Consider the following 114,037-nt stretch of genomic DNA (forward strand, 5'->3'; position numbering starts at 1 on the left):
GGACATATTGAAGGTAAACGCCATCAACGCCGTGGCGGCTTCGGTATTGGGTGCAGTGCGTATAATCCAGGTTTGAATGCTGACTGATACGCTGCCAAACACCGCGCCCCACATCATGAGCAACATGACACCGCTGCTCGGCTGAACACCCAGCAGAGGGAAAACAGCCACCACAATGAGCAGCAGGCTGGGAATCGCCAACACCGCGCGGTAAGGGTGGCGCCCGGCAAACATGCCTGCCGCAATATTGCCCACAATGCCTGCCGCCCCGTAAAGCAGCAGCAGACTGCTCACATGGCGCTGGGAAATACCGCTGATCTCTTGCAGGATGGGGCTAATAAAGGTGTAGGCGGCAAAGTGGCCAACCACTACAAAGGCGGTGGTTAACACCGCGACTCGCACACCGCGATTGCTAAACTGCTGCGCCAATACCCGCAAACGCACAGGTTCTCGCGGTGGTAGCGGCGGTAGCCAAAACCACAGCGCAGCTGCCGTTAACAGGCTTAGCCCTCCCAGCGCCCCAAAGGCGACCCGCCAGTTGCTTAGATCCCCCAGCAGCGTGCCCAGTGGCACACCCAGCACCGAGGCCGCCGCGACACCACCAAAAATCATCGTCATCGCTTTTGGCACCTGAGCCTCTGGCACTAGGCGTGGGGCAATGCTGCCCGCCACCGCCCAAAAGCCACCAATACTAAGCCCCACAAGCACGCGGGCGGCAAGCAACAGGATAAAGCTGCTGGCCAATGCCGATAGCACACTCCCGGCCACCATTACGGCCATCAATGCCGTGAGCATAATGCGCCTGTCCAAGCGCCCCACCGCTACCGGCAGCAGCGGGGCTGAAAAGGCAGCGACCACGCCGGGCACGGTGACCATTAAGCCCGCCATGCCGGGGGTAACGCCCATGCTAGATGCCACCTGGGAAAGCAACCCAATCGGCAGCTGCTCTGCGGTCACCAGTAAAAAAATGCCGATCATCACGGCCACCACCGCCCACCAACGCGGCGCTTGTTGCTGCTCCATCTGCTGCTCCCTGACTGTCTAAATCCCGGCGAACAAAGCGATACCTAACCACAAAACACTATCTAGCAAAAAAGTACTTAGCAAAAACAGTACCTAGCAAAAACAGTACCTAGCAAAAACAAAGCCCCCGTAGCCAGAGGCTACGAGGGCGGTCTCAGAAACCTAGCTAGCGATTTAAATCGCCGCTTCGGTTTCCGCTGCTTCCGCGGTAAAAGCGGCTTTCTCTTCTTCGCTGATCTCTTTCATCGACAGCTTCACGCGGTTGCGGTTGTCGATATCCAGCACCTTAACGACCACGTCATCGCCTTCGTTCAAGAAGTCGCGCACGTTGTTAACCCGCTCGGCAACGATTTGCGAGATGTGAACCAGGCCATCGGTGCCGGGCATGATGTTAACGAACGCACCGAAGTCAGCAATACGCACGACCTTGCCGTGATACAGCTTGCCGATTTCCGCTTCAGCGGTAATCGCCAGTACGGTGTCGATGGCGCGCTTGGCGGCGGCTTTATCTTCCGCGTAAATACGCACGGTGCCATCGTCGTCGAGATCAATAGAGGCGCCGGTGTCTTCGCAGATTTTGCGAATGGTTGCGCCACCTTTACCGATAACGTCACGGATCTTGTCCGGATCGATTTTGATCGTTGCCATGGACGGCGCGTTGTCGGAGACATCGCTACGGCTCTGGCTGATCACGACATTCATTTGCTCGAGAATACTCAGTCGCGCGGTCAGTGCTTGCTGCAGCGCGAGCTCCATAATCTCTTCGTTGATGCCTTCGATCTTGATGTCCATCTGCAGGGCGGTGACGCCCTCTTCGGAACCGGCAACTTTAAAGTCCATATCGCCGAGGTGATCTTCGTCACCCAGGATATCGGTCAATACCGCAAAACCGTCCGGGTCTTTTACCAAGCCCATGGCAATACCGGCGACCGGTGCTTTTAACGGCACGCCTGCGTCCATCAGGGCCAGCGAAGAGCCACATACAGAGGCCATGGAGCTGGAACCGTTAGACTCGGTAATTTCAGACACCACACGAATGGTGTAGGGGAAGACATCTTCTGACGGCAGCATTGCCTGCACGCCACGACGTGCTAAGCGGCCATGGCCGATTTCGCGACGCTTCGGGCCACCCATAAAGCCAGCTTCACCCACCGAGTAGGGAGGGAAGTTGTAGTGCAGCATAAAGCGGTCTTTACGCTCACCTTCCAGTGATTCGATTAGCTGTGAATCACGCAGCGTGCCCAACGTTGCCACGGCAATCGCCTGGGTCTCACCACGCGTAAAGATCGCAGAACCGTGAGCTTTCGGCAGCACACCGACTTCGATAGCCAGCGGACGAACGGTTTGATTGTCACGACCGTCAATACGCGGCTCACCTTTTACCACCCGTGAACGCACAACGCGTTTTTCCAGGCTAGCAAAGGCACCTTTGACGTCATCTTTACTGAACTTGTCGTTAACCGGTTCGCCTTCATCGGCTGCCAGTTGTTCAATCGCCTGGTCTTTCAACTCAGCCAATGCATCCTGGCGCTGCATTTTGTCGGTGATGCGGTAAGCATCGCCCACTTTAGCTTCAAACGCATCGGCCATGGCGGCTTTGAGCGCCTGGTTCTCTTCGGCGGCCTGCCACTCCCAGCGCGGCTTGCCCGCTTCAGCAACCAGTTCGTTAATGGCACTGATCGCGACCTGCATTTCCTGGTGACCGAACAGAACGGCTCCCAGCATTTCGTCTTCGAGCAGCTCTTTGGCTTCAGACTCAACCATCAGCACGGCTTTTTCAGTACCGGCGACGACCATGTCGAGCTCAGAGGTGGCCAGTTCTTCAACCGTTGGGTTGAGGAAGTAGCCTTTCTCTTCGTTAAAACCAACGCGGGCTGCGCCAATCGGGCCACTAAACGGCACGCCAGAGATGCTCAGCGCTGCGGAAGTACCCAGCAGTGCGGCAATATCCGGATCGTGGTTACGGTCGGTGGAGAGAACGGTACAGACGACCTGCACTTCGTTCATAAAGCCTTTAGGGAACAGCGGACGGATTGGGCGATCAATCAGACGCGAGGTCAGCGTCTCTTTTTCAGTGGGACGACCTTCGCGCTTGAAGAAGCCGCCAGGAATCTTGCCCACTGCGTAGGTTTTCTCTTGGTAGTGTACCGAGAGAGGGAAAAAGGGTTGGCTCGGGTTTGCCTCTTTGCGAGCGACAACGGTACACAGCACGACGGTGTCATCCATGGTAACCATGACAGCGCCGGTAGCTTGGCGAGCAATACGCCCGGTTTCGAGCGTGACGGTGCTACGACCGTACTGGAACGTTTTCTTTACCGGATTCACAGCGACTTCCTTCAGCATTATCAATATCTACTTGTCTATTCGTTTAGGTCGTTTTGACTCGTTACCATTCTAGGCGCTGGAGCGCGATAGGGCTACCAGTTCCCTACTTGCCGTAAACACGAAACATAAAAAAACGGGCAGCTCACAAGGAGCTGCCCGTTTCTAATCGTTGCCGTTAACGCTTAACGACGCAGACCCAGACGCTGAATCAGGGACTGATAGCGTTCGAAATCTTTACGCTTTAGGTAGTCCAGCAACTTACGACGCTGGTTAACCATGCGGATCAGACCACGACGAGAGTGGTGATCCTGTTTGTTGGTCTTGAAGTGATCCTGCAGGCCATTGATGTTGGCGCTCAGCAGTGCAACCTGCACTTCAGGGGAACCGGTATCGTTATCGCCGCGGCCGTATTCAGTGACGATCTCGGCCTTCTTCTCAGCGGTTAAAGCCATCTGTCTCTCCAGTAAGCAATATGCCTAAAAATGAATGGGTGAGACCACGCATATTTGCAGTCTCAAGCTACTATTTTCTACGTACACGTTTCGACGTGCACGTCGGATCTTGCAATTTTCACGTAGACGGTCGCCTCCTTGCAACGCTGTTTACGAGATAGCGACAGTACTTAACAGTCGCTTAGGTGCCACTTCCTGAGCACCTTTCACTACGCCAAGGCCGATAAACGTCTCGGCGTAATAAAGTCGGGCTACTTCGTCCGCGGCTAATGCGCCGGTTTCGAGAGCAGCGGGCTGACCATGGGCCAAACGAGAATGGGCGGTGTCGTCTACCGTCAGTAACGGTAAATGATCCACCAACACATCCACGGGCATGAGCTCAGCTTCCAGTGCCGCTTGGTCGGCCAATGCTTCCAAGGCCTCTAGCGTCCACATCGCGTCGGCTAAAAAGGGCCCCGTTTTGAGCCTCCTTAGTTGACTGATGTGCGCACCACAGCCAAGCGCTTGGCCAATATCTTCGGCTAACGTGCGGATGTAAGTGCCTTTACTGCAGCTTACTTCCAGCTCAAAAGCAGTGCCTTCAAACGATAGCAGGCGCGCATCATACACGCTTACGCGCCGGGCTGCACGCTCTACCTGCTTGCCTTCCCGGGCCAGCTCGTAAAGTTTTTTGCCCTGATGCTTGAGAGCCGAATACATCGGCGGCACTTGGTCAATCTCACCGCGAAAACGGGTGAGCACAGCTTCCACGTCATCGACGCTTAGGCTGGGAACCTCATGCTGCTCAATAATCGTGCCTTCCGCATCGCCGGTATCGGTGATCACCCCTAGCTCTACCCGGGTGCGATACACCTTGTCGGCTTCCAGCAAGTGCGATGAAAACTTGGTCGCTTCGCCTAGGCAAATCGGCAATAAGCCGGTTGCCATCGGGTCTAGCGTGCCGGTGTGCCCGGCTTTTTGAGCCTGGAACAGCCGACGTACACGCTGCAGCGCATGGTTGCTGGAAACGCCCTTGGGCTTATCCAGCAGCAGTACGCCATTAACGGGCAAACCTCGACGTTGACGCGCCACTAGCGAGTTTCCTCACTTTGCTGGGCGTCGCCGTCTGGGTCACTGTCTTGGCCAGCGTCTTGATAATCGTCATCATCGTTTTGATAGCGTGCACGATCCGTCGTCACCGCTTCATCAATCAATGAAGAAAGCTGCTGACCGCGCACCACGCTCTCATCGAAATGAAAACGCAGCTCCGGTACGTGACGTAGCTTGATGCGCTTGGCAATCTGGCTTCTTAGAAAACCAGCAGCACGCTTAAGCACCTGCAGATTCTCTTTAATACGCTCGGGCTCTTGCTCACCCAACAGAGTGACGTAGACGTCGGAGTAGCCAAGGTCACGGCTAACGGTGACACCGCTAACCGTGACCATGCCCAAACGCGGGTCTTTCACTTCTCGTTGGATCAGCACCGCCAGCTCCTTTTGGAGCTGGTCGGCTACCCGGTCGGTACGCTTAAATTCGCGCATGTTTAGCTCCTCGCAACCTTACAGGCTACGCTCGACCTTCACTTGGTCGAAGACTTCGATCTTATCGCCGACTTGGACATCGTTGTAGTTCTTCACGCCGATGCCACACTCCATGCCGTTGCGCACTTCCTGCACATCGTCTTTGAAGCGGCGCAGCGATTCGAGCTCGCCTTCGTAGATCACCACGTCATCACGCAACACGCGGATCTTCTTATTACGATGCACGCTGCCTTCAACCACCATACAGCCGGCGATGGCACCAATCTTCGGCGCACGGAAGACATCACGCACTTCGGCAATACCGACGATTTCTTCTTTCCACTCAGGTGCGAGCATACCGCTCATCGCCTGTTTGACCTCGTCGATCAGCTGGTAAATAACGCTGTAGTAACGCAGATCCAGGCCTTCGCGCTCAACGATCTCGCGGGCAGCGGCGTCAGCACGGACGTTAAAGCCGACTACGATGGCTTCCGACGCAAGCGCCAGGTTGGCATCGGTACCGGTGATACCACCGACACCCGAAGAGACCACGGCGACTTCAACTTCACCGGTGGAGAGCTCTTCCAGGGCGCCTTTGATCGCTTCCAGAGAACCTTGAACGTCGGCTTTGAGGACGATGTTGACCTTGGCCACTTCGTCTTGGCCCATCTGGCTGAACATGTTCTCCAGCTTGGCCTTCTGCTGACGCGCCAGGCGCACTTCGCGGTATTTGCCTTGACGGAAGTTAGCCACTTCGCGGGCTTTCTTCTCGTCTGCAACGACCATAAAGTCATCACCGGCATCCGGCGTACCGCCCAAGCCTTGAATCTCTACCGGCATGGCCGGGCCAACCGCATCGACTTGCTGGGCAAGTTCGTTGGTCAGCGCACGTACACGACCGTAGTGCAGGCCAGCCAGGACGATATCGCCCTTTTTCAGCGTACCGTTCTGAACCAGTACGGTAGCGACTGGACCACGACCTTTATCAAGGCGCGATTCAACCACCACGCCTTTACCCGGCGCAGAAGGAACGGCTTTAAGCTCAAGCACTTCAGAGACCAGTTGGATTGCTTCCAACAGTTCTTCAATACCTTCACCGGTCTTGGCGGAAACGTGAACAAACTGAGTATCACCGCCCCACTCTTCGGAGATCACGCCGTGCTGCGAAAGCTCATTCTTGATGCGATCAAGATCGATACCATCTTTATCGATCTTGTTGACCGCTACCACCATGGGCACTTCAGCGGCTTTGGAGTGTTCAATCGCCTCAATCGTCTGAGGCATCACGCCATCGTCGGCAGCCACAACCAGAATAACCACATCTGTCGCCTTGGCACCACGGGCACGCATGGCGGTAAACGCCGCGTGGCCTGGGGTATCCAGGAAGGTCACGCCACCGTGGTTATCTTCCACATGGTAGGCACCGATATGCTGGGTAATACCACCGGCTTCACCGGTCGCCACTTTCGCTTTACGGATGTAATCCAGCAGCGAGGTTTTACCGTGGTCAACGTGGCCCATCACCGTAACAACGGGTGAACGCGTGATCTCTTCGCCTTCATAGGAGATGCCTTCGAGCATTTCCGTTTCCAGCGCGTCATCTTTAACCAGCTTCGGTGTATGGCCCATCTCTTCCACCACGATCGCAGCCGTATCCTGATCGATGGTTTGGTTGATGGTAACCGCCGCGCCCATGTTAAACATGGCCTTGATCACTTCATTGGCCTTGATCGACATCTTATCGGCCAATTCCGCCACGCTGATCGATTCAGGGATCGATACTTCACGCACGATCGGCTGAGTCGGCTTCTGGAAAGCGTGCTTGCCATTGCCGGTCTGGTTGCCACCACGGCGACCACCGCGACGCTGTTCGGCACGTTTTACCTTCTTACCGCCGCCGCGCTTGCGCTCTTCGCGATCACCACGATCTTCATCGTCACGGCGACCTTTGTTCTTCGCCGCCGTCTTCTTGGGCGGAGCGGTACGACGGTCAGTGCGGCCCTCTTTCGGCGGCGCTGGCGGCATATCGTCACCGGACGGCGTATCGTCGATTTCAAGATTCGGCACAGGAATGTCTGGCGTAGCCGGTGCTTTGGCTGCCGCAGGCGCTTTCGGCTTGGCTTTAGACTCTTTATTGCTACGCGCCGTGTTACTTTGCGCCGTCGCTTCAGCTTCTTTATTGCTACGCGCGGTGGCTTCCGCTACCTGTGCAGCGCGGGCTTTCTTAGCAGCGGCTTTTTCTTCGGCTTCACGCGCATCAGACACTTTGCGCTCAGCTTCGGCTTCCGCCATATCGCCCACTAGCTGGCGCGGGCCAGTATAGCTAGGCTCCGGCGCTTTCGGCTTCTCATCTTCAGCGCTTTTGACGTAGGTCTTTTTCTTACGTACCTGCACTTCAATGGTTTTGCCGCGCTCGCCGGTATTGATACGGCTACGGGTTTTGCGCGTCAGCGTGATGCGGTTTTTGCCCGCTTCAGGGGTGTCGCTACCGCCGTGGCTCTTCTTCAAGAAACTCAGTAGCTTCTGCTTATCTTCTTCAGACACAGCATCGCTTTCAGAAGCGTGCTTCAAACCCGCTTCTTTCATTTGCTCTAGTAGGCGAGGCACATCACGGCCCACCTTTCCTGCGAAATCTTTAACTGTCATATCTGACATATTGACCCTCCTCAGCCCGTGACCTGTTTACTGTGTGTTCGAATCCGATGCGTCATCGACTTCAAACCAGGGCGCACGGGCAGTCATGATCAGTGCCGCTGCGCGCGCTTCGTCCAACTCCTCGATATCGACCAGATCGTCGACAGACTGCTCGGCGAGATCTTCCATGGTAACGATGCCGCGACTGGCCAGAATGAAGGCCAGGTGGCGCTCCATGCCATCCATCTCCAGCAGATCTGCTGCTGGCTGGGCACCGTCTAGCGCTTCTTCCGTGGCAATTGCCATCGTCAGCAGCTCGTCTTTCGCACGTGCACGAAGCGCTTCGACTAAATCTTCATCGAACTCTTCGATTTCGAGCATCTCTTCCATCGGCACGTAGGCGACTTCTTCCAGGGTAGTGAACCCCTCATCCACCAACAGGCGAGCGACATCTTCATCCACATCGAGGTGCTGGATAAAAGAGTCCACCAGGCTATCAATCTCTTGATCGCGCTTAGACTCCGCTTCCTCTTCGGTCATGACATTAATGCGCCAGCCGGTAAGTTCAGAAGCCAAACGCACGTTCTGACCGCTCCGACCAATCGCCTGAGCAAGGTTATCCTGCGCCACGGCCACGTCCATTGCGTGGGCGTCCTCGTCCACAAGGATAGACCCAACATCGGCAGGTGCCATGGCGTTAATCACCAATTGGGCGGGATTGTCATCCCACAGCACGATATCAACACGTTCGTTTTGCAGCTCCGAAGAGACCGCTTGAACGCGCGAACCGCGCATACCCACACAGGCACCGACCGGGTCGATGCGGCGATCATTGGTTTTTACCGCAATTTTGGCCCGTGAGCCGGGGTCACGCGCAGCACCTTTGATCTCAATCAACTGCTCTGCGATCTCTGGCACTTCAATTTTGAACAGCTCGATGATCAGCTCGGGGCACGTCCGCGATAGCTGAAGCTGGGCACCGCGTGCATCGGGATCCACTTTGACCAACAGGGCGCGCACCCGCTCGTTCATGCGGTAACGCTCGCCGTGAATCATTTCATTGCGCGGCAAAAACGCCTCAGCGTTTTCGCCCAAATCAATGATCAGGCCATCACGTGTGGTCTTTTTAACGATGCCCGCAACCAGTTCACCTTCGCGATCGGCATATTGGCGCACGACTTCGGCCCGCTCGGCTTCGCGTACTTTCTGTACGATCACCTGTTTGGCGGTTTGTGCAGCAATACGACCAAACGACGCATTTTCGATGCTTTTTTCGACCACATCGCCTAATTTCAGCGGCGGATCGCGCTGCTCGGCGATGCTCTCTTTAATTTCATAATCTGGCGTTTCGAATTCGTCATCTTCCACAACGGTCCAGGTGCGGAAGGTTTCGTATTCACCAGTGCGGCGGTCAATATGCACGCGCACATTGGCTTCTTCTCTTTCAAAACGCTTGCGTGACGCGCTCGCAAGAGCGGCTTCTACCGCCTCGAAGATGACATCACGTGGGACGCCCTTCTCATTGGAGATCGCGTCAACGACCATTAAAATTTCTTTACTCATGCGTATGCCTCGCCAGAAAACCTATCCTTATGTGCATCACCCCGGCAGCCTGCCGGCAGCGCCGCCACCCGGTCAATCGTCGAACTGCGGTACAATGTGAGCAGAATCAATACTCTCAATTGGAAAGCAGTACTCTTCGCCATCCAGTTGTAGCAGTACTTCATCCCCCTCAACACCGACCAAAAGCCCTTGATACTTGCGCCGCCCGTCAAAGGCAGTGCGCAGTTTCAGCGCGACGTGATGACCTTGAAAGCGGGTAAACTGATCCAGGGAATACAAGGGACGTGCCATGCCTGGCGAGGAGACTTCCAACCGGTACTCACCGGGAATGGGGTCTTCTACATCCATAACGGCACTGACTTGGCGGCTAATATCTGCGCAGTCTTCCACGCTGACACCACTCTCGCGCTCGATATAGATCACCAGCCGCGAATTTTTGCCCTGGGAAAGATGGTCGATGCCCCATAGCTCAAAGCCCATGGCAGCAACAACAGGTTCGATCAGCGCGTGAAGCGCAGCGTGTTTAGTGGCCACAGACAAAGCTCCTATAGCCGTTGCATCAGGCACCTGGCCAGGAGTTATTAGAAAAGCTAGGTGGCTGATTGGCGTTACTTGGGAATGTGTCTCCGGTTTTCCGGACGACATCCGCTATTAAGATATTCGTGCTAACGATATTCTGGCTAACAAAGCGGGGGCGCCAATAAAACAGCGACCAGGCGCGCTTGCTAGCCAAAAGCTGCTAACAAAAAGCCCCTTCACTGGAAGGGGCTTTTTGAAAGAAACCTTGTGTACCATTTCTTAAGTACTACTTCCAGTACCGTCTTAGCAACATGTAACAGGCTGTACCTGAAATGACCGTTATTTCCAATACGTCTTAAAAATAACAATCTAGAACATGCTACTAGAAAATGGTAGCGGGGACCGGATTTGAACCGATGACCTTCGGGTTATGAGCCCGACGAGCTACCAGACTGCTCCACCCCGCATCAATCTAGGTCGACGATAATAGACACTAAAGCCACTTACGTCAAGAACTACTTGCTTCAAGAACCACTTACTTAAAGCTGTCTTTTTCGCCTCAGGTGCCAATGGGCATTCTGGTAACAAAAGAAACGTTCTGGGAAGCTGGCGTGCCAGCAAAACAGATGGTGCCGAAGGCGGGACTTGAACCCGCACGACCATACGGTCACTACCCCCTCAAGATAGCGTGTCTACCAATTCCACCACTTCGGCATCAGGGGAGGCTAAAAAACAGCAGCTGCTTACTCGCTGCTTTCCTCTAGCACTGGCGCGGTATTATCCACGTCCGCAGGCCTGTCGTCAAGCGTCGGGACGCTTTGCTGCTGCTCGATCAAGCGCGAATCGGGAATACCTGCTTCCGGTGCCTGGCCCGCCTGGGTGGCAAAGTAAGCTAGCGCCATTGAGGTGACGAAGAAACCCGCCGCCAAAATAGCCGTTGTGCGCGACAGGAAGTTACCACTGCCCCGCGAACCAAATACCGTTTGTGATGCACCGCCTCCGAAAGCGGCACCGGCTTCGGCACCTTTACCCTGCTGAAGCAGAATGAGTACCACCAGGGCGACCGCAATCACCACATGAATCATAAGAATTGCAACTTGCATGGCGTTATCCTGCTGACTGACAAATGGCATAAAAATCATCGATCTTGAGTGAGGCTCCGCCCACTAGACCGCCGTCGATATCTGGCTGAGCAAGCAGCTCAGCCGCATTGCTTGCGTTCATACTGCCGCCGTAAAGCAAACGCAGTTGCTCGGCGAGGCCCTTATCGAAACCCGCCTGGTAGGCACGGATGCCTGCCATAACGTCCTGGGCTTGCTCAGGCGTTGCCGTGCGCCCAGTGCCAATGGCCCAAACAGGCTCATAGGCAATCACGACCTGCTTACGCTGGTCGGGCTCTAAGCGGGACATTACATAGCCCACTTGACGAAGCACCACATCCATCGTGCGCCCTGCGTCGCGCTCCTCCAGGGACTCACCCACACAGAGGATCGGCGTGATATCCACGCTCAATGCTGCTAGCAGGCGTGCAAAGATCTGTTCATCGCTCTCTTTGTAGAGCTGACGTCGTTCAGAGTGCCCCACCAATACGTAAGAGACCGCAAACTCTTTTAGCATGCGACCACTTACTTCGCCGGTATGCGCCCCAGAGTGAATAGGGTTCAACGTTTGCGCGCCCAATGAAAGCACCGTACCTTCAAACGCGTGGCGCGCCGCATCCAAATAGGGGAACGGCGGAATGATAACGACATCCACGCTCGTTGGCGATACGGCGGCGGAGAAGGCCTGGCCGAATTCATTGATTAACGCCACGGAACCGTTCATTTTCCAGTTACCGGCGATTAAAGGCGTACGCATCGACTCTCCTCACTCAAGGTGGAGCGAAATGGTATAGGAGCGGCCTTGTCAAGACAACCGCTGTTATAACCACAAGCTGGGTTTACCAAACCAGTTTACCGAACCGGTTAGCTGAACACATTTAATTAAGTAGCGCCTGAACCTGATCGGCCAAGCTATGCGCCAATTGATCGACATCTAAATGGGCACGTCCTTCCACCATTACTCGAATAAGCGGCTCAGTACCTGAGGGACGTAGCAACACTCGCCCCTCATCACCTAACTCATGCTCTAACGCAGCCACTGCCTGCTGAAGCGGCGCAGATGCCATCACCTCTTTGGCGCTGGCATGAGCGGGCAAACGTACATTAACCAGCGCCTGGGGCACTTTCTCCAACTCTTTTAACAGTGTCGGGAGGCTTTTTTGCTCGCGCATCATCAGCGCCAATACCTGCAACGCGGAGACAATGCCGTCGCCGGTGGTCTGCACGTGGGCGCACACAATATGCCCCGACGACTCACCGCCCAGCTCCCAACCATTGGCGGCCATACGCTCCATCACAAAGCGGTCACCCACCTTTGCGCGCTCAAAGGGGATTCCCAGCTTATCCAGCGCCATCGACAGGCCAAAGTTTGACATCAGGGTGCCCACCACGCCGCCTTGAAGCAAGCCACGCTCGTGGCGATCTCGGGCAATCAGATAGAGAATATCGTCGCCGTCGACTTCCCGCCCGTCGCCATCTACCAGCAGCACGCGGTCGCCATCGCCATCAAAGGCGATCCCCAAATCCGCATTTTGCTGAATAACGGCAGCGCGTAGAGCCGCGGGGTGCGTTGAGCCCACCTGCTGGTTAATGTTTAACCCGTCAGGCGCAGAGCCAATGGTGGTGACATCAGCCCCCAGCTCGCGGAACACATTGGGTGCGATATGGTAAGTGGCACCGTGAGCACAGTCTAAGACGATTTTAAGGCCGTGCAGGCTAAGCCGGTCAGGCAAGGTCGATTTACAGAACTCGATGTAACGGCCTGCGGCGTCGTCGATACGCGTTGCCTTACCCAGCTGCGCGGCCTCGGCCGTGGTCAGCGGCGCTTCCAGCATCGCTTCGATACGATCTTCCGTGTCATCGGGAAGCTTCTTGCCCTCAGCGGAGAAGAACTTGATGCCGTTATCATCAAAGGGGTTGTGCGATGCCGAAATGACGATGCCTGCATCGGCACGGAAGGTGCGCGTTAAATAGGCAATACCCGGCGTGGGCATTGGCCCCAGCAGTGATACATCGACACCCGCTGCCGAGAGCCCCGCCTCTAGGGCGGATTCAAACATATAGCCAGAGATCCGGGTATCTTTGCCGATCAGTACCCGCGTTCGACCTTTATCACGGCGCAGCACCTGACCCGCCGCCCAGCCCAGCTTGAGCATAAAATCAGCGGTAATCGGTGATTTACCCACCGTGCCGCGAATACCATCCGTCCCAAAATAGCGCCTTGTCATGCGTCAAACTCCTTATTTAGCGGCGGCTCGCAGCCTTCTTGTAGTACCGCCCACGCCATATTGACTGCATCGACCGTTGCAGCCACGTCATGCACGCGCAAAATATTTGCCCCTCGCTCAACCGCCATGGCAGCGAGCGCCAAACCACCGGAGAGACGCTCCTCCACTGGTCGACCCAACACTTTTCCAATCATACTTTTGCGTGACATACCCACTAGCAGCGGGAGCTCCAGCGATTGCAGAGACTCCATGTATTTGAGTAAGCGTAGATTGTGTTCGACGGTTTTGCCGAAGCCAAAACCAGGGTCAACCAATAGACGATTGCGGCGCAGACCGGCCGCCTCGCACTCAGCAATCCGACGGGCCAAATAATCCGCCACCTCTTCTTCAATCGGGCGCTGATAAGTGGGCGACTGCTGCATATCCTGCGGCTCGCCCTGGCGGTGCATCAAACAGACGGGCAGCCCGCTACCCACCGCGGCCAGCAGGGCTCCCTCGCGCTCTAACGCACGCACATCATTAATCATACCAGCGCCCAGTTCGCTCGCCTCGCGTATAACCGTCGGGCAACTGGTATCCACCGACACCAACGCATCCAGCTCGCGTACCAGGACTTCCACCACTGGCGCCACCCGGTCTAGCTCCTCCTGGGGGCTGACGGGGGTAGCCCCAGGGCGGGTCGATTCGCCGCCCACATCTATCATCGCCGCCCCTTCGGCCAGCATCCGCTCAGCGTGGCGCAAAGCGTCATCCAATGCCACGTGCTGGCCACCGTCAGAAAAAGAGTCCGGGGTCACATTAAGAATACCCATTACCCTGGGAAAGGAGAGATCCAACAGATGGCGCCCGCAACGCAGTTGGAGAGCATTTTCTGCGTTTCGTGAAGAGGACGTGTCCAGAATTGATTTCATGCTGCAGCCTGATCAAGAAATGAAACATTGCTGTTATGTATACAGCATATCAAAAAAGGCGCCCCATGACGGGGCGCCTTTGGCTCATACGGCAGTGCTGGCTTATGAGCCTGCAGGGCCACCTAGCGGGTCTGAGGGACGGCGACGCGGCCCGTCGTCATCTTCTTCACTGTCACCACCGGACGCATCGCCTCCAGAAGCGTTTGAAGAAGCATCGTCTTCAGCCTTCGCTTGCGGCTTGTCATCGTTGACAGGCGTACCGCCACCGGATGAGTCACCGTCATCCCAACCTTCCGGCGGGCGCGGCTCACGACCTTCCATGATGTCCTTCAACTGCGTGGCATCAATGGTCTCGTACTTCATCAAGGCCTCGGCCATGGCGTCCAGCTTATCGCGATTATCGGTCAGGATTTGGCGTGCCTGCTCGTAGCAACCGTCGATGATTTTGCGGACTTCCTTATCAAGGCGCGTGGTGGTGTCACCAGACTTCATCTTGCCACCACCCTGACCCGGGCCGCCGAGGAACTGATGCGACTCATCCTCGTCGTACATGATCGGGCCCATTTCGTCCGACAAGCCCCACTTGGCAACCATGTTATGGGCCAGCTCAGTAGCACGCTTGATGTCGTTTGAGGCGCCGGTCGTTACACCATTCGGGCCTAACGTCATTTCTTCGGCAATACGGCCACCAAACAGCGAGCAGATCTGCCCCAGAATTTGCTGACGGGAGAGGCTGTAGCGATCCTCTTCCGGCAGGAACATGGTGACACCCAGCGCACGGCCACGGGGAATAATCGTTACCTTATAGACCGGATCATGGGAAGGCACGACCAGACCGATAATGGCGTGACCCGACTCATGGTAAGCGGTATTGAGCTTCTCTTTGTCGGTCATGACCATCGATTTGCGCTCAGCGCCCATCATGATCTTATCCTTCGCGAGCTCAAGCTCTTCCATGCTGACCAGGCGCTTATTGCGGCGCGCGGCAAACAGAGCGGCTTCGTTGACTAGGTTGGCCAAATCCGCACCAGAGAAACCAGGCGTACCACGTGCGATCAGCTGCGGTTTTACGTCATCACCCAGCGGCACTTTACGTAGGTGAACGCCCAGAATATGCTCACGGCCACGGATATCCGGCAAGCCGACCGTTACCTGACGGTCAAAGCGGCCTGGGCGCATTAACGCAGGGTCAAGTACGTCAGGACGGTTGGTCGCAGCAATAACGATGATGCCTTCGTTGGCTTCAAAGCCATCCATCTCGACCAGCAGTTGATTCAACGTCTGCTCGCGCTCGTCGTTACCGCCACCCATACCGGTGCCACGTGAACGGCCCACGGCGTCAATCTCATCGATAAAGATAATGCACGGCGCCTGCTTTTTGGCCTGCTCGAACATGTCGCGCACACGCGATGCACCGACACCGACAAACATTTCAACGAAGTCAGAACCCGAAATAGAGAAGAACGGCACTTTGGCTTCGCCCGCAATGGACTTCGCCAGCAGCGTTTTACCGGTACCCGGGGGCCCTACCATCAGCACGCCGCGGGGAATCATACCGCCCAGGCGCTGGAATTTGGTTGGGTCACGCAGGAAGTCGACCAGCTCTTCTACTTCCTCCTTGGCTTCATCACAGCCTGCCACATCGGCAAAGGTGGTTTTGATCTGATCTTGAGAGAGCAGTTTGGCCTTCGATTTACCAAAGCTCATCGGGCCGCCTTTACCGCCACCGGCTCCGCCCTGCATTTGGCGCATGAAGAACATAAAGATGCCCAAAATCAGCAGAATCGGGAAGCTGGCGATCAGTAGCCGCGTCCAGATACTTTGCTGCTCTGGCTCTTTGCCCACCACCGTCACATTGTTGCTCAACAGGTCGTCCATCAGCTTTGGATCTTCCGCTGCTGGGCGGATGGTCTGGAACTGAGTGCCGTCCGTGCGCTCACCGCTGATGGTGTAACCATCAATCGTTACGCTACGTACCTGCTGATTTTGCACCTGCTGCACAAACTGGGAATAGTTTGTGTTTTGCGGTGCGCTTTCCGTACTGAAATTGTTGAACACTGTCAGTAGGACGGCCGCGATGACCAACCACAGAATCAGGTTCTTCGCCATATCATTCAAGGGGCTACCCTCATTACAAGAATCCGTCAGTTAAACCCTGGTGCTTCATAAAGTCTTTTACCAATAAGCTTAGTAATACGACATTACATCAGCATCAAGCGTTCAACCATTGCCAAAGCGTCTTATGCCTCGGGCCATCTGTGTCACGCGCACTTATGGCGACTAATGTGACACACGTTGCGCTTGCCTGTCTGGCAATCGCGCTGATAAATCTTGGCTATGAACCACACGGGCAGCCTCTCATGTTAAGGAGAGTCACCCGCGAAACCCTTCGGCCAGAAAATAGACTTCACGGGAACGCGCCCGGGAGGCGTCTGGCTTACGGGTTACTACCTTGTTAAAGCTGCCGCGCAATTCTTTCAAATAGGCGTCAAACCCTTCCCCCTGGAATACTTTAGCTAAAAACCGGCCACCAGGTGACAACGTTTCGCGGGCAAGTTCTAACGCTAGCTCCACTAAATACATCGCCTGGGGCTGATCAATCGCCGCCATACCACTCATATTGGGGGCCATATCCGACATCACAAGGTCTACACGGCGATTATCCAGGCATTTTAGTATCGCCTCCAGCACCGCCTCTTCAGTGAAATCACCTTGGATAAAATCCACCCCGGCCAGTGCATCCATCTCCAGAATATCAGAGGCAATCACCACACCTTCAGGCCCTACCCTTTCCGCTGCAATTTGACTCCACCCGCCGGGGGCGGCGCCCAGATCAATCACCGTCATACCGGGACGCAGCAGTTTATCTTTTTCATCCAACTCAATCAGCTTATAGCTGGCACGGGAACGGTAGCCATCTTGCCAGCTCTGCTTCACGTACTGGTCGTCAAAATGCTCCTTCTTCCAGTTATTGCTGGTCTTGCTAACGGAATGTTTTCGGTTCGGGGGCTTTTGCTGCATGTGGGAGTCTAACACTGGAATAAGAGATGGGCGCATTCACGCGATCGCTTTCACTCGGTGACGTTTCACCGTAAGATGGAGCGTTAAGCGCTAACCGGGATACCGCAAGATACCATGAGCTTGTCACAGGCACAAAAGAAAGCATTTCGTAGCATTGGCCACCATCTTAACCCAGTGGTCACCGTTTCTGAGAACGGCGTCTCCGAAAATTTGCTCGCAGAACTCAACCGCGCACTCACTGATCACGAACTGATCAAAGTGAAACTTGCCCTTCCTGAGCGGGATGATCGTGCTGCCATGATAGCCGAACTGATCGCCAACAGCCGTGCCGACTTGGTGCAAACCATTGGCAAAATGGCGCTGCTCTATCGTAGAAATCCGCAGGTGAACCCGAAGCTTTCTAACGTTACCCGCTTTGAGAACCACCACGGCCGCCATTAAGCGTTAAATTCAACGCGTGCAATAGAGAGTCGCCGTACGAAAGCGCCCCTTCAACTGACTCCAGAGTCAATCGAAGGGGCGTTTTTTGTCATACGTGTTCGACGCTACCTACTTCGTACTCCACGTCACCGCCGGGTGTTTTGACCACCACGACATCACCCTCTTCTTTGCCGATCAGGGCACGGGCAATCGGTGAGGTAACCGAGATACGGCCAGACTTAATATCCGCCTCATCTTCGCCGACGATACGGTAAGTGACTTCCGCATCAGTATCCAGATTCATTAGCGATACGGTTACGCCGAAAATCACTTTGCCAGTTTTCGGCAGCTTGGTGACGTCAATCACTTGAGCGACAGAGAGCTTACTTTCGATCTCCTGAATTCGCCCTTCGATAAACCCCTGCTGCTCGCGAGCGGCGTGATACTCGGCGTTCTCTTTAAGATCACCGTGTTCACGCGCTTCGGCGATGGCCGCGATCACCTGCGGACGAGCTTCGCTTTTAAGGTGGTCGAGCTCTTCACGAAGGCTTCTTTCTCCCGCAACTGTCATCGGGACCTTGTTCATTGACTTGCTCCTGCATGCAGATCCTGAAGGCGCCGCACCGTAATCTCCCTACCGTACTCAAGCGCCATGCAAACAGCATTAGCGCCCGCCAAGGTGGTCGCATAGGGCACCTTGCGCGAGAGAGCAGTACGGCGAATGACCGAAGAGTCGTTAATAGCCTGACGACCTTCAGTAGTGTTCACAATGTAGGCGATTTCGTCGTTCTTAAGCAGATCGACGATATGGGGACGGCCTTCGTAGACTTTATTGACGTGTTCCACGGCAAGCCCGGCAGCTTCAAAAGCAGCCGCTGTTCCCCGTGTAGCACATAGCGTAAAGCCTAATGCTAACAGAGAACGCCCCACTTCGATAATCCCCGCCTTGTCCGGTTCGCGCACGGAAAGGAATGCCTTGCGCTCACCGGTAAGTCCAGGAATGGCCTCACCTGCCCCCAACTGCGCCTTGAAGAAGGCTTCTGCAAAGGTGTCGCCAGAGCCCATCACTTCGCCGGTGGACTTCATTTCCGGCGACAGAATCGGGTCGACACCGGGGAATTTATTGAACGGGAAAACCGCCTCTTTAACACTATAGAAGTGCGGCACGATCTCCTGCTCAAAGCCCTGCTCAGCCAGGGTTTTACCGGCCATGCAGCGGGCCGCAATCTGCGCCAGCGAGGTGCCAATGCACTTGGACACAAAGGGCACCGTACGCGAAGCGCGGGGATTCACCTCGATCACATAGATCTCGCCATCCTGCCAGGCCAACTGCACGTTCATTAAGCCTTTAACGCCCAGCTCAACCGCCATCTGCTTCACCTGATGGCGCATCTCGTCCTGCACATCCGCAGGCAGCGAGTAAGGCGGCAGCGCGCAGGCAGAGTCGCCGGAGTGAACGCCCGCTTGCTCTACGTGCTGCATGATGCCGCCGATCACCACCTGCTGGCCATCCGACACCGCATCGATATCGATCTCGATCGCAGCACTCAGGAAGTGATCCAGCAGTACCGGGGAGTCGTTTGAGACCTTCACCGCATGGGTCATGTAGTTTTCAAGCTCGGAGGCGTCGTAGACGATCTCCATCGCCCGGCCACCCAATACGTAGCTGGGGCGAACTACCAGCGGGTAACCAATCGCTTCGGCTTTATCGAAGGCTTCGGCAAAGCTGCGTGCGGTCGCGTTGGGCGGCTGCTTCAGGCCCAGCTTGTCGATCATCACCTGGAAGCGTTCACGGTCTTCTGCGCGGTCGATAGCATCCGGCGTGGTACCAATGATCGGCACACCGGCAGCTTCTAGCTCACGGGCCAGTTTCAGCGGCGTCTGACCACCGAACTGGACGATCACGCCTACCGGCTTCTCTTTATCGGCGATTTCCAGCACGTCTTCCAGCGTTACCGGCTCGAAGTAGAGACGATCAGAGGTGTCGTAATCGGTCGAGACGGTTTCCGGGTTGCAGTTGACCATGATGGTTTCATAGCCATCGTCGCGCATGGCGAAGGCGGCGTGAACGCAGCAGTAATCAAACTCGATGCCCTGACCGATCCGGTTAGGGCCACCGCCCAATACCATGATCTTCTGACGGTCAGAGACATCCGCCTCGCACTCTTCTTCGTAAGTGGAGTACATATAGGCGGTATCAGAGGCGAACTCCGCGGCACAGGTATCGACACGCTTATAAACCGGGCGAATGCCGGCGGCCTGGCGGGTTTGACGGAACTCTTTTTCGCTGACATTCAGCAATTTGGCCAGGCGTGCATCGCCGAAACCTTTGCGCTTGAGCTGATAGAGCTCACGGGCAGAGAAGTCAGCCAGCGTACGTTTGGCGACGGCGTTTTCAGTCAGCACCAAATCTTCCAACTGCACCAGGAACCAAGGGTCGATATTGGTCAGGGCAAAGACGTCATCGACGCTCATGCCGGAACGCATGGCGTCCGCCACGTAGAAAATACGCTCTGCGCCGGCGGCCTGCAGCTCGCCCTGGATAATTGCCATGTTGTCCGGCGTGAAATCGGTAATGATCGGATCGAGACCATCGTTACCGGTTTCCAGGCCACGCAGGGCTTTCTGCAGCGACTCCTGGAAAGTACGCCCAATCGCCATCACCTCACCCACCGACTTCATCTGCGTCGTTAGGCGATCGTTGGCCTGGGGGAACTTCTCGAAGGTGAAGCGCGGAATTTTGGTGACCACGTAATCGATAGACGGCTCGAACGATGCCGGCGTTTGACCACCGGTAATATCGTTCTGTAGCTCGTCCAGGGTATAGCCAATCGCCAATTTCGCGGCGATTTTAGCAATCGGGAAACCGGTCGCCTTTGAGGCCAGCGCTGAAGAGCGTGACACCCGCGGGTTCATCTCGATAACTACCAAACGGCCGGTTTTGGGATCCATACCAAACTGGACGTTAGAGCCACCGGTCTCTACGCCAATCTCGCGCAGTACCGCGAGGCTGGCGTCACGCATGATCTGATACTCTTTATCGGTCAGCGTTTGCGCCGGCGCCACGGTGATGGAGTCGCCGGTGTGCACGCCCATGGGGTCGAAGTTCTCAATCGCGCAGACGATGATGCAGTTGTCGTTTTTATCACGCACAACTTCCATCTCGTACTCTTTCCACCCCAGCAGCGACTCATCGATGAGCAGCTCGTGGTTATTGGAAAGCTCAAAACCACGGGTACAGATTTCTTCGAACTCTTCCTTGTTGTACGCCACGCCGCCGCCGGAGCCGCCCATGGTGTAGGAAGGGCGAATAATGGTCGGGAAACCCAGTTCAGCCTGAATCTCCCAGGCTTCATCCATGGTGTGGGCGACTTTCGCTTTCGGGCACTCCAAGCCAATGCGCTTCATGGCCTGATCGAACAGATCACGGTCTTCGGCCATGTTAATCGCATCGGCGTTGGCACCGATCATCTCGACGCCGAACTTCTCCAGCACGCCATGCTTTTCAAGCTCGAGGGCGCAATTCAGCGCCGTCTGGCCACCCATGGTCGGCAGAATGGCATCAGGGCGCTCGGCTTCGATGATCTTCTCCACCGCCTGCCAGGTAATCGGCTCGATGTAGGTGGCATCGGCCATGGCCGGGTCAGTCATGATGGTGGCAGGGTTGGAGTTAACCAAAATAACCCGGTAACCCTCCTCGCGCAGCGCTTTACACGCCTGGGCGCCGGAGTAGTCGAATTCGCAGGCCTGGCCGATCACAATCGGGCCAGCGCCAATGATCAAGATACTGTTGATGTCGGTACGCTTAGGCATAACGGTTCCCGCAAAAAATGGTGACGATGAGCGACAAAAGACGGCGATACGGTGATGCTAGGGACGCGTTAACGGCGTGCCTGCATCATAGCCACGAAGCGATCAAACAGCGGCGCCATATCACGCGGGCCGGGGCTCGCTTCCGGGTGGCCTTGAAAGCTGAACGCCGGTCGGTCGGTAAGCTCGATTCCCTGCAAGGTGCCGTCGAACAGCGAACGGTGCGTTGCGCGCACGTTAGCAGGCAGGGTCGCTTCATCCGCCGCAAAGCCGTGGTTCTGGCTGGTGATCATCACGGTGCCACTATCCAGATCCTGCACCGGGTGGTTGGCACCGTGGTGGCCGTGGCTCATTTTGACCGTTTTGGCACCGGCGGCGAGCGCCAGCAGTTGGTGGCCCAGGCAGATACCAAACACCGGAATATCGGTTTCCAGCACGTCCTGAATAGCCTTGATGGCGTAATCGCAGGGCTCCGGGTCGCCAGGGCCGTTGGCTAAAAACACGCCATCCGGATTCATCGCCAGCACCTCAGCGGCAGGTGTTTGCGCGGGCACCACCGTCAGGCGGCAGCCGCGAGCGGCCAGCATGCGCAGGATGTTGAATTTCACACCGTAGTCGTACGCCACCACATGGTAGGGGCGCTCGCTTTTGGAAGCATCAGCGTAGCCTTCACCCAGCGTCCACTCACCTTCCGACCACTCGTAGGCTTGTTTACACGACACCTCTTTGGCCAGATCCATCCCCTTCAGGCCAGGGAAAGCCTTGGCGGCTTCCAGCGCCCGTGTGACCGCATCATCGCCCTCAGCATCTACCCCGGCCAGAATCGCCCCGTTCTGCGCACCTTTATCACGCAAAATGCGCGTTAGACGGCGGGTATCGATATCGGCAATACCCAGCACGTTCTGGCTTTTCAGGTAGTCCGACAGCGACTGCTCAGAGCGGAAGCTGCTGGCCATTAGCGGTAAATCGCGAATCACCAAGCCTGCTGCGGCAATAGACGCTGACTCAATGTCTTCAGCGTTAATGCCAGTATTGCCGATATGGGGATAGGTGAGGGTAACGATTTGGCGGGTGTAGGAAGGGTCGGTGAGGATTTCTTGATAGCCGGTCATGGCCGTATTGAACACCACCTCACCGCTTGTTAATCCGTCCGCGCCAATGGCGATGCCGTGGAACACGCTGCCATCTTCCAGGGCCAATATTGCGGGTTTGCTCAATGCGGGGTTATTCAAAACAAGATCCTCCCATGCTGGTGGGAGCCTGTGGGGCGCAGGCTCAGCAATTTCTTGATTATCCGCGACGTAACACTATCGCTAATAAAAACTATCACTAGTAAAACTGGGGTCGTAAAAAAGCGGGACGAAGCCGATAAAAAGAATCGGTTTCATCCCGCTTGTTGTTCGATGCCTTTCTGATTCGCTTAGCCTCTAGCGTTACGCTTAACAGCAGCACCGCTTTATAGCAGCAAACCCTGAGGAGGCAGGCTTTGGGTTGACCAACGCAACAAGCGCGCCGTTTAAGATTTCCAGGCCACCCGGCCAAAATTTTTGAAATGTTACAGGAATTCTTGGTCGAAGACTACCCCTTGATGGCAGGACTGTTCTAGCGCCCTGCTCAAGCAGTGACAGGCAATCCCCTACTCTAGCCCCAATACATCCTGCATGTCGTAACGGCCGCTCTCTTTGCCAGCGACCCAGCGCGCCGCGCGAACCGCACCTTTGGCAAAGGTCATCCGGCTGGAGGCCTTGTGAGTGATTTCAATGCGCTCACCTTCGGTAGCAAACATTACCGTGTGCTCACCCACGATATCGCCCGCGCGCACGGTGGCAAAGCCGATCTCTTTGTCGGTGCGTGGGCCGCACTGCCCGACTCGCTCAAACACGCCGTGCTCTTTAAGGTTACGCCCCAGGCTGTCGGCAATGACTTCGCCCATTTTGATCGCGGTGCCGGAAGGCGCATCAACCTTATGGCGGTGGTGAGACTCGATCACTTCAATATCGTAGCCTTCATCGCCCAGCGCTTTGGCAGCGGTTTCGAGCAGTTTCAGGGTCAAATTAACCCCGACGCTCATATTGGGCGCGAACACCATGGCTACCTTGTCGCGGTAGCTATCGAGCTGAGCCAACTCATCATCGCTCATGCCAGTAGTACCAATCACGATACGTTTGCCGTGCTCTGCGCAGAACGCCAGATTACCAAGCGTGACCTGAGGGGCCGTGAAGTCGATCAACACATCAAAATCATCGGCAATCGACGTGAGCGAATCGACCGCGACAACGCCGCGCTTCCCGACACCTGCAAGCTCGCCAATATCAGCGCCCGCCAAGGAGCTGCCTGGCTCCACGATCCCGCCAGCTAGCGTCGCCTCAGCATCTTGCTCTACAGCATTTACCAACGTACGGCCCATGCGGCCAGCCACGCCTACAATGGCAATTCGGGTCATGCGAACTCCTGAGCTCTAGGTTTCAGTGCGTAAGACTTATGTTTCAAAATCAGCGCGATTATAGCAGACCCATCGATGCCTTCGACGCTCTCCGTTTATAGCTGACCAGTCGTTATCTAGTTCTCCCACACAATCGCCAACTCTTCATCACCGGCCATACGCATCAGGTGGCGCTCGACGACCCCCTCCAACTCATCCAGATGCTCCTCTTCCAGGGTTTCGAGGGCCACCACCAATTTATCGGCCTCAGCAACCATTAAGCAGGTGCCAGTGGCAAACGTAATGGTGGCCTGCTGATCGCTTTGCTCGACCTCCAGCTTATGCGCCCAGTGTTTACAGAGCCGATTAATTAAACGCTCGGCGGAAGGCGTGGCAACTTCGACACGAGATAAAGGCATAGCGGCCTCTCCAAAAATGTAAGTACTTACAAACTAAGTAATCCTTCAACAATGAGCCGTTAGAGCCAAATATGTGAAGCCATCACCGTAGGATAAATGCTCAGTATAAAGCGTAGCATGTTGACCATTAAGCGCGGCACCCTAATAATGCCGCCCAAACGCTAATCAGTTACAATAGCAATTGCATCTCTGTGCTATCACCGTTAATGCGCATCAGCGATGCCGCCCTGTTAACCAATATCGACCAACGAGTTAAAAAATGCTCAATTCTCCGCGCTTAAAAATCCTGCTTGGTACGCTTATCACGTTTGCTTGCGGCGCCACTGCTATGGCTGACGCTATCACCGTCACCGATGTCGCTGGCCGCGAAATCACTCTGGATGGCCCTGCCGAGCGGGTTATTTTAGGCGAAGGGCGGCAAATTTATCTGCTCGGTTTACTCGAACCTGAAGCTCCTTTTGCCCACGTGGTCGGTTGGCGCGAAGACTTTTCTCAAGCGGATCCCGACAACTATGCCCGTTACGCCGAACGCTTCCCAGAGATTGAAGCGATCCCCACCTTTGGCGGCTTTAAAGACGGCACTTTTGACGTAGAGCAGGCCGCTTCGCTTAATCCTGACGTAGTGCTGATGAACATCGAGGCCAAAGCCGCCACAGAAGACGCCGCCTACGACGACAAGCTGGCACAACTCGGCATTCCCATCGTCTATGTGGATTTTCGCGAAGACCCGATTGAACACACCATTCCCTCCATGCGCATCATCGGCCAGATCATGGACGATGAAGAAGCGGCGGAAGAGTTCATCGAGTTTGCCGAGACACAGTTGGCACGGGTAACCGATGTCATCGCCGAAGCGAACCCAGAGCGCCCCAGCGTGTTTATTGACCGGGCCGGTGGCTACTCCGACGAGTGCTGCATGAGCTTTGGCCCTGCCAACTTTGGCGACTATGTCACCCTGGCTGGCGGTAGCAATATTGCCGAGGGCATCATTCCTAACAGTTTCGGCAACCTGAACCCTGAACAGATTATTGCTGCCAACCCTGATCATGTGGTTGTCACCGGCGGCAACTGGGACGCCTACGTGCCGGGTGGCAACTGGGTCGGCGTAGGCCCTGGGTCTGATATGCAAAGCGCTCGCGCTAAGCTTGAAGCACTGACCGAGCGCACCGCGATGACCGGCATCAAGGCGGTGGAATCAGGTAACTTCCACGCCATTTGGCACCAGTTTTACAATAGCCCCTACTACTTTGTGGCCGTGCAACAGCTAGCCAAATGGCTACACCCAGAGCTGTTTGAAGACCTGGATCCCAACGCCACGATGAAAGAGCTACACGAGCGCTTCTTACCCATCGACTATGAAACCGGCTACTGGATATCACTCCATGACGACTGATACGAGGATGACGGAAACGGCGGTAACAGACCGCCTTTCACAGGGGCGCGCCTTCTACCATAGCCAGGTTTTCCGCCGCCAAATGATACTGGCGGCACTGGTTTTAGCGCTGTTTTTTAGCCTCTGCGTCGATCTGGCGCTGGGGCCTGCCCGCTATAGTCTGGGTGAAGTGGTCGCAGCGCTATTCACACCAGACAGCGTCAGCCAGCAGGCCCGGGTTATTGTTTGGGAAATCCGCATGCCGGTAGCGCTGATGGCACTCGTGGTGGGTGCCAGCTTGTCGGTGGCCGGGGCACAGATGCAAACCATTCTGAGCAACCCGCTAGCCAGCCCATTCACCCTGGGGATCTCCGCCGGGGCCAGTTTTGGCGCCGCGTTGGGGCTTGCTTTTGGTGTCGCCATTGTTCCCGCAGCCATTGAGTTTGTGGTGCCCATCAATGCCTTCGTGATGGCCATGTTCACCGCGTTCTTAATTCATGCTTTAAGCCTTAAGCGCGGCGTGACGGTAGAGACGATTGTGCTGCTCGGCATCGCCATGGTGTTTATCTTCAACTCGCTGATGGCGCTGATTCAGTTCTTTGCCAGCCAGGAAGCGGTCTCCGCGGTGGTGTTTTGGACGATGGGCAGCTTAACCAAAGCCACCTGGCCCAAGTTCTGGATCGCCCTTAGCATTCTTGCCTTATCCATGCCGCTGCTTGCCCGGCATGGTTGGGCGCTGACGGCCATGCGCCTGGGCGACGCCAAAGCCGAAAGCATGGGCGTCAATCCCCGCGCGCTGCGTTTGGAAGTGCTGGTGCTGGTGTCACTACTTGCCGCCATCGCGGTGGCGTTCGTGGGCACCATTGGGTTTATTGGCTTGGTGGGGCCGCATATCGCGCGCATTTTACTGGGCGAGGATCAGCGTTTCTTCCTACCAGGCTCGGCCCTGTGCGGCGCACTAATCCTCTCCGTTGGCTCGGTCATCTCCAAGATTATTATTCCTGGCACCATTATTCCCATTGGCATTATCACCTCGCTGGTGGGCATTCCCTTCTTTCTGTTTCTGGTGCTTAACCACAAGAAGGCCTCATGGTAACCCTACAACTGAACCGTGTATCCGCCCGCTATGGGCGTCGCCCTATTCTGGAAGAGATCACCACGCCCTGCTTTCAAGGGGGGCAAGTCGTCGCTCTGCTAGGGCCCAACGCAGCAGGTAAATCGACGCTTTTTCGCCGCGTGTTAGGACTATTGAAAGGCGAAGGCGAAGTGATTATCAGCGGCACCAGCGCCGAACGCCCCGTGGGCTATATGCCCCAGGACACCGGTGCCAAGGCCGTACTGACGGTATATGAATCAGTGCTTTTGGCACGTATGCAGGGGCGTGGATTAAAAGTGCAGCCTGAGGATTTAGCGCAGGTTGATCGCGCGCTGGAAGAACTCAGCATTACGGCCCTTGGCGAACGGGATATTGGCGACCTTAGCGGCGGCCAGCGCCAGTTGGTCAGCGCAGCCCAGGCCCTGGTGCAAGAACCCGAGATTCTGATGCTGGACGAGCCCACTTCGGCACTCGATTTGAACCGCCAGATCAGCCTGCTGACGGTGCTGCGACGGTTAGCCGACGAGCGCCAGATGCTGATTCTGGTGGCGCTCCATGACCTGGGGCATGCGCTACGTTTCGCCGATGCCGCCATGATGCTCGAAAATGGCCGCTTGATTGCCTGCGGCTCCACTGCCGAAGTGATTACCCCTGCGCTGCTACGCCAGGTTTATCGGGTATCTACGCGTATCGAGTCCTGCTCGAAAGGTCAGCCGCAGCTTATCGTCGAAGCCGCTATCTAGCCCTTTGCCTAAGCCGCCGCCCTTCCATCGCCGCTAGCGCTACCCCACTTAACATCAGCGGTAGCGCTAGCAGGAAGCCGCTGGAGACCGGTATTCCAAACAGCACCCAATCGGCGAGGACGGGCCACACCAGGGCAATATATTCAAAAGGTGCCAAACGTGACGCCTCGGCGTAGCGTAGAGCTAATGTCATCGCGATATGCGCAGCACCGCCAAACAGGCCCGAGAGCACCAACAGCGAAAACTCTACCCGGTTGAGTGCTGCCCAGCCCAGTGGGAGCGTTGCCAGCCCGGCTAGCGCGGCCACTAAAATAAAGTAGAAGGCGATTGAAGCCGCTGTCTCGGTGCGTGAAATACGCCTGACGGTTAATAAAGCACCTGCCGTTAGCAGCGCACCCAACGCCCCTAGCGCATACCCGGCCACTTGGCCGTTACTGGAACTAGCATTGAGCCCAGGCAAAATCAGCACGGCCACCCCGGCAAGCGCCAGCACCACACCACCCGCGCGATTAAGCGAGCAGCGCTCCCCCAGCAGCAGAACACCACCAATCGCCATGAAGACCGGCGTAAGCTGGGCTAACAGGGTTGCCTCAGCGACGGGCAGAAGCGCCACCGCCGCAAAAGAGGCAAACATCGCCGCCGCCCCCAGCCCAGAGCGCAACGCATGCCCCAGCGGGCGGCGCGTAGCCAACCCACGTGGGAACTCCCGCCGCAGCAAAAGGAAAACGACGATAGGCAGCAGCGCAAACAGCGAGCGGTAAAATACCGACTGCCCCACAGGCACTTCGTCACTGACTGCCTTAATACACACCAGCATCCCAGTAAACAGGGCGCCTGACAGTATCCGCAGCAAAATACCCATGGTGGGCCGTTCTTCAAGGTGATCCATTGCGTGCAGCATTTCCTAAACAGCAAAAACCCCCGGTGAACCGAGGGTTTTTGGACTAAACACCTAACTGCTTACTATTATCTCAGACTTACGGCTTCATATCTTCAAAGAAGCTTTTCACGCTGTCAAAGAAGCCGGTTTTCTTCGGCGAGTGGTTGTGGCTATTGCTGTCGTCGAAGCTTTGTTGCAGCTTGCGCAACAGATCGCGCTGCTCGTCGTTAAGCTTCACCGGTGTTTCCACTACCACCTTGCACAGCAGGTCGCCGGGCATACCACCGCGCACGGGCTTCACGCCTTTACCGCGCAGGCGGAACAGCTTGCCTGTTTGGGTTTCCGGCGGAATCTTCAGCTTCACGCGGCCATCTAGCGTCGGCACTTCAAGCTCGCCACCTAGCGCTGCATCAACAAAGTTGATCGGCACATCGCACTGCAGGTGCTTGCCGTCACGCTGGAAGATGTGGTGCGGCTTGATAGCCACCTGCACATATAGATCCCCAGGCGGGCCACCGTTAACACCGCTTTCGCCTTCGCCGTTCAAGCGAATACGGTCGCCGGTATCCACACCGGGCGGAATCTTAACGGACAGCGTGCGTGTCTCACGTACACGGCCTTCGCCATTACACTTATGGCACGGCACTTTAATGTGCTGGCCAGAGCCATGACAGGTCGGGCAAGTCTGCTGCACGGCAAAGAAGCCTTGCTGCATACGTACTTGACCGTGACCGTGGCAGGTAGGGCACGTCTCTTTAGAAGAGCCGGGCTCAGCGCCGCCGCCATCACAACGGTCACACTCGATATGCCGCGGCACACGAATATCCACCGTGGTGCCTGAAACGGCGTTTTCCAGATCAAGCTCTAGGTTATAGCGCAGGTCGGAACCGCGTGCCGGAGCATTGGGGCCACGGCGGCGACCGCCACCTCCGCCAAAAATATCGCCAAACACATCGCCGAAAATGTCGCTGAAATCACCAGCGCCAGCACCGCCGAAACCGCCGCCACCTTGGCCATCAACGCCCGCATGGCCGAACTGGTCATAGGCAGCGCGTTTTTCGCCGTCGCTAAGCACTTCATACGCTTCGGACACTTCGCGGAATTTTTCCGCGGAGGTGGTATCGTCCGGGTTTCGATCAGGGTGGAATTTTTGCGCCAGACGGCGATAGGCCTTCTTGATCTCTTTCTGATCGGCCCCTTTTTCGACACCCAGGACTTCGTAATAATCGCGTTTGGACATAGGCCCTACGCCTCCTGGTTAGCTACGCACTCAACTGCACATTTAGCTATGTATTCAACTGTATATTTAACTACGTGATACTTAACTACGTGCGTCTTGGCCGCGGAAACAGCAACGCGGGAGTAAGCTCCCGCGTCACCGCTTTCCTTGGCAGAAAGAGGATGTTACTGCTTTTTCTGATCGTCGTTGACTTCTTCGTACTCGGCGTCAACCACGTCTTCTTCCGGCTTGGTGCCCGCGTTCTCGGCACCTTCACCGCCCTCTTGCTGCGCCGCTTCGGCCTGCTCGGCGTACATCTTCTGGGCTAGCTGGCCAGAGGCTTCGGTCAGTGCATCCAGTTTCTTCTGAATGTTATCGACGTCGTCACCTTTAACCGCTTCTTCCAGCTCGCTGATGGCCGTTTCAATCGCCTGCTTCTCGTCGTCAGTCGCTTTGTCGCCAGCTTCTTCCAACGTTTTGCGCGTAGCGTGAATCATACCGTCAGCTTGGTTACGCAGCTGCACCAGCTCTTCGAACTTTTTGTCCTCTTCGGCGTGAGCTTCGGCATCACGTACCATTTGCTCGACCTCTTCCTCGGACAGACCGCTAGACGCCTTGATGACAATCGACTGCTCTTTGCCAGTGGCCTTGTCTTTTGCCGATACGTTCAGAATGCCGTTGGCATCCAAGTCGAAGGCGACTTCGATCTGCGGCACGCCGCGTGGTGCAGGCGGAATGTCAGCAAGATCAAAACGACCCAGCGACTTATTCTGCGACACTTGCTTGCGCTCACCCTGCACGGCGTGAATGGTCACCGCCGTTTGGTTGTCATCCGCCGTAGAGAAGGTTTGTGTCTTCTTGGTCGGGATGGTGGTGTTCTTTTCGATCAGCGGCGTCATCACGCCACCCAGGGTTTCGATACCCAGGGTAAGCGGGGTAACGTCGAGCAGCAGAACGTCTTTAACGTCGCCACCCAGTACGCCGCCCTGAATCGCGGCACCAACAGCAACCGCTTCGTCCGGGTTAACGTCTTTACGTGCTTCTTTGCCGAAGAAGTCAGCGGCTTTCTTCTGCACCATCGGCATACGTGTCTGGCCACCGACCAGGATCACTTCGTCGATTTCAGAGGCAGACAGGCCTGCATCTTTCAGGGCCATTTTGCACGGCTCGAGCGAGCGCTGAACCAGCTCTTCGACCAGCGACTCCAGCTTGGCACGAGTCACCTTAACGTTAAGGTGTTTCGGGCCAGTGTTGTCGGCGGTGATGTAAGGCAGGTTCACATCGGTCTGCTGAGCGCTAGACAGCTCAATTTTGGCTTTTTCGGCAGCTTCTTTCAGACGCTGCATGGCCAGGTTATCGCCAGACAGATCAATGCCGCTGTCAGACTTGAACTGGTCTACCAGGTAGTTGATCAGCGCCAAGTCAAAGTCTTCGCCGCCCAGGAAGGTGTCACCGTTGGTGGCCAACACTTCAAACTGGGTTTCGCCGTCGACATCGGCAATTTCGATGATCGAGATATCGAAGGTGCCGCCACCCAGGTCGTAGACCGCGATGGTTTTGTCGCCGCGGGATTTGTCCATACCGTAGGCCAGTGCGGCAGCGGTCGGCTCGTTAATAATGCGCTTAACGTCCAGACCGGCAATGCGGCCGGCGTCTTTGGTCGCCTGACGCTGGCTGTCGTTGAAATAGGCCGGTACGGTAATGACCGCTTCGGTGACTGCTTCGCCCAAGTAGTCTTCGGCAGTCTTCTTCATTTTCTTCAGCACTTCCGCGCTTACCTGCGGCGGTGCCATTTTTTTGCCTTTTACTTCAACCCAAGCGTCACCGTTATCAGCTTCGCTGATTTTGTACGGCACCATCTTAATGTCTTTCTGGACGACGTCGTCTTTAAAGCGACGGCCAATGAGACGCTTGATGGCGTACAGGGTGTTTTCTGGGTTAGTAACGGCCTGACGTTTAGCCGCCTGACCTACCAGCGTTTCACCATCATCGGTGTAGGCGATAATAGAAGGCGTCGTACGACCGCCTTCGGCGTTTTCGATAACTTTAGCGCTGTCACCATCGAGCACGGCCACACAAGAGTTAGTGGTGCCCAGGTCGATACCAATTATACGTCCCATAGCAATACCTCGAATTCGGTTGTTACAAAACTGAAAATTTAGTTTTTAAAGCTTGTCTGCGGGTTTCCCCGCGGGGTTGCCCTTTATTTGGGGGCCGCCGCTGACATTTCAAGGGCTTTTTTTCACACACTTTTTTCAAACTCTGTGCCGCCAGTGGCTTAATCGGCTTTTTTACTCACTACAACCATCGCTGGGCGCACCAAGCGTCCATTGAGTAAATAGCCTTTCTGCATAACGTCCATCACGGTGTTCGGTTCGAGATCCGGGTTAGGCACCATGGTCATGGCTTCGTGCACTTGCGGGTCGAAGGGTTCACCATGGGGTTCAATGCTTTCAACGCCGAACTTGTTGAGTACATCCAGCTGCATTTTCAAGGTCATGGAAACACCTTCACGATGAACTTCCGATGCACCCTCTTCCATGGTCTCAAGCGCTTTTTCCAGGCTATCTACCACTGGCAGCAGCTCTTTAACGAACTTCTCCAGGGCAAACTTGCGGGCTTTTTCCGCTTCCTGCTCCGCACGACGGCGCACGTTTTGCGCTTCAGCGGCGGCGCGAAGGGCTTGATCCTTGGCTTCGGCCAAGCTCTGCTCTAACTCACCTACTTGGGCTGCCAGCATTTCCGCTTCCGGGTTGTCGACGCTGTCCTCTAGCGCCTCTTCGTCATTGATCAATCCTTCCAGTTCGCCCTCCATCAAGCGCTCTTCAGCAACCTTCTCAGCTGCTTGCTCGGCGCCATCGGCGTCTTGCTCGTGGCGGGCCAGCTCATCGTCCATTGGTGTTTGCGGTTCTTTCGCCATGTTGTGCTCCTAAAAAGTAGAGCGCGGCCACGCGGGCGGCGCGCAAAGAAGTAAGCTTTAAGTCACTAGCTTTGACTGATCATGCACGCTATATGGGGGCCATAAATTCCATCTCAAGAGGTGCATTGAAGTGAGTTATTAACTACTGTATAAATCAACAACTATTGGATAAGTATCCAGCTTCTATGCTGTACCGCCTCAGGAGGCGCCATGCTTACTCAGCTAGCTATTCAAGATTTCGCCATTGTCGATCACTTAGAACTCGACTTGACCGGCGGTATGACCGCGATTACCGGGGAAACCGGCGCGGGCAAATCGATCCTGTTAGGCGCCCTTGGGCTCTGCCTGGGCGAGCGTGCCGACGCCGGAAGCGTGCGTCACGGCCGCGAGCGTACGGACCTCTCCGCACGCTTCGACATTCAACACCTGCCCGCCGCCATCGAGTGGCTAACGGCGCGGGAGCTCCCCGCTGAGGAATGCTTGCTGCGCCGTGTGGTCACCGCCAACGGCCGTTCCAAAGCCTGGATTAACGGCCAACCCGCAACTATCTCGGATCTAAAATCCCTCGGCGAGCAGCTGATTCAAATTCATGGACAGCATGCTCACCATGCGCTGATGCGCGAAGAGACCCACCTTGCCCTGCTGGACGATTACGCAGGCCTAAACGATGCCACCACTCAATTAGCTGAAACGTTCCGCGAGTGGCGCAGTGCGCGTCGGCAGCTGAAGAAGCTAAGCGAAGAAGGCAGTGAAGTTGAGGCCAAACGGCAGTTGCTGCGTTACCAAGTAGAAGAGCTGGATCAGCTCGGTTTAGCGGAAGGTGAATTAGCCACGTTAGAGGAAGAGCAGCACACCCTGGCTCACGCGGAAGAGACCCTGCGCGAAACCCAGTTTGCCGCCGACTGCTGCGCCAGTGACGAGGGCGGCGCGCTCTCCTTACTCAACCAAGCGTTTACCCACTTAAGCGCCCTGCCAGGTAGCGACAAAGGCACCCTGGCGAACACGCTTGCCATGCTGAGCGATGCGCGCATTCAAGTGGAAGAGGCCTCCAGCGAGCTTAACCGCCTCGCCAGCACCACCGAATTAGACCCTGAGCGGCTCGCCTGGGTTGAAGAACGAATGACCGACGTACACCGGATTGCCCGCAAGCACCACGTTGCTCCTGATGAGCTATGCGCCCTGCATGCTGACCTACAGCGGGAAGTCGCGCAGTTAGAAGAGGGTGGCAATGACTTGGAGGCACTCAGTGCGCGGGTCGTCGAGCTACGCGAAGACTATCGCCAAGAGGCGAAAAAACTCAGCGAGAGCCGTCAAAAAGCCGCACTTCGCTTGGGTAAAGAGGTGCAGCAGCAACTGGGCTTTTTGGCCATGGGCAAAGCCCGTTTTGAAGTGGAGGTCACCGCTAAAGACGCGCCCTCCCCTGAAGGTCTCGATCGCGTGCAGTTTTTGATTAGCGCCAACCCCGGCCAACCCGCTCGCCCATTGACCAAAGTCGCCTCCGGCGGTGAGTTGTCGCGGATTAGCCTGGCGATTCAAGTGGTCGCGGCGACGCACTCAACCGTGCCCAGCCTGGTGTTTGACGAAGTGGATGTGGGTATCTCGGGGGCCACCGCAGAGATCGTTGGCCAACTGCTGCGCAAACTGGGCGAAAACGGCCAGGTCATGACCGTGACCCACCTACCCCAGGTGGCAGCACAGGCGCACCAGCACCTGCATATCGAGAAACAGGCGAAGCGCGATACAACGCTGACCCAGATGGCGCTACTCGACGAACAGGGCCGCATCAGCGAACTGGCGCGCATGCTGGGCGGCGTCACGCTTTCTGACCAAACCCTCGCCCACGCTCGGGAGATGCTGCACGCCAGCCAACGCCCGCCGCACTGATTGAGCGGGCGCCCTGCGCCGTTTCTGTGCATTTCTATAGCGCACAGCTATACAGCACATCTGCACATAGCAAAACAAACGCCCCTGATCCACTTGGCGAATCCAGTTAACATTCTGTTAACCAGGAATTCGGCCAAATGGCTCAGGGGCGCTTATATTTCGAACCGCGCTTAACGGTCTGCGACTAACAGCGACCTACGAACACTATTTCTTGTTCGTCGGCCCGCTGTCCTGGCGCGTCACGTCGGAACCGCGCGGACGTACATATAGCACCAGAGCATGATCCACTAGTTCGTAGCCGTGCTCTTCAGCGATTTCTTGCTGACGGCGTTCAATGATTTCGTCAACGAACTCAATGATTTCGCCGCTTTCTAGGCACACCATGTGGTCATGGTGATCCTCTTGGGTCATCTCGAATACCGCATGGCCTCCGTCGAAATTATGACGAATTACCAAGCCCGCTGACTCGAACTGAGTCAATACGCGGTATACGGTTGCCAAGCCAACATCTTCGCCCGCATCAATCAGTGTTTTGTACACTTCTTCCGCGCTAAGGTGGTGCTGACCCGAAACATTTTCGAGAATTTGAAGTATCTTGACGCGCGGCAGGGTCACTTTTAGACCGGCTTTGCGCAATTCATGGTTCTGATCGGCCATGGTCGCTCTTCGCAGTAACTGGTTAGGTCGGGTATGATCAACCGAAACCACGATAGTGAAGAATAGGCCCAAATGCAAAAATTGACTCAAATCATCACGCTCTCCGTTGCCCTTACTGTCATTAGCGGCTGCAGCTACGTAGGCGTGTACAAGCGCGATATTCCCCAAGGCAACCTGGTCACTCAGGAAATGGTCAGCCAGCTTCAGCCAGGCATGACCCAAGAGCAGGTGACTTACGTAATGGGCAGGCCATTGCTGGAAGCGCCCTTTGACGCCAGCCAGTGGGATTATGTGTTTCGTTTAGATAAAGCGTATGGCGACGTAGAGCAGCGTCGCGTAACGCTCACCTTCGATCCCCAGGGCCGCCTGGTGAACATTGAGCAAGAAGGGGATCTATCCAAAGAGCTACCGCTTGAAGGCGATAGCAGCATGGGGCCTGCAACGGAAGGCGTTGATCCAATGGATGCCCTCCCTACAGAGAGCACCCAGACGCGGCCACCTGAGGGCACACAACCTGTTCAACAGCCTTAAAAGCGGTTAACGCTTCGGGTCGCTCGCTTGACGCTTGGCGCGCTCTAGGCGAGCGGCCTTGGGGTCGATCGCCAACGGCCGGTAAACTTCGACCCGATCCCCGTCGCGTAATAGATGGGTATCGGGTTCGCGTAGCGCTTTACCGAAAATGCCCAGCGGCGCCTGAGCAAAGGTTTCGCCGGGCACATCAGGAAAGAGCGTGGGCAAATCGGCCAAGGCAACGGCCTGACGTGCCGTAGTGCCCTCAGGCACGCGCAGAGCCACTATGCGCTGTTTGGAAGGCAACGCGAAGGCTACCTCAACCGCAAGCGCTTCAGCGCCCATACAGCTCGTTTGCGCGCTTGGTAAAGGCATCGACTAGCTGGCCAGCGATTTGCTGAAAGAGTTTGCCGAACGCCATACTGAGCAGCCGGTTGGCGAACTCAAACTCCATCTCAAGGCTCACCTTGCAGGCATCCTCCCCCATGGGGATAAACAGCCAGCGACCTTTAAGCCGCTTGAACGGCCCTTTTACCAGCGACAGCTCAATACGCTCGGGCGCAAAAAGTTCGTTGCGCGTGGTGATGGTTTGCTCAACACCGGCACGACCCAGGGTCATTTCGCCGATCAGATGCACATCATCATGTTCGAGCAAACGCGCCTGGCGGCAGCCTGGCAAAAACTCCGGGTAGCGTTCGAAGTCGTTAACCAGATCGAACATTTTCTGGGGGGTGTGCCGCACTAAGGCGGAACGATTGACGGTTGGCATTGACCTCTCCGCTGACTTCACAGTGCCCAAAGCGTATCATGGGAAACATTTTTCAGACCCTAAATGGTATCACGCCTCCCCAAATAACGAAGGGGAAGCCACTGACAGATTAATTATGAGGTTCCATGGCCACTAAGAAAGGTAACAGTAAGGGCCCCGGTAGCAGCGTTATTGCCCAAAACAAGAAGGCACGGTTTGAGTACCATATCGATGAGACCTTCGAGGCGGGGCTATCGCTCGCTGGCTGGGAAGTGAAGAGCTTGCGCGCCGGTAAGGCTCAGCTCACCGATACCTATATTTTGGTTCGTAACGGCGAAGCGTTTCTGCTGGGTAGTCATATCATGCCGCTGAATACTGCGAGCACACACGAGATTGCTGACCCGACGCGCACCCGCAAACTGCTGCTGCATCGCAAAGAGATCGCCAAAATCTTTTCGATCACCCAGGACAAAGGCCACACCTGTGTGCCCCTCAAGCTTTACTGGAAACGCAATAAAGTGAAGTGCGAGCTGGCGCTAGTGACCGGTAAACAGCTGCATGACAAACGCGCAACAGAAAAAGATCGCGACTGGAGCCGCCAAAAAGGTCGAATTATGCGGGAACATAACAAGGCATAACTGGTCAATCAGGTGTGAGCACGTTAGAATGCTCAACTGAAATAAGGGGGCGACATGGTTTCGACGCCGGTGACAACCCTTGCGGTGCATGCCGAGAGCGTGATGTATCTCGTAAATCCCACATCACGAAAAATAGTCGCAAATGACGAAAACTACGCTCAAGGCGCGCTAGCAGCTTAAACACTGTTAGCTTCTTGTCTGGCCCCAAGGTGATGTGCCTATTCATCGCTGAGGGGATACGAGCTAAAGCTGATAGGATCGCGTTTGGTGGTGTCTTCTCGCCAAGCGCTAAACTTTAGAAGACTCGCGTGGCTGAATCCTGATCGTCGGAGTCAGTTGCGTTAAATCAAATGACGAAATCTAAGCATGTAGAGCCAATAGGCGCGTGCTGGCGGACGCGGGTTCAATTCCCGCCGCCTCCACCACCTTACTATACAAATCAAGCACCTACGGGTGCTTTTTTTGTTCTCCCATCCCAAATACCATCCAAAGTAAAACCGGTGCCTTCCTGCTGGATTCCTATTATCTCAGTACGAAAAATACGGATGCGTAGCGTTACGGGGTGTCACGACCCACTGTTTGGCGTTGGTCCTCGGAAGGAAGACTGCCAAAGCCAATTCGCTTAAGCCCTGGCTGCACCCGCTTCGGCCAAAAGAAGACTTTCAGTTTTTTCGCATATAAGCCTAAATATTATTAATTCAGATAACCCATTAATTACTATCTCACCTAATTTTGTAAACGCTTACCCATCATTTTAACAACGCTGATGGGAGAAAAACCTCTAGTCCTCAGGAGAGCGCTAGAGGCCACTGCTTTAGAAAACCTTATTCAGCTCCCCATAGTCCCTTCTAACACGCAACACCACGGTCACGTCGTTATCATTGCGATTATGAAAGAACCAACCTTGGTTACCGGTGAAGTCAGCTTCACGTTCGCCTTCGTCTTTGGGCAAACCACGCCCTTTCTCATCGCTGATCGAGTTGCCATTTCCGTCACAGTGGGTGTCGAAATGAAGTGGCCCACCAACGGAGGCCCAAACGAATGTCGCGACAGCGCCTTCTTCCATTGTCAGTTTGTACTCGGTGCCCTCACCCGGCGTGAGGTGAAGTTCACTTCATCGCCAAGGCTTATTGCGGGCCATGGTAGCTGCGCATGCTTCCCCTCATCTGTTCACGCTGCTCATCGGTTAGTAAGTCCTGCATCTGATTATGCATGCGCACATTATCAGCCATCATATCGCCATGAAGGTTGGCCATTTGGGCATGCAGCGCCTTTACTTCCTCTGGCTCTGGTCGCTCAGCCTGCATGATTTGCATCATGTCGTCGCGAAGGTTCATCATTTCGCCCATCCGCTCAAATTGGGCCGCGCGGTGTTCCTGACGCATCTCACGCATGGTACTCATCTGCTGCTCGTCGAGCATACCGACCATGCCGGACATAGTCCCCATGCCTCCCATCATTGGACAAGGCATCATCCCACTTTGCCCTCCCATCATCATTCCTGGGTACATGCCTTCTTGACTGCCCATCATCATGCCCGAACCCATACCGCCTTGGCCGCCCATCATATTGCCTTGACCTTGGGCGCCTTGGTTCATACCTTGAGCGAAGATGACGCTGCTTGTGACACTGAGGCTTGCAGCCAGACCAAGGGCAAAAATCAACTTGTGCTTAACCATGATATTTCCTCTCATGTTGCTGGTCGAGACATCGCCTTTTCCTACAGAAGAAGGCGGAGTTAGCTTACGTTATAAGCCTACAACCTATAGGTAGCCCAAAGGTAAAGGGGAAACCAATCCCAATACCTAAATGTTGTCACAAGTCATTTTTCCCGCCGTTTTCAGCCCTGTTTCAGGTTGGCACGTTATAAAACTGAGCCACTTCCATGAAGAAGAGCGCGTCCAAATGCCTGCTCAAATACCTCACCGCCCAAGAGGCGGAAACCCCTGAAGCCAAAGTGTTCCTGGACGCTCTCTTAGCTCCCAAAGGGCACGAAGCTATGTGCCTTGTTCGCCAAACAGGACGAATGAACGGCCTCTGAAGGCTCAACCGAATCAGTTTTAGCGCCTCCGCGATGAAGAAACGGCATCCATTCAACCCTGAAAAAACATATAAGGAATCGGCATGCAAAAGAAGACGAGATCTCTCCCGATCGTTCACGCTACCTTAGCAACACTGTTGATTTCGCTAGCAATCCCGGCACTCGCCCATGAAGGCCGCACAAGCACTTCGCCTAAGGATGGTGACACCGTTCAGGACTCCCCTGCGAAAATTGGCATTGAGTTTGGTGACGTGATGCGCATCACCCAGTTTGAGGTGACAGGCCCGAATGGCTCAGTTCCCCTTGATGGTCAGCCAGGTAGTGAACAGGTCGAACGCTACTTCGTAAAGCCCGGTGAAGTTCTTTCGGCTGGGAACTACCAGGTGCATTGGCGAGGCCTATCGGATGACGGGCACATGATGTCCGACGGTTTTAACTTCTCGATCGAGCCCTGACCCGTGGCCTGGTGGTACTCCGTAAATAGCCTCGACGTCTGGATCGTCACGATGATCCTCGTGGCGGCCGGGGTTTACCTTAGCGCCCTAGTCGCAACGGGGGCCGTGCTGTTTCGCCTAGCGTTTCCGCAACTCCCTGATCACGACCGGAGGCGCGTTGTCCGCATGGGTGTCTTCGCTGCTTGGTCGGGGGTTACCCTGGTTCTGTTCCAGTGGCCTTTGCAAGCCGGATACCTTGGGGGCGGCAATGTGGCTGCTGCAACCAACCCGATGCTGCTCGGGATCGTGTTCGAGGGTGCGCCCGGGACGCGGCTGATACTGGCCGTTACTGGCTTGCTGCTGGTCCAGGCGATTCAGCTCAATAACTTACTACTCTCGAAAACAGCCAATAGCTTGAGCCTAGTAGGCGTGTTACTGGTGATGCTGGCGTTCGTGCAGGTGGGACATACAGTGCCCCCCCCTCGCCTCGTTCTGTCTGGTTTGCTGATCTTTCACTTGATGGCAGCGGCATTCTGGGTGGCCTCACTGTGGCCGCTGTTCCACTTAGTGGGGCGACGTCACAACCAGGGCAATAGCGCCCGCATTCTGACTCGTTTCGGGCAAATCGCCATGGGCGGGGTTGGCTTGTTGGTGCTGACGGGCGTCACTTTGGCCACGCTGCTTACGGGCGGTCTCACGCCGCTGCTCACCACGGCATATGGACAGCTCTTGATCGGCAAGGTATTGATTGTCGCGGTGCTACTGTTATTTGCTGCCGCGAACAAGTGCCGACTTGTACCGGCCTTTGAGAGCGGCGACGCTACAGCCCCACGACGTTTACAGCGCAGTATTGCTCTGGAGATGGTACTGGTCGCAGTTATACTGCTGATCACTGCGGTGCTGACAAGGGTCACATCACCGAATGGTTAAGGAAAGGACATCCCCTGGTTAGTTAAGCGTCCAGCTTAATAGCTATAAGCAACGCTCTCCGGAAGGCAAGGCCGATACCATCCGCGCGCTGCAAGCGATGCACGACAGGTCATTGAGGCGATGGACGTGACACTAATCCGCAGCGAGCTCACCGCTGTATTGAAGGTGTCCTTAGGCAACTAACACTAAATGACATGAGGTTCAGGCTCATTTCAGGTTGGTACGCTATAACGCTTAGGTACACCACTAAGAGGTAAACATGATGCGCAAGACCTACCTGACCTACAGTCTACTGACAATATCACTCTGTGTTATGGGGTCCACCTCTTGGGCAGCGGGCGAACATGATGGTTCTCTCAATGACGCGAGCTCTGCCGATGTTGATCGCACTATTAGCTTTGAAGCAGGCGATATGTGGTTTGATCCTGAAGATATCCAAGTTACCGCCGGTGAGACCATTAAATTTGAAATTTCCAACACCGGTAATCTTGAGCATGAGTTCGTGATAGGTGATAAAGCCGCCCAGGAAGAGCACCGTAAGATGATGCAAGAAATGAGTAGTGGTCATGGTGAAGGTCATGGCGGACACGGTGGTCACGACATGGCGGAAGGTGCACATGGCGGGCAAATGCCGTCTATCACCATCGGGGGAGGTGAAACCAAAACGCTGGTATGGACGGCTTCCTCAGATGTTGACAGTCTGGAGTACGCCTGCAATATCCCTGGTCATTATGAATCAGGAATGTATGGTGATATTAACTTTTAACGCGATATCAGCTTATGAAACTGTTGCTTCTGGAAGATGATGACCTGTTAGCCGAGAGCCTAGCTGAAAGTCTGAAAGACAACGGTTACCTCGTCGATGTAGCCGCCTCTGTCAAGGCGGCTGCGTCGTTTATGGCAACCGAAGAGTACGAGCTTGTCATCCTAGATATTGGGTTACCCGATGGCTCGGGGCTTGAACTACTCACCCAGTGGCGTAAACAAAAACGTACTACTCCTGTTTTGATACTCACTGCGCGCGATACTTGGGAAGACAAGGTAGTTGGCTTGGAAACCGGGGCCGACGACTACCTCACTAAACCATTTCACGAAGCCGAACTGATGGCACGCCTAAAGGCACTACTGCGCAGGCGGTCTGGCCAGCTATCCCAAGTCATCACTCTCAACGGTGTCTCCTTGGATGAAGCGAGCCAACGTGTTTGCAGCGAAGAATCAGCATGGCGTTCGCTTACTGCCACCGAGTTTCGGCTACTGCGTTACCTGATGCTTCACCCCGATCGCATTCACTCCAAGGAGCGACTGCTAGAACAGCTTTACGCATTGGAGCAAGACGCCGCCGCACCTAACCTTGTTGAGGTATACGTGGCGCGTCTGCGCCGTTACCTTGGCAAGTCGATCATCCAGACGCGCCGCGGCCAGGGGTATATTTTTGTTTCACGTTGATAAACGCAGCTTACGGTTTCGTCTACTAGCTTGGCTGGGCGGCGTCGCGTTGCTGGTTGTTGGCTTGACATGGTTGCTGCACGGCGTGTTTCTGCAAAAGCTTGCTAAGGATTTTCTTGGTGAACGCCTCAAGCGTGAAGCCGTACATGCTGTATCACAGTTAGAAAATGACCGGTTGGCAATGCCCACATCGCTCGTCTCGACTAGCAAAACTTACCAAGTATTTCATCACCTTTACGTACTACGTCTCAATGGTGAGACCAGCGCCTCAGACCCAGAGTGGCAGAGACAGCTCGCAATGTTACTGAACGAAGAAGGTAATGCGCTCATCGAGGTAAAGCGTGGCAAGCGCCATTTGCTGGTGTATCGCCAGCATTTCGAGTGGCAGGACAGCACCGGCGTATTGCTGATTGGTGAGGATTTTTCTCAGGTAGAAAATGGGCTAGCCACGTTGCACTGGTGGGTAGGCGGTATTGCTGCAGGCTTACTTTCGGTTCTGGTCGCGCTCAACATGTTGGCCGTTAACCGTGGTTTGCAGCCCCTGTGGCAGTTGCGTGATCAGCTTGAAGCCCTGCAAGCAGGCGAGCGTCAGCGACTCTCTCTGAACGCGCCCGCCGAGCTAGATGGTTTGGTCGCGCAGCTCAATCGCTTTATGGATGACATCGACCTACGTTTGCAACGCTCACGGGAGTCAGTTGCCAACCTTTCTCATGCGCTTAAAACACCGTTGGCGGCGATCACCCAAGTGCTCAGGGGCAGCCGGCCAATTGACGACAGCCGCCGCCATAAGCTTCTGATGCGGCTAGAAGATATCAACGTACAATTGGATGCCGAGCTTCGCCGTGCGCGTATCGCAGGCCCTCATGCGGGGCGTTTGACCCACCTCATCCGCGACAGTCAACGCCTAATGAGCATGTTCCGTAGTCTCTACCCTCAGCAGGCGTTCGAACTAACGCAGGCAATTAATCAGCGTGATCAGGTCCCTATTGATGCCCACGATTACTCCGAAATATTGGGCATTGTGCTGGATAATGCTGGCAAATGGGCCAAACAAGAGATTTGTTGCCATATCGACGTTACGCCGCAAACGCTCATGCTAACTGTTGATGATGACGGTCCCGGCGTCGCGGAAAGCGACATACCTCGTTTAGGTGAGCGTGGCACTCGGCTGGATGAACGCCATCCCGGTTACGGCCTGGGGCTTGCTATTTTGACGCAGCTGGTAGAACGCTATCACGGTCACTGCCAGTTTGAGCGCAGCCCACTGGGTGGTCTGCGGGTTATCACCACGCTCCCATTAACGGCAGTGACATCCGCTTAACTGTTTTTCAGCGTTGATTCAGCTTGCTCCCCCAAGATGATGATATTCATCAGCGATGGGAGCTTTATATGACGCGTTCGAACATCATCACCCACCCACTCTCACGTCGCCAGGTGTTGAAAGGCGGCGCGGCGCTAGGGTTAGGTTCCGCCGCAGCAATGGGCTTAAGCCCCGCCTGGGCCACCCCCTGGGGGCGTACAAACGTCTATTCCAAAGGCGTGGAAGAAGGCCCGGTGGTATCGCTGGCCATCCGGCGTGAATCCATTCCGATTGATGGCCAGGAAGCGAGCACTTTTAGTATCAACGGCACCAGCCCCGGCCCGTTGATTCGCCTGAAGGAAGGTCAGGACGCAGTGCTGCGCGTCACCAATCTGCTCGATGAGTCCACCTCCATTCACTGGCACGGCTTAATTCTGCCCCCGGAAATGGATGGGGTACCAGGGGTAAGCTTTGCTGGCATTGCGCCCGGTGAAACCTTCACCTACCGTTTCCCTGTTCGCCAGAATGGCACCTACTGGTATCACAGCCACTCCGGCATGCAGGAGCAGCTAGGCCACGTGGGGCCGCTGATTATCGACGCCGCCGAGCGCGAACCCTTCCGCTATGACCGCGAGCACGTGATACTGCTCACCGACTGGACCTTTGAAGACCCCATGTCGGTATTTCGCAACCTGAAAACCATGGAGGGCTACTACAACTTCCAGGAACGCACGGTTGCCGATTTCTTCGCCGATGTACGGCAAAACGGCTTGGCCCCCACCGCCGAGATGCGCGGCATGTGGGCCAAAATGCGTATGAGTTCGCGGGACATCGCGGATGTCACTGGCAGCACCTACACCTACCTACTCAACGGCCATTCCCCTGAGGAAAACTGGAGCGCGCTGTTCAAGCCGGGCGAACGTGTACGACTGCGAGTGATCAACGGCTCGGCGATGTCCTACTTTGATGTACGTATACCCGGCCTCAAAATGACCGTAGTGGCCGCCGACGGCCAACCGGTTCAGCCCGTACCTGTCGATGAGTTCCGAATCGGCGTTGCCGAAACCTACGACGTTTTGGTGTCACCCGAAGACGATCAGGCCTACACCATCTTCGCCGAATCCATGGATCGCAGCGGCTACGCTCGCGCCACTTTAGCCCCGCGCGAAGGCATGCAGGCGGAGATTCCGGACCGTCGCCAAATTGCTGACCGCGGTATGGAAGCCATGGGTGCCCACGGCATGACCAGCATGGATCATTCCACTATGGAAGGAATGGATCATTCGGGCATGTCGAACATGCAGGGGATGGACCACGCCAGCATGGAAGAAATGGATCACTCGGCTATGTCAAATATGGAGGGTATGGATCATTCCAACATGGAGGGAATAGACCATTCGGATATGTCGGGTATGAACAACATGGATCACTCCAATGGCATGGCCGGAGAGCAGCGCAACATGCTCGCAAGCGGTATGTTGGCAGCTGGCGACGCCCAGCCGGGCTCACGCTATGGTCAAGTGGGCATAGGCATTGACCCCGATGAGCGTCGTGTTCTGGTTTACCGAGACTTGAAGGCCTTCACGCCATGGCCCGACCGCCGCGAGCCCAGACGCGAGCTTGAACTGCACCTCACCGGCAACATGGAACGCTACATGTGGTCGTTCGACGGCAAGAAGTTTAGCGAAGTAACTGGGCCAATTCACTTCGAGAAAGACGAGCGGCTGCGCTTAATACTGATCAACGACACCATGATGGAACACCCCATTCACCTACACGGCATGTGGATGGAGCTGGAAAACGGTCAGGGTGAGCTGATTCCGCGTAAACACACCCTGAATGTTAAGCCCGGCGAGCGGGTTTCGGCGCTGATCACGGCAGATGCCGAAGGCAGTTGGGCCTTCCATTGCCATCTGCTTTATCACATGGATGCTGGCATGTTCCGCGTTGTTCAGGTTTCTTAAGGAGGCAGTATGAAAGCCAAGTTCTACTTCACTGGCATTAGCTTAGCGTTTGCCATGACCACCGCTGCCCAGGCGGAAGATGGTTACGACGCGCCGAATGATTGGCCAGCCCCGATGATGGAACACAATATGGGGATGGCGCTCTTTGATCGCCTTGAATATAGCGTGCCCGACAACGGCGAAGAGGCCGTTGTTTGGGACTTTCAAGGCTGGTACGGCGGTGATATTAATCGTGTATACCTTAAGTCGGAAGGCGAGAACGTCCAGGGCGACGGCGAGGATGCCGAGTTCGAATCCCTTGAACTGCTGTACAGCCGCCTAGTTGCCGACTTTTGGGAGTTACAGGGCGGCGTGGGTTATCAGGGTGGCGTCTTTTCCGATGACCACGCCGAGCGAACCTATGCTGTGGTGGGCCTGCAAGGCGTGATGCCCTATGGCATCGAAACCGATGTCTCCCTACAACTGAGCGAGGACGGCGATCTGGCCGCCAGTTTTGAGGGCGAATACGACCTGCGCCTGACACAACGCCTTTATCTTCAACCACGTACTGAAATTGCCGTTGCTGCCAGTGAAGTCGAGGAGTTTGGTGTGGGCGAGGGGCTCAACTCAGTGCGTGTGGGGATGCGTCTCGGCTACGAGGTCACCCGCCGCTTCGCTCCGTACGTGGGCGCTTACTGGGTAAAAGAGTATGGCGATACCGCCGACCTTACTCGAGCTAGTGGGGTTAGTAGCGAAGACACCGGCGTGGTTGCGGGTGTCAGGGTAATGTTTTAGGTGGGATTTTTTGCTACATCCACCGTGTAATCGCCAGACACAACACCTCTTGGTAGGCTGATACAAACACCTGCCATGCCACATATTTGACTTAAAGGCTGCACATGAGTTCTAGACTATTAGAGCTATTAGAACTTAAAAGAGCACGAGGTCGTGCGCCTTGTTCGCCAAACCGGGGGAATGAACGATGTCTGAAGACCATGCCGAGACAAAAGTGAAAGACCCTGTTTGTGGCATGGACGTTGATCCCCATGCTACTCACCACCGTGCCAATCACGCGGGTAAGACATGGTACTTCTGCTCAGAAAAGTGTCAGGAAAAGTTTGTTGCCAAGCCTGATGCGTATCTTGAGCCAAGCAAACAGTCACAAGCGTCAGCACCCTCGGGATCTATTTATACTTGCCCGATGCACCCAGAAGTTCGACGAGAAGGCCCAGGCGACTGCCCAATCTGCGGCATGGCGTTGGAACCTGAGACTGTGTCTGCCGACACCGGCCCTTCGGACGAACTCAAGGACATGACCCGGCGTTTCTGGATCGGCCTCGTACTGACCCTGCCCGTGTTTGCCCTAGAAATGGGTGGCCACGTGTTTGGCCTTATGCATTTTATTTCCCAGCAAACCTCTAACTGGATTCAACTGCTGCTGGCAACGCCGGTAGTCGTCTGGGCAGGTTGGCCATTCTTTGTACGCGGATGGCGTTCGCTAGTGCATCGCAGCCTTAATATGTTCACGCTAATCGCGATAGGTACCGGCACCGCATTGATCTACAGTTTGCTGGCCACCCTCACTCCGGGCATCTTTCCCGATGCCTTTCGTCAAGCCGATGGCTCGGTGGCCGTTTATTTTGAAGCGGCAGCAGTGATTGTCGTTTTAGTTTTACTAGGACAAGTATTAGAGCTACGCGCTCGTGAAAAAACCTCTGGCGCTATTCGCGCTCTGCTCGACCTAGCGCCCGCTACCGCTCGACGCCTTGATGATCAGGGCAATGAGGAAGATATCTCCCTTGACCAGGTTCAGGTAGGGGACCGTCTCCGGGTGCGCCCCGGCGATAAGGTGCCATTAGATGGCGAAGTGATGGAAGGTCGCTCCAACGTTGACGAATCCATGGTTACCGGCGAACCACTAGCGGTGAAAAAGGAAGTCGGCGATGGCGTCATTGGCGGCAGTATCAATGGTCAAGGATCCTTTGTCATGCGCGCTGACAAGGTGGGCCAGGACACCATGCTGTCGCAGATTGTGCAAATGGTCGCCAGCGCCCAGCGCAGCCGCGCACCCATTCAAGGGCTTGCCGACAAAGTCGCCAGCATCTTTGTACCCGTCGTTATTCTCATTGCCGTTGTGGCTTTCATCGCCTGGTCATTGTGGGGCCCTACCCCGCCGATGGCGTTTGGCCTGATTGCGGCAGTTAGTGTTCTGATCATTGCCTGCCCGTGCGCGCTAGGCCTCGCTACCCCCATGTCAATTATGGTGGGTGTAGGGCGCGGTGCCCAGTTAGGCGTGTTGATCCGCGACGCCGAAGCTCTTGAACGTCTAGAGAAGGTCGATACCGTCGTCGTCGACAAAACCGGCACGCTTACCGAAGGCAAACCTCGAGTGACCGAGTTGATTCTCACTGAGGGCATTGCTGAATCGGAGCTTTTGAGCTTGGCAGCTAGCCTTGAGCGAGGCAGCGAGCATCCCTTGGCCCATGCGATAGTCGAGAAGGCTAAAGAGGCAGAGGTAAAATTAACAGAAGCGTTGGACTTTGAGGCTCCCAACGGCATGGGCGTTATAGGCCAGATAGATGGCAAGCGTATTGCCCTGGGCAATCGGCTCTTGATGGAAAGCGAAGGCGTTAACACCCAGTCTCAAGACACACATGCCGATCAATTGCGCAGTGACGGTGCTACGGTCATCTTTGCGAGCATCGACGGGAATTTGGCTGGTCTTCTCGCCATTGCCGATCCGGTCAAGGAAACCACCGAAGAAGCCATCCGCTCACTACAGGCTGACGGTATTCGAGTGGTGATGCTGACAGGCGATAATCGTACCTCCGCAGAAGCTGTGGCGCGTCGGCTAGGCATTGATGAGGTCGAAGCTGAAGTGCTTCCAGAAGACAAGGGCCGGGTGATTCAGCGTCTCCGCGATGAAGGGCGCATTGTTGTCATGGCCGGCGATGGCGTGAATGATGCCCCCGCACTGGCAACAGCAGATGTCGGCATTGCCATGGGAACCGGCACCGATGTGGCGATAGAAAGTGCTGGAATTACCCTACTGCGTGGGGATCTTACCGGTATTGCCACGGCAAACCAGCTTTCAAAAGCCACCATGCGCAATATCCGCCAAAATCTGTTTTTTGCTTTTGCCTACAATGCGGCGGGTATTCCCATTGCTGCTGGAATCTTGTACCCCTTCACCGGCATTCTGTTATCGCCAATAATTGCTGCAGCAGCGATGTCACTCTCTTCAGTAAGCGTTATCGGCAATGCTTTGCGACTTAGGATGATAGTTATTAAGTAAAATATCTAAGTGACTAAATCGGAGATAAATCGCGCAGGCGTGCACTGTGGATATTATCCACAGTGCACTAACCCGAACATTTTGATCTCAACATTTTCCTCAAATGGGTTGTTTGTCATGACATCATGGACAACCCAAACTGACGAACTGCACGGTAAAAATTTTAAGGCCTATCAAGCAGCTGACATAATAATTTTGAGCCTTAATTAACTTTGCTTTACAGAGTTAAAGTAACGAATGGCCGCTTTGGGTCCTGGCCGTGTGAAAACAGAAAAAATCTGGTCTGACTCAAGAACCTTCACCCTTTATTCGTGAGCCTCGTTTTCATTCCGCCTTATCTCCCGCACGTTGGCCTTTCTACGACTTAATAATCATCACATCCACCCCGGCACCTAGAATACTTCAAAGCGATCTCTTGGTTGATAAGGCTCGTAATGCCGCCAGGGGAAGCACTTTCGGTAGGCGGCCACTCGCCCTGCCCAAATGTGACACTTCTACCAGCGTCATCCTCGAAAACGAACTATAAGTCGTCTGTCGTCTCGCGCAATTCTGCCAGCTCCGGCGTCATGCGGACGGCAAGTTGGCCATCGTCTTGGCGTATTATGGCGCGGGCAATGACCGGAGTGATCTGCTCATCGACGTACGGGCCACCACTGTGGATGCGGATTGTCACAGCAAGAAGGATGGCGAACGAGACCATCAGCGTAGCCAGATGGAAGACCAGGACTGCTCGCACGTATCGCAGGAACGAGGGACAGCCCCGTCCGGCAGGGTGCGGTCTAGCAAGACCAGGTCGAAGGAAGCAAGCATCAACGCCTCGCGCGCGGTGGTCAACCGGGCCCGCAAGGGATATGGTGTCCGGTTGACCGCCTGGTTATGGGCCCGTTCACCCATTGTTTTGGCACCCGATACCGGATGCCGACTCCTTGATACTTTGCACCAACAGAACCCATGGCGCTACGAACCAGAACACTGAATGTGCAGGTTTACCCGGAGGACTCGCCGGATGGCATGATTGGGTGCCTGTCCACCAACCGGCTTCGCTTCCTACCGGCTAGTTTTCCGGCGCTCCATCGCTGCGGCGATGCTCTCTTCGTTCTCCTCGCCCCAGCCGCAAAGCGGCTCCATGGCCCGCACCAGACTTGCCCCGAAGGGCGTCAGCGAGTAGTCGACGCGCAGCGGGATCTCCCCATAGTCGGTTCGCTGGACGATGCCGTCGGACTCCAGCTCCTTCAACTGCTGGATCAACATTTTGTCGCTCACGCCTCGGACGCTTCGCTTGAGCTCGCCGTAACGCGTCGGGCCCTTGTTTAAAAAGAACAGAATCAAAGGCTTCCACTTCCCGGAGATCACGTGCAGCGTCGCATGCAGGCCGCAAATGAAACGTGGGTTTTCTGAGTTTTCTTTCGCCATAACGGATACTTACCAAAAGGTGCATACTTGAACATTTGTAAGTTGGTATATACCGTAAAAGCGAACCGAGTCAATACACACGGAGACCCAACCATGAGCCGGCTAAACGGTAAAATCGCACTGATCACAGGCGGAGCCAGCGGCATCGGCCTGGCCTCGGCCCAACGCCTCATCGACGAAGGCGCCTTCGTCTTTATCGCCGGACGGCGCCAGGACGTCCTCGACAACGCGGCTGAGGCACTGGGATCCAGCGCCCAGGGCGTCCAGGCGGATGTGACAAAGCTAGAGGATCTCGACCGCGTCTTCGAAACGATCCAGAAAGAAAAAGGACACCTGGACGTACTGGTAGCCAACGCGGGCGTCGGCGAATTCGCCAGCCTGGGACAGATCACCGAGGAGCACTACGACTACATCTTCGACATCAACGTCAAAGGCACCCTCTTCACCGTCCAGAAGGCCCTTCCTCTGATGACGAACGGCGGCTCCATCATCCTCACCGGTTCCACGGTCGGCAGCATGGGCACCCCCGCGATGAGCATCTACAGCGCCTCCAAGGCGGCCGTCCGAAACCTGGTGCGCAGTTGGGCCCATGATCTCAGGGGCACCGGCATTCGCGTGAACGTCATGTCTCCTGGCCCGACCAAAACAGACAAGCTGACGGAACTGCTCCCATCCGAAGCCCTGAGCGAGATGAAACGGACCGTACCGCTTGAGCGTCTGGGCGATCCCAAAGAAACCGCAGGCGCGGTCGCGTTCCTGGCGTCCGACGATAGCAGCTTTATGACGGGGAGCGAGGTGTTCGTTGACGGGGGCTACGCGCAGGTTTAGGGGCTAGGCGAAGAACGGGAGGCAATGAACCAAAAGGGGTCAGATAGATTTTAAATCAGTCAGCTTGGTTAAAAACAAATCAACCTGCCCCATTTACATGGATCAAAATAAAATCGATCTGACCCCTTTAGTTTTGGTTTCCCTTACTCATAACGTCGCAATCACGCGCTTGTCGCGTACATTGCCTGGTTATGCTGTGCTGGATGGTCACTTACCAGTCGCCCATACATTGCAGAGTCAGAGACGATGCCGTTGACTTCCCAACGCTGCCTCAGCAGCCCCTCTCGGGAAAATCCTAGTTTCTCTAGAGCTTTCGCGGAAGACTGGTTGCCTGGGTCGATCTCTGCTTCAATTCGCCGAAGTCCCAATGAATTGAATCCGTACTGAATTAATGCCTCTCCCGCCTCGCGAATGTAACCCTTTCCCCAAAAAGAGCGACCCAAACCAAAACCGATCTCGGCACGTTTGGATTCTTTGTCGTAGCTAAACAACATACATTTTCCAGCCAGCTCACCTGTAGACTTCAGATACACGCCGAGTATAAGCGAGTCTTGACGCTGCATCGAACCGTTACTCTCATTAATGAAATCAAGCGAGTCCTGAATTGTTGTCCAAGGTGCAGTATTCCAATACCGCATGACCTCAGGGTCAGAGAAAATTTCGAGTAGGCTATCCGAGTCATCAATTACTAAAGGCTTAAGTTCTAATCTCTCGGTTTCAATAACTGGGAAAAATAACTTCTCGGACATTCATTCCTCCATTTTTACGCATAACGCCAACATACCCCACAAAGTCTGGAGCGGCGAAGCCGCGGAAGAGTCTGTCGGGTTCATGTACTCGTTAGCGCATGGCACAACTCTTACCGATGGCACCCGCCAAACCGCTGATTAGAGCAGCCAGCCCTGTAGCGCCCGCTCAACCCGACCCCCAAACTGCTCCACCTGCGTCGGCGACAACTGTTCGCTTTTGTACAGCGACAACATCTGCAACCGACATTTCGGAGCGCAGGTGCCAACGATGGCGGTCTTCAGCACCCGCTTAACCGGCTGCCGCAGCACAAACTTATCCACCCACCACGGCGAGCCAAGCGATGTAACCGCCAGCATATGATGCAGGTTCGTTAACCTGGGCTTGATGGGACCGTACTGATCAGCATGGTCATACGCTATGCCGGGGGCCCATACCCGATCAAACCAGCCTTTGAGGATAGCCGGGAAACCAAACCACCAGGTGGGAAACACCAGCACGATGGCCTCTGCTGCCAAAAGCCGCTCCACTTGAGGCGCTACCTGCTGTGCAGTGTATGATCCGGCGTAGTAACTGCGCCGTTCTGAACCCGTTAACGAGGCGGCAAATTCGTGGGCGTACAGGTCTTCCACCTCAACGGAATGACCCGCAGCCTCAAGCGCCTTGATCGTGCGCTGGGCCAGAGACGAACACAGGCTTTCCGAAAGCGGATGGGCTTTTACAACAAGGCAATTCATTCGACGCTGGTCCTTCTTCTTCTCTCTTTGACGCTAACGTCCCAAGCAGGGGAATATTTTGCGTTTTGAGCGCAGCGAAGAAAATATTTCCACTGCCTTGGATGGTTAGAGGCGCCTTGTACTACGTTTGCTTTAAAAGTATGCCTCCAAATTTTTACCCTTTAGCAAATATACCTGCGCTGTTGAAAATATACAGCCTCCTGCTACGAGGAGAGCTGCGAAGAACAATGAATTTAGCCAAAAAAGTAAATGCCGTACAACACTGATACGACAACAGCTAGCCCGTATGCAATTGTGAGCCATTTCGCCCATTTCATGCCCTGAAGTACACACCAAGTTAGAACCGCGTAACCATGATACCCATCACAGTGTATGGTTACCCCAATGGTGGCTGCCCTTTTGCTGCCCACACAGCTACTGAAGGAGGCCTAATTGACGCGCAAACGCCAGATCGTCTACGAGGCACCACTGCTCCTGTACGAGGCCGTCCGCGACGCGGTAGATTGAAATCTCCTCAACAACGATCTTGCGCCCCGTAGGAAGAACGTCATCCAACGGCCCCGTATTGATCCCACTCGAGCGATAGCGAGTAACAACCTTGTTGGCGGTCTCGATGGTGTCGAGAATCTCCTCGCGCCAGTCGGGAAAAGCTGTCCGAATGCGCAAGAGCATGGCTCGCGCACCTGCATGCCCTTCGAATGTCGACTGAGCCCAGCCCTTCGGCATATGGGCAACGAAAGATGGGGAGTAGACCAGCGGTATGTCGGCGATAGCGCCTGAGTTCCTGAGATCGTGAAGGCGCTGAATGATGTCCAATGCACGCATAAGATGGCTTCCTCTGAGGCCTAACGCAGAGCGCACCGGTGGCCTTGGCGCAGCGAAGCGGAGACAAGGGCATCCGAGTGACGCGCATTGTTAGAGAATCCTTGAGGATTACTCGTGCTGTAAGACATTAATGAGCTTCCCGAATGGATCGCGTACATAAAACCGGCGGACACCCCATGGCTCACTTACTGGTCCGTACTCTATTGCAATATTTCCGCCTGTCACTCTCTCCAAAGCAACCTCCAAGTTATCGACTTCTATAGAGAGATCAGGGACTGGCGTGCCAGAGCCACCTTCCGATGCCACGCTTACCTGAGTGGTCATTTCCTCGCCCGAGCTATAGGTCCTTATCCACCCATGATCCATCACAACCTTGAGCCCAAAGATGTCCGCATAGAACCTCTCTGCTTCTGATGGGCTAGCTGCCGCGATATTGGAGACTATGCGTTTTACTATCATTCTGGCTCCAAAAGGTTGAACTCAACTCGCTCTAACAGGTATTAGACTGCCCACCCTATGATTGGATAAACGTGCCGGCACGTTTATCCGACAAATGCAGCCTACAAAATCCACTCTAAGTCATTGATAGACATGGTTGCTAATTTTTATTAGGAAAAATTAGCAAGATTCGCGCGACTGCTGCATTACCCGGCACCTCCGCCTTGGGTGGTTACCTGTCTTACTGCTTTAACTGATCCACCTACCCAATCCAGATTAGCACAGTTGTGCTTAGGACAGCTGATGATCTTAAGTTTCGGCTTTCAACGCCGACGCTGTCAGGTAAGCAGGAGCTGCTAGGGATAATAAGGCTCTCAGTAAGCGCGATATCCGCGCCCATTCGTTGCCCTTGCGAGGACGCAAACGGGTTGAGATATCCAGACGCAGATGCGGGAAGAAGTAACGTTTACCGCTGGGGGATTTAGCTGTTCAGCTATCTGAACAATCAACTGATTGCAGGCAACAGCCATCACCTGGGTGATGGCATCGTTGCACGGGATGGGAATAACGCGGGATTGGAGAGAGTGGTGGTCGGCTGCTTACCGTTTTCCCCTCCACTTACGTGGATCAATGCGGCCTTCGTACATCGGTAATTCCAGCACTGGGTCATCGTCTCGGAACTGAGACCACATGCGGTTCAAGCCTGCAGTGCCGAAGGTTCGCACACGCTCCACCTCACCCAGGTTGAGTACATCGGTAAGGATGCCCGGGGTAGCGCCTGACATCCGCGCGCGGATGCGGCCTTCGGGGTCGACGATCAAACTCTGACCCTCCCCCGCAGGCGCGGCTGAATTAGCGCTCACCATATACACCTGGTTGAAAATAGCATTGGCCTGCACAAGGATTTGCTCCTGGGCGCGGTCGCAGGTGGTGGTGGCCACTTGGTTGATGATCACCTCCGCCCCCAGCCACGCCAGTTGACGCACCATCTCGGGGAACCAGATGTCGTAGCAAATAGCTAGGCCGACCCGGCCTATGCCCGGCACTTCGAACACTTCAAAGCGATCTCCCGGCTGATAGGGCTCGTAAGGCCGCCAGGGGAAACACTTACGGTAGGCGGCCACTCGCTCACCTTCGGGAGAATATACCGGCGCGGTGTTGTACAGATGCCCGTCATCTCCCCGCTCGCATACTGTGCCGGGCAGCAGCCATACTCCCAGGTTGCGGGCGATACGTGACAAGTGCTGGTCACGGGGGCCATCGATCGGTTCAGCAGCAGCTTCCAGTTGCTCCCTGCGCTGCTGAGGCGTACCGGTGGCACCGCATAGATGAAGCTCCGGATAAACCACCATCCTTGGCTGTTCAAAATCAGCACCGAAGTCACTCAGGTGTACCGCCAGCTCGGCCTCGAAGTCCAGCAGTTCGGAGTCAATGCCGTGCGGCCGCGAGGCCTCCTGCACCACAAGGACAGGCAAATTTCTGGACATGGTAGATCTCCGTTTAAAGGGTCGCTTTTACTGAGGTGGGCGCTGACTCGGGCTCGGATTCATCAAAGGCCACTTCCGGCGGTTCGCGACGGAAGAATCGAGTAAGGTAGGCCAGCTGGGCGAGACCAATGGAAAGCCAGATCAGCCCAAGAATAAAGGCGTTGATATCCAGCTTACTCATCAGCCAAAGGTTAACCAGGGCACCGATGAGCGGCACCAGCATCCCTCTAATCACACCATACTGGCGCTTTGCATCGGCGTCTTTGCTGACCAGAAAGATCACTGACAGGTTCACCATCGTGAAGGCGATAAAGGCACCGAAGTTGATAAACGAGGCGGCAGATAATACATCGAGGAACAAAGCGATGATGCCTATAGCGCCCGTTAACACGATGTTGAACACCGGCGTATGGAAGCGCGAGTGCAGCGCACCGAACAGCTTAGGCGGCAGTACCGCGTCCCGCCCCATGGCAAACAGCAGCCGAGAGGCACTCGCTTGGGCGGCTAGGCCAGACGTGAATTGGGCAAGCACCATACCGGCCAGAAAGATAGCCCCGAAGAGATCCGCACCGATGGTCGTGGCAATTTCAAAGGCAGCGGAGTCAGCATTTACGAAACTGCCACCTGGGTGAACCAGTTGAGTTGTGTAACCTACCAGCACGTAGATACCGCCACCGATCAGTGCAGTCAGCATGATGGCTCTGGGAATATTACGCTTTGGCTCGATGGTCTCCTCGGTCAGCGTGGTAACGGCATCGAAACCAAGGAAAGAGTATGCGGCCACCGCTGCGCCCGCGGCAATCGCGGTGAAACCAGCCTCTTCACCCAAGAACGGCCCCAGGCTAAAAAGCGAATCAGTGCCACCGGTCGCAAATACGTGACGAATTGAAAGCAGTACGAAGAACGCGATCACCAGTATTTGGAAGACCATCAGCAACGAATTCACTTTGGAAGCAAGCTTGATGCCGTAGATATTCAAGAAGGTGGTGATACCGATGAAGCCGAGCAGGAATATCCAGCTCGGCACTTCAGGAAAACGCGCGTTCAAATAAGCAGCACCGATCAACCAAATCACCATGGGCAGGAAGAAATAGTCCAGCAGCACGCTCCACCCCACCATAAAGCCAACACGCGAGTCGATGGCTCTGCGTGCGTAAGTATAGGCAGACCCGGCTACCGGATAAGTACGCGCCATAATGCCGTAGCTGTATGCCGTGAATAGCATGGCGACGGTAGTGATGAGATAAGCAGTGGGTACGGCGCCATTGCTAGTGCTGGCAATCACACCGAAAGTGCCCAGCACGATTAATGGCGTCATGTAGGCAAGGCCAAACAACACCACGGCTTTTAGGGATAGGGTTCTTTCCAGTTTGATATTGTTATCCGTCATGATCCATCTCCAGGAAACGTTGGAACCGACAGCGGGCAATCGCTGAGCCGGCGCAAAACGAAGAGGTGGTTTATCAAGCCAGCCGCCGAGGCTAGACCAGCTTGCTACCGTTAATGATCGGCTAATAACCCTCAGTTGCTGGCGTTGCAGCTGTCCAGCTAGACTGAGATGCCTAGTAGCCAACCTATCTAGAACGGTATTGGCAGCTCATCGGATCGTATATAACCCCAGCGTGGTATGGGCCTTCGGATGTGGAATTGGTGACTCATAGCGAAATTGACGAAGTACTGGCCAATACCCTCATGGCGTTGGCGACCCCTGCGTTGCCTCAACACTTCTCCACATTGGTGAAACGTCTAGCGGCATTCGATAACTTGATCATCATCGCTTATCACGGCGAACACCGGCCAGCGGTGCTCTATCGCGAATACACCGACCCTGTCGTTTATCTACCCATGGATAGCCAATATTTAGGAGGAGATTACCTGCTGGATCCGTTTTACCGCGAGCACCTCAGAGGCGGTGTTCAGGGTATACGCCGATTGAGGGATATAGCGCCCGATCACTTTCGACGCACGCATTACTATAAGAATTACTACCAGCAGACCACACTACTAGACGAGGTAGCGGTTTTCGCCAATATCACTGAGAGTGATACGATAACCGCTTGTTTCGGTAGGGATCGTTCCAGTGGTAAGCCCTTTAACAGGCGTGAGCTTGAGGTTCTGCAACAGTACGAGTTAACCCTCAGCTCGTTGCTGAAAAAACACTGGCAAGATTACCGCTCTGACGATGTGATGAAAGCGGCACCAGCCCCTTTAGAGGAACGTCTGAGAGAGACGCTGAATCAGCAACACAGCATCCGGCTAAGCCCGCGCCAGGCAGAGGTGGCGCTGTTTATTCTAAGAGGCCACTCATCCCTATCGATCAGCCTACACTTGGGCGTCAGCCTTCAAACAGTTAAGGTCTTCCGCCGCCAACTCTACGCCAAGTGCTGCATCTCCTCCCAGGCGGAGCTGTTCGCGCTGCTTATGCCGCTGTTCGCTCGGCTGACCGAGCACGGATGACACCTTTACCTCGGGGCAACGGTTTGCATTCTAGCGCTTGACCGCCGTTTACCGAGAGCAGCTGAGATCGCCCTCTTCACAACTAGCATGCTCACGCAGTTGCTCGGTACGTTCCGCTGTCAGCGTTTCCAGACAGCCGTTACGCACCATGGGTTGGGCGCTACCGCCTTCCACAGCACTACTTTCAAACGCGCACTCAGCATCACGAAAGCCGATCCACGCCCGCTGCGCCGCTCTGAGCTTTTCGAGTGACGCTGAATTGTCCTCCAGACGGCTAACAACGGTTTGGTAAACCGCGTTGAGCTCGTCATCCGCCGCTTGATAGGCCTGCGCCGTGCACTGGTTTAGCTCGGTTTGCGTATTGGCGCTAGCACACGAATCATCCGCGGTAGCAAAGCTATTTGATAGCAAAAGCCCGACACTCAGAAAGAGAGACGATAAGCGCATAGTGACACCTCTTGATGCTGGTTAAATCCGAACCGGAAAAAGTTAGAACATGTCCACGAAGCTGTATTTACCCTGTACTAATAAAGCAAAGCGCTGGCATCTCGGCCAGCGCTTTCTAGGTACACATCAAAAGATGTTTTTCGCTTAGGCGGTAACCGCTAGTGCGCAATCATTTCTTCGACAATCTCTTCACCGCTCAACTCGTATGGGTAATAAGTCGGCCAGTTGGTAACTTCTTCTAACAGCGCCTCACGGTCATCGCCCCAATAGAGATGGAAGTGATGCGCATCGGTGGGGTAAATACTGTGGTCACTAAATTGGATGTATTGGGGTAGATCATCGGATGCTTCTTCAAGCGCGTAGATGAACCGCACACCCCGGTTACCGGCTTGGTAAGTTAAAATTTCATAGCCATCGTATTGGTATTCACCCGTGCGCTCTTGGCCATTTTCAAAGAAAGTGACGTCGCTTCCATCAATAACGATACGCTCTACATCCGTTTGATAACCGGTATCGTAATACGCTTTATACTCTTCGGCGGACTTGTCACCATTGTCTGCTTTATGCGCAAACACTTCGTCAAGGGTGCCATCTTGTAGGTAGGGATAAACGGACTGCCAATCACCCTCCCAGTCAGATAGCGTGCGATCCTCTACCTGCTCATCATCAAAATAGCCCGAATAGATATCGCTATCGTGGTCGTGGTCGTGGTCGTGGTCGTGGTCGTGGTCGTGGTCGTGGTCGTGGTCGTGGTCGTGGTCGTGGTCGTGGTCGTGGTCGTGGTCGTGGTCGTGGTCGTGGTCGTTATGAGTATGGTCGTGATCATGCTCATGGTCATGATCGCTGGCGCTAACGCCTTGAACGCCCGTTAGTATCAGTGCACTCAATACAAGCGCGCTGGCGGCCTTAAGTGGCAATGGTGTCATATTCAGTTTTCCTTTGGCTGCTCGTGAAACAAGTCGCCAAAAAAGATACAATATAACATACCAACCAATCAAGCTCGTTTTTTACATTACGCGAATAAACACCTATAAAGCTAAGGGATTGATCGCAGAGCTTTTGCTGATCTAATAACAGGCGCAGCTGTGCTTAATGGAAAATATTTTTTGGCAGGCACAAACGCATCGGGCCCCGCCTAAGCGGGGCCCGATCATCGAATCTAAACGATTCGAGAACTTAAATAATCGCTAGGATTAAGAAAGCAGCTTAATGTTTGAAGCTTGAAGGCCTTTCTGACCTTGGGTAACGTCAAAAGAGACGTTAGCGCCTTCAGGCAGAGTTTTGAAGCCATCAGACTGAATTTCAGAAAAATGAGCAAAAACGTCATCGCTGCCGTCAGAAGGAGCAATGAAACCGAAACCTTTAGAATCGTTGAACCACTTAACTGTGCCAGTTGCCATGATATTAAATCCTTTTCGCAAGTCGCGAATTGTAGAAATCCTGGTATTACCCAGATAAATAGTGAGTAGAACAAGGAATACAATTACAGACTACCGAAAGAATTCGAATGTTTCTGGAACCATGCTTGCTTGCTAACTTACTAACTGCCGACATCCTGCCACGTGGGCAGTCGCAGGTCAAAGCCTTTGTGCTTTTTAATTTGTTGTTCTGCCTCTTATAGCCGTTTAAAAACCGCGCAAATTCGCAAAAATAGCCTTAATCTTGCCAATGAGCCAGGCACTACTAATCCGACCGCCTGGCGCGCTTTGCTTGCTCGCTAAAACCCGCTTCATTCGCGGCCTGGTGAGCATTCTGGAAGAGGTTTCAACATGCTATACGGACTTAGTTTATTGGCGGGTATCGCCCTTTTGACACTTGGAGGGGAGTCGCTTATCCGCGGCGCGGTGGCGGGTGCGCGAAGAGTCGGCGTCTCGCCACTGTTAACAGGGTTGGTGGTGGTTGGTTTTGGCACCTCGGCCCCTGAACTTGTCGTCTCGATTGATGCCGCGATTAACCAGCAGCCTGACATTGCGGTTGGCAACATCGTGGGCAGCAATATCGGCAATATCTTATTGATTCTAGGCCTATGCGCGGTTATTTGCCCAATGGTGGTTCAGCCTTCAGCACTGCGCCGGGATGGGCTGGTCGTGGTGTTGGCCAGCCTGCTGTTTATTGGGCTCTCCTTCGGCGGCGCACTGGGTCGCATCGATGCAGCAATTTTTATAGCGGGCCTGGTCGGCTATCTTGTTTGGGCCTACTTAAGTGAAAGCCGTCAGCACATTCCCGCGGCGGAAATGCACGCTTCAGAAGCGGAGGAGATGACCAAACTACCCACTACAGGCTGGATGATCGTCGTAGCGTTAGTGATTGGCTTGGGCATGCTGATTGGCGGGTCACAGCTACTCTTATATGGCGCCATTGGGTTGGCCCAGGCCATGGGCATTTCCGAAGCAGTCATCGGTTTAACCATCGTCGCCGTTGGTACCTCACTGCCGGAGATGGCCGTGTCGGTGGTTGCAGCGTTACGACGTCATGCGGATGTTGCCATCGGGAATATTCTGGGTAGCAATATTTTCAACCTGTTAGGCATTCTGGGTATCTCCGCGTTTTTACAGCCGCTACCCCTTGCGCCACGCGTGGCCCTGTTTGACCAATGGGTAATGCTGGGAGCCGCTGGCATACTGGTGCTGTTTTTGTATACCGGTATGCGCCTGTCGCGCTGGGAGGGAGCCGCACTGCTTGCAGGCTATGCCGCTTATATAGCGTTAAGCTTTACGATCTTTTGAGATGGCCTAGTCGTTGATTGCGCCGAGCCAAAAACCCATCGTTTTTGGCTCAATGACTTGATTGTTTATCGTGGAGAAACGTCACCGTGCACATTGCAACCTTGGGGCCTAGTGGCAATAACCATGAACTGATTGCCAAGCGCTATCTCAGAATGCGTTGCTCAGGCGAAGGCAGCGTGACTCTGTTTAGCCAGTTTGAAGCGGCCTTTCAGGCGCTCCTCGCGGGTCATGTGAGCCACGTTCTACAGTGCACCGCCCATGCAACGCATAGCGACTGCGTGGGCCGCTATATGCATCGAGCCTATCCCGTAGACACCTTTATAGCGGGCAGCAAGCCGCTGGCGCTGATTGCCCAGCGCGACTCTGTTCGCCCCACCCTAGTAGCGCTACAACCAGCGACCCGCTACTACACCGACTTAACGGCCTATACAGAGATCATAGACGCCCCCACCACAGTGGCGGTGGCAGAAGGGCTTCTTGCGGGACGTTTTGAGGCGGGCATTTGCGCTGAAGAGGTGCTAGGCCAAGCCCCCGAGCAACTGCGTTTGGTGCAATCACTGGGGCCTGCGCTGGATACCTGGGTAATGTTTGCCACCACTCCACTAGCAGCCTCTTCGCCGCTACGGTTAGACGCTGACGTTTAAACAACCGGGCTAAACCACAAAGATCAGGATAATCCCTCCCACGGCCAACGCGCTCCGCTGCCAAAGTGCTTTTCGTGCAATCACCCCGTAAGAGATCGCCCCTAAACCAATCGCCACTTTTAGCGCATACAACAAGGCGCCGGAAGGATTGAAGGCCAGTTGGATCATCTCTGGGTTGGCCACCATGGCTAGAGGAATAATATACAGCCCTATTCCTAACGCCATGGCTTTGAATGCGACTTTTAGCCAGTTCTCCCCCACCATGCCCGCAGCAATGAACACGCCGCCACACACCGGCGGCGTGATCGTCGAGAGCAGCGCGTACCAAAAGACAAAAAGGTGCGCCAGAAGCGGTTCCAAACCTAGCGAGGTCAGGGCAGGCCCGGCGACAGAGACACAAATCACATAGGCGGCGGTGGTGGGCACCTCCATGCCTAAAATCAAGCAGGCGAGCGCCGTTAGTAGCAAGGCTGGCCAGAGCATGTCGTTGGAGAGCGATAGAATGCCCGAGGTGATCTTGACGCCCAACCCTGTCAACGACAGCACGCCGACCACCAGCGAGGCACATAGAATAATGGAACCAATGACGGCAATCTGACGCCCAGCGGTGACCACTGCGTCGGATAAACGGGTGGCAAAGCCGGGGAGCGAAAAGCGCAGCGTCACGTTAAAGAAGAGCAGCGCAATGCCCGCGAAAATCGCAACACTGGCGGCGTACTGAGGGGTAAAACCGCCATTAAAGATGCGCTCTAACAGCAGCACGAAGGGGATGGCAAAAAACAGCGAGGTAATCAGCACCTCTTTCGCGTTGGGTCGCTCGCTTTCGGCCACGGGCTTTAGATCATGCCGGGTCGCATAGGCATTAATACCCACCCAGACCGTCAAAAAGTACAGCACCGCTGGAAGCATCGCCGCGGCCATGATCTGGGTATAGGGCGTGCCCGTCAGTTCCACCATCACGAATGCCCCGGCGCCCATCAGCGGCGGCATAATTTGCCCGCCGGAGGAGGCAACGGCTTCCACCGCACCCGCCAGCGAACGCGGGTAACGCAGGCGCACCATGGAGGGAATGGTAATTGCCCCAGTGGAAGCGACGTTGGCAGACGCCGAGCCGGAGATAGAGCCCATCAGCGCCGACGAAATCACCGCCACTTTAGCGGCCCCACCGGTGAGCCGCCCCGCCACCGCACTGGCTAGGTTCATAAAGCCCTGGCCCGCCTCTCCCGCATTGAGCACCGCGCCGAAAATCACAAAAATCGCCACCACACTGACGCTTACCCCCGTCAGCGAACCCCATAATCCGCCTTCGGCAATCGTGAGCGTACCCACCATACTGGCCAGCGGCAGCCCAGGGTGACCAAAAGCGCCTGGAATATATTGACCGAAGGCGCCATACATCAACGCCAGCAAGGCAACCAGCGGCAGAGGCCAACCGATGGCTCGGCGCGCCGCTTCAAGCGCTAGAGCAATCAAAAACAGGCCAATCCCCATCTGTAGGTGGGTATCAATAAAGCCGTACTGGTTGGCTAGCGCAGCTTCGTTAAACGCAATATAGCCACAGGCAGCAACACCCAATACCGTCAGCAGCCAGCCGCTGACTCGCTGCGCTGGTGTATTGGCCATATAAATCAGTACCCATGGCAACAGCAGCGCCATATGCAGCGGCCGGCTGACCAGCGCAGGCGTTAAGCCATAAAAAATCAAGCCAAGATGGAATATTACACTGACTGCGCCTAACGCCATCCAGCCAGGCGCTACTGAGCGATCATCCTCAGGGGTCGACGCCTGTGAAGAGGTAAAAACACGCATGCCACACTGCCTATCAATACTGTATCAATACAGGACTGCCACAGCGCAAGCACCGTGGCAGCAAGAAGATGGATAATGGAAGAAAACGGCTAGCGCAGAGCGTCAGGTACCTCGATACCCGCTTCCTCGTAGTAACGCAGCGCACCTGGGTGAAGCGTGCCGGTCATGTTTTCCAACATATCAGGGCTAATACTGCTCCACCACGCCGCCTCTTCAGCCATGGCGTCGCGGCGTTCCCAAAACGTTTTGGTCAGCGTGTAGGCGGTGTCATCGTCCATATACGTTGTGGTGTAGGCGATCACCGGTAGCGATGTGGTTTCAACGTCTTTATCCACGCCGGGATAAGTGCCGCCGGGGATCGTTTGGCGTGGCGCTCCCGTTTGCTCGATTTGTTGGTCAGTCAGGCTAACCAAGGTCACCGGCATGCTGGCGGCTGTCTCAATCACATTGGGTGAGGGGAAGGAGCTGGCGGTCACAAAGCCATCAATCTGGCCGTTTTTAAGTGCATCGGGGCCGCTGCCCATCGCTGCATCGGCAATTTTCACGCTCTCTTCCAGGCCAAACAGTTCCAGGTAACGAGCCGCTTCACGGGCGCCAAAGGTGCCTCGACCAATCAATAAGTGCTTGCCTTCCAGTGTGGAAATATCGGTCACACCGTCATCACCCGCTAATACAAAGTGCATGGTGATAGAGGGGATCGGGAACAACCCCCGGATCTCTTGAAAACGCGGATTCTGACGCTCGGCAAAGGCACCCTCCCCACCCATGGCCTGATCGACTAACGCGGGCGGCGTGGTAAATACATAGTTGCCCTGGCGAGCCATGACTTCCATCACGTTCTGTACCGAACCCTGGCTTTCTTCCAGGGTAAGGATGATAGCGTCATCGGTTCCCTGGCGAATCGCTTCTGAGAGTTCTACGCCCATTTGATAATAGGCGGTACCCGCTGAAGCCGATTTATAGGTCACACGCGTTTCTGCGTGGGCGGAGAAGGCGGCACCTGTCAGCACTAACGTAGTAGCCGAGACGAAAAGCGTGCGGTGTAGGGAGCGAAAGGGATTGCGCATCGTTATATTCCTCAACGTATCCAGCGGCCACTTCTAATCGGCCTCGTTTTTATCTTACCCAGTTGTTATATGACCAAGCTGAGAGCGTGGCGCGCATTAAAATAGCACGACTGCCCTCGGACAGGCACTCTCCGCGGTCGCCCTCCCCATGCCCTCCAGGGTGTTTTATTGACATCTAATATTAGCTTAAAAAGATATAAATTCTGAATCTTTTTCAACAATGCTATGCGTCAATAGTATAATTCTTAAACCGCTATTAACTTTTTTATAAAACTATTACTGCACGATTTACCATTACCTAAAAGATTAATTTCCTAAAAAAAGATGCTATTACCTTAAGAAGAACTACTTCCGTTCGTTTTAATAAGGTATTGCGGCGCAATATAGACTGATAAAATGAGGCCGCTTTTATACCACTCCTGACAACTTAACCATGAGGAAGAACGTCACATGCCTACGTTGTGCCAACCCTCTTGCCAGCCTCGATTATATCGTCGCTGGCTTTTTTTGTTAGCGGCCTTACTATTAGGCGTAAGTCCCAGTGCATTTGCAGTGACCGGTGAACTAGATCTAACCACCTCTACCGTTGGCTTTTTTGCTGTTGCGATTTTCGTCCTGGCGTATGCATTAGTCATGGCGGAAGAAAAGTTCCATATGCGCAAGTCTAAACCGGTGTTGGTGGCAGCCGGTATCATCTGGAGCCTCATCGGCTGGGTGTATGTCCAAAACGGCATGTCGGACGCGTCTGAGTACGCTTTCCGCGTCACGCTGTTGGAGTTCACCGAGCTGATGCTGTTCTTGCTGGTGGCCATGACCTATATCAATGCCATGGAAGAGCGTCGGGTCTTCGATGCATTGCGTTCCTGGATGCTGCGTAAAGGCTTTAACTACCGAACCCTTTTTTGGCTGACCGGCGGTCTCGCCTTTGTGTTATCCCCCATTGCCGACAACCTTACCACCGCACTCTTGATGTGCGCGGTGGTGACCAAGGTGGCCGAAGGCAACCAGCGCTATATCAACCTGGCCTGTATCAATATCGTGGTGGCCGCCAACGCGGGGGGTGCGTTTAGTCCCTTTGGTGATATCACCACTCTAATGGTATGGCAAGCGGGCATGGTGGAGTTCCAGGAGTTCTTTATTCTGTTCTTCCCCGCCCTGGTCAACTTCATGATTCCAGCATGCATCATGAGCCTGTTTATCAAGGATGAAAAACCCGCAAGTGTTTATGAAGATGTGTGGATGAAGCGTGGCGCCCGGCGCATTGTGCTGCTGTTTTTACTAACGATTGTCACCGCCGTACTGTGTCACGTGGTGCTCCATCTACCCCCGGTGTTGGGCATGATGACCGGCCTTGGCTACTTGCAGTTCTTCGGTTACTACCTGCGCCGCAGCCTGCCCCGCTCCTTGGAGCGCAAGCGCGAGCGGTATAGCCGTGAAGGTGATAACCGTAAGCTGGCGCAACTGGGTAGCGTGGTGCCGTTTGATGTTTTTAACCGCGTTGCCCGGGCTGAGTGGGACACACTGCTGTTCTTCTACGGGGTGGTAATGTGCGTTGGCGGGCTTGGCTTCATGGGCTATCTAGGCTTGCTGTCGGAAGCGCTGTATACCGGTTGGAACGCGACTGCTGCCAATATTGTATTAGGCATTGTTTCGGCCGTGGTAGACAACATTCCGGTGATGTTTGCAGTGCTGACCATGGAGCCCGATATGTCCCACGGCCAGTGGCTACTGATTACCTTAACCGCTGGCGTTGGTGGCAGCTTGCTATCGATTGGTTCCGCGGCCGGTGTGGCGGTCATGGGTCAGGCAAGGGGCTCCTATACCTTTATGGGCCACTTGCGCTGGTCGCCGGTTATTCTGCTCGGCTACATCGCCAGTATTCTGGTGCATATGTGGCTCAACGCTGAGAGCTTTGCGCTCTTCAGCTAAGCCCGATCAAAAGAGAAATAGATGGCACTATTACTTTTCCTTGTATCTCTTTACCCCTTTTCAGCGTGCTGGAAAGGGGTTTTGGTATAGCCGTTTAATAGCTTTCGAAAAGATACTCAATGGGTGTCGGGCGGCCAAATAGATAGCCCTGATAGCGGTAACAGCCGTGGCCTCTTAGCCAATCGAACTGCTCTTTTTTCTCCACTCCTTCCGCGACCACGGTTAAGCCTAAACTTACCGCAAGTAGAATCGTGGTATCGACAATCGCTGCGTCTGTCTTATCGGTCAGCAGCTCGCGAATAAACGATTGGTCAATTTTCAATTCATCCAGCGGTAAGCGCTTCAGGTAACTCAGCGATGAGTAACCGGTACCAAAGTCATCCAACGCAAAGCGAATCCCCCTAGCACGCAGTTTCAACATCGTGCTACGCACCCTCACCGGCTCGTGCATCAACAGGCTCTCGGTGACTTCAAGCACCAAGCGGTTCGGCGGCGCCAGGGTTTCTGCTAATAGCTCTTCAACATCACGTACAAACTCCGGCTGCTGAAACTGCACTGAACTCACGTTGACGGAAATACTTAACGGCGCATAGGCCGGTTGATGAGACCATTTCGCTAGCTGCTCGCAAGCTGACCGCAGCACCCAGTAACCGATCGGCACAATCAACCGATTCTCTTCCGCAAGCGGGATAAACGTTGCGGGGGATACCCAGCCACGCTGAGGATGATACCACCGCAGCAGCGCTTCAACGCCGGTAGTCACGCCCTGATGGTCGACCTGCACTTGGTAATGCAGCGCCAGCTCGTTGCGCTTGAGCGCCTGATGCAAATCAGCTTCTAAACTGGCCCGTTCCAATACGCTGGTCTGCATTTCGCTGTTAAAAAAGCGCAGCGTATTGCCGCCCGCGCTTTTCGCCTGCTGCAACGCCATATCTGCCTGTTGCAGCACGCTATCCATACTGTACTCACCAGCTCCCGTAAACAGCGAAATGCCAATGCTGGCACTGATCGGTAACGAGTGACTGCTTCTTAATTGAGCAATGACTTCCAGCAGTTGCCGCCCCACACGCTCGGCTTTTAGTGCGGCGTCTTTTTGCTCCTCGCCCAGGTTCTTGATCAGCACCACAAACTCATCGCTACTGAAGCGGGCCAGCGTTACCTCTTCGTCAAGCCGCTGGCGTAGCTGTTCAGCCACGCTGACCAAAAGCTGGTCACCGCTCTCATGGCCCTGAATATCATTTACTAAGCGAAAATTATCCAGGTCGATCACCAGCACCGCACTGAAAAATGTGGCCCACTCATCATGATCAATGGTTGCCGTTAAGGAGTCCATCAGTAGCCGTCGATTGGGCAGCCCGGTTAGCGAGTCATAGAAGGCCAGGTAGTGGGTGCGTGACTGCATTTCGAGGTAGTCAGTCAGTTCGGTCGAAATACCGCACAGGGAGGGAGGTGCGCCAGGGGACATGGAAAGCGGCATTTTAATCGATAAGAACGTTCTTACCCGGCTTTCACCCCGCAAAACGTTGCTCTCTTCTACCGTTACTTTTTTCCCCGAATCTAATACGTTGCGATCAACCTGGTTGATTTCCGCAGCGCTCCCGGCATCAAAAAACGCCGCATCGCGCTTACCGATAATTTTGTCGGCTGGCAGGCCAAATAGATCGCTCATGCGACGATTAACGTATTGATACTCCAAGCTTGGGGATTTGATATAGATAAAGGCATCGACGCTATCCAGAATAGTCGCCAGCATCTCTTTATTGGATTGCAGTAACGCCCGGTTATGCTGCATGCGCCGCTTGAGCAACAGGTTGCCCAGCAGCGCCAAAAGAAGGAACACAAGCAGCAAGGCGATGCCCCATCGCCCCAAGTAGCTGTCAATGCTGCGCAGAAGCTCCGCCGGAAGAGCTGCAGACGAGGCAAAATAGTACATAGTGGCTGTTCACTGACCAGGCATGGTCAACGGGCCTGCCCGCTCGACCACTCGCTGCCAGGCAGCGTCTTTTTCAATACGTGACACAAACGCAGCGATGGCAGGATACTTTTCCAACGACTGCACGGCGGCCATGGCCTGTAACGGGAAACTCATTTGAATATCAGCACCACTGGGCCACGGCCCGGCAAAATTACCCTGCGCCAACAAGTGCTGGTTTATGAAGTTCAGGTGCTGTTTAAGCTGCGGTGCTAAGAAGCGCTTGCTTACCGTATCGCTAATTCCCTTAGCCAGTGGCTTAATCAGCCAGGGCGACTGTTTGGGAATTTGACTAAACACAAGCTGCATCACCAGCAGCGGCATTAATGACCCTTCGGCATAGTGCAACCAGTAGCGGTAGTCCACCCACGCACTCATATCATCGATGGGAGGCTGACAGCGCCCCTGCCCATAGCGTTGAACAAGGTAATCTATGATGGCGCCTGATTCGGCCACGGTAAAATCGCCGTCGGTAATCACCGGAGATTTACCCAGCGGGTGAATTTTTTTCAGCGAATCTGGCGCTTGCTGGGTTTTGCCATCGCGTTGGTAAACCACCAACTCGTAGTCCAGTTCAAGGGCTTCAAGTAGCCACAGGATGCGATGCGAACGAGACTTTTCCAGATGGTGAACGTGGATCATAAACACTCCGTGGGGCTGAGTTGCGCGCCAGCATTGCACTGGCGACACGTATTCCTTTTCTAATGGCACATTTAGCTTAGTACCATAAAGCCCATCATCATAGGAGCATTAGTATCAACGCAACGTCAAAATTAATGCTTATTAATTAGGTGCGTTATAAACGGTGCGCATGGCGCCAACGCGCCAGCAGATCCAGCGGTGACCACTTACCTTGCAGCCAGGGCGCAAGTAAACGCATAGAGAGCGGAATAAACACAAATACCATCACTGGCGTCAGCATTAGGGTGCTCACCACCACCCGCGGCAGCAACGCCCAATCGGCCAATACGCCGCCGAACACGAACTGAAAGATCAGCGAGATAGGAAAGAAAGCCAGCCAGACAGCCACGGCCTGCTTCCAGCGCGGCGGTGCACTGCTGCCGGTTTGAAACCACGCATCCAACCCGGTGGCCCGGTGCTCATGGGGCGCCTCATATAAGCCTTTACCACGCGCCAACCACGCATGCCGTGAAGCGGAGTGCTCCCAAGCGGCTAAGGTCTCGCTGCTGCTAAAGCGGAATATAATCTGGTATTCATCGTCATCAGCCGGTGGCGACAGTACGCCAGAACCGAGGTAGCCAGCGAAGTCGGCCGCCAGTTCGCGTCCTTCATTAAGCCAACGATTAAAATCGGCGTAGCGGCCGTGCTCAACGCGACGAGCCACCATCAACGTGACGGGTGAGGCAGACATGGTATATCTCCTAATGTGTCTACAGCCAGCGCCGGGTAGGCAGGCTGTTTGCTTTCAAGGGGATAACCCTGAAAGTCCAATTGCCACATTATACAAGCAATGTTGATGCCATGTGATAAATGATGCGCTATACCCGTTGGCGCGACATGGATTCGCGCCCAGGCACAGGGTGGGGGCGCTCGCCGCGTTGAAAGGCGCATACATGAACATAGATATCCACAGCGCTGCGAATGGCATCGGCCTCTTGGGCGTCGGGCTCTACTACCGGGCCGGTATACTCACCTTCGCTACGCAGCACAGCCTCTAACTCGGTGCGGTAACGGTCGAGCAGGTGCTCCAGGTTGATGCGAATACGATGAACTTCCAGACCAAACGCTTGGCGTTGATCGGTGCGTTTAAGGATGTCCAAAGGATTTGAAGCGGCTTCGATCAAGCTTTCTAACGTAGCGAAAACTAACTTTTCAGCACTGTTTAAATTAGGAATAATGGAATAAATGAGGTCATTTAAAGTGATCGGTGTTCCATGGCGGTGCATAGGCGGTTCAACGTCCGGTTAAGGGGTCAATGCTAATAAATCGGCCCTGCTCAGAAAAACTTAATCGATAAATGCCGCGCACACCGTCCCGGCCCACCACCCGCCGAATTGCTTCGGCGGGAAATATCACCCAACGGCCATCTACGCTGCGGGTTCGCACGTTGGCGATACGCCCTTCGTAATGGGCTAGACATTCATCATAATTAAGATTAATGACCACATCAATGGTTTGCATAGGGCAGGGATAGACTTGGCATAGGCTGGCATCGTGTCAGAAAAGTGTTGGCATCGCACAGCGCAAACTTGCACTGTCGGCGTTGCTCGCTAATACTTCATGGTATCCCAACTCGTACTTAGTCGGTAATGACCTATGGCCGTTTCTTCCATTAGCACTGTTTCTCACGCTGCCGGGACGTACCCTTCAGCGAATACAATGTCCCCGCGCGTTGAGCAAGCCGCTAAAGGCCGTGCTCTAGAAGAAGATACGGCGTCTACCGACGACCCAAAAACGACTAGTGCTAGTGAAGAGAGCAGCAGTGCCGAGGCTGGCCCCAAACGGGCTGACGGTACGCCCATGGCGCCGGATGAGATTCGGCTACTAGACCAGCTTAAACAGAACGACCGCGAAGTTCGCCAGCACGAGATGGCGCACCAAACCGTGGGCGGTGCCTATGCAGGCGGCGCCAGCTACGAGTATGAAGTTGGCCCCGATGGCAAGCGCTACGCGGTCGCGGGAGAAGTACCGATCGATTATGGCCCGGTACCCAATGACCCCCAAGCCACTATCGAAAAAATGCAGACCGTGATCGCCGCAGCCATGGCGCCTGCAGATCCCTCTCCCAAAGATCATCAAGTGGCTGCCCAAGCGCGTCAGTACTTGTTGGAAGCCAAGCTCGAAGCGTCCATGCAGCGCAGTGAAATGGAGCAAGCCCGCAGCAACGGCGCCGAGGCAACTTCTTCTGCTGATGAATCAGCCGCTAACGAGCAACCTTCAGAGGAACAAGCTGCTTAATTGTCCGCTAGCGCAAGAGAGCTCCACTCTTCACGGCTAGGCCAATTTGCCAACCAGGTAGGTAATGACTCGGCGGGCATAGGCCGCGCAATACCATAGCCTTGGGCTAAATCGCAGCCTAGCGCCATCAAGGCTTTGGCATGGTCTAAGGTTTCTACCCCCTCTGCCAGCATGGGCCGCTTAAAACGATTAGCCATGTAAATGACGCTTTCCACAATCGCCATATCATCCTGATCGGTGAGCATATCGCGGACAAAGCTCTGATCAATTTTGATCAGGCTGACCGGCAACTGCCGCAGATGGGTTAACGACGAAAACCCGGTGCCAAAATCATCAATAGCAAAACTCACCCCCAGCGACTGGCAGCGCGCCATATTTTGCAGCGCAGCCTGGATATCGTGCATTGCGGCGCTCTCCAGCACTTCGAGCTTGAGCAGTACGGGCGGTACATCAGGGTAGCGTGCCAATAACTCGCCAAGCCGCTGGCTAAAATCACTCACTAACAGATGCGTAGGGCTTATATTCACATTGATCGGCAGCGCGATGCCCTGCACTTGCCACTCACTCAACTGACGCAGCGCTCGTTCAATGACCCACTCGCCAAGATCCACCTCCAACGGCGTGGTATCGATGATGGGTAAAAACTGCCCAGGTGCCAGCAGCCCATCTTCAGGGTGCTGCCAACGAATCAGCGCCTCTAGACCGACCACTTTGCCACTGCGCATATCGACCTGGGGCTGATAGTAAAGGCACAGTTCATTGTGAGTGAGGGCATCAATAAAACGCTGGCGCTGCTCATGGCGCACCTGAAGCAAGCGGTCATGGTTAGGGTCAAACAGGTGGAACGTGTCGCGGCCACGCTGTTTGGCACGATACATGGCCTGATTGGCATGCCGCAGCAGCACATCGCCCTGAACGTGGTCATTAGGGTAGAGCGTAACCCCCAGGCTCGCCGTCAGATGAACACTCTGGCCCTCAATCATCATCGGTTGTCGAATGGAGCCCAGCAACTTCTCGAAAAAGTCATCGTCGACACCGTGGTGCAGTAACAGCACGAACTCATCGCCACCCACCCGCGCCAGCACGTCATCGCCAAACAGCAGATGGCTGATGCGCTGTGAAAAAGAAGACAGCAGCGCATCGCCTACGGTGGGACCCAGCCGGTCATTAATATTTTTGAAGAAGTCGATATCCAGCGAACACACCGCCAAGGGGAGCTGCTTGGCTTCTGCATGCTGCATGGACTCTTGAATCAACTGCGTCAGCAGTTGCAGGTTGGGTAGCCCCGTGAGGGCATCAAAGTAGACTTCTCGATTAAGGTGGCGGGCATGGGCCGGAATGGCCGAAAGATCTGCGAGCACAATCACATGGTGATCGATCTCGCCGTGCTCATTGCGCACACGATTGATCGACATCATGCCGGGATAAAACTGGCCATCGTGACTACGGTAGCTCACCTGGCTTTTGCTACGGTCACGCAACTGCAGCTCTTCCCGCATCAACCGCGTGGTGCGGCTATCGTCCAGCGGTAAAATGCTGAACGCTTCTGGTGTTTTGCCCTGTACATCGCCCTGCGTAATCCCCGTTAATTCACAAAAAGCGGGGTTCACCTCCACCACCCGATTTTCCGCATCAGTAATAATGATCGCTTCGTTGGCGTAACTAAATACCGATTCAGCGGGTGACGCCGAATGGCTTACGGATGCCGTTGGCATCACGTTCGAGCGGGGCAGTGAAGGCGCTGGCTGGGAGTGCTGTTGAGACAAAGACTGTTCCTTCGATAAATTCAAGGATTCATACATATGTCTTTGCTCTCCTCGTCGTTTTTATAGAGCCGTCGCTAAATAGGTTCGTTGTTATATAGAGCCGTTATTAGGTCAATAGAACCGTTATTATGAAGACAGTAGTACTGCTAGGCATAATAACACCCTATGACGGCGAAGGTACTTTGCACTGCAAAGTACCTTATCGGCTGACGAGGTAATTAGTTAAAGAGTTTGCTCAATATAATGACAGGTAAGCTACGCGGGAGAGAGGGCTAAACGCTGGGTGGCCAACGCCGTATCGCGCACTTGGTAATCGCTCACTTTGCTGGTCATATCATCGGCCTGATCATCAAGGGAGCGGCTCGCCGCGGCCATTTCCTCAACCAATGCAGCGTTTTGCTGGGTCACCTCCTCTAACTGGGCCATGGCACGGTTAATTTGCTCAATACCCGCCGACTGCTCATGGGTAGCCGACGCCATTTCATCCATCAGGCTTGCCATTTGCCCTACCCGTTGAGCAATCCGCCCCAGAGTTTCATTGGTGGTAGTCACCAGGCTTTCGCCTTCTGAAATTTTTGTCACATTATTATCGATCAATTGACGAATCTGGCTGGCCTCCTGGGCGCTGCGGCTAGCCAATTTGCGTACTTCATCGGCAACCACTGCAAAACCGCGCCCATGCTCACCGGCTCTCGCCGCTTCAACCGAGGCATTAAGCGCCAGCAAATTGGTTTGGAAAGCGATGTTATCGATAGTCACCACAATGCTAGTTACCTGCTCGTTGGCTTGCAGGATAAGCTGCATGGCTGTTTGGGCTTGAGAAGCGACTGCGGTGGCTTCTTTTGCCTCTTGAGCCACCTCCCCAGTCATCTGCTGGGCTTGCTGCGCGTTTTCAGCACTCTGCCGCACCGTGGCGGTAATCTGCTCCATGCTCGACGCGGTTTGCACCAGCGAGGCGGACTGCTCTTCGGTTCGCTGGGCAAGGTCTTGATTACCCTGCGCCATCTGATTGCTGGCCACCGCCACCGACTGCGCATTGCGCTTAACGTCAGCGACCAGCGCTTCGGTAACTTCCGACGATTCATTAAACGCCTGATATAGCTTTGATAACTCATCGCTACCCGGCACCACTAAGCGCTGTGTCAAATCGCTACCCCGGGTCGCGATACTGGTTAGCGCTTGGTTAAGCGATTGGGTAATGACGCGTACGATCAATACGGCAGCGACAATCGCCATCAAGCTGGCCACGAGCGCAATTACCGCATACTGCCAAAGTGCCTGTTGGGCCGACTCACGCAGCGCGACAGTCTGGGCCACCACTGTATCTGCCACGCTATCCTCTAACGCTTTAAGGCGGGCAATTTTCACCGTTTGCCACTCAAACCACTGTTCCGGGTCGACACCATAACCGCCGGCTTGCGCTTGACTGATCGCCAATTCGCGCCGAGCCAAGAGACGCTCGATCTCTGCACCGCTCAATGCCTGGTCAAGCTGGTCGCGGCTTTCATCTCCAGCCAACAGGCGGAAGCTCGTCAAGAATGCCTGTTCCTCGCCCAGCAAGGACAAGAAACGGCGTAACGTAGCGTCGGGCATGCCGTCGCTGGCGAAGGCATTGGAAAGCAGAGCCCGCTCAATCCCCGCTAAATCTTTGGCTTCCAGCAGTTGGTAGTAGGCACTTAGCTGGCGAGCAATACCCCCTTCGCTGGTTAGATGCGACAACGTACCCACAAAGGCCATTAGTTGACCGTTGATGCCAGTGTAGTGGCTTAACGCATCACCCATCGCCATATCAAGGCCATCGACACGCTTGCGTAAGGCTGCCTGGCGCTGCCACTGGGCGTCGATTTCGTTGAGTCGTTGCTGGACAGCAGGTGTTAACAGCGCTGGATCCAAGGCATCACGCTGAGCTTGGAAAGCCTGGACAGCGGCGTCGGTGTTGGGACGCTGCTGATTAAGCTGATCGCCAAAGGCATTACCTTCGCTGCCCAGAAAGCCAGCGGTCATGCCCCGTTCAAGCTGCATTTGGTGCACGGCGTCACCGGCACGCTGGGCCAGTTGGGTCAAGGCGTGAAGACGATCAAACTCCTGCACCGTCGCGCGCCGTTCCATAATGCCTTGCGCAGCAAACCAAGCCAGGGCAAGCAAGGGAAGCAGCAATACACAGACAAATTTAAACCGCATCGACATGCGGTTAACGATAGTTTTCATAGCTTAGCCTCAAACAGATAGCGTCGTTGGGGAGGTAAGCGGCGTGCTCGATTATTATTGTCCGCATCAACTGACGCGTTTAGCTAAGTCTGCCGCACTTTGCCGTTTAGTGAAATACGATTAATTTTAGTGGATAAAATAACGACAAGCGGCGCGATTATAGGGCGTTTGGGGAACTCTATATTGATTCAAATCATAAAGTCTGACGAATTTTCAGGCCTAACAAGCGGCTGAATTGAGCGCTCCTTAAGGCGCTGGACTGGCGGCACCCAAAAAGCGCGCCTGCCAGTAATCGATCTCTAACGGCACGCTGACTACTGCACGGCCCTTACCAGGTGCATGAATCATTTGGCCGTTGCCACGATAAATTCCTACGTGGGTCGCTTTGCGACGGTCGCCAAAGAAAAGCAGATCACCAGGGCGTGGTTTTTTCACCTGTGGCAAGGCACGAAACTGTTCATCGGCGGAACGCGGAACACGAATACCCGCCGCCCGGTAGGTCATTTCCACTAAGCCAGAGCAGTCCAGACCATCGGGCGTATTTCCCCCAAAACGATACGGTGTGCCAATGGCCTGCTGAGCATGGGAGAGAATCAGCGCACGCTCCATAGAGAGTCCTGCGCGGTTAGGAGGCGCCTCAATGGGGGTAAGATCGCGGCTGGCACAACCCGCTAGTGCCAGTAGTAACAGGCAGGTAAGCAGCCACCTTCCAGAAGGTGCCAACCCGCAAGGTAGAGGCCACAGGCGAACCAGTAGCATGGGCAGCCGCTCCAATAAATCAACATGCTTTCATGATGGCGCAAAGCATGCCTAGCCGCCAATGGTTAGCGGCCAATCCACTCGACAAAGCTGGTTTCACCCAGCGCATGGCGTTCATGCCGCACCCGGCTCATGGCCGCGTAGGGTAAATCCATTGCCAGTACCCGCGAAAGCGGCTGCTCGATCACCTGGCGCAGCAGGCCATTGCAGACAAATAGATGCGCCACTACCAGCACATGCTTGCTAGGCGGGTTACTTAACAGCTGCTGCCAGGCCTCGGCTAATCGCGCGTCAAAGGCTTGCAGGGTTTCGCCACCGGGGGGAGACACCGCGGCAGGATCGAACCAAAAGGCACTCATTCGCTCGGTGCCCTCTTCGGCAAACACCTGGGCGTGGGTTTTGCCCTCCCACTGCCCCAAATGCAACTCGGCGAAATCGTCTTCCACCTGAACGGGCAGATCAAACTCCTCGCCCAGCCATAAGGCGAATTCGCGGCAGCGCGTTAACGGAGAGGTCACGATCGCATCGTAGGGAAGATGCCCGTCGACCGTCTGCCGCATGACTGCATCGGTCACCTGCTGCCAGCCGGTTTCACTCAGCGGATGGTCGGTGGAGCCGCGGAGCATACGCCCGCCCACCGGCTCGCCGTGGCGCAGTAAATCTATCGTTGTTTGTTCGGCTTCAGGAAAGCGCATAGGGGTAACCTCGCCGATCTAGGCAGTTTGCAGATTAGGAAACCGATGACTAGATAATCGCGTGACGCACGCGTGCGGAAATCCACTCCGATACCAGCACGGTGGCGAAAATCATAATAAAGATGACGCTAACTTGATCCCAGGCGAGGCTATTGATCGAGGCATTCAACTGCAGACCAATACCACCTGCCCCGACCAAGCCCAACACCGTCGACTCACGGATATTAATGTCCCAGCGGTAAACGCTAATCCCCGCGAACGCGGGCATCACCTGGGGCAGCACGCCGTAGTTCATCACCTGCAGTCGACTCGCGCCGGTAGCGCTAATCGCCTCAACGGGCGTGGGATGGATCTCTTCAATCGCTTCGTAAAGCAGCTTGCCCACAAAGCCGATGGAGCGCAGGGCAATGGCAATAATCCCCGCCAGTACGCCGGGGCCAAGAATGGTGACCAGTAGCATCGCCCAAATCAGCGAGTTAATGGAGCGCGATGAAACGATCACCATCAGCGCCAAACTGCGCACCAGCGGATGCGGCGTCGTGTTACGGGCGGCTAAAAATGCCACCGGAAACGCCATCATAATCCCTAACGCGGTGCCCAAAGTGGCGATATTGATGGTGTCCCACATGGGCTTCCAGAGCACATTGGCGTAGCTCCATTCGGGAGGGGTCATGCGGCTGATCAAATCTGCTCCCTGGCGGCCGGCATCTTCCACAAACACCCACATGGTGTTGTCGGAAATCATCTTCCAGCAGAGCAGAAATAGGCTGACACCCGCCAGCCAAGCCAGGTACTGCAACCATTGAGCGCGGGTGGTGCGCCGCCGCCAAACCGGCTGACCCTGGGGTGTAGTGGAAACAGGCATTTAAACTCTCGACAAATTAAGGGGCCAGAACTTACGGATCCAGCAGTTACTGAATCAGCGTTTACTGAGTCCAGCGGCGGACATGGCTTGAGCTGTACTCGCACAGCAGCACGATGGCGATGATAATCAGCAGAATCGCCGCGGAGGTGTCGTACTCATAGCGGCTCAGCGAGGTATTCAGCGTGGCGCCAATACCGCCTGCGCCGACAATGCCAATCACCGAGGACTCACGGAAGTTGATATCCAAACGGTACATGGAGAGCCCGATCAAACGCGGCATGACCTGGGGCTGCACGGCGTGGTTCATGGTTTGCCACCAACTGGCGCCCGTGGCGCGTACCGCTTCTACCTGCCGCCAATCCAAATCTTCAATATCTTCCGCCAGTAGCTTGGCCATAAAGCCAATCGTCGCGAAGGCCAGAGTAATCATGCCCGCAAAGGGCCCGAAGCCGAACATCACCACAAACAGAATCGCGATGATGATCTCCTGGAACGTGCGCGAAACGGCGATAATCGCGCGGCACACAAAGTAGATCGGCAGTGGTGAAATGTTACGCGCTGCCCCTAAACCCACGGGTATCGCCAGCAGTACACCCAATACCGTGGAGGTGAGCGTCATGGTCAAACTTTCCAGCAAGCCCGCGACGATATCGTCGTAGCGGCTGACAAAGTCAGGCTGCATAAAGGCGCCTAAAAAATTAACCGCCCGGCCTGCGCCTTCCGCCACCCGCTCCCAGTTCACCTCTACCGAGGCAAGCGCTAAAAACAGATACACCACTGCACCAATGGCAAGCCCCCAGCGCAAGCGAGGACTTTCAATTAGCGGTAGTCGCCGCCACTGACCGTGCTGCGCCGCCTGCTGGCGTGCCTGCTCGCTCATCGTGCTGCCCCCGCTTCGATTGACGACATCACCCGCGCGTAGGGAGGATTAATCGGAGCAGTGTTAGTCGTCTCATCGCCGCTGACTTCTTCGTCCATTGGCTCAGGCGTGGTGTCCCAGTCCTCTTCACCATAAATCGTGGTGAGGATCTCACTGGTGAGTTCGCTGGGAAGGCCATCAAAGACGATTTCACCCGCCCGCAGGCCGACAATGCGGTCAGCAAATTGCTGGGCCAGCGCTACGTCGTGAATATTGATGATCGCCGCCAGTTCGCGCTCTGCGCACAGCTCACGAATCAAACGCATGATTTGGCGCGAAGTTTTTGGGTCAAGGCTGGCGGTGGGTTCATCCACCAGCAACAGCTTAGGACTTTGCAGGAGCGCCCTGGCGATACCCACCCGCTGGCGCTGGCCGCCAGACAGGGCATCGGCACGTTTATCGATGGCATGCGGCAACCCCACTCGCTCCAATAGACGGAAGGCTTCAATCACAGCCTCCTGCGGGTAGCGGCGCAGGAAGCTGCGCCAAAATCCCACATAACCGAGCTGACCTGAAAGCACGTTCTCCATCACGGTTAGGCGGTCTACTAACGCATACTCTTGAAAAATCATTCCCATGGAGCGGCGGGCATGACGCAGCTTATGTCCCGAGAGCTTCGTCAGTTCCGTGCCGTCCAGGCGAATACTGCCCTGAGTAGGCTCAACCAACCGGTTCACACAGCGAATCAGTGTGCTTTTACCCGCGCCAGATGGGCCAATCAGCGCCATCACTTGGCCTTTGGGCAGCGTTAGTTCAATATCCGTCAGCGCTCGATCCCCGGTAGGGTAACGTTTACCAACGCCGGTGAGTGTCAACATGGAAGTGCCTCATCTACATAGCGGTTCGGCCAGAAGGTTGCCCTCCTGGCCGATCGTATTGGGGTACTGCTTAAAGATTAATCGCAGTCGTAGGTCACGCCGTTGGCGTCAGCGATGGTGCGGATAACCGCCCAGTTTTCCTGATAAGTAATCGGAATAAACTGCGCTTCGCCGGAGTTGGCGAATTCTGACTCTAGGGCAGTGCCTTCCCAGTCGTAGCTGAAGAACGCATCCTGAATCTTCTCGGCAAGTTCCGGGTTCAGGTTATTCGCCAGCCCGTAAGCGGTGGTGGGGAAGGTTTGTGAGGTGTAGATAATGTCGTAATCACCTTCGTTCACTACACCGCGGGAAATCATCCGCTTGCCTACGGAGTTAGCAATCGCCGCCGCGTCGTAATCTTCGTTAACCACGCCGAGAATGGAGTTGTCGTGAGAACCAGAGAAAGCGGTCTCAAAATCTTCACCCGCTTCCATACCGTACTCAGAGCGCAGCAGCGCCGAGGGGGCGCGGAAGCCAGAGTTAGAGGTTTCTGAGGTAAACGCTAGTTGGCGACCCTGCAAGTCTTCAACGGCTTCAATGCCGCTTCCGGGGTAGGTAATGATCTCCATTTCATAGCCAAAACTGCCATCTTCCGCGGCCATCATGGCGAAGGGGCGGAAACCACCGCAGTTAACCGCGACCGGTACGCCACCGGTATTGAAACCGGCTACGTGGAGACGGCCAGCGCGCAGCGCTTCCTGCTGGGCAGCATTGGACTGCACCGGGAAGAACTGGACTTTTTTGCCGGTGGCTTCGCTCAGGTGATCCAAAAAACCAGACCAGACATCAGCGTAAACCGCAGGATCTTCAACCGGCGTATAAGCAAACACCAAGGTATCCGGATCCACCCACTGTGACTCGTCGCTGGGAACATCGGCAACCATATCGCCATCGTTATCCACATAGCGCGATGAAAGATCCGCAGAGGCGTTCACTGCGACCAAGGCGAAGGCACTGGCAACGGCGGCACTGATTAACGTGCGGGAGAGGGATAATGTCTGCATGGGTCACCTGTAGCGTTCTGTAGAGTTATTAAAAGATGACAACATCCTGACGACTCCAGATGACAAAAATGGGGCACTTATATGACCACTTCGTGACGTTTTGGCGAAGGACAGTTAATCTACAGCTTGAAAAGCCTCGTGACCGCGGCGCTCTACAAACAGGCTGTTACCGGGAATTTTTTTCGCCTGGTGCTTCAGCTCAGAAAGCTCGCCTGCGATATCCAGCGATTGGCAGGTAGTCGTATCATGGATGGGTTTTACCGCAATCGAGACGCTCACAAAGGGAAAAAACGTCATTCTATTTTGACGGTTTTCGATGTGAATCCCGCCCTGAAGGCGGTCAGCCTCTTCATAGAAGCCCGGAGCCATCACCTCGAATGAGTGTAGAATTTGCTGACAAACACTTTCCCAGTACTCAAGCGGCAGCAACATCATAAAATCATCGCCGCCAATATGGCCAATAAAGCCCCCGGCATTCTCTACCTGTGCTTGCAGCAGCCGCGATAGCGAAATGATGATGTGGTCACCTCGGGCGTAGCCATAGGCATCGTTAAAGGCTTTAAAGTTATCCAAGTCAACATAGGCCGCAGCAAACCCATGCCCGGAGGCCAAATAAGCCGCCAGGGTTTCATTGATCAGGATATTACCCGGCAGGCCGGTGAGCGGGTTGGCATGCCGCGCTTGGCGCACCTGAATCGCGGTAATCTCACGCAAAAGGTCAACGATATTGCCCATCCCCAGGTAGTCACCGTTAGCGTTAACGATGACAAAGTCCTCTTGCTCAATATCCCGGCTGTCGGTCAACTTCTGACTCAAAATCTCAAGCGGAGTATCCGCTTCGGCCACCAGCATGCGTGCATCAGCAACGTCCAGCACACGGCGCTTGGCATAAAGCGAATGGCTATAGGGGTTGGTAAATAGAGTTAAAAACGAGTTGCGTCGCACCACAGCCACGGGCTTACCATTCTCCAGCACGGCCACACAGCGCAAACTGGGTTGTTGGCGAAATCGCTCGGAGATATACGGCACTGCGCAATCCGTAGTTATGGCATCGGTAGCCCGTAAAATCGAGCGCGTGGTGCGACCCGCAGGGCTTTTTAATTGGGTGCTCGCTGGCAGCACCATATTGAGTTCTAAAGGCGGCTGCTGGTTGGGTCGGGCGAAATAGAAGCCTTGTAGTAGTGCGAGCCCACGGTCGAGTTCCCACAAGCAAAGATGCTCAGCAGCGGTCTCCACCCCTTCGGCGATCACTTGGCAGTCCAGGCTACGCGCCACATCGAGAATCGAACGCAGGAACTCTCGCTTGGCAGGATCCTGGTCAATGCCGGAGATAAAGTGTCGGTCGAGTTTAACGAAATCCGGGCGCAGCTCCGACCAGTGGCGCAGGCTTGAGTGACCTGCACCGAGGTCATCCAGCGCCACCTGGAAGCCCATGGTGCGGTAGTGATCCACCGCTTGGCGCATTAGCTCGTAGTCGTGGATTGGCACGTGTTCAGTGAGCTCGATCACCACCCGCTCTGGGGGCAAGCCGCTGTCACGAATAAAGCCAAGCGTTAAGCCTTCGCGAAAATCACGCTCTACGATCGTCAACGGCATAACGTTAAGAAACAGCAGGCCCGGCAGATCGAGCTCTGCAAAGCGGTAGATGGCTAACCGTCGGCAGAGTATATCTAATTCCACCAGCTTTCCGGCCTGAGTGGCTACTTCAAACAGTCGTAACGGCGAGTGAAGCGGCGATGTTTTAGGCCCACGAATCAGTGCTTCGTAGCCATAAATCGCCTGCTGGCTGGCATCCACAATGGGCTGAAAGAGCACGTGCAACTCTTCTGTTGCAATAATCTTTTGCAACCACTGCGATTCTTGTGCGGTCATTTGCCTGCTGCCCTATTCTGCCACCCTAATAACCAGCGGTGGTTCCTATGATGTGTCACCTTCCCTGGAGTTGGTTGATAAGCTGCAAGCAAGCGTGCGTCATTTTTGTGACGCTATAATGACAATCATCAAGGACATCAGTCAGTTGACGCTACACTGACGTTAAATGAGCGGTTTCTCCCGCGCCGGAAAGACCACCTCGCTACCGTCGGCGTCGAGCTGTCGGATATCGATAGGGTGGCCTTTTTCATCCAGCGTTACTAAGCCAATGCCGCTGGCGTTCCACAGCCGTTCACCCGCGCTGGCGCGGTCAGGATCGCGGGGGTGAACGCTTAGTTTGCGGCGCTTGGTGAACCAATTAAGCGGCGACCACGGCGCGTAGAGCCAGCGATTGAGCCGGTCAAAGGTATTGAGCAGGTTTTTGGGAAAGGTGTTTTTGATCCCGCTTGAGGTGATCTGCCACAGATGGGGAGAACGGCGCTGATGACGCACCACAATGTCGTAGACAAACGAGTAGTGCACGTCGCCAGATAGAATCACGTAGTTGCCTGGGGTTTTGGAGTGCTGCCAAATTTGCAGCAGCGTATTGGCCGCTCCCCGGTGAGCCATCCAGTTTTCGGCATCCACCACCAGCGGCTTACCAGCAAGGGTAAACAGCTTTTGGATTCCCTCTATCAACTTGACGCCGAACATCGGTGCGGGAGAGACAATCACCGCACTTTTGGCCCCCATTAGCGCCTGCTGCATTTCCATTAGCGCCTCCCAGTCCATCAAGCCTGAAGGCCGATGCGGGCTGCGTTCGCTGCGCCAGCGCCGGGTGCGGGTATCCAGCACGATTAGTGTGGGAGTGCCGGGCACCTGAAACTCCCAGCCCTGAAAACGCAGCAGCCGCTCAATCAGCCCATCCTGTTCAGCGCAGACTAGCGGTTGGTCGCCATCACCCAGCAGGGTCAAGGCATGGTGGACTAACGGATTCAATTTATCCGGATCGTTACCCCAGGCTTGGCAAAGCAGATAGGCCACCAGGGCGTTACCGATAATTCGCTTAGAGAACGGGTGACCGTAGGCGGCGCGCTCCCAGTCGGCGGTTAGGTTCCAGTCGTCGGTAACGTCGTGGTCATCGAAGATCATCAGGCTGGGCAGGTGCGCCATCACCCGAGCGCATTGGGGCAAGCCTTCAGCAAAGGCATCGATTATCGCCTGCTCCTGACGATAGAGCTCGGCGTCTTTTTCATCTAAGGCAGGCGCTTCAGGGGCAATTACCTGCCAGGGCACCGGTGACCACACCAGGCAGTACATGGCGAGCATTTCTGCCAGCGTCATCAAGTGATTATGGGCGTTCGCCGAGGTAAACACCGGCTTTTTGACACCGCCAAAAAAGCGCTCGCGCAGCGCCACGTTACTGGTCACATCCGGCAACAGTGCAGCACGCCGGTAGTAGCTATCCGGCGAGCGGTAGAGCGCCTGGCTATCGTCGACAGTCGCGCCTTCCAGCCACTCATCCACCAGCCCTAACCGCTCAATCACCGCATGCACGGCGCGTAGCATCGGCCCGGCCACGTCGTCGGCGTACACCTGGTCGCCGGTCATCAGCAGCCAAGCGGGCCACTCGGTGGGCGCTGACTGCTGCTCAGCAAGCCAACTGTCGGCGCGCACCAGGCCATCGGCACTGTCGTGATGGGGCTTGCGGCAGGAGCCATGCATCAGGCGGTGATGGCGGGATGCAATCACAAAGGCAGGATAGGCGGCGCCATCATAACAGAGCCACGGCGCCCACTCGGGCAGAGAGCGCCACTCGCCCTGCTGTGTTTCCACCTGCAGGTCGTACTCGATGCGCTCGTCACAGGGCAGCGCTGACTCAAGCTCACAATCAATTAGGTAGATAAAGGCCCGCTGACCGATGGGGATGCACTGCTGGTGGTGCGCTAAGCCGATTGACTGGCTATCGGCGTGCCCTGGGCGCAGCACTAATGCCATATTCAGTGGCCGAGTGGCGACGAGCCAAAGTACCAGCCGTGTAGTGCTGATACGTCTTAATAGGGGGCCGGCGACTATATCGGGCAGCGTATCTGTACGATTCATTCGGTGCGGTCTCCATTATTTATACGAGACGATTACGAGCGACGACGGGCAGCTCCACCACGACTTTTAACCCACCAGTGCTGGCGCGGCTAAGGTGCAGTTGGCCGCTATACAGAGCGACAAGATCAGTCACAATGGCCAAACCCAAGCCACTGCCCGAACGCTGTTCATCCAACCGTTTACCGCGCTGCACCGCCTGCTGGCACTCTGCTTCGTTCATACCGGGGCCGTCGTCGCTAACGGTCAAGGTTAACTGCTGCCCGTCACTCTCTAGCTGTAGCTGCACATCGCTATGCGCCCAGCGCAGCGCGTTATCCATTAAGTTACCCACCAGCTCTTGAATATCCTGCCCATCCATATGGACTTTAATCTCACCCGCCCAGGTTTGGCGCAGCTCAATGCCACGCCGCTGGGCAAGCCTGGCCAGCCCATTGAGCAGCGGCGCCAGGGTGGCATGTAAATCAATGGGCGCAAAGCGAACGCCTTCGCCCGCCGCTGAAGCGCGTGCCAAATGATGACGTACCGCACTATCCACGCGTTCTAGCTCAACCTCCCAGGCGGCTCGGTTCGCTTCCGGCAACTGGCGTAGCTGCAGGCGCATCACGCTCAGCGGGGTTTTCAGCGCATGGGCAAGGTTGCCAGCGGTATGGCGGCCACGCTCAATCAAGCGCTGATCGCGGGCCAGCACCGCGTTCATTGAGGCAGCAAGCGTTGCCAGCTCGTCGGGCAAGCGGGTATCTAACTGCTCGGCGCGCCCCTGCTCCACCTCATGCAGGTTGGCATGCATGCGGCGCAGTGGCGCTAGCCCCCAGCGTACCTGGAGCGCCAATACGCCAAGCAACAACACGCCCAGGCCCACTAAACCGCCCCACAGCAGGCGCTGAAATTCGCCAATGTCCCGGGCCAACACATCGTCCCGGGCGGCGACGCTAATATGTAGCGGCGTTTCTAACGGCGCCAAATAGATATCACGCTCCACCACGCGCAGCGACTGCCCCCGAGGGCCAGGTATCGAGCGAGCGCTAAGAGTGTCGCTATCAATCACCGGCAGGCGCTGATCCCACAGCGAGCGCGAGGCCAACGTATGCTGCTCGCCATCGGTGATTTGCCAATACCAGCCGGAGTAGACATTGTCAAAACGCGGGTCGCCCAGCGCCCGGTCATGGACAAGCTGTTGCTCTATGCGGTCGTAGGTAACGCCCGCCATGATGACGTTGAGGGTGGCCCCCAGGCGCTCATCAAAGGCCTGAGTAGCCGAGGCACGGTAATGATGAGAAAGCAGCGTGCCCGCAACGGGCAGCGCCAGCCCTATCATCACTAGCACCGCCAGCAGTAGCCGCAGGCTTATAGAGCGCTTTGCCCAGCGCCTTACCCAAAGTTCAGGCCAGACCGAATTGAGTCGACTCATTCGGTAGCGGGCTCTTCTGCTAATAAGCGATAGCCCTGGCCACGCAGGGTGGCAATTCGCCAACTGCCCAACTTACGCCGCAGGCGGCTGACCTGAACATCAATCACGTTGGAGTCCGGCTCGTGGTCGCGGTCATAAACGTGCTCCGAGAGCTCGGTGCGGCTCACCACCCGCGGTGCGGCGTGCATTAAATAGCCCAGCAGTCGGGTTTCCTGGGCGGTTAATCCCACCGGACGCCCTGCCAAGGTGACGTGCTGGGTGTGGGTATCCAAACTCAGCTCACCCACTTTCAGTACTGGATGGGCATGGCCGTGGCTGCGGCGCACAAGGGCGCGCAGGCGAAACAGTACTTCCGCGGGCTCAAAGGGTTTTGTGACGTAGTCATCCGCCCCGGCAGTAAAACCCGCGGCTTTATCGGCCCAGCGTTCCCGGGCGGTAAGGATCAGCACCGGCAGGTCGATACCATCTTCCCGCCATGCCGAAAGCCAGCGAGTGCCATCGCCATCGGGTAGTCCGACATCCAGAATCAGCGTGTCGTAGGCTTCCGTGCGTACCAGAAAATCGGCATCCTGACCGTTAGCCGCATGCTCTACAAGCCAGTCGCCATCGCGCAACGCTTGGCTAAGCTCGCGAGCCAGCGCCTGGTCGTCCTCTACCAACAAACACTTCATCGGCTAACTACCCTTTTTTGGCAAGTGACATCAACAGGCTAGCGGCGCATATCATTGATACGCACCCCTTCAATGGCCATTAATTGGCCGTTATGGCCATCAAACTCGAACTCGACAACTTGGCCCTGGGGGCCAAGCAATTTGATCTCATACTCGACATAACCCCCTTCACGTTCCACCTCAACCTCCAGCACTTCCCCTATATAGTGCGCTTCCAGCCAGTCCAAAATAGTGTCGAGCGGCACGACCTCACCGCGGCGCACTTCGCCGTGTAGCGACTCCCAATGCTGGTCACCCACCGCGCTACCCGCCAGCAACAGCACCAAGGCTAACCCAGTGACGTTGCGACGAGGGACGCTGCGCAGTAGCTTTTTAAAGTGGCGTAGGATTTTACTCATAGGGTCAGCATGCCAAAGGCAACATGAACGTTAGATGAACAGCTTTGTCAGCTTAAGGAAAGTATCGGGGTGGTATAAATTCCCTGTCGCATTCGCTGAATGCCGTTTATTCACTATTGTATAAACATTGACGTACAGACATTCTCGTACAGATACGTAAAGAAGGAATTTGGGCCATTACCACGAACGCCTGTGGCATATGCTGTTAGATCACGCACCGAATACACGGCTGCTCGCCCGGAACGTGCGCATCACCCGCCAGCGCAACACCCTGGGCGAGCTGGATATGCTGTATAGAACCCGCGACAATCCGGCACCGATACATTTAGAAGTCGCTATTAAGTTCTACCTGGGGCTGCCCGAAGGGCCTGGGGCAGCCAATAGTCAAAGCCGCTGGATTGGCCCCGGCGGGTTAGACAGCCTGGCGCTTAAGTGCTCTCACCTCAGACGTCATCAGCTCCCCCTTTCCACCACGGCGTCGGCGCTGGAAACGCTTACGCATTGGCTAACGCCACGGGATCTGGGTGTTTCTGATCTGCGTTTAGGCGAGCAGTTAACCCAGCGGTTGGCGATGCCCGGCGTACTTTACTACCCCTGGCACGCCGCCATGCCAGCGCCCGAAGGCGCGACGGCAGACCATCGCCGAGGCACCTGGTGCTACTTACGTGACTGGCCTGCGCTGGCAGCCCGGTTTCCCGCCATGCCGCGCATGGCGTGGTTGGAAAAACCTCACTGGTTGGCACCGCCGCCCCTCAGCGCTTTTCGCCCTGCGGCGGAGCAGTTGCCCGCCATTATCGAAAAGGTTCACGCCTGGCGCTCACCCCAGCAAGTGATGCTGTGCTTCTCAGAGCGGGAGCACAATGAACAACGCTACGAGCGGCTATTTTTGGTACCTGATGACTGGCCCCGGCAAGTGCCTCTACCGCCCCGCATTCGGGACTGAAAAACGACCAGAAGAAGCCTCTATATCACGACAAGGTTATCGCGATGGATCAGTTCATGGGCTTCTACGTAGCCGAGGATGGCTTCGATCTGGTGGCTGGGCTGGCCCGCCAATTGGCGGGCTTCAGCAGCACCATAGTTGACCAAGCCTTTGGCCACTGACGCACCCTGCTCATCCACGCACACCACCATATCGCCGCGTTTGAAACCGCCCTGTACGTCGCGCACGCCCACTGCCAGCAGGCTTGAGCCTTTATCGCGCAATACTTTGACTGCTCCCGCATCCAGCACCAGCGTACCACGCACCTGCAGTTGACCCGCCAGCCAGCGCTTGCGCGCCGCCATGGGCACTTGGTCAGGACGCAGCAGCGTGCCTAGCGCTTCGCCCGACATTATCCGGTTGATAACGTCAGGCTGGCGGCCACTGGCAATCACCGTGACCGCCCCGGAGCGCGCCGCCAACTGCGCCGCGCGCACCTTGGTGGTCATACCACCCCGCCCCAGCGCGCCACCGCTACCTGCCACGGCGGCTAAGCGCGGGTCGTCGGCGCGCCCTTCGGCAATCATCTGGGCATCGGGGTTGTGCCGTGGGTCGGCGTCAAACAGGCCTTCCTGGTCGGTCAATAGCAGCAGAGCATCCGCTTCCAGTAAGTTAGCAACCAGCGCGCCTAACGTGTCGTTGTCGCCAAAGCGAATCTCATCGGTGACCACGGTGTCGTTTTCATTGATCACCGGCACCACGCGCATCTCTACCAACGTACGCAGCGCTGAGAGCGCATTCAGGTAGCGCTTGCGGTTGGAAAGATCATCATGAGTAAGCAGAATCTGCGCGGTGAGCATGTCGTGGCGGGCAAAGTGCTGCTCGTAGCATTGGGTCAGGCCATTTTGGCCTACCGCCGCAGCCGCCTGCAGTTCATGCACGGCGCTGGGGCGCACCTGCCAGCCAAGACGCACCATGCCAGCCGCCACGGCGCCGGAAGAGACCAGCACCACTTCAATCCCCTTCTGGTGCAAAGCGGCAATTTGATCCACCCAACCACCGATGGCGGGTTCGTCCAGGCCGCGGCCATCGTTAGTCAGCAGCGCACTACCAATCTTCACCACGACCCGCCGTGCACGGCTTAGCGCGCTGCGGCCCAGGATTTGCTCGTTACTTTCCATGCGACCCACCTCAATCAGACGCTAACAACTTAATCAGGCACTCATCACTAAATCAGATACTCACCACTAAATCAGCCACGTGCAACTTAATAAGACGCCCATAAAAGGGGCCGCGCGAACGCAGCCCCTTTTTGAATACTACCGATTTTAGCTGACTACCGAATGCACCCGCTTAATACCACTAAGGGGCGTATTCGACTTCAACGTCGTAATCATCGTCGTCGAAATCTTCGTCATCTTCATCGTCCCGCTTACGCCGACGGCCCAGGCGAGCTTCGGTACGCGCAACCGACTCTTCTTCCATGCGGCGACGCATCTCTTCTTCACGGGCCAACGCCTCTTCATCTTCGTGCTCAAGGCGGCGCTGCTCGGTCAACCAGCGGTAAGCCGCCTGAACCAGTTTATCGGTGCCGTCGCTGCTGATCGCCGAAATACGGAATACCGGGCCTTCCCAGTTGAGCGCCTGAATAATCTTCTGGGCGCGCTCTTCGCGCTCATCTTCCGGCAGCAGGTCAAACTTGTTCAGCACCAGCCAGCGCGGCCGCTCAGAAAGCGCCGGGGAGAACTGCCCCAACTCGTGAACAATCGCCTTCGCCGCTTCCACCGGATCGGATTCATCAAACGGTGCCACATCGACCACGTGGAATAGCAGCCGCGTGCGGGTTAAGTGCTTCAAGAAGCGCAACCCTAAACCGGCGCCATCAGAGGCTCCTTCAATCAAGCCGGGTACATCGGCCATTACGAAGTGCTCGTGCATACCCAGTTTTACCACGCCCAAGTTGGGCACTAAGGTCGTGAACGGGTAGTTGGCAACCTTGGGCTTGGCGGCAGACACCGAACGAATCAGCGTCGATTTACCCGCGTTGGGCATGCCCAGCAGGCCGACATCGGCCATCACTTTCATTTCCAGGCGCAGGTTGCGGCGATCACCGTCGGTGCCCGTTGTGGTACGGCGCGGTGCGCGGTTGGTAGACGATTTAAAGTGGATGTTACCCAATCCACGCCGACCACCTTCGCCCACCAGCACCACCTGGCCAATTTCGGTCACATCGGCGATGACTTCCAGGGTGTCTTCATCAATCACCGTGGTACCCACCGGCACTTTGACGTGCAGGTCTTCACCGGCCTTGCCGCTCATTTGACGGCCCATGCCGCCCTGCCCGTTCTGGGCTTTATAGAAGCGCTGGAATTTAAAATCGATCAAAGTGTTAAGAGCATCGTCACCAATTAGGTAAACGCTACCACCATGACCGCCATCGCCCCCATCGGGGCCGCCCCTGGGCACATATTTTTCGCGGCGAAAGCTCAGACAGCCATTGCCGCCTTTGCCCGCCTCAACAATAATCGAGGCTTCATCGACGAACTGCATTGGATTCTCCCGGCCGCTTCCGCCGCCCTAATATATGCACTACTTTTTCTCCAACCCTTTATTCCCACCAGTATCTTGGTAAAACCCAGCATTCTGGTAAAGCGTATTGGAAAAGAGATTTAACCGACAAAAAAGCCCCGCCATAGCGGGGCCTTTTTTCTCGCAACCGCGAGCATAGCACTAGCCGTTTAGGCAGAAACGATGCTAACGAACTTGCGGTTTTTCGGGCCTTTGGTCTCAAACTTCACAAAACCGTCGCTCAGTGCAAACAGTGTGTGGTCACGACCAAGGCCTACGCCCGTGCCCGCGTGGAAACGCGTGCCGCGCTGACGCACGATGATGTTACCCGCAGTCGCCGCTTGGCCACCGAAGAGTTTTACACCTAAGCGTTTGGACTCGGAATCGCGACCGTTACGCGTGGAGCCGGCTGCCTTTTTATGTGCCATTGCAAAATCCTCCTAAGGGAATTGACCGCTTACGCAGAAATTCCGGTAATTTTGACTTCAGTGAACCACTGGCGGTGGCCCTGACGCTTCATGTGGTGCTTACGACGACGGAACTTGATGATGGTGACTTTATCGCCGCGCCCGTGGGAAACCACTTCGGCAGAGACTTTAGCACCACTGATCATCGGCGCACCGATGTTGAAGTCATCGCCGTCAGCGACCATCAGCACTTCGTCAAACTCAATCGTTTCGCCGGTAGCGACTTCGATTTTCTCGAGCTTGAGGGTTTGACCTTCTTGAACGCGGTACTGCTTACCACCGCTTTTGATAACTGCGTACATGTCGCTCTCCGGACTGTCGTTAATGCCGTTCTAACGGTTAAACGGCACTCATCTCCTACGCTCTTTCGAGTCGTGCTCTTATCGACCTGCTGCGAGTGGCGCCCCTTTTGGAGCCATCTGACAGGGAGCAAGATGAGTGGGTCGCGGATTATAACGACTATCTTCTCTTACCACAAGACCATAGGCCGTTGTCAATTGACACGACCATCTCCTTATAACGGCATATCATAGCGTGACCACAGCGCGTGTCTTGACGCCTAACAGGCAGCCCCATAGCATGACCTCCACTATGGGCGGGAGTTACCGCCTCAATCTGCCGCGATGAACGTATCCCATGACCGCTAACGTCTCCTCAGCCCAGCCTGACAGCCCAACGCCTTCACCGCTGCATGCCGTGGTGGCCGATGATTTCGCAGCCGTCAATCGGACAATTGTCGAGCAGCTCAATTCTAAAGTGCCACTGGTTGAAACGATCGGCCAGTACATCACCGAAAGCGGCGGCAAGCGCTTGCGCCCTTTACTGGCACTCCTAGCCGCCCGCTCCCTCGACTACACCGGCGACAAGCATATTCCGCTGGCCACATTAATAGAGTTTATGCACACCTCCACGCTGCTACACGATGACGTGGTGGATGAATCGCATATGCGCCGGGGCAAGAAAACCGCCAACGACGCCTGGGGCAATGCGCCCTCGGTACTGGTCGGCGACTTCCTCTACGCCCGCTCGTTTCAGATGATGGTCGATGTGGGCTCGATGCGCATTATGGCGATCCTTTCCGGTGCTACCTGCATCATCGCGGAAGGGGAAGTGCTGCAGTTGACCAACATCGGCAACCCCAGCATCTCCGAAGAGGACTACTTCGAGACCATTTTGGGCAAAACCGCCATGCTGTTTGAAGCGGCTTCCCACAGCGGTGCTGTGCTGGCAGAAGCAACGCCGGAACAGGAGCGCGCTCTCCAATATTATGGCCGCTACTTAGGTCTCGCCTTTCAGTTGATCGATGACCTGCTGGATTACCAGGGCGACGCCGATGCCATGGGCAAAAACGTTGGCGACGACCTAGCCGAAGGCAAGCCGACACTGCCGCTGATCCACGCCATGGAGCAAGGTACGCCGGAACAGGCCAAGCTGATTCGCCAGGTGATTCGCGATGGCGGGCTTGAGCAGCTCGACGCCGTGCTGGAAATTATTCACGCCACCGGCGCACTCGACTATACCCGCCAGCGCGCCGAAGAGATGGCCGATAAAGCCCTGCAGCAACTGGACGCCCTACCGCCCAGCGTCTACCGCGACAGCATGGCCCAATTGGCCCGCTTAGCGGTTGATCGCCAAGCATAAAAATTGCTAGATCACACCGCCGAGGACTTGAAAAAACACCTCTGGCTAAGTATGATCCACCTCCGTTGTTGAGCACAGATAAGCATTGCTCGGCAACCTTCGGAATATAGCTCAGCTTGGTAGAGCGCTGCCTTCGGGAGGCAGAGGTCGTAGGTTCGAATCCTGCTATTCCGACCAAAAAATTTAGAAAAAACGGCCACTTAGCTAATATAGCAAGTGGCCGTTTTTTTATTTGCAGTAGCTCCAGGTTCCAAGCAGAAACATTAGGGGCTAGCAGCAAATGGCTAATACATCGCATACGCCGATAGCGTTGCCAGGCTACGCGACGAAGGCAAAATCTCGCTGCGTATTTTTCTGGATGAATGCCAAAAGCGCGGCATTAAACCCACCAAGTCCTACTCTGGCAAGTTTCAGGTGCGTCTACCGGAAGAACTGCACAAACACGCCGTCGACGCCGCCACGACCAAAGGACAAAGCCTTAATCAGTTTGTAACCACCGCTATCGAACACGAACTTTCTGTTTAAGCAATTCAGCCGCTTCATTTTCCCAATACCCTGTTTTAAAAACATAATCCCCGGCCATCCAATGGCCGATGGTCTTTGGTATCCGTCTCCTTACAGAAAAGCTGGCTCCTTCCAGCTCGCGCATCCAAGCGTCATAGCCAGCTCCTCAAGCCCCCATTGATGTAAGCCATTGCCGACAAGATTTGTAAAAGATCTCTTACACCGATAATCACCGGATAATCGGCGGAACCACCCATTGAGTAAACTGGGGTTATCAGGGTTATAGAAGTTGACCCTTTTTAAATTGTGGGGTTATAGTAACCCCAATAATTAACAGCACAGGGGCAGGAGGTGGATAGCAGAACACTGATAAAAGAACTGAAGAAAGATGGCTGGGAGTTGGTCAGAGTCAACGGCAGCCACTGCCACTTCAGGCACCCTACCAAGCCCGGCACGGTCACCGTGCCACATCCTAAAAAGGATTTGAAAACGGGCTTGGTAAGAGCAATCAGAAAAAGCGCCGGCCTCTTATGAGGTTGGCCACTGCTGCCCCCCCATAAAGGAGATCAACGTATGTTGTTTCCCATTGCAATTGAGCGCGGCGACGAACAGCACGCCTATGGCGTCGTAGTACCCGATCTTAACGGCTGCTTTTCAGCGGGCGACACCTTTGAAGAGGCGTTAGCCAATGTGAAAGCAGCGATCGAGGGATGGCTGGAAGTAGCCGTGGACTATGGCGACCCCATTCCCGAAGCAACGTCTATTGAGCACCACATGGACAACCCTGAATACGCCGGCTGGATCTGGGCGGTGGTGGATATCGACCTGACCCCCTATCTGGGCAAAAGCCACAAGATCAACGTCACATTACCTGATTTACTGGTTAAGCAAATTGACGACTTTGTGGCCAGCCACCCCGGCGACAAAACCCGCTCGGGCTTTCTCTCCCGCGTCGCCATGGCCGAACTGGCCAGAGCACGCAAAGGCGCATAACCCAAGATAAACAAGACCCCCAGCCACTCCACATGGCCGAGGGTTTTTATTGCCGCATTATTCTGGCGAAGCGTTTCCGCAACGCGTGCTCTTAGGCGACACTTTCACTATGGCAAAGTTTTGCTAAGTTGCAAACAAGTAATTTAACGTTACGTGATGTAATAGCTCGCCTACACCGCCCAACACCTGGCTTGCCTTACCACCACCCCTTGAACTGCTGTGCGGTCACAAAACAGCCCTGGCCACCATTTGTTGGCACGCATCAACAGTACGACCAAGTAAATGCGGAGACTGTATGATGAATATCCAGCCTATCCATAACGATGCCGATCCTGATCGTGCATTTGCTCGCCTAGAAGAGCTATGGGCCGCAGATGCTGATACTCCAGAGGCTGATGAGCTTGAGGCACTCTCCTTGCTCATCAAGAGATATGAAGATGACCGCTACCCCGTCGGTTCTTCCCATAGCGCTTAACGGTTCGTAGCCGAGCCTGACTGCTTGAGAAGTAGAAGGTAAAAAACACAAACATAGCACGCTAACAAACATGCTACGATTAGCGTTTGTGCTCTTCACTCTCTCCCCCTCCTCTTGATATGGACAAGACTATTAGCCAATTAACGCATATTAAGGCCGTACTACTGTTTGCCAGCACCATGACCGTGATGTCGGGGGCAATTATCGCGCCTGCACTGCCGGGCATCAGCCGCCATTTTCCCGACCAGCCCCAGGTAGTGATTCAGCTGATTCTGACCCTGCCTGCGCTGATGATTACGCTGTTCAGTCCACTGATGGGCTATCTTGCTGACCGGTTTGGGCGCAAGAAATTGCTGCTGATGATGCTGGGCATCTACGGTTTTGCCGGGGGCGCGGGCTTTTTCATTGATCGCGTGGATCTGCTATTAAGCTCCCGCGCACTGATGGGGATTGCGGTAGCCGGTATTCTCAGTATCAGTACCACGCTGGTGGGGGATTATTTTGACAGCTCCGAACGCGCCCGTTTTTTGGGGCTGCAAAGCAGCTGCATGGCGCTGGGCGGGGTAATCTTTATTAACCTAGGCGGGCTACTTTCCGACTGGAGTTGGCGCGGTCCGTTTTTACTCTATATGACTGGTGTGCTGCTGCTTCCCTATGCCTGGGCGATTCTCCAAGAGCCTCGATCCAGTGATGGTGCCAGCCGCGATACAAGCGATGCGCCGGTAACGGTGGACTACGGACGTACCGTTCTTGCTTACCTGATCGCCATGATCAGCATGACCATGTTTTATATGTTTCCCGCGCAGCTGCCCTTTCTGCTTTCCCAGCAGGGCCAGATTAGCGGCATGGCGATCGGCGTGGCGCTCTCGATGGCAGCCCTGACGGCCAGCATCGTGGCGTTTTGCTATGGTTACTACAAGCCGTTCCTGTCGGTGATGACAATCTATGTGCTCGGCTTTTTCCTGGCGGCAGCCGGTTTTTTGGTGGTGGGCTTCACCCAGAGTTACGCCATGGCCATCGTGGGTGCGGCGATCTCCGGATTTGGCCTTGGCGCCTTCATGCCCAATACCACCACGTGGCTGATGCGGATCACTCCTCAGCGAGTACGGGGCCGGGTATTTGGCGGTTTTACCTCAACCTTCTTTTTTGGCCAGTTTATCTCCCCGGTGGTGGTCGCCCCGGCGGTGATCTGGCTGGAGTCGTTGCGTAACGTGTTTACCGGCATGGCAGTCGTGTGCGGCCTGCTGGCCGTTGTCCTGATCATTCTAGGCAAGACGACGCTAAAGGCCGACAGCCAGCTTTGAGCATCAGCACTTACGCGGGCGGGTGAATCAACCCCACGACACTGACAAGAATCAGCACCGCGCCCAGCACACGAAAGAACAGCCCGGTGTTCGCTTTGAGCATATAGCGATGGGCTTTCTCGCCCACCAAATGGCCGATAAAGGCACAGGGCAGCAGCCACAGCTGGTGAATTAACTGAAGATCCACGCCTGCAATCAGGAACGAGACCATCTTGATCATCACCAGGATAAACCACAGCACAAACATGGTATCCCGCAGTTGCTCTTTGGCGACGTGAGTGGCGAATACCGCCACAATCAACGGCGCGCCAATCAGCGACGTACCGCTGACATACCCACCAAGCGCCAGCAGCACGTAGTCCACGTACTTGTTCTTGCTTTTGAACGGCTTATTCAATACATAGCCAATGGCATAGATGATCACAATGCCGAAAATGATACTGGTCATGACTTGTGCGGGCAGCGTTAACAGCCCCACTACCCCAATCAGCTTGGGGATGATCATGATTTTCAAGGCTTTGGTTAAATAACCCCAATCGATATTACTCTCTGGCGATGTGGTGCCCACGCCCGCTTGCTGTAGCTGGCGATGCCCACTCCAGGCGATCCAACTGGAGAAAATCAGCAGGTGAATGGCAATAATCGGCAAAAATACCAGTGGCTCGTTGACGACCAAAAGTAGGAAAGGCAGTGCCAGCACGGCACCGCCAAAGCCCAGGCTGGTTCGCACAAAACCGCTCCAGGCAAAAATTAGCCCGATCAGCGCATACTGGTACCAGAGTAGATCTGTCATGGTTCGCGTTAGGATCCTAAGTTAGGGGTGGATACCTCCCAGCGTCCACCAACGTGGCAATAGCGCACGTACGCTGGCCTGGGCAAAACGATCATCCATTAATACCACAACCCCTTGATCTTCTGGACTGCGAATAACGCGACCTGCGGCCTGCACCACTTTGATCATGCTAACTAAGTCTGCTTTCATAGCCCCCTCAATTAAGTTAAAGTGGCCGACTTTTTTGGGTGGGTCGTTAGAACTGTGTCTTTTTCCCTATATCTCGAAGATTGGCGGGGTTGGCTTCCTGAAGGGGCGATTACCACCAGCAAACCAAGCTGGCGAATCTCGGCTCAGTTGGGCAAAGGGATGCCGGCCATGCTGCGACGGCGTCTTGATGACACGGGCCGTGCCACCTGCGACATCCTTCGAGAATTGGATCCAGAGGCCGGCTTGCCCTTAGTGCATGCCTCACGACATGGGGGCACTGCCGATACGTTGGCGATGCTTGAAAACTTGCAAGGCGGCCACCCTGTCTCCCCAACCCGTTTTTCAATGTCGGTGCATAATGCAATTTTGGGTGTTCACTCCATCTCTCAGTCTCATCACCGGCCTTTACAGGCGCTAGGCGCCTGTGGCGATGAGTTTGACGCGCTACTTTACGAGTCATTCGGATATCTCATGGAAGGATATCCTGCCGTTATTGCCGCTTTCTCAGAAAGCCCTTTGCCCTCTGCTTATCAAGGGTGTACTGAGCATCCCGGTACGGCATGCGTTGTTGGCATGCGATTAACGCTGAACCAGGGACGACAACTAACAGCTACAAAGCCAACGCATTGTGCTTACCCAACGCCTATCACAGTAATGAACTGGCTTAATGGAGATGCTCCCTTCCTGGATGGTAGGAGTCGCTGGCAGTTGAGGCAGGAATGAATATACATAGATGGTACCGCGGATTGGGCACCGCTCTTTCTTTCACAGCCTTCGGAGTCGGTGGCCTTTTTATTGGTTTAGTGGTTGCCCCGTTGCTGAGCCTCTGTGTGCGTGACACCGAGCGGCGCCATTATTTAGCACGGCGCCTTATCCAGTGTTGCTTCTTAGCTTTTATCAAGATGATGCAGGGCCTTGGAGTCCTCGATTACCGCCTAGGCAACAAGGAACGGCTAATGCGTCCTGGGTTATTAGTGATAGCCAACCATCCGTCACTGATCGATGTCGTTTTCCTATTGGCTCATACGCCCCATGCCAATTGCATTGTTAAGGGTCGGCTGGCTCGCAACCTTTTTACGCGGGGGCCAATTCATGCGGCAGGTTATATCACCAACGACACCCCCGAAGCAGTACTCGACGCAGCACGTGAGAGCCTACGGAAAGGGAATTCGCTAATCCTGTTTCCCGAAGGCACCCGTACCAGCCCGCAACGTCCGATCAAATTCCGACGCGGTGGGGCAAACATTGCATTACGCACAGAGACAGCGATCACACCAGTACTGATACGCTGCACGCCAACAACACTGACCAAAGGTGAACCTTGGTATCACATCCCAGCCACCAAAGTCAGGATGGAGCTTCACGTACTCGACGATTTGCCCGTTACATCAGATAGCCAACAGCCGACCGGGCAGCTCGCTAGACAACTAACACAACGGCTGAGCGATCACTTCAACCGGGAATTGGATCACTTTCATCATGAGCGAAACCTGCAATCTGACGCTTGAGCTCAAGCGCCTGATCATTGACACGCTAGAGCTTGAAGATATCAATCCTAGCGATATCGACTCTAACGCCCCTTTATTTGGCGAAGGCCTCGGGCTCGACTCCATTGATGCCCTCGAACTCGGCTTGGCACTTCAAAAGCAGTACGGCATCAAGCTGGACTCCGAAGCCGAGGAAACCCGTCGTCATTTTGCTAGCCTGGCAAGCCTACAGGCACTGGTGGAGGCCCGTCGTGACAATTGAAACCGCTGACAGTAACCACGAACAGATACTGGCGCATATCCGCAAAACACTGGTCGAGTTATTTGACCTCAGTGCCGATGACGTTCAACCCAAAGCGCGCCTCTACGAAGACCTCGACATCGACAGCATTGATGCGGTGGATTTGGTTGTTGAACTCAAGCAGTTCACGGGGCGACGTATCAAACCCGATGACTTTAAGTCAGTGCGTACCATCGATGATGTCGTCAATGTCGTCGAACAATTGATGCAACGATAAGAGATGCCGAAACAAGCAAGCATGTTACTGGCGTTGATCTGGCCGATATTGGTATTCGTCCTGCACGACCACGTAGGCAGCTGGCCACTTTTAGTCGTCGGTGCCGCACTGCTCGCCTGGAGAATGCCCCAGGCTCGCTACCTCGCCATCATGGTGGCGATAGTGTTGCTAGCGTTAGGCGGCCTGGGGCACGCCGAGCTTGGTATGCGTGCCTATCCCGTCGCCGTCAATGCCATCATGCTGACCATCTTTCTATCCAGCCTGTGGCGGGGCATTCCGGTCGTGGAACGTTTAGCACGCCTGCGCGAGCCTGACCTGCCCCCCGCCGGAGTGCGCTATACCCGGCGCGTCACCTGGGCATGGTGCGGCTTCTTTGTCTTCAACGGGGCCATCGCTGGCTGGACGGCGCTGTACGCTGACCTGGCCACCTGGTCGTTATACAACGGCGTCATCAGCTATGGGCTGATCGCCTTGATGTTTGTCGGTGAATGGCTGCTACGCCACCGGCTGCGGAGGAGTCTGTCGTGACCTTCATCCCGCTTACTCGGTTGCCCTGGCGTAACACGATTGCGAACCATTACGCACTTCCGAATCACTGGATCGCCCCAGCGTCGCTCACTCGGCGCATCAATGCCTGGCGCCTCTGGTTAGCAGACAAACCCAGCGGCCACTGGCTGCTCTGCCATCAGCAACCTCTAGAGTTCTGCGCAGCCTTGGCGGCACTATGGGAAAGTGACCGGGTCGCGGTATTACCCGCTGACAATCGCCCAGAAACCTTGGCCCTGCTCCTTGAAAAGGTTGATGGTACGCTGCCCGACGATCCCGGTGAGCTTGAAAGCATTACGCCATTCGCACATCCCGAGGCACTTGACCCAACGGCTACGGCAGTCGTCCTGTACACGTCCGGCTCCACCGGCGAGCCCGTTCATCTGACCAAGCGTTTCAACCAGTTGGATGCGGAATTGACGGCGCATGCCAAGCTATGGCCATTAGCTGATAGCGGTGTCATCTCTCAGGTCAGCCATCAGCATATCTATGGCTTGCTCACCGGGGTATTGCACCCCTTATGCACCGGCACCCCCTTCTGTGGCGATGAGTGTCGTTATCCGGAAGGCCTTTTCGCACGCCTGCAAGAGGCCGGCGCGGCCGGCTTGAAGCCAGTAATCGTGAGTTCCCCTGCCCAATTATCACGCCTACCGGAGCACCTACCGTGGAGCGAGACACCCCGCCCCACGCGCGTGTTCTCGTCTGGCGCGCCCCTGGCGTTGGAACATGCCCAGCACACCGAGCGTCTACTCCAGGCGCCTGTGATCGAGATCTATGGCAGCACCGAGAGCGGCGGAATTGCCCAGCGGCGCCAAACGCAGGGTACCGTCTGGCAGGCCTTGCCAGGGGTGGAGCTAGCATTTTTTGACGACTGCTTGCGCCTGCGGTCGCCGTTTCTGGAAACGCCACAACGCTGGTGGCACCAGCCGGACCGGGTGGTACCGACAGAAGGCGGCTTTGAGTTGCTGGGGCGCGCTGATCGTCTGGTCAAAATTGCCGGTAAACGAGTCTCGCTGAATCATGTTGAACGCGTCCTCGCCGCAGCGGAAGAAGTAATAGAGGCACGCTGCGTCGATCTCGGTCGAACCGATGGCCGAATGGGGGTCGTGGTCGCCCTCTACGATGCGTTCATTCCGCACCAGCACGATACTCGTCATGACTTGGTGCAACGTATGCGAGCCCATCTCTCGCACCACCTTGAACCCATCGCCATTCCTCGCTACTGGCGCTTTGTCGATGCACTGCCGAGCAATGCCCAGGGCAAGCTGGATCGCGCTCTGATCAATCGCCTGTTTGCCGATCTCGATAACCACAAGATACCGCGCTGGCTGGGTGAGCAGCGACCAGGTGCTGACTCTTGTCTATTGACCCTGGAAGTACCGGAGCGATTGATTTTTCTCGAAGGACACTTCGACGAATATCCGTTGGTGCCGGGTGTCGTGATGGTGCAGTGGGCCATCGAGTGCGCCAACGACTGCTTCGCTGAGCTGGGAGAATTTCAGGGCATCGAGCGCTTAAAATTTCAGCGGGTTTTACAACCCGGCGCACGCTTCACTTTGCAGTTGACGCGCCGCGACGACGGTATCGCCTTTACCATCGAATCTCATGAAGGTCGCCATTGCGCCGGTCAAATTCGCCTGCAAGCCAGCCACGGGGGTAAACATGGCTGACCCACATCCTTGCATCTTGATCCCCGTTTATAACCACCCAGCGACGATCAGCCCGCTATGCGATGAGCTCGCTGTATTGGAGATACCCCTGCTACTGGTGGATGACGGTAGTGACCATGAGTGCGCGAGCGAGCTTGACCGCCTGGCCGCAAACGGCCATCACCTGCTGCGCCTGGATATCAACCAGGGCAAGGGGGCCGCGGTACGTGCTGGGCTCAAGCAAGCCCAGCATCTGGGTTACACCCATGCCCTTCAGGTTGATGCCGACGGCCAGCATGGCATCGATGACCTGCCCGCTTTTCTCGCCGAACTGGATACGGCACCCGATACGCTGGTGGTTGGCTATCCCCGCTATGATGCCAGCGTGCCAAGAGTACGTTTTTACGGCCGTTATGCGACCCATATCTGGGTATGGATCAACACCTTGTCGCTGGATATCCGCGACTCGATGTGTGGCGTCAGACTTTATCCGGTCGCGGCGCTCAACCGACTACTGGCCCAGTATAGCTGCGGCAACCGCATGACCTTTGATACGGAAGTGTTAGTGCGCTGGCATTGGGCGGGGGGTGATATGGCGCATCGCCCGGTACGCGTACACTACCCGCGCGACGGAGTGAGTCATTTCGCCGTGTGGCGTGACAACCGCCAAATCTCTCTTATGCACACCCGCCTGTTCTTTGGCATGCTGCTACGCCTACCGCGCTTGCTGGCGCGACGCTGGCGAAGGCAACACGAGGTGAGCCGATGAGCCATCATTGGGCGCGGATAGGCGAGCGTGGCACGGTAGCGGGCATGTTCCTGATGGTGGTGATACAGCGCCATTTGGGGCGCTGGCCCTTTCGGCTGGCGTTATGGCCAGTCATGCTGTGGTATTTCCTGATACATGCCACGGCAAGGCGCTCGTCACAAGCCTTCCTGCAGCGCCTCTACCCCCAGCTTGAGCAGCGCATTTTGGCCCGATGGTGGCACAGCTATCGCCACTTCCTGGCCTTTGGCGAAGCCCTGATGGACAAGGTAGAGGCGTGGTGCGGAAATATCACCGACGAACGTTTGGTCGGTACTGGGATTGAGCACTTCAGTGCCGCCATCGACGGCGGTCGGGGTGGATTAATTCTGGTCGCCCATCATGGCAATCTCGATGTGGTCAATGCCCTCGCTGAGAGACACGCGAAACTCGATTTGACGGTGATGATGCATACGCGCAATGCCCGCAAGTTCAATGCACTGCTTGAGCGTGTCACGGGTAAAGCCCGCCCCCAGGTACTCGAAGTCAGCGAGGTCACCCCTGCCACCGCCCAGACCTTGGCAGAGCGCATTAACGCCGGCGGCTATGTGGTCATCGCGGCTGACCGCCTTCCTCTGTCAGGGCAGCGCACGCAGACGCTTGATTTTCTCGGCGGTCAAGCAAGATTCCCCGAGGGCCCTTTCCGCCTGGCCACGCTGCTCCGTTGCCCGCTATATGCGCTGGCCTGCGTGCGCGATGGCGCTAACTTTCGAATCGACTTTGAATGCCTCGGCGATACCCAGGAACTGCCACGCCGCCAGCGCGAAACATGGATTGCCGACGCCATGCAGAACCATGCCAATCATCTAGCCGAGCGTGTTCGACGACACCCTCTGCAATGGTTCAATTTTTATCCGTTCTGGAACAACGACACTGGATACCTTCATGACGATACTCCGTGACCCGGTGGCGGGTTCTATCACCAGCGAACCTCTCATCCTGGATGGTTCGATTGTCAGCCTCGAGGAAGTACTGGCCGTCGCTGAAGGTCGCCGTCGCGTCACCCTATCAACGGCCCCGGACTTCCGTGAACGCATTGCACGCGGCAACGCCTTCCTTGAACGCCTACTCGAGGAAGAGGGAGTCATCTACGGCGTCACCACCGGCTATGGCGATTCCTGCACCCGTGAGGTCTCCGCGTCCGATCTGGAACAACTACCGCGCCAGCTATATACCTTCCACGGCTGTGGCTTGGGCGAGGCGTTGTCGGTGGAAGCCGCACGAGCAGTGATCATGGTACGCCTAGTCTCGCTATGCCGCGGCGTTTCGGGGGTCAGTGTCGAGCTCCTCGAACGCCTAACCTGGTTGCTAGAGCATGATGTGATCCCGGTTATTCCTGAGGAAGGATCCGTCGGAGCCAGCGGCGATCTGACGCCACTGTCTTATTTAGCTGCTGTCCTATGCGGTGAGCGCGACGTGTTTTATGGCGGCCAGCGGCGTCCCACCGCCGAGATCTTCGCCGAGCACGGCCTCGTACCCTATCGCCTAAAGCCTAAGGAAGGCTTGGCATTAATGAACGGCACCGCTGTAATGACGGCACTGAGTGTGTTCGCCTTCGCCCGCACTGTCTATTTAGCGCAGCTGGCCACCCGTATTACAGCCCTATCCGTACATGCACTGGACGGTAATCCCTATCACTTCGATGCTGAACTGTTCGCCGCCAAACCCCACCCGGGACAAAATAAAGTCGCCGCGCGACTACGCGAAGATCTTCACGCAGCCAAAACACCGCGCAACTCGCCTCGCCTCCAGGATCGATACTCAACCCGCTGCGCCCCGCACGTAATCGGCGTGGTGGAGGATGCCTTACCTTGGTGGCGCCAGTTTCTTGAGAACGAACTCAACAGCGCCAATGACAACCCGTTAATCGACGCCGAACAAGGCAAAGTGATGCACGGCGGCCACTTCTACGGTGGGCATGTCGCTTTCGTGATGGATAGCCTCAAGCAAGCCTGTGCCAACTTGGCTGATCTGCTCGATCGCCAACTGGCGCTGCTGGTCGACGCTCGCTTCAATCACGGCCTGCCCAGCAACCTGAGTGGTGCCACACCCGCGCGGGCCAGCCTCAACCATGGCTACAAGGCCGTACAGATCGGCGCCTCGGCATGGACCGCAGAGGCACTAAAGTTGACCATGCCGGCCAGCGTGTTCTCGCGCTCCACTGAATGCCACAACCAGGACAAGGTCAGCATGGGCACCATCGCCGCGCGTGATGCACTGCGTGTGCTAACACTGGTCGAACAGGTGACTGCCGCTACCCTGCATGCTGCCTGCCAGGCCGTCGAACTGCGCGGTCAACTCGCCGATGCCCCTCCACTACCCAAGCGCCTGGCAGGATTTCTCGATGACTGTCGGCAGACCTTTCCCGCTCTCGGCGAGGACCGCGCACTGGAGCACGAACTGCGCACACTCTGTGACCTGATTCGCCAACGTCACTGGAGCCTATATGACGCCTAACGACCGCCCATTACCCAGTTGCGAGACCGAGCTAACAATCCCCTTCCATGATATCGACATGATGCAGGTGGCTTGGCATGGCCACTATGTGCGCTATCTGGAAATAGCCCGCTGCGAACTGCTTGATGCCATTGACTACAACTACCCGCAAATGCAGGACTCGGGGTACGCCTGGCCGGTCATTGATCTACGCCTACGCTACGCCGCTCCGGCGCTATTCGCCCAGCGTATCGCCATCGAAGCGCGCCTTAGCGAATGGGAGAATCGCCTCAAGATCGACTACACCATCCGCGATGCACAGACGCGCAAACGCCTGACGCGAGCCTGGAGCGTACAGGTCGCTGTCGGGATTGAGGATCGCGAAATGCGCCTGGAGTCGCCGCCCGTTCTGGTCGAACGTCTTCTCGCCTGGCAGGAGGCTAATCAGTGACACGCCCTATTCGCCACTCGATTGTTTATGTAGCTGTTTATGTCGCTGTTTATGTCGCCCTTAGCCTGATGGTCAGTCCCGCTACGTGGGCGGCCCTCAATGGTGATGGCCTTGATGGTGACGCCCTCGCCGAACGTCTAGCTGCCCACGCCCCGCAGTGCGGCCGCTTCGATCAGTCGCGCTGGCTGGCCGATCTTGATGCCCAGCTGGATAGCCGTGGGTACTTTGAACAGCAAGCAAACGGCCTGGTTTGGCAGACGACATCCCCCGTGCGAGATCGTGTGGTTATGAGCGAGGACAACGACGAACTGCCCATGGGGTTTCAAGTGGTCGCACCGGTGCTTGGTGGTCTTCTGTCAGGCAACTGGCAGCGCCTGGAATCACACTTCACCATCGAGCTCAGCGGTGCGCTGGACGACTGGCAAGCCAAACTGACGCCCAGTGAAGTACACATCGCCGAACGGCTTTCGCAACTGCTCGTTCAAGGCAACCAGCAAGTGGAGCACGTCGAGCTGATGTTCACCAACGATGACCGCCTCAACCTGACTCTGGCAGCAGTGGATTGCGCCAGCCTCGAAGAGGGTGACCGTTCACTGTGAGCAAGGCAACGCACCCGAGCAGAATAGAACGTCTAGCCGCTATCGGTTGGGCCGGGCTGTTGCTGGGCTGCGCCATTCTGCTGGCGGGTTTGCTAGGCAGAGGGGCACCACTGGATACGCGCATCACTGCACTATTGCCGGAAACCCACCAGGGGGCTTTGCTTGAGCAAGCCGAACAGCGCTTAACCCAAACCTTTGAGGACCGCTTCGTGCTGCTGGTTCGGGGTGAGTCCCCAGCCAGGCTGGTCGCCGAACTCAAAACCCGGCTAACAGATTCGGCAAGCGTCAAGGCTTTCGACGATGACAGCTTGCAGCGCCCCAGCAGCGACTTGGCGGCGTACCGTTATCGTCTGCTGACCCCATCACTGGCGGATGCCAGTGATGGGGCCTGGGTACAGCGCGGCCTAAGGCAACTGTTTACGCCGGGAAGCGAAGCGGATCCTCGCCGCGATCCCTTCGGTCTACTGGATGCCTGGCTGAACCAACGGCTTGCTGGCCCCATACGATTGATCGACGGCCTGCCGGCCGTCAGCGACGGCGACAAGCACTGGTTCGTCGTCAGCGGCCAGCTATCAGCCAGCCCCTACGACATGGCCATGCAGCAACGCCTTATGGCAGCGCTGTCGCGCTTCGGCGAGGGTCATCCCCAGGCCGAGCTATTACGCAGTGGTCTGGTATTTCATGCTGCTGCCGGCGCCGATCAGGCCAAGCGAGAAATCTCCACTATCGGCCTGGGCTCGCTGCTGGGTATCGGCTTACTACTATGGGTCACGTTTCGGCGTGGTTCGATGCTGGCCAGTTTATGGCTGCCGGTCGCTTGTGGCATGCTGTTTGCGCTGCCACTGACCTGGGTGCTGTTTGGTACGCTCAACCTGCTGACGCTGGCATTCGGCGCCAGCTTGATCGGTATCGCGATAGATTACGCCCTGCATTTCCAGTGCGCCCGCCAATTAGCGCCCGAACAACCACTGGCACGGCTTTGGCCAGGGCTGTTGCTAGGCCTGATATCCAGCCTGGTCGCCTATCTTGTCCAACTTGCGACCCCACTGCCGGGGCTACGCCAAATGGCGACTTTCGCGGCGCTGGGCTTGGTCGGCGCCTGGTTGACCGTGCGCCTTTGGCTACCGTGGTTCACTCCTCGTCCCCATGCCGCGACGGCACGCATTGCAGCCCGGCTGGATCACCTGCGGCTACCACCCCGAGCGCCCTTGCGTTGGGGGCTGCTGGCCCTGCTTGGCATCCTGGCGGTGGTCATCGTCGCCACACGGCTGACAACCAATGACGACCTGCGTCAGCTCAACCCTTCGCCCACCGCGCTGATTGCTGAGCAGCAACGTGTACAGGGCCTATTGGCAAGTCCCACGGGCAGTCGTTACCTGATCGTCACCGCCAAGCATGAAGCCGAGCTATTGGAACGGCTGGAAGCCTTGGAGGCTACGCTGGCAGAGCTGAAGACCCAAGGGCACTTGAGCCAGTACCGTCATCTTGCCCGAGCGGTACCCTCCCCTTCGGCCCAGCAAGCCAACCTGGAGCGAGTGCGCCAAGCCTATGACAACGCCCTGCCCGAGCTGATCGCCAAAGCTGGTCTTCCCCTGGACTTACTGGAAGCCGCACAACAGCCGTTGCGAGCGGTGCCGCTATTGACCATCGAAACATGGCTTACAACCCCCGTAGGAAGTGCCGATAGCACGCTCTGGTTAGGCGACGTCGCCACTGACCAACGTTCTGACATGGCGGCGCTGGTGGTATTGGGCGATGCCGACAACATGGCCCAGAAAGCGCTCATGCGTCTTGCGGCACCGGCATATGTGCTCTACCAGGATCGGGTGGTCACGTTATCCGACCATTTGTCACGGCTACGCGATCAGATCGCCCTATGGCTGGCTGTCGCCGTCGCAGGATTAGCGGTGGTATTTGGCTGGCGCTATCGTGGGCAGGCTTGGCGCGTATTGCTGCCCCCGCTGGGTGCGCTGTTAGCGACCCTGGCACTGTTCAGCGCGCTCAATATCGGCCTGACGCTATTCCATCTTCTGGGCCTGCTGCTGGTACTGGGTATCGGCCTCGACGCTGGCATATTTAGCACGGAACACCCAGATAGCCCTGCGGCTTGGCTGGCCATCAGCCTATCCTGTGCGTCGAGCCTATTGGCCTTCGGCCTATTGTCGTTCAGCGCTACTCCGGCACTGCATTACCTGGGGCTCACCTGCCTCGTTGGGCTTGCGTCGGCGTGGGCCCTGGTGCCTTTCGCCAGGGCGAACACCCGGCACAATTCTTCCCACTGCAATTCTTCCCACTACAATCCACCATGATGGCGACAGGAGCCGCAAAACAAATGAAGACGCATGACACTACCGATGTCGCCATCATCGGCGCAGGCCCCTCCGGCGCCGCTGCGGCCGCTTGGCTCGCCCGGCGAGGCATCAATGTGCGGGTTATCGAGCGCCAGCGCTTTCCGCGCTTTTCCATCGGCGAGAGTCTGCTGCCACAATGCATGGTACATCTTGAGGCTTGCGGCCTGCTCGACGCCGTTCAGACAGGTGACTTTCAGTTTAAGAATGGCGCTGCCTTTACCTGGAGAGACCGCTATGCCGCCATCGATTTTCGTGACAAGTTCAGCCCTGGCCCCGGCACCACCTGGCAGGTCGAACGTGCTGATTTCGATCAGCGCCTGATCGACGGCGCGCGTCAAGCAGGTGCTAGCGTCGAGTTTGAAACACAAGTCGAGGCCTTCGTTGCCGACCACGATCGACCCAGCCTTACACTGGTTGATGCCAATGGCGAGCAACGCTCGCTACAAGCCCGCTTCGTACTTGATGCCAGCGGCTATGGGCGTGTTTTAGCACGTCTCACCGGTCTTGCTCGGCCTTCGACCCTCGAATCACGCTGTGCGCTGTTTACCCACATTGAGGACCGTATCGATTGTTCGCACTATGATCGAGACAAGATTCTGATCGGTTTGCACCCTGAACATTCGGGCATCTGGTACTGGCTGATTCCTTTCAGCCAAGGGCGTGCGTCGGTCGGTGTGGTGGGCGACCGAGCAACGCTGGAAGCCGCCGGTGTCGACGACAACGAGCGCCTATGGCATTTTCTCCATGCCGAGCCCAGGCTCAACAAACTGTTGGCCAATGCTAAAGCCATACGCGATATCGGCCGCCTGGAAGGTTATTCCGCTGATGTCGAGCAACTGCACGGCCCCGGTTTTGCTCTCTTGGGTAATGCGGGCGAATTCCTTGATCCGGTGTTTTCCTCGGGGGTAACCATTGCCTTGGACTCAGCCCTGCGTGCCGCTCCCCTGGTCGAGCGGCAGCTCGCTGGCGAAAAAATCGATTGGGATAGCCAGTTTGAACAACCACTACGCCGTGGCATCGCCACCTTCCGCGAGTTTGTCGACGCTTGGTACGATGGTCGCCTGCCACGCATTATCTTTAACGATCAACAGATACCACGCATACGCGAAATGATCAGTTCGGTACTCGCCGGCTATGCCTGGGATGAAGAGAACCCATTTGTCGCCGCCAGTCGCCGTCGCCTTCACAGCTTAGCTGAGGCCTGTAGCGACATTTCGAGCCATGCCACGGGTGAGGGTTGATGGCCATGAAGTTACCCCCTTTCGTGCGTCAGGCATGGCTGATCATCGCTATAACACTACTGGCCGGCTGCGCCGGACGGCCGGTCGCTACGCTTCCGGGGCTATCAACGTTGCCGGAGATAGAGACGCAGATGCAACGCCTGACGTTTTACCATCACGACCAACGGCATGAAATGATCGGAGTGCTGCGCCACGATGACATGTCGTTGCGTCTGGCCATACTCAGCCCACAAGGCCAGCGCTTGCTGACCTTGGTACATGATGACGATGGGAGCCGCTTTCTTCACGATGCCTCGTTCGAGCCACCCTTTTCGGCCGAATGGCTCGCCAGTCGCTTGAGCTGGAGCCTATGGCCCTCAACAGCTATTTCCCAAGCCTTCCACACCAGTGCCTGGTCGCTGGAAGAGGATCAAAAGGGTCGTACCATTCGCTACCATCAGCGCGTCATCGCTCGTATCAGTGGTGACGCCTCATGTCGGGTAATAGAAGACATTGAGGCTAATTACCGATTGTATATTGCACGACTTGATGACACCGACCGGACGGCAGCCACATGCTCAGCCCAGTGACTTCCTTTCAGGCGCAACCCTGCCGCCTGCTGCCGCCAGCACTGGTCTGCTCGATTGGCGACGACTTAGCGGCAATCACCGACGCCCTGTTCAACGGTCGGCGTGGGCTGGTGTATGACGACGTGTTTACACCAGGCCGCTCCTTGCCACTAGGACGGGTAACCACTGCATTACCCGATGCCCGCGATTTACCACCGGAGCACCGCTCGCGCAACAACCAACTGCTGGCCGCTGCACTAGAGCGGCTGGCACCGACACTCGACGCCTTTCGCAAACGCAGCCCCCAAGCGCGTATCGGCGTGGTGCTCGGTACCAGCACCTCGGGAATCGGTGAAACCGAAATGGCTGTGGGAGAGCGAATGAAAGAAGGCAAGTGGCCTAGCGATTTCCATTATCAACGCCATGAAATCGGCTCGCCGGCCAAGTTCATCGCCGAGCGGCTAGGCCTTGAGGGGCCAGCCTACACACTGTCCACTGCCTGCACCTCCAGCGCCCGGTCTCTCGCCAGTGCCAAACGCTTGCTGACGAGCGGTATCTGCGACGCAGTTATCGCTGGTGGCGCCGATAGCCTTTGTGGCTTGACAGTCAATGGCTTCGCCTCTCTTGAGGCGCTCAGCGATCACCCCTCCCAGCCCTTCTCAGCCAACCGTGATGGCATCAACCTCGGAGAAGCAGCAGCGCTGTTTCTGGTCACCGCCGAAACCGGCGGTATTCAGCTCAGTGGTTACGGCGAGAGCAGTGACGCCCACCATATTTCAGCGCCACGGCCCGACGGCCAGGGCGCTATTCGCGCCATTCAAGCCGCCTTGAAGATGGCTCAACTACCCGCCACGGCCATTGATTACCTCAACCTACATGGCACTGCGACACGCCAGAACGACAGCATGGAAGCCATTGCGGTCGCGCATATCTTCGGCGATAAGCTGCCATGTAGCTCAACAAAGGCGTTGACGGGACATACCTTAGGTGCCTGCGGTGCATTGGAAGCAGCGTTCTGCTGGTTAACGCTCAACGCCGATCGTCTTCCACCCCAGGTTCACGATGGTGAGATCGACCCGCAACTACCATCGCTGAATTACGCCACGGCAACCCAACACGACTGCCATCGGGCTATCAGCAACGCCTTTGCTTTTGGTGGTAACAACATCGCCTTGCTGTTGGAACGTTTTAATGAATGATTCACCCTTCTCCTGCTTACCTGATTTGCCTTGCGATATCGCCCCTTACGTACCGCATCGTTATGGCATGTGCCTACTGGATACGCTACTCGCGGTGGGCGAAGAACACCTGCATGCCAGCGTAACGCCTCAACGCGATGACCTGTTTGCCACCCACGATGGCATACCTGGCTGGGTAGGACTGGAGTGGCTTGCCCAGGCGGTTGCCGCCTGGGCTGGCATTCAGGCCGTGGCGGGTGGCGACAAACCGAAAATCGGCTTTTTGCTCGGCACTCGTCGCTATCAATGCCAGGCACCGTTTTTCAGTTTCGACCAGCCGATACGTATTGAAGTTGAACTCAATTTTCGTGCTGACAATGGCCTGGGCGCTTTTCATGGGCGTTTGTTTGACGCTAATAATCAGCCTATCGCCAACGCTACACTCAACGTCTTTCAGCCCGAAACGCGGCAAGCGCTGGACGTTATTCAACAAGGGAGCACCTTATGACGAATACCATCCTGGTCACCGGATCAAGCCGCGGCATCGGCAGCGCCATTGCCCTGCGCCTGGCGCGGGATGGCTTTGATATCGTGCTGCACTGCCGTCAACGCCAGGCAGACGCCGAAGCGGTCGCCAACGATATACGCGCACTGGGGCGCAGTGCCCGCGTGCTATGTTTTGATGTCGCTGACCGTGCCGCCGCACGGCATGCCATAGAGACCGACATTGAAGCACATGGTGCCTATTATGGAGTGGTCTGCAACGCTGGCATTACCGCCGATGGCGCCTTCCCCGCTCTCTCCGATGAAGACTGGGATAGCGTCATTCACACCAATCTCGATGGCTTCTACAACGTCGTTAAACCCTTGGTCATGCCGATGGTTCGCCGCCGGGCACCCGGCCGTATCGTCGTGATGTCTTCCGTTTCGGGAATGATGGGCAATCGTGGCCAAGTCAATTACAGCGCTTCCAAGGCCGGACTGATCGGTGCGATGAAGGCGTTGGCGGTGGAACTGGCCAAACGGCGAATTACGGTCAATTGCGTCGCCCCAGGGCTGATCGATACCGACATGACAGATGAATTGGTAAATGAAGAAGCACTCAAGCTGATTCCCATGCGCCGCACCGGAACCTGTGAAGAAGTGGCGGCCACGGTGGGCTTCCTGTGCTCGCACGATGCAGGCTATATCACGCGGCAGGTTTTCGCCGTCAATGGAGGAATGTGCTGATGCCAAACAACACATTACGCCAGGATGGGCTCGGTCGCAGAGTGGTGGTTACAGGGATGGCCGGTTTCTCACCGATCGGTAATGACTGGCCAAGTATGCGTGCACGCCTCGAGCGACTACAAAATGGTATTCGCTATATGGATGACTGGGATAGCTACGAAGGTCTCAACACTCGGCTCGGCGCTCCCGTCAACGACTTCACACTACCCGGGCATTACCATCGCCGTGCACTGCGCAGCATGGGCCGGGGAGCACAAATGGCGACCCGTGCCAGCGAACTGGCACTAGAGGATGCAGGGCTACTTGACTCGACGCTCTTAGGGAGTGGCCAAATGGGGATCGCCTATGGCGCGTCAGCGGGAGAGCCCGACGCCGTCGCCGACTTCGGCAACATGTTAATCAACAAGTCGACCGATGGGCTTAATGCGAACTCCTATATCCGCATGATGGCCCATACCGCGCCGGTCAACATTGGTGTGTTCCTCGGTGTGCGCGGACGCATCTATACCACCTCGAGTGCCTGCACATCGGGTAGCCAGGGCATCGGCTACGCCTATGAAGCCATTCGCTTCGGGCGCCAGACAGCGATGATTGCCGGTGGTTGTGAAGAGCTATCGGCCTCTGAAGCAGCTGTCTTCGACACACTATTTGCCACCAGCACCCGCAACGATGCGCCACACACCTCCCCACGTCCCTTCGATACCGAGCGCGACGGTCTGGTGATCGGCGAAGGTGCTGGCACCTTGATCCTTGAAGAGCTTGAGCACGCCCTGGCACGGGGGGCCAACATCTACGCCGAGCTAGTGGGCTTTGGCACCAACAGCGATGGCCGCCATGTTACTCAGCCCGACGCCCGCATCATGGAGCAGGCTATTCGCCAGGCGCTCGATGACGCTGGCTTGCAGCCAGAACAGATCGGCTACGTCAGTGCCCATGGTACTGCCACCGACCGTGGGGACATCGCCGAGAGTCATGCCACCCATGCCGTTTTCGGCTCAAAACTCCCGATTAGTGCCTTCAAAAGCTTTACCGGCCACACACTGGGCGCCTGTGGCGCACTGGAGGCCTGGGTCGCTATCGAGATGATGCGTGAAGGGTGGTTCCATGGCACTGCTAACCTTGACCAGCTCGACGACGCCTGTGTAGCACTCGACTACCTAAGCGGTCAAGGACGTCATATCGATTGCGACTATGTCATGAGCAATAATTTTGCCTTCGGCGGTATCAACACTTCGTTGATCTTCCGGCGTTGGCTCTAAAGGCACGACACCGTGCCACTCAAGGTGCCTGGTATCAGGTGCTTACAACCCAGCGAAAAGGAACGCTAAATGACCAGAGGATTGATTTTATTCACTATGTTACTGGGGGCTCTGCTGCTGAGCACAACTAGCTATGCACGGGATACCACCCACATGCTGTCGATTGAAGAGGCCATGAATACGCCTGCAGCCAGGGAACGGCTCGATCCCAACATCCGCTTTTTCTTTGCCGATACCCCGCACGGCGAGGTCGCCAACGAGTATGGCAACTTCGTTACCAGCAAAAAGACCAATGCTTTCAATAAGTCTGATGAAGAAGCCTGTCAATGGGTCATGTTATCAGCGCTAATCAGCCTGCAAGATCGTATCAAAGCCGAAGGTGGCAATGCGGTCGTCAATATAGAAAGCTTTTACGACCGTCAGCCGATGGCATCAAATACTGAATACGAGTGCCATGCCGGGGCCATCATGGCAGGCGTCGCCTTACGCGGCGATGTGGTCACCCTGCGTTAATAATGACGCCTCGTCTCGACATGTTGTTAGTACAAGCTCCCGCTGATAGCAGCGGGGCTTGTCTATCACGGCTGGGAAGAGAACTGCTCTCGCAGCTCACGGCAGCACACGGTTTCCACTGCCCAGTGGATGAGTGGACGCCCAGAGGATGCGGCGCACCGCGGCATCCCGCGCTTCCCTCCCCCTGGCGGGCGTGCCTCTCCCATCGCGGCCTGCGCGTTATCGCTGGGATCGCCACGGTGCCAGTGGGCATTGATATCGAGCAAGTGCGTTCCCGACACAGAAACCGGTTAAGCGGACTGGTAGCGTGCTTGCCTGAAGCCGATGTGCGCCATGAGATAATGGCGTCCACTGCCCCTTTAAGCATGTTCTATCGAGCCTGGACACTTCACGAGGCGTTGTTCAAGCTTGATAGCCTCTGCGGTAAAACGCCCCATCATGTACTAGGCACTCGTCTTTCTCGACTGCTTCCCGGTGGGGGTGCCCACGCTTGGCAGTGGCAACATGAGAACTGGACAGTCAGTATCTGCTGCCAATATAGCTTGCTGCAGATTCGCTCGTTACCCAGGCTCTCCATCAGCAAAAGCGATGGCCTATTAAGCTCCCCACCAGCGTGGCAATAGCGCACGTACGCTGGCCTGGGCAAAACGATCATCCATTAATACCACAACCCCTTGATCTTCTGGACTGCGAATAACGCGACCTGCGGCCTGCACCACTTTGATCATGCCGGGAATGCGGTAGGTATAGTCGTCACCTTGGCCGAAGCGGACGGTTAGTCGTGCTTTAAGCGCTTCGTTAAAGTCGTTAAACGGCGGTAGTCCCAAGGTGGCGATAAAGGCTCCGATCAATCGGTCGCCGGGCAGGTCGATGCCTTCTGCAAAGGCACCGCCCAACACCGCAAAGCCGATGCCTTCTCCGCCGGGTGCAAAGCGCGCCAGAAACTCCTCGCGCTGCGCTTCTGGCATCCCTCGGGTTTGGCTGAAAACGGGCACTTCCGGGTGCGCCTCGCGAAACCG

Annotated in this window: 113 protein-coding genes, 3 tRNA genes, 1 other RNA gene and 1 pseudogene (2 of these 118 only partly in view); 50 read left to right on the top strand and 68 right to left on the bottom strand. The window is 55.8% G+C overall.

All coding sequences use genetic code 11. The features are described 5' to 3' along the window. From AC4EYZ_RS09645 to rlmE, 16 genes are all read right to left on the bottom strand, one after another. On the bottom strand, positions 1-1,023 hold the 5' portion of the coding sequence (locus AC4EYZ_RS09645; RefSeq protein ID WP_138801366.1) for an MFS transporter. Its footprint begins 147 nt before the window's first position; the window shows 1,023 of its 1,170 coding nt (coding positions 1-1,023); the start codon lies at positions 1,021-1,023; its stop codon lies off the left edge, out of view. Between the two features lie 174 nt (positions 1,024-1,197). Beyond that, the gene (pnp, locus tag AC4EYZ_RS09650) at positions 1,198-3,366 is read right to left on the bottom strand and encodes a polyribonucleotide nucleotidyltransferase (RefSeq protein ID WP_022520704.1); all 2,169 of its coding nucleotides are present in this window, start codon (positions 3,364-3,366) and stop codon (positions 1,198-1,200) included. A gap of 164 nt (positions 3,367-3,530) precedes the next feature. After that, entirely contained in the window at positions 3,531-3,800 is a 270-nt protein-coding gene (gene rpsO / locus AC4EYZ_RS09655) for a 30S ribosomal protein S15 (protein ID WP_007111823.1), read from the bottom strand. A gap of 150 nt (positions 3,801-3,950) precedes the next feature. Continuing rightward, on the bottom strand, positions 3,951-4,871 hold the full coding sequence (gene truB, locus AC4EYZ_RS09660; protein ID WP_009287928.1) for a tRNA pseudouridine(55) synthase TruB: 921 nt from the start codon (positions 4,869-4,871) through the stop codon (positions 3,951-3,953). Continuing rightward, the gene (rbfA, locus tag AC4EYZ_RS09665) at positions 4,871-5,320 is read right to left on the bottom strand and encodes a 30S ribosome-binding factor RbfA (protein ID WP_027958247.1); all 450 of its coding nucleotides are present in this window, start codon (positions 5,318-5,320) and stop codon (positions 4,871-4,873) included. The genes truB and rbfA overlap by 1 nt, the downstream gene beginning before the upstream one ends. Before the next feature lie 18 nt (positions 5,321-5,338). Then, positions 5,339-7,954, bottom strand: coding sequence for a translation initiation factor IF-2 (gene infB, locus AC4EYZ_RS09670; protein ID WP_138801368.1), 2,616 nt, complete (start codon positions 7,952-7,954; stop codon positions 5,339-5,341). A gap of 27 nt (positions 7,955-7,981) precedes the next feature. Further along, positions 7,982-9,496, bottom strand: a complete 1,515-nt coding sequence (nusA, locus tag AC4EYZ_RS09675; RefSeq protein ID WP_009287927.1) for a transcription termination factor NusA — start codon at positions 9,494-9,496, stop codon at positions 7,982-7,984. Between the two features lie 72 nt (positions 9,497-9,568). Further along, the gene (rimP, locus tag AC4EYZ_RS09680; protein WP_022520707.1) at positions 9,569-10,030 is read right to left on the bottom strand and encodes a ribosome maturation factor RimP; all 462 of its coding nucleotides are present in this window, start codon (positions 10,028-10,030) and stop codon (positions 9,569-9,571) included. Between the two features lie 375 nt (positions 10,031-10,405). Beyond that, a tRNA-Met gene (locus tag AC4EYZ_RS09685) sits at positions 10,406-10,482 on the bottom strand. Between the two features lie 160 nt (positions 10,483-10,642). Beyond that, positions 10,643-10,729, bottom strand: a tRNA-Leu gene (locus tag AC4EYZ_RS09690). A gap of 29 nt (positions 10,730-10,758) precedes the next feature. Continuing rightward, entirely contained in the window at positions 10,759-11,118 is a 360-nt protein-coding gene (secG, locus tag AC4EYZ_RS09695; RefSeq protein ID WP_022520708.1) for a preprotein translocase subunit SecG, read from the bottom strand. Between the two features lie 4 nt (positions 11,119-11,122). Further along, complete coding sequence (gene tpiA, locus AC4EYZ_RS09700) at positions 11,123-11,872, bottom strand: triose-phosphate isomerase (RefSeq protein ID WP_009287925.1); 750 nt, start codon at positions 11,870-11,872, stop codon at positions 11,123-11,125. A gap of 121 nt (positions 11,873-11,993) precedes the next feature. Then, entirely contained in the window at positions 11,994-13,343 is a 1,350-nt protein-coding gene (glmM, locus tag AC4EYZ_RS09705; RefSeq protein WP_022520709.1) for a phosphoglucosamine mutase, read from the bottom strand. Then, positions 13,340-14,254, bottom strand: coding sequence for a dihydropteroate synthase (gene folP / locus AC4EYZ_RS09710; protein ID WP_022520710.1), 915 nt, complete (start codon positions 14,252-14,254; stop codon positions 13,340-13,342). The genes glmM and folP overlap by 4 nt, the downstream gene beginning before the upstream one ends. Before the next feature lie 102 nt (positions 14,255-14,356). Beyond that, positions 14,357-16,372, bottom strand: coding sequence for an ATP-dependent zinc metalloprotease FtsH (ftsH, locus tag AC4EYZ_RS09715; protein ID WP_022520711.1), 2,016 nt, complete (start codon positions 16,370-16,372; stop codon positions 14,357-14,359). A 255-nt stretch (positions 16,373-16,627) separates the two neighbouring features. Beyond that, on the bottom strand, positions 16,628-17,275 hold the full coding sequence (gene rlmE / locus AC4EYZ_RS09720) for a 23S rRNA (uridine(2552)-2'-O)-methyltransferase RlmE (protein ID WP_027958245.1): 648 nt from the start codon (positions 17,273-17,275) through the stop codon (positions 16,628-16,630). Positions 17,276-17,389: 114 nt separating this feature from the next. Here rlmE and yhbY point away from each other — a divergent pair, with 114 nt between their 5' ends. Beyond that, positions 17,390-17,716: a ribosome assembly RNA-binding protein YhbY gene (yhbY, locus tag AC4EYZ_RS09725; RefSeq protein WP_022520713.1), complete on the top strand. Its 327-nt coding sequence runs from the start codon at positions 17,390-17,392 to the stop codon at positions 17,714-17,716. Positions 17,717-17,804: 88 nt separating this feature from the next. On the opposite strand, the gene greA is transcribed toward yhbY, so the two are convergent. From greA to AC4EYZ_RS09750, 5 genes are all read right to left on the bottom strand, one after another. After that, positions 17,805-18,281: a transcription elongation factor GreA gene (greA, locus tag AC4EYZ_RS09730; RefSeq protein ID WP_009287920.1), complete on the bottom strand. Its 477-nt coding sequence runs from the start codon at positions 18,279-18,281 to the stop codon at positions 17,805-17,807. Beyond that, on the bottom strand, positions 18,278-21,508 hold the full coding sequence (gene carB / locus AC4EYZ_RS09735) for a carbamoyl-phosphate synthase large subunit (protein WP_400672733.1): 3,231 nt from the start codon (positions 21,506-21,508) through the stop codon (positions 18,278-18,280). Before carB ends, greA begins: the two co-directional genes overlap by 4 nt. A gap of 68 nt (positions 21,509-21,576) precedes the next feature. Continuing rightward, complete coding sequence (gene carA / locus AC4EYZ_RS09740; protein WP_474191483.1) at positions 21,577-22,722, bottom strand: glutamine-hydrolyzing carbamoyl-phosphate synthase small subunit; 1,146 nt, start codon at positions 22,720-22,722, stop codon at positions 21,577-21,579. Positions 22,723-23,141: 419 nt separating this feature from the next. After that, complete coding sequence (gene dapB, locus AC4EYZ_RS09745) at positions 23,142-23,948, bottom strand: 4-hydroxy-tetrahydrodipicolinate reductase (protein WP_159175955.1); 807 nt, start codon at positions 23,946-23,948, stop codon at positions 23,142-23,144. A 116-nt stretch (positions 23,949-24,064) separates the two neighbouring features. After that, positions 24,065-24,346, bottom strand: coding sequence for a DUF2218 domain-containing protein (locus AC4EYZ_RS09750; RefSeq protein ID WP_022520719.1), 282 nt, complete (start codon positions 24,344-24,346; stop codon positions 24,065-24,067). Between the two features lie 259 nt (positions 24,347-24,605). On the opposite strand from AC4EYZ_RS09750, the gene AC4EYZ_RS09755 reads away from it, so the two are divergent. From AC4EYZ_RS09755 to AC4EYZ_RS09765, 3 genes are read left to right on the top strand one after another with little or no spacing between them, the layout of a single operon-like run. Further along, positions 24,606-25,739 (top strand): ABC transporter substrate-binding protein, encoded by a 1,134-nt coding sequence (locus AC4EYZ_RS09755; RefSeq protein WP_474191480.1) that lies wholly within the window; start codon positions 24,606-24,608, stop codon positions 25,737-25,739. Continuing rightward, entirely contained in the window at positions 25,729-26,814 is a 1,086-nt protein-coding gene (locus tag AC4EYZ_RS09760; RefSeq protein WP_490204238.1) for a FecCD family ABC transporter permease, read from the top strand. Before AC4EYZ_RS09755 ends, AC4EYZ_RS09760 begins: the two co-directional genes overlap by 11 nt. Next, positions 26,808-27,557 (top strand): ABC transporter ATP-binding protein, encoded by a 750-nt coding sequence (locus AC4EYZ_RS09765; RefSeq protein WP_233974686.1) that lies wholly within the window; start codon positions 26,808-26,810, stop codon positions 27,555-27,557. The genes AC4EYZ_RS09760 and AC4EYZ_RS09765 overlap by 7 nt, the downstream gene beginning before the upstream one ends. Here AC4EYZ_RS09765 and AC4EYZ_RS09770 read toward each other — a convergent pair. From AC4EYZ_RS09770 to grpE, 4 genes are all read right to left on the bottom strand, one after another. Beyond that, a complete protein-coding gene (locus tag AC4EYZ_RS09770; protein ID WP_233974687.1) occupies positions 27,550-28,446 on the bottom strand; it encodes a DMT family transporter in 897 nt (298 codons plus the stop codon). The genes AC4EYZ_RS09765 and AC4EYZ_RS09770 overlap by 8 nt on opposite strands. Positions 28,447-28,534: 88 nt before the next feature. Then, positions 28,535-29,677: a molecular chaperone DnaJ gene (dnaJ, locus tag AC4EYZ_RS09775; protein ID WP_022520724.1), complete on the bottom strand. Its 1,143-nt coding sequence runs from the start codon at positions 29,675-29,677 to the stop codon at positions 28,535-28,537. 164 nt (positions 29,678-29,841) lie between these two features. Beyond that, positions 29,842-31,776, bottom strand: coding sequence for a molecular chaperone DnaK (gene dnaK, locus AC4EYZ_RS09780; RefSeq protein WP_009287914.1), 1,935 nt, complete (start codon positions 31,774-31,776; stop codon positions 29,842-29,844). Positions 31,777-31,934: 158 nt separating this feature from the next. Next, positions 31,935-32,576, bottom strand: coding sequence for a nucleotide exchange factor GrpE (gene grpE, locus AC4EYZ_RS09785; RefSeq protein WP_027958234.1), 642 nt, complete (start codon positions 32,574-32,576; stop codon positions 31,935-31,937). A 210-nt stretch (positions 32,577-32,786) separates the two neighbouring features. On the opposite strand from grpE, the gene recN reads away from it, so the two are divergent. Then, positions 32,787-34,460, top strand: a complete 1,674-nt coding sequence (gene recN, locus AC4EYZ_RS09790; RefSeq protein ID WP_041159417.1) for a DNA repair protein RecN — start codon at positions 32,787-32,789, stop codon at positions 34,458-34,460. Positions 34,461-34,664: 204 nt separating this feature from the next. On the opposite strand, the gene fur is transcribed toward recN, so the two are convergent. Then, the gene (gene fur, locus AC4EYZ_RS09795) at positions 34,665-35,117 is read right to left on the bottom strand and encodes a ferric iron uptake transcriptional regulator (RefSeq protein WP_007111850.1); all 453 of its coding nucleotides are present in this window, start codon (positions 35,115-35,117) and stop codon (positions 34,665-34,667) included. 72 nt (positions 35,118-35,189) lie between these two features. Between fur and bamE the strand changes: the two genes are divergently transcribed. Continuing rightward, on the top strand, positions 35,190-35,648 hold the full coding sequence (gene bamE / locus AC4EYZ_RS09800; protein ID WP_027958232.1) for an outer membrane protein assembly factor BamE: 459 nt from the start codon (positions 35,190-35,192) through the stop codon (positions 35,646-35,648). A gap of 6 nt (positions 35,649-35,654) precedes the next feature. Here bamE and AC4EYZ_RS09805 read toward each other — a convergent pair whose 3' ends face one another. Then, positions 35,655-35,972, bottom strand: a complete 318-nt coding sequence (locus AC4EYZ_RS09805) for an RnfH family protein (protein ID WP_022520727.1) — start codon at positions 35,970-35,972, stop codon at positions 35,655-35,657. Beyond that, a complete protein-coding gene (locus AC4EYZ_RS09810; RefSeq protein WP_022520728.1) occupies positions 35,962-36,396 on the bottom strand; it encodes a type II toxin-antitoxin system RatA family toxin in 435 nt (144 codons plus the stop codon). The genes AC4EYZ_RS09805 and AC4EYZ_RS09810 overlap by 11 nt, the downstream gene beginning before the upstream one ends. A 125-nt stretch (positions 36,397-36,521) precedes the next feature. Between AC4EYZ_RS09810 and smpB the strand changes: the two genes are divergently transcribed. Together smpB and ssrA are read left to right on the top strand one after the other, a co-directional pair. Then, the gene (gene smpB / locus AC4EYZ_RS09815; protein ID WP_008958772.1) at positions 36,522-37,013 is read left to right on the top strand and encodes an SsrA-binding protein SmpB; all 492 of its coding nucleotides are present in this window, start codon (positions 36,522-36,524) and stop codon (positions 37,011-37,013) included. Between the two features lie 45 nt (positions 37,014-37,058). Next, positions 37,059-37,438, top strand: a transfer-messenger RNA (tmRNA) gene (gene ssrA / locus AC4EYZ_RS09820). Positions 37,439-37,827: 389 nt separating this feature from the next. Here ssrA and AC4EYZ_RS09825 read toward each other — a convergent pair. Both AC4EYZ_RS09825 and AC4EYZ_RS09830 read right to left on the bottom strand, forming a co-directional pair. Next, positions 37,828-38,079: a hypothetical protein gene (locus tag AC4EYZ_RS09825; RefSeq protein WP_474192409.1), complete on the bottom strand. Its 252-nt coding sequence runs from the start codon at positions 38,077-38,079 to the stop codon at positions 37,828-37,830. A gap of 61 nt (positions 38,080-38,140) precedes the next feature. Next, the gene (locus AC4EYZ_RS09830; RefSeq protein WP_490204239.1) at positions 38,141-38,692 is read right to left on the bottom strand and encodes a Spy/CpxP family protein refolding chaperone; all 552 of its coding nucleotides are present in this window, start codon (positions 38,690-38,692) and stop codon (positions 38,141-38,143) included. A 445-nt stretch (positions 38,693-39,137) separates the two neighbouring features. Here AC4EYZ_RS09830 and AC4EYZ_RS09835 point away from each other — a divergent pair, with 445 nt between their 5' ends. From AC4EYZ_RS09835 to AC4EYZ_RS09870, 8 genes are all read left to right on the top strand, one after another. Further along, the gene (locus AC4EYZ_RS09835) at positions 39,138-39,509 is read left to right on the top strand and encodes a copper resistance CopC family protein (protein ID WP_041159416.1); all 372 of its coding nucleotides are present in this window, start codon (positions 39,138-39,140) and stop codon (positions 39,507-39,509) included. Positions 39,510-39,560: 51 nt separating this feature from the next. Beyond that, positions 39,561-40,418 (top strand): copper resistance D family protein, encoded by an 858-nt coding sequence (locus tag AC4EYZ_RS09840; RefSeq protein ID WP_490204240.1) that lies wholly within the window; start codon positions 39,561-39,563, stop codon positions 40,416-40,418. Between the two features lie 259 nt (positions 40,419-40,677). Beyond that, positions 40,678-41,184, top strand: a complete 507-nt coding sequence (locus AC4EYZ_RS09845) for a cupredoxin domain-containing protein (RefSeq protein WP_009287909.1) — start codon at positions 40,678-40,680, stop codon at positions 41,182-41,184. A gap of 14 nt (positions 41,185-41,198) precedes the next feature. Further along, entirely contained in the window at positions 41,199-41,864 is a 666-nt protein-coding gene (locus tag AC4EYZ_RS09850) for a response regulator transcription factor (protein ID WP_027958228.1), read from the top strand. Then, a complete protein-coding gene (locus AC4EYZ_RS09855) occupies positions 41,851-43,185 on the top strand; it encodes an ATP-binding protein (protein WP_474192693.1) in 1,335 nt (444 codons plus the stop codon). The genes AC4EYZ_RS09850 and AC4EYZ_RS09855 overlap by 14 nt, the downstream gene beginning before the upstream one ends. Positions 43,186-43,253: 68 nt before the next feature. Continuing rightward, on the top strand, positions 43,254-45,128 hold the full coding sequence (locus tag AC4EYZ_RS09860) for a copper resistance system multicopper oxidase (protein ID WP_474192694.1): 1,875 nt from the start codon (positions 43,254-43,256) through the stop codon (positions 45,126-45,128). Between the two features lie 9 nt (positions 45,129-45,137). Beyond that, positions 45,138-45,902, top strand: coding sequence for a copper resistance protein B (locus AC4EYZ_RS09865; protein ID WP_233974695.1), 765 nt, complete (start codon positions 45,138-45,140; stop codon positions 45,900-45,902). 187 nt (positions 45,903-46,089) lie between these two features. Next, positions 46,090-48,402, top strand: a complete 2,313-nt coding sequence (locus AC4EYZ_RS09870; protein ID WP_490204241.1) for a heavy metal translocating P-type ATPase — start codon at positions 46,090-46,092, stop codon at positions 48,400-48,402. A 520-nt stretch (positions 48,403-48,922) separates the two neighbouring features. On the opposite strand, the gene AC4EYZ_RS09875 is transcribed toward AC4EYZ_RS09870, so the two are convergent. Both AC4EYZ_RS09875 and AC4EYZ_RS09880 read right to left on the bottom strand, forming a co-directional pair. After that, entirely contained in the window at positions 48,923-49,075 is a 153-nt protein-coding gene (locus AC4EYZ_RS09875) for a hypothetical protein (protein WP_155705665.1), read from the bottom strand. Between the two features lie 374 nt (positions 49,076-49,449). Further along, entirely contained in the window at positions 49,450-49,815 is a 366-nt protein-coding gene (locus tag AC4EYZ_RS09880; RefSeq protein WP_027958219.1) for a winged helix-turn-helix transcriptional regulator, read from the bottom strand. A 93-nt stretch (positions 49,816-49,908) separates the two neighbouring features. On the opposite strand from AC4EYZ_RS09880, the gene AC4EYZ_RS09885 reads away from it, so the two are divergent. After that, entirely contained in the window at positions 49,909-50,643 is a 735-nt protein-coding gene (locus AC4EYZ_RS09885) for an SDR family NAD(P)-dependent oxidoreductase (protein WP_138801371.1), read from the top strand. A 161-nt stretch (positions 50,644-50,804) separates the two neighbouring features. Here the strand turns inward: AC4EYZ_RS09885 and AC4EYZ_RS09890 are convergent, their stop codons facing one another. The 6 genes from AC4EYZ_RS09890 to AC4EYZ_RS09915 all read right to left on the bottom strand — a co-directional run bounded on the left by AC4EYZ_RS09890 (position 50,805) and on the right by AC4EYZ_RS09915 (position 56,267). Beyond that, positions 50,805-51,392, bottom strand: coding sequence for a GNAT family N-acetyltransferase (locus AC4EYZ_RS09890; protein WP_490204242.1), 588 nt, complete (start codon positions 51,390-51,392; stop codon positions 50,805-50,807). A 138-nt stretch (positions 51,393-51,530) separates the two neighbouring features. Beyond that, positions 51,531-52,127 (bottom strand): NAD(P)H-dependent oxidoreductase, encoded by a 597-nt coding sequence (locus tag AC4EYZ_RS09895; RefSeq protein ID WP_400672682.1) that lies wholly within the window; start codon positions 52,125-52,127, stop codon positions 51,531-51,533. Between the two features lie 414 nt (positions 52,128-52,541). Further along, complete coding sequence (locus AC4EYZ_RS09900) at positions 52,542-52,952, bottom strand: ester cyclase (protein WP_474192596.1); 411 nt, start codon at positions 52,950-52,952, stop codon at positions 52,542-52,544. Positions 52,953-53,060: 108 nt separating this feature from the next. Further along, on the bottom strand, positions 53,061-53,411 hold the full coding sequence (locus tag AC4EYZ_RS09905) for a VOC family protein (protein ID WP_027958216.1): 351 nt from the start codon (positions 53,409-53,411) through the stop codon (positions 53,061-53,063). A 578-nt stretch (positions 53,412-53,989) separates the two neighbouring features. Continuing rightward, positions 53,990-54,877 carry a carbon-nitrogen hydrolase family protein gene (locus AC4EYZ_RS09910; protein ID WP_474192597.1) on the bottom strand — a complete coding sequence of 296 codons (888 nt, stop codon included), beginning with the start codon at positions 54,875-54,877 and terminating at the stop codon, positions 53,990-53,992. A 13-nt stretch (positions 54,878-54,890) separates the two neighbouring features. Next, on the bottom strand, positions 54,891-56,267 hold the full coding sequence (locus AC4EYZ_RS09915; protein ID WP_039859977.1) for an APC family permease: 1,377 nt from the start codon (positions 56,265-56,267) through the stop codon (positions 54,891-54,893). A gap of 260 nt (positions 56,268-56,527) precedes the next feature. Here AC4EYZ_RS09915 and AC4EYZ_RS09920 point away from each other — a divergent pair, with 260 nt between their 5' ends. After that, positions 56,528-57,334, top strand: coding sequence for a LuxR family transcriptional regulator (locus AC4EYZ_RS09920; RefSeq protein WP_223828037.1), 807 nt, complete (start codon positions 56,528-56,530; stop codon positions 57,332-57,334). 48 nt (positions 57,335-57,382) lie between these two features. Here the strand turns inward: AC4EYZ_RS09920 and AC4EYZ_RS09925 are convergent, their stop codons facing one another. The 3 genes from AC4EYZ_RS09925 to AC4EYZ_RS09935 form a co-directional block, all read right to left on the bottom strand. Continuing rightward, the gene (locus tag AC4EYZ_RS09925) at positions 57,383-57,781 is read right to left on the bottom strand and encodes a lysozyme inhibitor LprI family protein (protein ID WP_190374117.1); all 399 of its coding nucleotides are present in this window, start codon (positions 57,779-57,781) and stop codon (positions 57,383-57,385) included. Positions 57,782-57,939: 158 nt separating this feature from the next. Next, positions 57,940-58,707 (bottom strand): metal-binding protein ZinT, encoded by a 768-nt coding sequence (locus AC4EYZ_RS09930; protein ID WP_490204243.1) that lies wholly within the window; start codon positions 58,705-58,707, stop codon positions 57,940-57,942. Between the two features lie 267 nt (positions 58,708-58,974). Next, on the bottom strand, positions 58,975-59,181 hold the full coding sequence (locus tag AC4EYZ_RS09935) for a cold-shock protein (protein ID WP_007111857.1): 207 nt from the start codon (positions 59,179-59,181) through the stop codon (positions 58,975-58,977). A 369-nt stretch (positions 59,182-59,550) separates the two neighbouring features. Here AC4EYZ_RS09935 and AC4EYZ_RS09940 point away from each other — a divergent pair, with 369 nt between their 5' ends. Continuing rightward, on the top strand, positions 59,551-60,507 hold the full coding sequence (locus AC4EYZ_RS09940) for a calcium/sodium antiporter (RefSeq protein ID WP_474191894.1): 957 nt from the start codon (positions 59,551-59,553) through the stop codon (positions 60,505-60,507). A gap of 86 nt (positions 60,508-60,593) precedes the next feature. Next, entirely contained in the window at positions 60,594-61,151 is a 558-nt protein-coding gene (locus AC4EYZ_RS09945) for a hypothetical protein (RefSeq protein ID WP_474191895.1), read from the top strand. Positions 61,152-61,160: 9 nt separating this feature from the next. Here AC4EYZ_RS09945 and AC4EYZ_RS09950 read toward each other — a convergent pair whose 3' ends face one another. Further along, positions 61,161-62,960 carry a TRAP transporter permease gene (locus AC4EYZ_RS09950; RefSeq protein WP_490204244.1) on the bottom strand — a complete coding sequence of 600 codons (1,800 nt, stop codon included), beginning with the start codon at positions 62,958-62,960 and terminating at the stop codon, positions 61,161-61,163. An 89-nt stretch (positions 62,961-63,049) separates the two neighbouring features. Continuing rightward, on the bottom strand, positions 63,050-64,027 hold the full coding sequence (locus AC4EYZ_RS09955; RefSeq protein ID WP_022520741.1) for a TAXI family TRAP transporter solute-binding subunit: 978 nt from the start codon (positions 64,025-64,027) through the stop codon (positions 63,050-63,052). A 450-nt stretch (positions 64,028-64,477) separates the two neighbouring features. Here AC4EYZ_RS09955 and nhaD point away from each other — a divergent pair, with 450 nt between their 5' ends. Next, positions 64,478-65,956, top strand: a complete 1,479-nt coding sequence (gene nhaD / locus AC4EYZ_RS09960; protein WP_022520742.1) for a sodium:proton antiporter NhaD — start codon at positions 64,478-64,480, stop codon at positions 65,954-65,956. A gap of 94 nt (positions 65,957-66,050) precedes the next feature. Here nhaD and AC4EYZ_RS09965 read toward each other — a convergent pair whose 3' ends face one another. The 5 genes from AC4EYZ_RS09965 to AC4EYZ_RS09985 all read right to left on the bottom strand — a co-directional run bounded on the left by AC4EYZ_RS09965 (position 66,051) and on the right by AC4EYZ_RS09985 (position 70,070). After that, a complete protein-coding gene (locus AC4EYZ_RS09965; protein WP_022520743.1) occupies positions 66,051-67,889 on the bottom strand; it encodes a putative bifunctional diguanylate cyclase/phosphodiesterase in 1,839 nt (612 codons plus the stop codon). Between the two features lie 9 nt (positions 67,890-67,898). After that, complete coding sequence (locus tag AC4EYZ_RS09970; protein WP_022520744.1) at positions 67,899-68,570, bottom strand: glutathione S-transferase; 672 nt, start codon at positions 68,568-68,570, stop codon at positions 67,899-67,901. A gap of 154 nt (positions 68,571-68,724) precedes the next feature. Further along, positions 68,725-69,300 (bottom strand): antibiotic biosynthesis monooxygenase, encoded by a 576-nt coding sequence (locus tag AC4EYZ_RS09975; protein ID WP_009287898.1) that lies wholly within the window; start codon positions 69,298-69,300, stop codon positions 68,725-68,727. Positions 69,301-69,427: 127 nt separating this feature from the next. After that, positions 69,428-69,835 (bottom strand): hypothetical protein, encoded by a 408-nt coding sequence (locus AC4EYZ_RS09980; RefSeq protein ID WP_022520745.1) that lies wholly within the window; start codon positions 69,833-69,835, stop codon positions 69,428-69,430. A 7-nt stretch (positions 69,836-69,842) separates the two neighbouring features. Beyond that, entirely contained in the window at positions 69,843-70,070 is a 228-nt protein-coding gene (locus AC4EYZ_RS09985) for a DUF2835 family protein (RefSeq protein WP_022520746.1), read from the bottom strand. A gap of 135 nt (positions 70,071-70,205) precedes the next feature. Between AC4EYZ_RS09985 and AC4EYZ_RS09990 the strand changes: the two genes are divergently transcribed. Further along, on the top strand, positions 70,206-70,847 hold the full coding sequence (locus tag AC4EYZ_RS09990; protein ID WP_009287897.1) for a putative metalloprotease CJM1_0395 family protein: 642 nt from the start codon (positions 70,206-70,208) through the stop codon (positions 70,845-70,847). Here the strand turns inward: AC4EYZ_RS09990 and AC4EYZ_RS09995 are convergent. The 13 genes from AC4EYZ_RS09995 to AC4EYZ_RS10055 form a co-directional block, all read right to left on the bottom strand. Further along, entirely contained in the window at positions 70,844-72,562 is a 1,719-nt protein-coding gene (locus tag AC4EYZ_RS09995; protein ID WP_053857143.1) for a putative bifunctional diguanylate cyclase/phosphodiesterase, read from the bottom strand. The two genes, AC4EYZ_RS09990 and AC4EYZ_RS09995, sit on opposite strands and share 4 nt — an antisense overlap. Positions 72,563-72,868: 306 nt before the next feature. Further along, entirely contained in the window at positions 72,869-74,821 is a 1,953-nt protein-coding gene (locus AC4EYZ_RS10000) for a methyl-accepting chemotaxis protein (protein WP_022520748.1), read from the bottom strand. A gap of 246 nt (positions 74,822-75,067) precedes the next feature. Then, positions 75,068-75,580, bottom strand: coding sequence for a C40 family peptidase (locus AC4EYZ_RS10005; protein WP_022520749.1), 513 nt, complete (start codon positions 75,578-75,580; stop codon positions 75,068-75,070). A 65-nt stretch (positions 75,581-75,645) separates the two neighbouring features. Next, positions 75,646-76,275, bottom strand: a complete 630-nt coding sequence (locus AC4EYZ_RS10010) for a histidine phosphatase family protein (protein WP_022520750.1) — start codon at positions 76,273-76,275, stop codon at positions 75,646-75,648. Positions 76,276-76,324: 49 nt separating this feature from the next. Next, entirely contained in the window at positions 76,325-77,140 is an 816-nt protein-coding gene (gene phnE, locus AC4EYZ_RS10015) for a phosphonate ABC transporter, permease protein PhnE (RefSeq protein ID WP_022520751.1), read from the bottom strand. A gap of 61 nt (positions 77,141-77,201) precedes the next feature. Beyond that, positions 77,202-78,020, bottom strand: a complete 819-nt coding sequence (gene phnE / locus AC4EYZ_RS10020; protein ID WP_490204245.1) for a phosphonate ABC transporter, permease protein PhnE — start codon at positions 78,018-78,020, stop codon at positions 77,202-77,204. Next, positions 78,017-78,877: a phosphonate ABC transporter ATP-binding protein gene (gene phnC, locus AC4EYZ_RS10025; RefSeq protein WP_009287890.1), complete on the bottom strand. Its 861-nt coding sequence runs from the start codon at positions 78,875-78,877 to the stop codon at positions 78,017-78,019. Before phnC ends, phnE (AC4EYZ_RS10020) begins: the two co-directional genes overlap by 4 nt. Before the next feature lie 77 nt (positions 78,878-78,954). After that, a complete protein-coding gene (gene phnD / locus AC4EYZ_RS10030) occupies positions 78,955-79,920 on the bottom strand; it encodes a phosphate/phosphite/phosphonate ABC transporter substrate-binding protein (protein ID WP_022520753.1) in 966 nt (321 codons plus the stop codon). Between the two features lie 114 nt (positions 79,921-80,034). Next, positions 80,035-81,792 carry an EAL domain-containing protein gene (locus AC4EYZ_RS10035; RefSeq protein ID WP_009287888.1) on the bottom strand — a complete coding sequence of 586 codons (1,758 nt, stop codon included), beginning with the start codon at positions 81,790-81,792 and terminating at the stop codon, positions 80,035-80,037. Positions 81,793-81,954: 162 nt separating this feature from the next. Continuing rightward, positions 81,955-83,874: an alkaline phosphatase D family protein gene (locus tag AC4EYZ_RS10040; protein WP_022520754.1), complete on the bottom strand. Its 1,920-nt coding sequence runs from the start codon at positions 83,872-83,874 to the stop codon at positions 81,955-81,957. A gap of 19 nt (positions 83,875-83,893) precedes the next feature. After that, positions 83,894-85,282 carry a sensor histidine kinase gene (locus AC4EYZ_RS10045; protein ID WP_022520755.1) on the bottom strand — a complete coding sequence of 463 codons (1,389 nt, stop codon included), beginning with the start codon at positions 85,280-85,282 and terminating at the stop codon, positions 83,894-83,896. Next, positions 85,279-85,953: a response regulator transcription factor gene (locus AC4EYZ_RS10050; protein ID WP_022520756.1), complete on the bottom strand. Its 675-nt coding sequence runs from the start codon at positions 85,951-85,953 to the stop codon at positions 85,279-85,281. Before AC4EYZ_RS10050 ends, AC4EYZ_RS10045 begins: the two co-directional genes overlap by 4 nt. 38 nt (positions 85,954-85,991) lie before the next feature. Then, positions 85,992-86,351, bottom strand: coding sequence for a PepSY domain-containing protein (locus AC4EYZ_RS10055; protein ID WP_022520757.1), 360 nt, complete (start codon positions 86,349-86,351; stop codon positions 85,992-85,994). Positions 86,352-86,520: 169 nt separating this feature from the next. On the opposite strand from AC4EYZ_RS10055, the gene AC4EYZ_RS10060 reads away from it, so the two are divergent. Beyond that, positions 86,521-87,294: a DUF1853 family protein gene (locus AC4EYZ_RS10060; RefSeq protein ID WP_022520758.1), complete on the top strand. Its 774-nt coding sequence runs from the start codon at positions 86,521-86,523 to the stop codon at positions 87,292-87,294. Between the two features lie 20 nt (positions 87,295-87,314). On the opposite strand, the gene proB is transcribed toward AC4EYZ_RS10060, so the two are convergent. From proB to rplU, 4 genes are all read right to left on the bottom strand, one after another. Further along, entirely contained in the window at positions 87,315-88,454 is a 1,140-nt protein-coding gene (proB, locus tag AC4EYZ_RS10065) for a glutamate 5-kinase (protein WP_022520759.1), read from the bottom strand. A gap of 181 nt (positions 88,455-88,635) precedes the next feature. Then, positions 88,636-89,823, bottom strand: a complete 1,188-nt coding sequence (cgtA, locus tag AC4EYZ_RS10070) for an Obg family GTPase CgtA (protein ID WP_022520760.1) — start codon at positions 89,821-89,823, stop codon at positions 88,636-88,638. 188 nt (positions 89,824-90,011) lie between these two features. Then, positions 90,012-90,269 carry a 50S ribosomal protein L27 gene (gene rpmA, locus AC4EYZ_RS10075; RefSeq protein WP_008957069.1) on the bottom strand — a complete coding sequence of 86 codons (258 nt, stop codon included), beginning with the start codon at positions 90,267-90,269 and terminating at the stop codon, positions 90,012-90,014. A 29-nt stretch (positions 90,270-90,298) separates the two neighbouring features. Further along, a complete protein-coding gene (gene rplU / locus AC4EYZ_RS10080; RefSeq protein ID WP_022520761.1) occupies positions 90,299-90,610 on the bottom strand; it encodes a 50S ribosomal protein L21 in 312 nt (103 codons plus the stop codon). A gap of 334 nt (positions 90,611-90,944) precedes the next feature. On the opposite strand from rplU, the gene ispB reads away from it, so the two are divergent. The 7 genes from ispB to AC4EYZ_RS10115 all read left to right on the top strand — a co-directional run bounded on the left by ispB (position 90,945) and on the right by AC4EYZ_RS10115 (position 95,225). Beyond that, positions 90,945-91,949, top strand: a complete 1,005-nt coding sequence (ispB, locus tag AC4EYZ_RS10085; protein WP_009287882.1) for an octaprenyl diphosphate synthase — start codon at positions 90,945-90,947, stop codon at positions 91,947-91,949. A gap of 100 nt (positions 91,950-92,049) precedes the next feature. Next, a tRNA-Pro gene (locus tag AC4EYZ_RS10090) sits at positions 92,050-92,126 on the top strand. Positions 92,127-92,303: 177 nt separating this feature from the next. After that, entirely contained in the window at positions 92,304-92,474 is a 171-nt protein-coding gene (locus AC4EYZ_RS10095; RefSeq protein WP_474192713.1) for a YlcI/YnfO family protein, read from the top strand. A 330-nt stretch (positions 92,475-92,804) separates the two neighbouring features. Beyond that, entirely contained in the window at positions 92,805-92,987 is a 183-nt protein-coding gene (locus tag AC4EYZ_RS10100) for a type II toxin-antitoxin system HicA family toxin (RefSeq protein ID WP_474192709.1), read from the top strand. A 39-nt stretch (positions 92,988-93,026) separates the two neighbouring features. Beyond that, positions 93,027-93,446, top strand: a complete 420-nt coding sequence (locus AC4EYZ_RS10105) for a type II toxin-antitoxin system HicB family antitoxin (RefSeq protein WP_022520765.1) — start codon at positions 93,027-93,029, stop codon at positions 93,444-93,446. 295 nt (positions 93,447-93,741) lie between these two features. Further along, complete coding sequence (locus AC4EYZ_RS10110) at positions 93,742-93,921, top strand: hypothetical protein (RefSeq protein ID WP_474192710.1); 180 nt, start codon at positions 93,742-93,744, stop codon at positions 93,919-93,921. A gap of 119 nt (positions 93,922-94,040) precedes the next feature. Beyond that, positions 94,041-95,225 (top strand): MFS transporter, encoded by a 1,185-nt coding sequence (locus tag AC4EYZ_RS10115; protein WP_490204246.1) that lies wholly within the window; start codon positions 94,041-94,043, stop codon positions 95,223-95,225. 10 nt (positions 95,226-95,235) lie between these two features. Here AC4EYZ_RS10115 and AC4EYZ_RS10120 read toward each other — a convergent pair whose 3' ends face one another. After that, complete coding sequence (locus AC4EYZ_RS10120) at positions 95,236-96,018, bottom strand: sulfite exporter TauE/SafE family protein (protein ID WP_009287879.1); 783 nt, start codon at positions 96,016-96,018, stop codon at positions 95,236-95,238. A gap of 21 nt (positions 96,019-96,039) precedes the next feature. After that, positions 96,040-96,186: pseudogene (locus tag AC4EYZ_RS10125) on the bottom strand (helicase C-terminal domain-containing protein); the annotation flags it as partial. Positions 96,187-96,261: 75 nt separating this feature from the next. Between AC4EYZ_RS10125 and AC4EYZ_RS10130 the strand changes: the two are divergent. From AC4EYZ_RS10130 to AC4EYZ_RS10225, 20 genes are all read left to right on the top strand, one after another. Then, positions 96,262-96,930: a beta-ketoacyl synthase chain length factor gene (locus AC4EYZ_RS10130; protein WP_201764700.1), complete on the top strand. Its 669-nt coding sequence runs from the start codon at positions 96,262-96,264 to the stop codon at positions 96,928-96,930. After that, positions 96,927-97,715 carry a lysophospholipid acyltransferase family protein gene (locus AC4EYZ_RS10135; protein WP_039859951.1) on the top strand — a complete coding sequence of 263 codons (789 nt, stop codon included), beginning with the start codon at positions 96,927-96,929 and terminating at the stop codon, positions 97,713-97,715. Before AC4EYZ_RS10130 ends, AC4EYZ_RS10135 begins: the two co-directional genes overlap by 4 nt. After that, complete coding sequence (locus AC4EYZ_RS10140) at positions 97,687-97,956, top strand: phosphopantetheine-binding protein (RefSeq protein WP_490204247.1); 270 nt, start codon at positions 97,687-97,689, stop codon at positions 97,954-97,956. Before AC4EYZ_RS10135 ends, AC4EYZ_RS10140 begins: the two co-directional genes overlap by 29 nt. Then, the gene (locus AC4EYZ_RS10145; RefSeq protein WP_085947160.1) at positions 97,946-98,212 is read left to right on the top strand and encodes an acyl carrier protein; all 267 of its coding nucleotides are present in this window, start codon (positions 97,946-97,948) and stop codon (positions 98,210-98,212) included. The genes AC4EYZ_RS10140 and AC4EYZ_RS10145 overlap by 11 nt, the downstream gene beginning before the upstream one ends. Before the next feature lie 3 nt (positions 98,213-98,215). Then, on the top strand, positions 98,216-98,740 hold the full coding sequence (locus AC4EYZ_RS10150; RefSeq protein ID WP_039859947.1) for a COG4648 family protein: 525 nt from the start codon (positions 98,216-98,218) through the stop codon (positions 98,738-98,740). Next, positions 98,737-100,428: an ApeI family dehydratase gene (locus AC4EYZ_RS10155; RefSeq protein ID WP_490204248.1), complete on the top strand. Its 1,692-nt coding sequence runs from the start codon at positions 98,737-98,739 to the stop codon at positions 100,426-100,428. Before AC4EYZ_RS10150 ends, AC4EYZ_RS10155 begins: the two co-directional genes overlap by 4 nt. Beyond that, positions 100,421-101,176: a glycosyltransferase family 2 protein gene (locus AC4EYZ_RS10160; RefSeq protein WP_039859942.1), complete on the top strand. Its 756-nt coding sequence runs from the start codon at positions 100,421-100,423 to the stop codon at positions 101,174-101,176. Before AC4EYZ_RS10155 ends, AC4EYZ_RS10160 begins: the two co-directional genes overlap by 8 nt. Continuing rightward, on the top strand, positions 101,173-102,114 hold the full coding sequence (locus AC4EYZ_RS10165; protein WP_400672590.1) for a lysophospholipid acyltransferase family protein: 942 nt from the start codon (positions 101,173-101,175) through the stop codon (positions 102,112-102,114). The genes AC4EYZ_RS10160 and AC4EYZ_RS10165 overlap by 4 nt, the downstream gene beginning before the upstream one ends. Then, positions 102,098-103,669 (top strand): HAL/PAL/TAL family ammonia-lyase, encoded by a 1,572-nt coding sequence (locus AC4EYZ_RS10170; protein WP_342584521.1) that lies wholly within the window; start codon positions 102,098-102,100, stop codon positions 103,667-103,669. Before AC4EYZ_RS10165 ends, AC4EYZ_RS10170 begins: the two co-directional genes overlap by 17 nt. After that, positions 103,659-104,099, top strand: a complete 441-nt coding sequence (locus AC4EYZ_RS10175; RefSeq protein ID WP_039859936.1) for an acyl-CoA thioesterase — start codon at positions 103,659-103,661, stop codon at positions 104,097-104,099. The genes AC4EYZ_RS10170 and AC4EYZ_RS10175 overlap by 11 nt, the downstream gene beginning before the upstream one ends. Next, complete coding sequence (locus tag AC4EYZ_RS10180; protein WP_490204249.1) at positions 104,096-104,698, top strand: LolA-related protein; 603 nt, start codon at positions 104,096-104,098, stop codon at positions 104,696-104,698. Before AC4EYZ_RS10175 ends, AC4EYZ_RS10180 begins: the two co-directional genes overlap by 4 nt. Beyond that, a complete protein-coding gene (locus AC4EYZ_RS10185; RefSeq protein WP_490204250.1) occupies positions 104,695-107,007 on the top strand; it encodes an MMPL family transporter in 2,313 nt (770 codons plus the stop codon). The genes AC4EYZ_RS10180 and AC4EYZ_RS10185 overlap by 4 nt, the downstream gene beginning before the upstream one ends. Before the next feature lie 23 nt (positions 107,008-107,030). Next, a complete protein-coding gene (locus AC4EYZ_RS10190; protein WP_342584524.1) occupies positions 107,031-108,290 on the top strand; it encodes an NAD(P)/FAD-dependent oxidoreductase in 1,260 nt (419 codons plus the stop codon). A 5-nt stretch (positions 108,291-108,295) separates the two neighbouring features. Then, positions 108,296-108,859, top strand: a complete 564-nt coding sequence (locus AC4EYZ_RS10195; protein WP_490204251.1) for a DUF3261 domain-containing protein — start codon at positions 108,296-108,298, stop codon at positions 108,857-108,859. Beyond that, positions 108,844-110,037, top strand: a complete 1,194-nt coding sequence (locus tag AC4EYZ_RS10200) for a beta-ketoacyl-ACP synthase (RefSeq protein ID WP_490204252.1) — start codon at positions 108,844-108,846, stop codon at positions 110,035-110,037. Before AC4EYZ_RS10195 ends, AC4EYZ_RS10200 begins: the two co-directional genes overlap by 16 nt. Next, positions 110,030-110,524, top strand: coding sequence for a hotdog family protein (locus tag AC4EYZ_RS10205; RefSeq protein ID WP_342584526.1), 495 nt, complete (start codon positions 110,030-110,032; stop codon positions 110,522-110,524). The genes AC4EYZ_RS10200 and AC4EYZ_RS10205 overlap by 8 nt, the downstream gene beginning before the upstream one ends. Continuing rightward, the gene (gene fabG / locus AC4EYZ_RS10210) at positions 110,521-111,246 is read left to right on the top strand and encodes a 3-oxoacyl-ACP reductase FabG (protein ID WP_342584527.1); all 726 of its coding nucleotides are present in this window, start codon (positions 110,521-110,523) and stop codon (positions 111,244-111,246) included. Before AC4EYZ_RS10205 ends, fabG begins: the two co-directional genes overlap by 4 nt. Further along, positions 111,246-112,505 carry a beta-ketoacyl-ACP synthase gene (locus AC4EYZ_RS10215; RefSeq protein WP_490204253.1) on the top strand — a complete coding sequence of 420 codons (1,260 nt, stop codon included), beginning with the start codon at positions 111,246-111,248 and terminating at the stop codon, positions 112,503-112,505. Before fabG ends, AC4EYZ_RS10215 begins: the two co-directional genes overlap by 1 nt. Before the next feature lie 69 nt (positions 112,506-112,574). Next, a complete protein-coding gene (locus tag AC4EYZ_RS10220) occupies positions 112,575-113,018 on the top strand; it encodes a hypothetical protein (protein WP_039859924.1) in 444 nt (147 codons plus the stop codon). 2 nt (positions 113,019-113,020) lie between these two features. Continuing rightward, positions 113,021-113,641, top strand: coding sequence for a 4'-phosphopantetheinyl transferase superfamily protein (locus AC4EYZ_RS10225; protein WP_141440139.1), 621 nt, complete (start codon positions 113,021-113,023; stop codon positions 113,639-113,641). Here AC4EYZ_RS10225 and AC4EYZ_RS10230 read toward each other — a convergent pair. Further along, on the bottom strand, positions 113,615-114,037 hold the 3' portion of the coding sequence (locus AC4EYZ_RS10230) for an ATP-dependent DNA helicase (RefSeq protein WP_490204254.1). 1,851 nt of this gene lie beyond the right edge of the window; the window shows 423 of its 2,274 coding nt (coding positions 1,852-2,274); the start codon falls outside the window, past its right edge; its stop codon occupies positions 113,615-113,617. The genes AC4EYZ_RS10225 and AC4EYZ_RS10230 overlap by 27 nt on opposite strands.

This window comes from Vreelandella sp. 162(4c), from assembly GCF_058152265.1.

Excerpts from the sequence above, each read along its gene's own strand:
- pnp (WP_022520704.1), bottom strand. The coding sequence starts at position 3,366 with ATGCTGAAGGAAGTCGCTGTGAATCCGGTAAAGAAAACGTTCCAGTAC.
- rpsO (WP_007111823.1), bottom strand. The coding sequence starts at position 3,800 with ATGGCTTTAACCGCTGAGAAGAAGGCCGAGATCGTCACTGAATACGGC.
- rbfA (WP_027958247.1), bottom strand. The coding sequence starts at position 5,320 with ATGCGCGAATTTAAGCGTACCGACCGGGTAGCCGACCAGCTCCAAAAG.
- infB (WP_138801368.1), bottom strand. The coding sequence starts at position 7,954 with ATGTCAGATATGACAGTTAAAGATTTCGCAGGAAAGGTGGGCCGTGAT.
- nusA (WP_009287927.1), bottom strand. The coding sequence starts at position 9,496 with ATGAGTAAAGAAATTTTAATGGTCGTTGACGCGATCTCCAATGAGAAG.
- secG (WP_022520708.1), bottom strand. The coding sequence starts at position 11,118 with ATGCAAGTTGCAATTCTTATGATTCATGTGGTGATTGCGGTCGCCCTG.
- tpiA (WP_009287925.1), bottom strand. The coding sequence starts at position 11,872 with ATGCGTACGCCTTTAATCGCCGGTAACTGGAAAATGAACGGTTCCGTG.
- glmM (WP_022520709.1), bottom strand. The coding sequence starts at position 13,343 with ATGACAAGGCGCTATTTTGGGACGGATGGTATTCGCGGCACGGTGGGT.
- folP (WP_022520710.1), bottom strand. The coding sequence starts at position 14,254 with ATGAAATCAATTCTGGACACGTCCTCTTCACGAAACGCAGAAAATGCT.
- rlmE (WP_027958245.1), bottom strand. The coding sequence starts at position 17,275 with ATGCAGCAAAAGCCCCCGAACCGAAAACATTCCGTTAGCAAGACCAGC.
- yhbY (WP_022520713.1), top strand. The coding sequence starts at position 17,390 with ATGAGCTTGTCACAGGCACAAAAGAAAGCATTTCGTAGCATTGGCCAC.
- greA (WP_009287920.1), bottom strand. The coding sequence starts at position 18,281 with ATGAACAAGGTCCCGATGACAGTTGCGGGAGAAAGAAGCCTTCGTGAA.
- carB (WP_400672733.1), bottom strand. The coding sequence starts at position 21,508 with ATGCCTAAGCGTACCGACATCAACAGTATCTTGATCATTGGCGCTGGC.
- dapB (WP_159175955.1), bottom strand. The coding sequence starts at position 23,948 with ATGACCCGAATTGCCATTGTAGGCGTGGCTGGCCGCATGGGCCGTACG.
- AC4EYZ_RS09750 (WP_022520719.1), bottom strand. The coding sequence starts at position 24,346 with ATGCCTTTATCTCGTGTCGAAGTTGCCACGCCTTCCGCCGAGCGTTTA.
- AC4EYZ_RS09755 (WP_474191480.1), top strand. The coding sequence starts at position 24,606 with ATGCTCAATTCTCCGCGCTTAAAAATCCTGCTTGGTACGCTTATCACG.
- AC4EYZ_RS09760 (WP_490204238.1), top strand. The coding sequence starts at position 25,729 with ATGACGACTGATACGAGGATGACGGAAACGGCGGTAACAGACCGCCTT.
- AC4EYZ_RS09765 (WP_233974686.1), top strand. The coding sequence starts at position 26,808 with ATGGTAACCCTACAACTGAACCGTGTATCCGCCCGCTATGGGCGTCGC.
- AC4EYZ_RS09770 (WP_233974687.1), bottom strand. The coding sequence starts at position 28,446 with ATGGATCACCTTGAAGAACGGCCCACCATGGGTATTTTGCTGCGGATA.
- dnaJ (WP_022520724.1), bottom strand. The coding sequence starts at position 29,677 with ATGTCCAAACGCGATTATTACGAAGTCCTGGGTGTCGAAAAAGGGGCC.
- dnaK (WP_009287914.1), bottom strand. The coding sequence starts at position 31,776 with ATGGGACGTATAATTGGTATCGACCTGGGCACCACTAACTCTTGTGTG.
- grpE (WP_027958234.1), bottom strand. The coding sequence starts at position 32,576 with ATGGCGAAAGAACCGCAAACACCAATGGACGATGAGCTGGCCCGCCAC.
- recN (WP_041159417.1), top strand. The coding sequence starts at position 32,787 with ATGCTTACTCAGCTAGCTATTCAAGATTTCGCCATTGTCGATCACTTA.
- fur (WP_007111850.1), bottom strand. The coding sequence starts at position 35,117 with ATGGCCGATCAGAACCATGAATTGCGCAAAGCCGGTCTAAAAGTGACC.
- bamE (WP_027958232.1), top strand. The coding sequence starts at position 35,190 with ATGCAAAAATTGACTCAAATCATCACGCTCTCCGTTGCCCTTACTGTC.
- AC4EYZ_RS09805 (WP_022520727.1), bottom strand. The coding sequence starts at position 35,972 with ATGGGCGCTGAAGCGCTTGCGGTTGAGGTAGCCTTCGCGTTGCCTTCC.
- AC4EYZ_RS09810 (WP_022520728.1), bottom strand. The coding sequence starts at position 36,396 with ATGCCAACCGTCAATCGTTCCGCCTTAGTGCGGCACACCCCCCAGAAA.
- smpB (WP_008958772.1), top strand. The coding sequence starts at position 36,522 with ATGGCCACTAAGAAAGGTAACAGTAAGGGCCCCGGTAGCAGCGTTATT.
- AC4EYZ_RS09825 (WP_474192409.1), bottom strand. The coding sequence starts at position 38,079 with ATGGAAGAAGGCGCTGTCGCGACATTCGTTTGGGCCTCCGTTGGTGGG.
- AC4EYZ_RS09830 (WP_490204239.1), bottom strand. The coding sequence starts at position 38,692 with ATGGTTAAGCACAAGTTGATTTTTGCCCTTGGTCTGGCTGCAAGCCTC.
- AC4EYZ_RS09835 (WP_041159416.1), top strand. The coding sequence starts at position 39,138 with ATGCAAAAGAAGACGAGATCTCTCCCGATCGTTCACGCTACCTTAGCA.
- AC4EYZ_RS09840 (WP_490204240.1), top strand. The coding sequence starts at position 39,561 with ATGATCCTCGTGGCGGCCGGGGTTTACCTTAGCGCCCTAGTCGCAACG.
- AC4EYZ_RS09845 (WP_009287909.1), top strand. The coding sequence starts at position 40,678 with ATGATGCGCAAGACCTACCTGACCTACAGTCTACTGACAATATCACTC.
- AC4EYZ_RS09850 (WP_027958228.1), top strand. The coding sequence starts at position 41,199 with ATGAAACTGTTGCTTCTGGAAGATGATGACCTGTTAGCCGAGAGCCTA.
- AC4EYZ_RS09860 (WP_474192694.1), top strand. The coding sequence starts at position 43,254 with ATGACGCGTTCGAACATCATCACCCACCCACTCTCACGTCGCCAGGTG.
- AC4EYZ_RS09865 (WP_233974695.1), top strand. The coding sequence starts at position 45,138 with ATGAAAGCCAAGTTCTACTTCACTGGCATTAGCTTAGCGTTTGCCATG.
- AC4EYZ_RS09870 (WP_490204241.1), top strand. The coding sequence starts at position 46,090 with ATGTCTGAAGACCATGCCGAGACAAAAGTGAAAGACCCTGTTTGTGGC.
- AC4EYZ_RS09880 (WP_027958219.1), bottom strand. The coding sequence starts at position 49,815 with ATGGCGAAAGAAAACTCAGAAAACCCACGTTTCATTTGCGGCCTGCAT.
- AC4EYZ_RS09885 (WP_138801371.1), top strand. The coding sequence starts at position 49,909 with ATGAGCCGGCTAAACGGTAAAATCGCACTGATCACAGGCGGAGCCAGC.
- AC4EYZ_RS09890 (WP_490204242.1), bottom strand. The coding sequence starts at position 51,392 with ATGTCCGAGAAGTTATTTTTCCCAGTTATTGAAACCGAGAGATTAGAA.
- AC4EYZ_RS09895 (WP_400672682.1), bottom strand. The coding sequence starts at position 52,127 with ATGAATTGCCTTGTTGTAAAAGCCCATCCGCTTTCGGAAAGCCTGTGT.
- AC4EYZ_RS09900 (WP_474192596.1), bottom strand. The coding sequence starts at position 52,952 with ATGCGTGCATTGGACATCATTCAGCGCCTTCACGATCTCAGGAACTCA.
- AC4EYZ_RS09905 (WP_027958216.1), bottom strand. The coding sequence starts at position 53,411 with ATGATAGTAAAACGCATAGTCTCCAATATCGCGGCAGCTAGCCCATCA.
- AC4EYZ_RS09910 (WP_474192597.1), bottom strand. The coding sequence starts at position 54,877 with ATGTCCAGAAATTTGCCTGTCCTTGTGGTGCAGGAGGCCTCGCGGCCG.
- AC4EYZ_RS09915 (WP_039859977.1), bottom strand. The coding sequence starts at position 56,267 with ATGACGGATAACAATATCAAACTGGAAAGAACCCTATCCCTAAAAGCC.
- AC4EYZ_RS09925 (WP_190374117.1), bottom strand. The coding sequence starts at position 57,781 with ATGCGCTTATCGTCTCTCTTTCTGAGTGTCGGGCTTTTGCTATCAAAT.
- AC4EYZ_RS09930 (WP_490204243.1), bottom strand. The coding sequence starts at position 58,707 with ATGACACCATTGCCACTTAAGGCCGCCAGCGCGCTTGTATTGAGTGCA.
- AC4EYZ_RS09935 (WP_007111857.1), bottom strand. The coding sequence starts at position 59,181 with ATGGCAACTGGCACAGTTAAGTGGTTCAACGATTCTAAAGGTTTCGGT.
- AC4EYZ_RS09940 (WP_474191894.1), top strand. The coding sequence starts at position 59,551 with ATGCTATACGGACTTAGTTTATTGGCGGGTATCGCCCTTTTGACACTT.
- AC4EYZ_RS09950 (WP_490204244.1), bottom strand. The coding sequence starts at position 62,960 with ATGCGTGTTTTTACCTCTTCACAGGCGTCGACCCCTGAGGATGATCGC.
- AC4EYZ_RS09955 (WP_022520741.1), bottom strand. The coding sequence starts at position 64,027 with ATGCGCAATCCCTTTCGCTCCCTACACCGCACGCTTTTCGTCTCGGCT.
- nhaD (WP_022520742.1), top strand. The coding sequence starts at position 64,478 with ATGCCTACGTTGTGCCAACCCTCTTGCCAGCCTCGATTATATCGTCGC.
- AC4EYZ_RS09965 (WP_022520743.1), bottom strand. The coding sequence starts at position 67,889 with ATGTACTATTTTGCCTCGTCTGCAGCTCTTCCGGCGGAGCTTCTGCGC.
- AC4EYZ_RS09970 (WP_022520744.1), bottom strand. The coding sequence starts at position 68,570 with ATGATCCACGTTCACCATCTGGAAAAGTCTCGTTCGCATCGCATCCTG.
- AC4EYZ_RS09975 (WP_009287898.1), bottom strand. The coding sequence starts at position 69,300 with ATGTCTGCCTCACCCGTCACGTTGATGGTGGCTCGTCGCGTTGAGCAC.
- AC4EYZ_RS09980 (WP_022520745.1), bottom strand. The coding sequence starts at position 69,835 with ATGCACCGCCATGGAACACCGATCACTTTAAATGACCTCATTTATTCC.
- AC4EYZ_RS09985 (WP_022520746.1), bottom strand. The coding sequence starts at position 70,070 with ATGCAAACCATTGATGTGGTCATTAATCTTAATTATGATGAATGTCTA.
- AC4EYZ_RS09990 (WP_009287897.1), top strand. The coding sequence starts at position 70,206 with ATGGCCGTTTCTTCCATTAGCACTGTTTCTCACGCTGCCGGGACGTAC.
- AC4EYZ_RS09995 (WP_053857143.1), bottom strand. The coding sequence starts at position 72,562 with ATGCCAACGGCATCCGTAAGCCATTCGGCGTCACCCGCTGAATCGGTA.
- AC4EYZ_RS10000 (WP_022520748.1), bottom strand. The coding sequence starts at position 74,821 with ATGAAAACTATCGTTAACCGCATGTCGATGCGGTTTAAATTTGTCTGT.
- AC4EYZ_RS10005 (WP_022520749.1), bottom strand. The coding sequence starts at position 75,580 with ATGCTACTGGTTCGCCTGTGGCCTCTACCTTGCGGGTTGGCACCTTCT.
- AC4EYZ_RS10010 (WP_022520750.1), bottom strand. The coding sequence starts at position 76,275 with ATGCGCTTTCCTGAAGCCGAACAAACAACGATAGATTTACTGCGCCAC.
- phnE (WP_022520751.1), bottom strand. The coding sequence starts at position 77,140 with ATGCCTGTTTCCACTACACCCCAGGGTCAGCCGGTTTGGCGGCGGCGC.
- phnE (WP_490204245.1), bottom strand. The coding sequence starts at position 78,020 with ATGAGCGAGCAGGCACGCCAGCAGGCGGCGCAGCACGGTCAGTGGCGG.
- phnC (WP_009287890.1), bottom strand. The coding sequence starts at position 78,877 with ATGTTGACACTCACCGGCGTTGGTAAACGTTACCCTACCGGGGATCGA.
- phnD (WP_022520753.1), bottom strand. The coding sequence starts at position 79,920 with ATGCAGACATTATCCCTCTCCCGCACGTTAATCAGTGCCGCCGTTGCC.
- AC4EYZ_RS10035 (WP_009287888.1), bottom strand. The coding sequence starts at position 81,792 with ATGACCGCACAAGAATCGCAGTGGTTGCAAAAGATTATTGCAACAGAA.
- AC4EYZ_RS10040 (WP_022520754.1), bottom strand. The coding sequence starts at position 83,874 with ATGAATCGTACAGATACGCTGCCCGATATAGTCGCCGGCCCCCTATTA.
- AC4EYZ_RS10045 (WP_022520755.1), bottom strand. The coding sequence starts at position 85,282 with ATGAGTCGACTCAATTCGGTCTGGCCTGAACTTTGGGTAAGGCGCTGG.
- AC4EYZ_RS10050 (WP_022520756.1), bottom strand. The coding sequence starts at position 85,953 with ATGAAGTGTTTGTTGGTAGAGGACGACCAGGCGCTGGCTCGCGAGCTT.
- AC4EYZ_RS10055 (WP_022520757.1), bottom strand. The coding sequence starts at position 86,351 with ATGAGTAAAATCCTACGCCACTTTAAAAAGCTACTGCGCAGCGTCCCT.
- proB (WP_022520759.1), bottom strand. The coding sequence starts at position 88,454 with ATGGAAAGTAACGAGCAAATCCTGGGCCGCAGCGCGCTAAGCCGTGCA.
- cgtA (WP_022520760.1), bottom strand. The coding sequence starts at position 89,823 with ATGCAGTTCGTCGATGAAGCCTCGATTATTGTTGAGGCGGGCAAAGGC.
- rpmA (WP_008957069.1), bottom strand. The coding sequence starts at position 90,269 with ATGGCACATAAAAAGGCAGCCGGCTCCACGCGTAACGGTCGCGATTCC.
- rplU (WP_022520761.1), bottom strand. The coding sequence starts at position 90,610 with ATGTACGCAGTTATCAAAAGCGGTGGTAAGCAGTACCGCGTTCAAGAA.
- ispB (WP_009287882.1), top strand. The coding sequence starts at position 90,945 with ATGACCGCTAACGTCTCCTCAGCCCAGCCTGACAGCCCAACGCCTTCA.
- AC4EYZ_RS10105 (WP_022520765.1), top strand. The coding sequence starts at position 93,027 with ATGTTGTTTCCCATTGCAATTGAGCGCGGCGACGAACAGCACGCCTAT.
- AC4EYZ_RS10110 (WP_474192710.1), top strand. The coding sequence starts at position 93,742 with ATGATGAATATCCAGCCTATCCATAACGATGCCGATCCTGATCGTGCA.
- AC4EYZ_RS10115 (WP_490204246.1), top strand. The coding sequence starts at position 94,041 with ATGGACAAGACTATTAGCCAATTAACGCATATTAAGGCCGTACTACTG.
- AC4EYZ_RS10120 (WP_009287879.1), bottom strand. The coding sequence starts at position 96,018 with ATGACAGATCTACTCTGGTACCAGTATGCGCTGATCGGGCTAATTTTT.
- AC4EYZ_RS10135 (WP_039859951.1), top strand. The coding sequence starts at position 96,927 with ATGAATATACATAGATGGTACCGCGGATTGGGCACCGCTCTTTCTTTC.
- AC4EYZ_RS10140 (WP_490204247.1), top strand. The coding sequence starts at position 97,687 with ATGAGCGAAACCTGCAATCTGACGCTTGAGCTCAAGCGCCTGATCATT.
- AC4EYZ_RS10150 (WP_039859947.1), top strand. The coding sequence starts at position 98,216 with ATGCCGAAACAAGCAAGCATGTTACTGGCGTTGATCTGGCCGATATTG.
- AC4EYZ_RS10160 (WP_039859942.1), top strand. The coding sequence starts at position 100,421 with ATGGCTGACCCACATCCTTGCATCTTGATCCCCGTTTATAACCACCCA.
- AC4EYZ_RS10165 (WP_400672590.1), top strand. The coding sequence starts at position 101,173 with ATGAGCCATCATTGGGCGCGGATAGGCGAGCGTGGCACGGTAGCGGGC.
- AC4EYZ_RS10170 (WP_342584521.1), top strand. The coding sequence starts at position 102,098 with ATGACGATACTCCGTGACCCGGTGGCGGGTTCTATCACCAGCGAACCT.
- AC4EYZ_RS10175 (WP_039859936.1), top strand. The coding sequence starts at position 103,659 with ATGACGCCTAACGACCGCCCATTACCCAGTTGCGAGACCGAGCTAACA.
- AC4EYZ_RS10190 (WP_342584524.1), top strand. The coding sequence starts at position 107,031 with ATGAAGACGCATGACACTACCGATGTCGCCATCATCGGCGCAGGCCCC.
- AC4EYZ_RS10195 (WP_490204251.1), top strand. The coding sequence starts at position 108,296 with ATGAAGTTACCCCCTTTCGTGCGTCAGGCATGGCTGATCATCGCTATA.
- AC4EYZ_RS10200 (WP_490204252.1), top strand. The coding sequence starts at position 108,844 with ATGCTCAGCCCAGTGACTTCCTTTCAGGCGCAACCCTGCCGCCTGCTG.
- AC4EYZ_RS10205 (WP_342584526.1), top strand. The coding sequence starts at position 110,030 with ATGAATGATTCACCCTTCTCCTGCTTACCTGATTTGCCTTGCGATATC.
- fabG (WP_342584527.1), top strand. The coding sequence starts at position 110,521 with ATGACGAATACCATCCTGGTCACCGGATCAAGCCGCGGCATCGGCAGC.
- AC4EYZ_RS10215 (WP_490204253.1), top strand. The coding sequence starts at position 111,246 with ATGCCAAACAACACATTACGCCAGGATGGGCTCGGTCGCAGAGTGGTG.
- AC4EYZ_RS10220 (WP_039859924.1), top strand. The coding sequence starts at position 112,575 with ATGACCAGAGGATTGATTTTATTCACTATGTTACTGGGGGCTCTGCTG.
- AC4EYZ_RS10225 (WP_141440139.1), top strand. The coding sequence starts at position 113,021 with ATGACGCCTCGTCTCGACATGTTGTTAGTACAAGCTCCCGCTGATAGC.